We start from the raw sequence: 84597 nt of genomic DNA, 5'->3' as shown, positions 1-84597 counted from the left end.
ATTGTAGTGTTACTTATTCTATGTATCTCGGCAACTGTTGGTGTGAGTAATAGCATGGCAAAAAAGAATATCGAAAAGTTAACAGAGGCAAGTATACAAGAAAATCTAAAAATGTATCAATCAATAATCGATTTAAAGATTCAAAAGCATTTTGCTATAAGTAATCTATTTGCAGCTGATAGAAGAATTGTAGAGGGGGTAACAGGGGTAGAAAGAACAATGGGACCTGTACAGATAATGGAACCTGAACAGGTTGGTGATCAACCACAGAATCAATTTGGTGATTTTAATAACCAACAGATGAGTATTAATGAAGAATTAATGAGTGAAGTCGAAAGTAATCCAGAGGTTGAGAATATTATGATTGTCAATCTAGATGGAGAAATTGTAATGTCTGCTCAGGAGAGTGTCATCGGTGACAATGTGTCAGAAAGAGAATACTTTTCGGCTACAATCAATAAGGGAACGCCTTATGTAGGGTTTAGCATGGCATCTAGAGATACGGGGGAACAGGTAGTACCAATATGTGTGCCTATTATGGATGAAGAAGGTGACACAGTAGGGATTGTAACTACAATTGTTATAACGAGTAAGATTGCACAAGAATTAGAAGGTGCAAAAATTTTAGGAACAGAAAATACTTATCCCATTTTACTAGATCAAAAAGGTATATTACTCGTTCATCCCAATAGAGAATATATTGGTGAGCAGCATACAGATCAAAGTGTTAGAGAAATTGCATTAAAATTAACGAGTAACGCTGAAAAATTAGAAGGTGAAATGATTTACCAGAGCATGAGTGAAAATATAGAGCGTATGCTACGGTATATTGAAGTAGGGGAAGCAGAGTGGCTACTTGGTATTAGTATAGACCAGGGTGAACTCATGCAGCCTATTAAAGATATGCAAAAAGGTGGGCTCGTGATCTTAGTTGTATCTCTATTAATAGGGATGATAGCAGCTTATTTATATGTCCAAAGTATTTCTAAGCCGCTAGGTAAGATAGAAGGTATTGTTAGAAAGTTAGCAGGGCTAGATCTAAGTGATTCCGAGGATTTACATAAACTAAGAAGACTTAAAGATGAAGTAGGTACAATGGCAGAAGCTACAGCTACCACTACAGAAGCATTGAAAAAAGTAGTAAGTGAGCTTATACAGTATGCAGAACAAACTATGATAAGTGCACAAACAGTAGATAACTTAGCAAGTTATTCTTTAGAGGAATCAGAGCAGACAGTAGTAGTAGTTGAAGAATTGTCTGCAAGTATGGAAGAAATCAATGCAAGTACAGAAGAAGTAAGTTCGACTGTAGAAAGTATTAATGAAAATATTAGAGTGATTACAGATCATATAGGTAAAAGTAGTCAATTGGCTTTAAATATTGCAAGAAATAGTGAAACAATTAAAGATAAAACAATTCAAGAGAGTGAAATTGTTAAAGCTAGCTATAATGATGTCAAAAATAATATGGAATTAGCTCTCAAAAAGGCAGAGGTTATCTCTCAAATCTATTTATTAGTAGAGAGTATTGAATCTATTACAAAGCAAACCAATCTTTTAGCACTCAATGCATCTATAGAAGCTGCAAGAGCAGGAGATGTAGGGAGAGGATTTGGGGTAGTAGCACATGAAATAGGTGCTCTTGCTAGTGAGTCAGGAAATGCAGTAACTAAGATACAAGAAGTAATTGCATTAGTTATGGAAGCGACAAATGAGATGAGAGACAGCGCACAAGAGTCCTTAGCTTTTATGGAAAAACAAATTGACGAGAATGTAGAAAATACCTTGGAAAATGCAAAAAGCTATATGACAGATGCAAATGAAGTATACAATGCATTACAAGAGTTAGAACAAAGATCTCATGAATTAACTCAGTACTCACAAATTATTACAGAGACAATAGATGGCATTGCTATTGCTATTTCAGAAAATACACAAGGGGTAGTAAATATTGCTTCTCAAACTAATAATATTAATAAAAATATCAATGAAATAAAAGAGCAGAGTATGACAAATAAAAGTGTAGCAGAACAACTGTCAGAGGTAGCTTCTAGATTTACAATCTAGAGTTTCATTAAGAGATGCCTATATAATACAGATAAGAGCTTATAAAATAAGTATTAAATAGCTTACTATTTCAAAGTGATTATAAATAAGATATAATAATTAAAAGTGATTTAAATGTAGGAAATAGTAGGGAGACAGGCATGTTTAATTTAGATGATTGTATTGGTATTATAACAAGCAGAGGTGCGAAGGCATTAGCACAAGCCTTTGAAAAAAGGTTAGAAGTATATAATATTACAAGAGTTCAATGGATTGCGATTTATTATATAGGGGAAATAAAAGGATTAACTCAAAGAGAGTTAGCGGATAAGATTAGTACAACTGAGCCATCTGTAGCAAGACTTATAGATAGAATGGAAAAGAATGAACTTGTTATACGAGAAAAGGATGCCAATGATAGGCGTATAAGTACCTTAGTTTTAACACAAAAAGGTAATGAACTAAGAGAAAAGTTGATTCCTATAGGAGAGCAGTTTTCAACTGATATTACAAATGCAGTAGGTAAAGAAGAACTGGAAGTTTTTATTCAAGTAATGGAAAAAATGATTAATAATATTAAATAATAGTAAAAAATTATGCTAACATATTGATTTTACATAAAATATATGTTAGCATTTTAATTACCAAATACTTAACATGCTAAGTATTAATATGTTAAATATTAATACAGTAATGTTTTTAAATGAGGAGGGTATAAGTAATGAAAAAAGATCCAAGACAAATGTTAAATGATTTTATGGGGGGCCTTGAAGGATTAGGTCAAACCAATAGTGAGCATGTAGGTGCTTTCATGAACTTATTAGGTACAACTTATGCACCAGGAAGCTTAGAAACAAAAACAAAAGAGTTAATCAGTGTTGCAATTGCAGCATATAACCGCTGCGAATATTGTATTGTATTCCATGTATATAAAGCTTTAGAAGCAGGCGCAACAAGAGCTGAGATTATGGAAGCAGCAATGGTTGCTGTAGCTTTCGGTGGTGGCCCAAGCATGGCATATAGCGTAACTTTATTAAAAGATTCATTAGATGAATTTGAAAAAGATTTTAAATAGATAGTGAATGAAGGCTAAGGTATTTATTGAGTATTCAATAGAGCATTAGCCTTTTAATATAGGAGGATTACAATGGACATAAAACTTGAAAAGCTTAACGGTCACAGCAAAAGTGGAATAGTAGGTAAACTTAGTATAGAAAAAGGAAAAGTTGTAGAAGAAGGCCAAATATTAATGCAGATAGAAAGTAAGAAAGGTAATACACCAGTAAAGAGTTTATCAAGTGGCAAAGTAATAGATATATGTGTTCAAGAGGGGCAAGAAGTAAGCATTGGGGATCTACTTATAAAACTAGAAGGAGATGCTATAGAAAAAGAAACTGTAGAAAAAGCAGCTCCAAAAACAAGCTTTGATTATCTAGGCAGTATGATGAAAGGAAAGAAAGAAAATATTGAAGCTGATGTAACTATTATTGGTGGTGGACCAGGTGGTTATGTTGCAGCAATTTATGCTGCTAAAAAAGGTTTAAAAGTTATACTGATTGAAAAAGAGAATCTAGGGGGAACCTGCCTTAATGTAGGATGTATTCCAACCAAATCACTTGTGAAATCAGCAGAAGTATATCATCACTTAACACATGCAGAAGATTTTGGCCTTAGCTGTGAGAATGCAAGGGTTAATATGGAGAAAGTAATTAAGCGTAAAGATCAAATTAAAGAAACGCTAGTAGGTGGAATCGATTATTTACTTCAAGCAAACAATATTAAGCATATAAGAGGAACAGGTAAGTTTATAGATCAAAAAACAGTTTTTGTCCAATCTGGAAGAGATGAAATTACTATTCAATCTAAAGATATTATTATTGCTACAGGTTCAAAAATTTCAAAGATAAATATTCCAGGAATGGATTTACCATGTATCTTGAATAGTACAACCGCATTAGACTTAAAAGAGCTGCCAAAATCAATGACGATTATTGGTGGTGGTGTTATAGGTATGGAATTTGCATTTATCTATGCACAGTTTGGTGTGAAAGTAAAAGTTGTTGAATATATGCCAAGAGTTTTAACAATGGTAGAGGAAGAAATATCTGAAGAAATAACTAGAAGCGCTAAGGAAAAAGGCATTGATATATATACCCACTCAAAAGTTAAAAAAGTTGAAATGACAGAAGGAAAAGAAGCAATCGTTGTATTTGAAAAGGATGGAGCAGAAAAATATATTGTATCCGAGAAAGTACTTGTTGCAATAGGTAGAGAGCCTAATATAGAAGGTTTAGACTTAGAAAAAGCAGGTGTACAACTTCTAGAAAATGGTAGAGGTATTAAAACAGATGAATACCTTCAAACAAACATAGAACATATCTATGCCATTGGTGATGTAAATAATAGAATTCAATTGGCTCATGCAGCTTCACATCAAGGGATGATCGTCGTTGATCAGATACTTGGAGAGAAGAAAACATTTTCTAGTCAGAATGTTCCTAACGTGATTTTTACTTCACCAGAAATAGCAAGTGTAGGATTAAGTGAGGCACAAGCAAAAGAAAAAGGAATAGATATTAAAGTAAGTAAGTTCCCATTTGCTGCTAATGGAAAAGCATTAACAATGGGAGAAGAAAAAGGATTTATTAAGATGATTAAGGATGTACAAACCAATAAAGTAATAGGTGCTTCTATAATAGGTGTGGATGCATCAACTTTAATCAGTAGCCTAACATTGATTATTCAAAATGGGTTAGAGGAAGAGCAAATTATAGAAACTATTTTTGCCCATCCAACTACAGGTGAAGTGATTCATGAATGTACACTTGGGCTGGGAATAGGAGCATTACATTTCCATGAATAAAGTCATTATTTCCGAAGAATTTAATCCTTACTATAACCTAGCACTAGAAGAAGAATTACTCTATTCAGTGGATGATGAAGATACCATTTTATATCTCTGGCAAAATGAAAAGACAGTTGTTATTGGAAGAAATCAAAATCCTTGGTTAGAGTGTAACTTAGATTATTTAAGAGAAGAAAAGATATACCTTGCTAGACGTATTTCTGGCGGTGGAGCAGTATTCCATGATATTGGGAATCTTAATTTTACATTCATAACGAAAAAGAAAAATAGTAATTTAGGAAAACAGTTAGAGGTATTAAAACAAGCTATTAGCTTTTTTGAAGTAGAGATTAGCTATTCAGGACGTAATGATTTACTAGCAGATGGAAGGAAGTTTTCAGGTCATGCATTTTATGAAGACGATGAATATTATTTTCATCATGGAACATTGATGTTTGATGTAGACTTCAAGTACTTACAGAAAGTATTAACACCTTCTAAATTGAAGATGGAGTCTAAAGGGATTCAGTCTGTTAGAAGCAGAGTGATTAACTTAAAAGAGCTTAATCCACACATAACATTAGAAAATTTAAAAGAATATCTTATAAATGCTTTTGAAAATGTCTATGGAGAATTAGATAGTGTTAAAGCAATAAATAGGGCCAGTTATAAACCAAAGAAATTTGAAAGTTATGAAGATGAGAAATGGATTTATGGTGAAACACCAAAATTTGATGTTTTAGTAGAAGAACGTACATCAAAAGGATTAGTACAAGTAGCTTTACAAGTTAAAGACGGATGTATTGACGAAGTACAGGTGTATTCTGATCTATTAGAAACATTACCTATAGAGATCATAAAACAAAAAATTATAGGTCAATATATGGATGAAGAAGTCATAAAGAATATTTTAAAACAAGTCATTTAAGCAGAGAATAGGGAGCTTCAGAGCTTCCTATTTTTTTGTCTATTCTTAGAAAGAAGAAGAAGAGCTTTTTAGATTATATATATCGATAATAAATTATTAAAATTAAATAATGGTATAAAAATAAGTTCCAACTTCTTAAAGTGAAAAACGTATATCTATATGGAGAAATAAAATGAAAAAGGAAGAAGGGATAGTATGAATAGGTTAGAAAGAAAAAATGTAGCTTACTTGTGCTTCATTGTGTTATGTACAGTATTTTTAAGTAGTGGGAGTTTGAGTGCAAAGTCAAAAGAGCAGATAGATCTGTTACAGCCGGTACAAGCAACAGTAAACGGAATCAATGTATCTATTGACCCACGTATAGAGTTACTTTCAGTGGTTCAAATACTTAGTACATATAATCAAAATTTTGGATTAATGACAGACCTTGATTTCACTTATAGGCAAGACGTTTTAGATCAGTTTTCAACATTTGCATCACATCCAGCTGTAACTTTATTTAGTAAGATGAGTATGAAGGGATTTAGCTATGATGCACCACCAACGATGATGTTATATTTAACAAATGCATTTGAACTAGACGAGAATAAAGAATTAGATGAAAAGCTAGTCTTAAGAGCAGGAAGTATGGAACAACTTAAAAGTTTTGCAAGTATGCTTAAGCAGTTTGCAGCAGATACAAATTTTCAAAAGTTTTATTTAGAGCATGAATCATTTTATAGGCAGATGATTGAACAAGTAAGTCAAGTACTTGAAAAAGAAAGTTATATTACTGAGTTAGAAGAGTACTACAATATACACAATAATAGCTATAATATTATATTAGCACCTTTACATAGAGGTGGGGGATTTGGACCAAGATTAACTGATGCAGAAGGGAAAAATGATATTTATAGTATTCTAGGACCTGTAGATGTAGTAGAAGGTATTCCAGTATTTGGTGACAAACAAAGTTTTGACTACCTTGTATGGCATGAATTTAGTCATTCTTTTATTAATCCTTTGACAGAGGTATTTCAAAATCAATTTACTCAGTCAGATGCACTTTTTGCACCTATTGCAGTTAAAATGGAAAGACTAGCGTATTCAAACTGGGAAACAGCGTTAAATGAGCATCTGATCCGCACGATTACAGCAAGACGTACTTTATATGAAAGTGGCCAAGAAGCTTATGAAAAAGCAATAAAAGATGAAAAAAGACAAGGATTTTTCTATATAGAATTATTATCTGACAAAATAGCAAGTTATGAACAAAATAGAAAAGAATATAAAGATTTTAATGCTTTTTATCCTGAAATTGTTAAATTACTTAATGAGTTAAATCTTCAGGAGTTAGATTCAAGTTTTTATACAATGCCATTTGAAGGGCCTATTAATGCAGCCTTACAAATAGATGGTGAAACAGTTATTATTATACCTAGTCAAGAAAATACTTTGGTACAAGAGAAAATTACAGAGTATTGTATGGCAATAGTAAATTTATTAACCCATAAACTTGGTATACAGGCAACAGCTATAATAGATAAGGAAGCACTACAAATGGACTTAAGTGATAAGAATATCATTGCTTATGGGACTGTAGAGGGAAACTTATGGTTAAAAGCATATGAGACAAAGCTTCCATTTAAAATAACAAAGGATAAAATTGTTGCAGATCAAATATATAGTGGAAATAATTTACGTCTTATAAGTGTACTGCCACATCCTAATAATGAAGCAAAATCACTTCTTATCTATACAGCTCAAGAAGCTATAGATATCTTGAATATAAATTCTGTTAATCATGGTATGACAGATTATGTAGTTGCAAAAAATGAAGAAATTATTGCACAAGATAATTATCTTAAGGATGAAAAGACTTGGAAATATAAGTAGATAAAACTCAAAAAGCGTGTTACCCAAAGAAGTTATAGAATAGGGGTAACACGATTTTATTAAACTAATTTATCTATAAGAAGTTTTTAACGCTTGAAGAAGGACTTTTTTATCTTTTTTAAATGGTGTAACAGGACAAATTTGTTTGTTTTTTACCCCCATTAATTTATAGATTGCCATTCTTGCAGCACGTACAGAGTATTCTTCTGTAAATACCATATCTTCAGGAATTTCAACGAATTGGCTAATCATTGCAAAGTTAGTAGAGCCTTCAGGTACAACTTTTGGACGATCTGACATTTTACGAGGTTGGAATTGAGAGTCGATGTAAGGCATCATACATGGAATAACATTAACAACGTCTTCCATAAGTCCATCTAACTCATCTTCCCAGTGGAAATGATGGATAAGTTCGGTAAGAAGTTCTTCACCTGTACAGTCACGCATTGGTTTTTTTACATAATTACCTACTTTATCAGTGAAAAGTCCATAGCCCCAGAAAATAGTAGTGTCAGCAGGTTGATTTTTGAAGTGTGGTTGTGCAGCTACAACGATACTCATAAGCCAGTTAGATTCTTTGAATGTCATAAGTGCGCCACTACCAGGAATATTTCCAGAGAATTGTTCTATTTTTTTGAGAAGCTTGTTGCCTTTACAAGTTACAGTGAAGCTTTCCCAATTTGTTTCATCTGGATAGCCAAAGAATGGTTCAGGATTGCCTAAGCCTTCTTTTTTAGCTGCTACTTTTGCCCATAATTCACCAGAAATTGGATGACTTGGATCATAAATAGCAGGTGTATGAAGGTCACCAAGAGTAGCACTATCTGTCATACATCCATTAGTCATAATACAAAGGTCTTGTGCATTTAAAGTAATAACTTCTTCTTCACCTTCAGCATTTTGAACATGGATAGCAGATGCAGTGATACCATGGCCATCTTTAAAGTCAATATCTATTACAGTTGCATCTGTGCGGAAGTTAACACCGTAACCTTCTAAGTAAGTACGTAATGGTAAAATAACAGAGTCATATTGGTTATAAGGTGTACGTGTAACCCCTTCTAGTGTTTCGATACGTGAGAATTCAAAAATCATACGTTCCATATAACGCTTGAATTCAAATAAGCTAGACCATTTTTGGAAAGCGAAAGTAGTTTGCCACATATACCAGAAGTTAGTAGTGAAAAAGTGTGGGCTACTAGTAAACCATTCTTCAATAGTCATATCATCTAATTTTTCTTCAGGTGTAATCATAAGTTTTCCGAGAAGTGCACGGTCTTGAGTATTAAAGCCCATACTTGTTACATCTTGAATAACCCCATCTTTATCAATAAGACGTGCTTGAGCATGAGTTGGATGAAGATGATCAAAGTTAAGAATCTCTTCTGTAACACTCATGTTAGGCATATCTAAAGAAGGAATAGAAGCAAAAAGCTCCCAGAAGTTTTCATATGTTTCTTCGTTAAGCATACGACCACCACGGCATACAAAGCCATTAGTAACATTACCGGCACCATCATTACTTCCACCTAGTATTTTCATACCTTCTAAGATATGTATATTAGAACCTTGGAAGTGACAGTCACGAATAAGATAAGCAGCACCTGCGAGTGAAGCTAAGCCACCACCTACAAAATAAACTTGTTGTTCATTATGGTCAATGTACTGTGGTAATGAAACGTGTTTAGATTTAGAGGAGTTTTTTTTCTTTGATAATACAACAGCAGTAGCTGTAGCAGTAGTGATTGCACCTAATGCTAAAAGTGCACCAGTATAATTTTTAGGTTGTTTTTTAGTGTGTTTTTTAAGATATTTATTTAACTGTTGTTTTCTGTTCATACCCATACCTCAATTCATGTTATTGTTGTGATATATAATGTGATATTTTGAAACGATGTCTCATTTATAGGGCTAGTATAGAGCAGAAATTTGAAAAGGTAATTAGACAAATTCATAAGAATGTATAAGAAATAGACAAAACTTAAAAACTGTATATATATATTAGATGAGGGGAGTCTTAAACTGATTGTAGATTAAGAAAGGGGAGATAAATATGGGCCTAGATAATCGATTAAAGCAGGTCGCTTTAAGTGTTGCTATTCGGCATTTATCTAAGAATAGACAAAAATCTAAAGAGCGAACCTGCCGTAATGTGATTGAACTAGCAAAAGATTTAAGTGAAGAACCATTAACAAAAGAAGCATTAAATACTTATTATAATCAGTTAATGGAACAAATTGATACAGATAATGAGGAAGAACTAAGAACATGGGTGATTCAGACGTTTCATCTTAGCTAAAATCTTCATGTTCTTTAAGGTAGAAGTTGTAGCCTAGCTGTTCGCTATGTTTAGCAAGCTTTTTAAAGTTTTTGGCAATTTCTTCAGGTGGTTGTTTCATATTTCCTTTAACCCATGAAAGAATAACGCCACAAATACCATAAGCATAGAATTCAGAGAAGAATTGTTTTTGATCTTCAGGTATTTTTTGATGAATATCTAAAGCATTAATAGCTTCGTTAAATAAAGCACATGTAATTTCTAAAAGATAGTCCATGAAATACTGGCTATCGTTTTTTATTGTATGGCAATAAAATAGCTGATCCTTCTTCATAATATCCAAAAGAAGAAGGATTTTTTGATCCCAATTTTCAAAAGTAATGCCATCTACTACAAATGCAAAACCTTCAGTGTAATAAATCCAAGTTAATAATTCATATTTATCTTGAAAATGATAGTAAAAGGTCTGGCGATTAAGACCACAGGCCTTAGTAATATCAGAAATAGATATTTTGTCAAAAGATTTAGTAGAGATGAGATCTTTAAGGGCATTAGCAAGCGCTTTTTTTGTAATGATAGAATCGGACATAGTATCCCTCCTGTCTCATAGTGTATTAGCAATAATATATCAGTTTTTGAGGAAAAAGAATAGGTGAATTTTATAGTGGTGTAATTATATAGGCATATGTTAAAAATAATTATTGAAGTAGATGTAAAATATGGTAAAATAGACAAGTAAATTAGGAAACTCAAAATAATATATAAGTTTCCAGACAGCCTAATAATTGACTAAACATTATAACACATACTGGAGGACTGAATGAAAAAATTATCGACAGCAAGATTTATGGACTTGAAACTTAGGTACAAAATTTTGTTACCAACTGTATTAATCTTAATGATAGGATTAATTACACTAGCATTTACTATAAAAAATACGGGTGATACAATTATCCAAAATATTATATCTACTTCTTTGAATGATGAGACCATGCTTTATAGCAGAATAGTGGAAAAGATTGTAGATGACGAATTTAAGATGGTTGAAATTATAGCTAATGATACCAATATTGTAAATATGATGGAAGCTTATTCAAGGGGCGAAAATATTACAGATATTAAAATGAATATAGGAGAAAATCTTGGGGAGAGAGTGCGTTGGGAAGCCAATAAAGAAGGGTATTATGTACTAGATCTTAATGGAACTGTAGTAGTTGATAGTACCGGTGATACTGAAGGTATGAATCTTAGTGAACGTGACTACTTTCAAAAGACAAAACAAACTCAGCAACCTATTGTAAGTGAATTACTTGTTTCTAAATCTAATAATAAAAATATTGTAGCTTTTACAGCTCCGATTTTAGGTAAAGATGGAAAAATGCTAGGGATAGCAGTAAATTGTATTTTTACAGATGAAATTATGAATGTTATAAATGATATTAACCTATATGACTCAGTAAATACATATCCTTTCATTTTAGATCAATACGCTATTCGAGTAGCACATCCAGTAGATGAGACAGGTGTTAAAAGTACTATAGAAGAAACTATAGATATTACTCAGATGTATCAAAATGGAGAAATTAAAAGTGGAGAAGTTGGAGAAATAACCTATAACTATAATAATGTAGAAAAAACAGCTAAATATATGCCTATTCGTCATACAGGCTGGGTATTATTTGTGAGTGTGGCATATGATGAAATTGCCCTTCCTTATATTAAGTATTTAAATCAAATGACAACAACATCTAGTATAGTTATTATTTTAGCTATTTTATTAATGATTATTTTTATAGCAAGTAAAGTGTTAAAACCAGTTGAATGGATTAAAGAACTTATGAATACCACTGAAAAACTCAATCTAGCTGTAGAAGGAGAGTCTAAGCAAATCGTACGTGCTTCTATTAGTAAAGATGAAATGGGTACAATAAGTAATGGGTTATTGAAAATTAGGATGACATTTAGAGATGTTATAGGACAAGTTACAGGTCATGTAACAGGGCTAAAAATGAATATGTCTCAGGTTAAAGAAAGCATAAGTATGATATTAGATGATGCAGAGTCAAACATGTCAGTCATTGAAGAACTTTATGCGGGATTAGAGGAAACAAGTTCTATTACTCAGGAGGTAGCAGGTTCAGTTGAAATCGTAGGACAAAAGCTTGATGAAATTGAACAAGTATCAGAACAAGGAACCTCGGTTATTGGAGCAATAGAAGAAAAAGTGACTCAGCTTAAAAAGAATAATACTGGGAGAGCGCAAAAAGCTACTAAAGAATCAGAAGATATTAGAGAGCGATTAATTAGTGCCATAAAAAAATCAGAAGTAATTAAAGAAATTAATCTACTTACTGAAAGTATTAGAGGTATAACAGAGCAAACCAATTTATTAGCACTCAACGCAGCGATTGAGGCAGCAAGAGCAGGGGAGCAAGGTAAAGGTTTTGCAGTAGTTGCTGAAGAAGTAAGAAAGTTAGCTACCCAATCTAGCCAAAACTTAAATCAAATAGAGTCTGTATTGAACGAAGTATTTAAGTCAATTGATGAACTTAAAGGAACATCAAATGATGCAGTTAATTTTATAGATGAACAAATGAGTGTAGTTATTGAAGATATATTTGCCATATCCAATGAATATCAAATGGATGCAAATCAAATTAAAGAAGTTATTGCAAGTATTGATGAAAATATCAAAACAATTCAAGACTATACCCATACAGTGATTAAGGCGGCTGGGGAGATTGCTACAACAGCAGAAGAGAATGCTAATGGGGCAGGAGAAATTTCACAAACAACTACATCTATTACGGAGAGAATTCAAAGTGTTAGTAAGCTAGCAGAAGATACAGATAAAATTAGTCAAGATGTCCACGATGTGCTAAAGAAATTTAATATATAATATAAGATATAGGGTACACAAAGTGATTAGACCACTTTGTGTACCTTTTTTATAAGCAAATTATTTATTCTTATTTTATATGAAGAGAATATCTAGTAAAATAAAAAGCAGTAGATGATAATATGGGAGGCACAGAGGAGATAAGTAATGGATTTAAAGACCAAGATAATAGAGGCTACCATAGAAGAATTTAATGAAAAAGGTTTAAAGTTTACAATGGATGATTTATCTAGGCATTTAGGGATAAGTAAAAAAACTTTGTACCATGAATTTGAGAGTAAGGAGGAACTCTTTTTAGAAGTAATAGAAAGGTTCTTCGCTCAAGTGAAAAAAGGTGAAAGAGAAATTTTTGAAGATACATCTTTAGAGATAATAGAAAAAATAAAAAAGCTTATTATCGTTTTACCAGAATGTTGCACGAATATAGATTTTAGAAAGCTGTATGAGCTAGAAGAAAGATATCCAAAAATATATAATAAAATCATTTTAAAAATAGATGAAGACTGGACAGATACCATTCAACTTCTTAATCAAGCTATAGAAGAAGGTAAAATTAGGCCTATTAACTTAGTCATATTAAAGACTATAATTTGTTCATCTATTGAAGCATTTATTAAGAAAGATATATTAATAAAAGAAAAAATAGGATATGCAGAGGCTTTAGAAGAAATGATTAATATTATAATTGAAGGAATCAGCATGTAACCTTTACAGGAGTAGGCTTTAGTTTGAGGATATAAGGGCATATAATAGAAGAAAACAGAAAAATAAAAGGAGCGATATAATGTGTGAGAATTGTATGCATTTAGAATATGATGAAGTAATAAGGGAGTATGTATGTAGTGTGGCGCCTATTATGGATGAGGATGACTTTGCTAGAATGAATTATCATCCAAGTAAGCAGTGTCCTTATTTTAAAATAGGAGATGAATATACTATCGTTCGTAAACAAAATTAATAACATGAGAGCTGGTGATAGAGGAGAATGAATAACTCTATCACCAGTTTTTAATTTATTTATAAAACATTAATAAAGAAATCTTCTAAAAGATGAAAGGGTAAACACTATACTTATGGATATTAGAACAAATAATATAGAAGACTATGTATTGAAGGCGTTAGAAGAGCAAAACTAATTACTAAAAAGTAACTAATTGAACTCATAAAGGTTATCAATTAATGTAATAGAGTCAATAGTTAATGGAAAAGAGGTATAAGCGTGAGAAAGAAAAAAGGGATAATACTGATTGTTTTCAGTTTAATTACGTTACTAAGTTTAATAACAATTCATGCAACAGAGGTAAATAATAATAGTAAGATCATTCGTGTAGGGACATCAGGAACTTATTATCCTTTTACATTTGTAGAAGGAGATCAGCCACAAGGATTTGAAATTGATGTATGGGATGAAATAGGACATAGACTAGGCTATGACATTGAATATAAAAATGCTTCATTTAGTGGTCTTTTTGGTATGTTAGATTCAGATAAAATTGATGTAATCGCAAACCAAATAACAATAACAGAAGAAAGAAGTAAGAAATATTATTTTTCAAATCCCTATGTAGTAAGTGGTGCTCAAATTGTTGTAGCAAAAGATAGTAGTGTACAAATACATTCTTTTGAAGACCTTCAAGGTAAGCGTGTAGGGGTAGATTTAGGGAGCAATTATGAGCAAATCTTAAAGGCTAAGAATAGTGGAGGAGAGATTATTACCTATCAAAGCACAGATACGGCTTTTAATGATTTAATGATTGGACGTATTGATGCAGTTGTAATTGATAAAATTTCTGCACTCATTAATATTCAAGAAAAAAATTTGCCACTAGCTTTAGCTGGAGATACCTTTGAAAAAGTAGAAAATGCATTTGTATTTGCAAAAAATGATCGTAATCAAAAGTTAGTATCAGAGGTCAATCAAGTATTAACTCAAATGACAGATGAAGGAATATTACAACAGATTTCTAATAAATGGCTTAATACAGATGTGAGTGCAAAGAATGAAAGTAACTTTGTTGGTGATTTGTTAAGAGCTGTTTTATCTGGAGTTAAAGTAACCTTATTACTATCTATTATTTCAATCATTATTGGACTTATTACTGGGATTCTCATTGCAGTTATTAGGTATTTAAGAGTAAGAGGAATAGAGCAAATTTTATCAGTTTATGTAGCATTTTTTAGAGGAACACCTTTGTTAGTTCAATTGTTTTTATTGTATTTTGGTTTGCCTCAAATTTTTCATGGACTAAAAGGAATGGGAGGCTTTACAGCTACGTATATAGCTTTAGGCTTAAATGCATCAGCTTATATTGCAGAGGTACTTAGAGGAAGTTTTCAATCAATAGATAAAGGACAAATGGAGGCTTGTCTAACAATAGGTATGCAACCTATCCAAGCTATTAAACGTATTCTTTTACCACAAGTTATGAGGATGTCTATACCTGCTATTGGAAACATTTATATTGATATAGTAAAAGGCTCTTCTCTAGCCTTTACTATTGGTGTAGCAGAGATGCTTGCAAAAGCTCAAATGGTAGCTTCTACTAATTATAAATTTTTTGAGAGTTATATAGTTGTTGCAATTGTGTACTGGATATTAATAGAAATATTTAACTATATACAGAAATTAATAGAGAAAAAAATGGCTAGGTATTAGGAGGGAAGAAAATGATTCGTGTTCAAGGATTAGGAAAGAACTATGGAGATTTAGAAGTGCTGAAGCAGATAGATTTAGAGGTATCACAAGGAGAAGTTGTAGCTATAATAGGTCCTTCAGGCTCAGGTAAGTCTACCTTTTTAAGATGTCTTAATTATTTGGAGATACCCACAAAGGGAAAGATTACAATGGATGATATTACAGTAGATGTAACAAAATATTCAAATGAAGACATTAAAAAATTAAGATCAAAATCAGCTATGGTTTTTCAAAACTTTAATCTTTTTAATAATAAAACAGTGCTAGAAAACATTATGGAAGGACTGACGATAGTTAAAAAAATCGATAAAGTCAAGAGCAAGTCTATTGCAGAAGAAATACTTACAAAAGTAAATATGCATCAAAAGCAAGATGTCTATCCTAAAAACTTATCTGGAGGGCAAAAACAAAGGGTTTCTATAGCACGTGCTGTTGCTTTAAATCCACAAGTTATATTGTTTGATGAACCGACTTCAGCATTAGACCCAGAAATGGTAGGAGAAGTCCTAAGTGTCATTCAAGATTTAGCAAAAGAGCATATTACCATGCTCATTGTAACTCATGAACTATCTTTTGCACGAGATGTAGCAGATAGAGTTATTTTTATGGATCAAGGCATTATAGTAGAGCAAGGAAATCCACAAAAAGTACTTTTAAATCCACAAGAAGAAAGAACAAAAGCATTTTTAGCAAATGTGGCATGGCATTAGTAGTTACTTAAAAGTACCTAATTGTTTATAAATTAGTCAGGAGATACAATCTAGATAAGATAAAAAATAGACAGCGGAGGCAAGCAAAATGAATCAATACGATGCAGTTATTATTGGATTTGGTAAAGGCGGTAAAACATTAGCAGGTTTTATGGCAAAGCAAGGAAAAAAGGTAGCAGTTATTGAAAAGTCAGAGCAAATGTATGGTGGAACTTGTATTAATATCGGATGTATTCCTACTAAGAAATTAGTTCACAAAGCAAAAGTAGCCCTTTATAAGGGACTTAATAGTTTTGAGGAAAAGGCAGCAGAATATAGACAAGCGATAGAGGAAAAACATAGCTTAGTAGAAATGCTTAGAACTAAAAATTTCAATATGTTAAATGATAATCCTAATATAGAAATCTATAATGGAGCCGCTTCTTTTGTATCAGACTCAATCATTCAGGTCAAAACTAAAGAGGGTATGATAGAGTTAAAAGGTGAAAAGATATTTATTAATACAGGAGCTACAACGATAGTTCCTAATATCCCAGGTATTCATGAGAGTAATAAAATCTATACGAGTACAACGATTATGGAGCATACAGAATTACCTAAGCATTTAGTAATTGTTGGTGGTGGCTATATAGGCTTAGAGTTTGCATCTATTTATGCAACCTTTGGTTCAAAAGTAACAGTTATTGAATCTTCAGATCGCATTGCTATGAGAGAGGATGAAGATATTTCAGAAGTAGTGAAAGAGGTCTTAGAGAAGAAAGGTATTAAGTTTGTACTTAATTCAAAGGTAGATGCTTTTGAAAACAAAGAGGATGAGGTTGTTGTAAACTATACGAATAACGTATCTAATGAACAAATGCAACTTATAGGAGATGCTGTATTAATTGCTACAGGTAGAAAACCTAATACAGAAGAACTTAATCTTCAAGTAGCAGGCGTAGAGGTTAATGAAAGAGGTGCAGTTGTAGTGGATAGTAGACTACAAACAAGTGTACCGCATATATGGGCACTAGGAGATGTAAATGGAGGGCCACAATTTACTTATATTTCACTAGATGACTTTAGAATTGTTAAAGATAATTTATTTGGTGAAGGGAAACGTACAGTAGAGGATAGAAAGTTTACAGTTTACTCAGTGTTTATTGAACCAAACTTATCTAGAGTAGGATTAAGTGAAAGTGAAGCAAGAGCAAAAGGATATGATATCAAAGTTGCAAAGCTTCCTGTTGCAGCAGTGCCAAGAGCAAGAGTGATTAATGAAATAGAAGGTGTAATGAAAGCAATAGTTGATGCAAAAACAAACAAAATACTAGGATGTACATTACTTTGTGCAGAGTCAAGTGAGATGATAAATATTGTAAGTACAGCTATGGAATTAGATCAAGACTATACATTTTTAAGAGATCATATCTTTACACATCCAACGATGAGTGAAGCTTTAAATGAATTATTTGGATTAATCTAAGGAGCAAAGTTATGAAACCTATTAAAGAAGTAGATCTTATTATTGTAGGAGCAGGACCTGCAGGACTAACAGCTGCAATTTATGCAACAAGAGCAGGTCTTGAAACTTTAGTATTAGAAAATAATATTATAGGTGGTCAGGTTCGATTAAGTTATACTATAGAAAATTATCCAGGATTTGAAAGTATTAAAGGAAATGAACTTGCAGATAAAATAGAGCAGCAAGCAGTAGCTTTAGGGACTCAAATTGATGAATTTGATTTTATAGAGCGTGTATCATTAAAGGATGAAGAAAAGATTGTTGAAACAGGAGACTATATTTATAAACCTAAAGCAGTGATTATTGCAACAGGAGCCAATCCTAAAAAGTTACCTATTCCAAGTGAGTCAAAGTATTTAGGAAAAGGTATTCATTACTGTGGTGTATGTGATGGCGCAAGTTATAAAGATGAAGTAATTGCTGTTATTGGTGGAGGTAATGCTGCATTAGAAGAATCTATGTTTTTAGCAAAACTTGCATCTAAAGTTATTATAATTAGAAGATATGATTACTTTAAAGGCGAGGCAAAAGTATTAGAAGCAGTAGAGAAGACTCCTAATATTGAAATTATGTACAATTGGGATCTTGTAGATGTAACCGGCGAAACATTTGTAGATAAGGCGATTATAAAGAGTACAAAAACAGAAGAAACCAAAGAGATACCTCTTAAAGCAGTTTTTGGCTATATAGGAACAGAACCGAAAACTGAGCTATTTAAAGAAGATGTTCATCTAACATCTGCAGGGTATATTACAACCAATGAAAGTATGGAGACTAATATTAGAGGTGTCTATGCAGTGGGTGATATAAGAGAAAAAGAATTTAAGCAAATTACAACTGCTGTAGCAGATGGTACAATAGCTGCACTTAAAGCAGAACAATATATAACAACACAAAAGGAGAGATAATAATGATTAAAGTATATTCAGTAGAATGGTGTGGACCTTGTCAAAAAGTTAAAAAATATTTAGAAAGTAAAAATGTGCCTTATGAAGTAGTAACAGTAGCAGATGCAAAAGAAGATAGAAATATTGTTTTAGAAGTTTCAGGGCAAAGATCAGTACCCGTAACAACAATTAATGAACATATTATTATCGGTTTTGATAAAGCAGCAATCGATAAAGCTTTGACAGAAATTTAGAGTCTTACACACGCATAGCAATAAATATAAACAGATAAATAAAAATGCCATGTACATTTTAAAAAGTACATGGCATTTTTATATGATGAAGAGTTACCAATTATAAAGTATAAAGAAGAAGCATTACGCAGACAATAATTCTAATTAGAGAAATGTCAGAGGTGAACTATGAATAAATATAGAATTAAATACTATATGCATCTATTACTTATATGCTTATTAAGTGTAAGTTTTTGTATGAGTATACTAGGTAAGAGTGTAGAAGCGAAAGGTATCGAAAATGAGATAAAAGTATTCTATGATGAAGTGAGTAATTTACAAAAACAAATAGCCTCCACGGCAGAAAGTGGCTATATTAATTTTGTACATGGAAAAGATAATGTAAATAATCTTAAGGTATTAGCTTACTATGGTGAAGAGAGAAATAAGTTAGAAGATAAGCTAAGAAAGTACAAAGCAGAAACTGAACTTAATAAAGTACAATTGACTTCTATAGAAAGGCTTATTACAGCAACATCTTATCTAGATCTAATTATAACGAATTTAACAAGTTGCTTAAGTTCTAATGAGCCTCTTGTACAATATGAATTACTAGCAACAAATGCAGTCTCCAATTTCTTAGTGCTCCAATTATTAGATACTTTATAAGATGAGCGGTCACTTTAAAGTGCCTAATTGTTGAAAAGAAGAATAACAGATAGAATAAAGATAAGAAATGATTAGAAACATAGGAGGCACTGTTTATGATTAAACATATTAATAAAAATGAGTTTCAAATGGAAGTATTAGAGGCAGAAGGCGTTGTAGTAGTAGATTTCTACGCAGATTGGTGTGGACCATGTAAAATGTTAGCACCAATATTAGAAGAAGTGCAAGCTGAAGTAAACCATGCAAAAATAGTAAAAGTAAATGTAGATGAAAATACAGAATTAGCAGCAAAATATAGCGTTCAAAGTATACCTACTATTAAGATGTTTGTGAATGGAGAAGTCCGTCATACAAGTGTAGGTTTTCAACCTAAGACAGCTCTAATATCAATGATAGAACAAGCTAAATAAGTTGTTTAGCCTAGTTTAAACTAGTTCATATAGATAAAAAAGTAGAAGCTCTTTAATTTAAGCTTCTACTTTTTTTAGTTTAGATTGTAAACAAGTACTTAGTCTTTAATCTACATATTTATCTAAGAAGTTTGTAATAGTTGACCAGTAGAGTTCAGGATTTACATCTTTTGATTTTGCATGTCCGGCACCTTCTATGACTAACTTTTCTTTCTCAGCATTTGAAGCAGCATATAATTCATCTAGCATAAAGTATGGAACAAAATCATCAGCATTACCATGAATGAATAGTGTAGGTGTTATAGATTTTTTGACTTGCTCAATACTAGAGGCTTCTCCTATCCAATAACCAGCACGTAATTTACCAACTAAGCTTGCAGTGTGCATCATAGGGAAAGCTGGTAAGCCGAAGAGGTCATCTAGTTGGTAAGCAAATTGATCCCAAACAGAGGTATAGCCACAGTCTTCAATAACGGCCTTAACGTTACTTGGAAGTTCTTCACCTGAAACATTCATAACAGTTGCAGCGCCCATCGAAACACCAAATAGAGTGATCTGAGCATCGTGGTTATTTTCTACAATATAGCTAACTAAATCAATAATATCAAAGCGTTCATCCCATCCCATTCCGATATAGTCACCTTCACTTTGACCATGACTTCTAAGATCTGGAATGATTACATTGTAGCCCATATCATAAAATTTTCTAGCATAAGGAGCCATTAATACACCTTCAGAAGTATAGCCATGCACAGTAATCATCCATTTATTAGAGTTTGGCTGAGTAAGAACATAATTATGGAGTTTTAAACCATCTCTAGAGGTCATAAATAAGTCCTCATAGCCACTGTGTTCTAATAACCATGTTTGATCATCTATAGTACTCACACCACTTGTTTCATTTTGATTGACTGCATCATCAGAATCCTCGTCGTCAGAACCGAATATTAAGTCTTTTGATGTATAGGGGTTTAATGCTAAATCATATAAGTAGTTTGCGCCAAATCCTACGGCAATCGTCCCTATAAGTAGAATGAAGACAATAATACCAATTATAATTTTTTTGAATTTTTTCATTGTCACGCTCCTTGATGTCCTTTAGTGTTTCATATTATAGCATGAAAGTTTGATGAAGGAAATATTTGATTATCAAAATAAATAACAGGAAAGATCATTTATAAAAAAGATTATCCCCCATGCCCAGAAATATTTTTTAGGCATGGGGGATAATAAATTATTTTGTTGTAGTGACTTCTTCAGTTTCTACTAATAAGTAGTTATCGATATATGCTTTTGCAACTTGTAAAGTGAAAGCTTGAGAATCTTCACCTGTTGTACGGTCATAGGCTTCTTTATGTACTTCATTATTTGATAAGATACGAATACTTAAGAATGGAATATCATAAGTTGCTGCAATTTGAGCAGCAGCAGCAGTTTCCATTTCCTCTGCAGATGTACCAAGGGTTTCGTTAAGCCATAAAATACGATCAATTTCTTTATTCCATTCATCGGCAGAGCCTACAGTACCTTCAACAACTTTACCTTTTGTATGCGTATCCTTTACACTATTTGCTGCAGCAAGAAGTGCTTCATCAGCAGGGAAACTACCTACTTCAGTCCATTCACCAGTTTGGTTATCTACGATTTCAAGAGTCATAGGTTTCCATGTTGTTGGATGAATACCTTCACTTTTTTCTGTAAAGTCTGTTTTGAATGCACCCATGTTTACTACTTCTTTACCAAGTACAATATCATATTTGTGAAGTTCAGGATCATGTCCCCCTGCTGTACCTTGGTTAATAATTGCTACAGGATTGAAATGTTCAATAGCAAGTGTAGTAGAGGCTGCTGCATTGACCATACCAATACGTGTTCTAGAGATTACAACAGGATAACCATTTAATGTACCTGTTGTATATTTCCAAACACCTAAAGTAATATCTTCAGGATTTTCAAGTGCTGCCATCATAATTTCAGTTTCAACATCCATTGCACCTTGGATAAGAAGTGGTCTTTGAGTTGCCTCAACAAGCTTGATCGCTGGAATCATTTCGTTATTAACTGTATTTGCAGGTGCTGCACCCATCATTACAGCACCGATAGATGCTACTGCAAAAAGTGTAAGAGCTTTTTTAAAAAGTTTATTCATGTTAGTATCTCCTCAAGTTGAACGTTAGTCTATTTATGAACTCATTATATAAGGAAGAATATAAAGAGTCAACAATTGATTCGAACATTGTTTATAAAAATGATTAAAATGTTCGATGCTTAAAAGCGGTTTTATAAATATATTGTGAGATAGAAATCTATGGTTCATAAGATAAAGTAGATAAATTTAAGATATAGAATAAATTTACTTTGACAGCAACAGCATTATTGCATATAATGTTATCATCATAATAGTAAAGGAGACATGTTTGTGAGTGTGGAGGTATCTAAAATAGATTAATTAAATATGGTAAACAAAAGTTATTAAAACTAGGGGTAATTATACCCTTTGTTTGTGATACCTTTGTTTGCAAATCTATGAAGATACAAAACGCACAACTAAACATGTCTATTCGGTCAACATTATAGTTATGCCTACTTATTGAAGATGCTTTAAGCATGGTAGAATGAGGCTATTTATAATGTATAATAGAAATGGTATAAGTGAAGGCAGCGTATTTTTGTACGTTGCCTTTTTTATATTTTAGGAAAGATAAGATTTAATAGCATATTAAGAAATAAAAAGATGATAGTTCTAGATGTGGTAAAAGACATAATTTAGGATAGAGTTATACAAGATGAGAATATTAAAATCTAATTTTAAAATAGCATGTGTGCTATCTTGTATTTATTTGTAGATGTGTAAGCAAAGGTCCAAGTAGTGATTGAAATTAAAGGAGACCTATAAATAATGAATAATGAAGTATTTGAAAAATTACAATATAACGAGATGAAAGAAATCGTAGAATCTTACTGTGTAAGTAGTTTAGGGAAAAAGCTTATAAGAGATTTAATGCCAAGTGGCAATAAAAAGGTGGTATTAAATAGATTAGAAGAGACAACTGAGGCAAGGCGCCTACTTGATTGTACAGGGAGTGTACCATTACAAGGGATTTCAAATATTGCTGAGCTTATAGAGAAGGTAGAAAAGGATATCATCCTAAACGAGGAACAAATTACGCAAATTGCAGCCTTCTTAAGAGGATGTCAGAAGATCCAAACTTATATGAAGGATAGGAGCATCGAAGTACCCATGCTACAAGGCTATAGCCTATGTATTCAACCTTTTCCGACTATTGAAGAAGAAATAGAATATGCAGTACGTAACAATAAAGTTTGCGATGAAGCCAGTAATACGTTAAAGAAGATTCGAAGACATATGGCAATAGCAGAAGATAAAATAGAAGAAAGATTGAACCAGTTCTTAAAAAATCCTCATAATAAATCTTATATTCAAGAGTTCTTTATTAGTAAAAGGCAAGAAAAGTTAACTGTACCTATTAAACTTGCTTATAAGAATAAAGTTGAAGGAACTGTGGTTGAAAGTACAGATAAAACAGCATTCATGGAAATTAATAGTGTAAATAAATATACAGCTGAGTTACTGAATCTACAAGTAGAAGAATCTATGGAAGAGTATAAAGTATTATCTTACCTAACAGGTCTTGTATATGAAAAGTGTGACAGTATCAAACGTAATATGGAAGTTATGGGACAATATGATATGATTTTTGCTAAAGCAAAATATAGCAAAAGTTTAGATGGAAGAAGCCCACAAATTAATGATTATGGCATGGTTGAGATTAAGCAAGGCCGCCACCCTCTTCTAAAAGGTAAAGTGGTACCACTAGACTTTAAGATAGGGACAGATTATCGTAGCTTAATCATAACAGGTCCAAATGCAGGTGGGAAAACAATTGTTTTAAAGACAGTAGGCTTATTAACACTTGCTATGCAATCCGGTTTTCATATACCAGTAGGTGAAGGCACAAAGATGTCTGTGTTTGATAAAGTATATGTAGATATTGGTGATGGTCAAAGCCTTGAGAATGCTTTAAGTACTTTTTCATCTCATGTCAAAAACCTAGCCTCAATCGTAAATAACACAAATAAATCTACTCTACTTCTATTTGATGAAATAGGAAGTGGGACAGAGCCTGGGGAGGGTGCAGCGCTAGCTATTGCTATATTAGAAGCACTCTATCAAAAAGGTGCTATTACGGTTGCAACAACCCACTACAATGAAATCAAAGATTTCTCAGCAGGACATCCTGACTTTGAAAATGCAGCGATGCAATTTAATAGAGAAACTTTAGAACCCCTTTATAAACTTCTCATAGGTCAAGCAGGAGAAAGTAATGCATTATGGATCGCAAAGAAGATGGGCATTGGAGCAGATATTCTAAAGAATGCAGCACGTTATATGAAAGAAAAATGCTATAACTACGAGACAGTTGAGCCTAAGAGAAAAAGACTACACATAGAGAATACCAAAGAACAAGAAGTACAAAGAGAAATATTAGAAAAGGGCGATAAAGTTATATTGTTAGAGTATGGTGAAGAAGCAATCGTTTATAAGCCAAAGACTCAATTAGAATCTCTAATTGTATTTTATAAAGGTGAATTAGTAGAAGCAGATGAGAGAAGAGTGAAATTAAAACTCCGTGCAAGAGATTTATATCCTGCAGATTATGATCTAGACAGCCTTTTTACAAGTTTCAAAGAAAGAAAGCTAGAGCATGATATTGCAAGAGGTTCAAAAAAAGCGCTTAAGAAAATTCGCAAAGAAAGTAAAATAAGTAATTAGAAAGATTAATTTAAAAGGCTTTCAACATATAGTAAGTATGTTGAAGGCTTTTCTTTATAGAATAATTTTTTAAATTTAATAGATATAAAAGGCGAAAAAAGTAAAAAGATTATATTTTGAGGTATTATATAGTTTATAATAAATAAAAAGCAGATGACTAGTTGAGAATAGAAGGAGAACAAATAATGTTTGGTAGAGAAGACAATACGTATAATGAAATGATAAAAAATTCAACCTTACACTGGCTTAATGAAGTATTAGAAAGTGATGATGTAGTTAATAAAAATGGAGCTAAAGTGACCATAGAGCATATAAAATATTTAAATAAGAAAATAAAAGAATTAGAAGATAAAAATGCACTTAAAGATCAATTCCTAAAAAAAATAAAGGGTAAAATAAATAATATATAGGAGGGATCATATGAAAAAATTAAGTCTTGGATGTACACTAGATTGTTTTGATTGTTGTAAATTTAATGTTTATGTAGATGAAAATCAAGTTATAAAAATTGAAGGAGATAAGGAACATCCTTATACCAAAGGTTTTATTTGTAAAAAGGGATTAATGCATTTAGACCGTACCAATCATCCAGAGAGACAATATAGTCCATTACTTAAAGTAGATGGAAAATGGCAAGAGATTTCTTTTAACCAGGCTATAGAACTTATGGCTCAAAAATTAGGAATGTATAAAGAAGCGTATGGTTCAAAGTCTATTTTGTATTATGAACAGTATGGAAGTGGAAGTGTACTTAAAAGTATAGGTGATGTATTTTTTAACTTTTTTGGTGGTGTTTCTAAGCAAAAAGGCGGGCCTTGCTGGAGTGCAGGTATTGCAGCACAGAACCAGAACTTTGGGGATGTACGAAGTCATGCATTAGAAGATATGTTAAATAGTAAGACGATTATAGTATGGGGCAAAAATCCTGCATATACAACAATTCATACAATGCAAATGATTAAGAAAGCTAAGCAACAAGGAAGTTATGTTATTGTAATTGATCCTATATGTACTGCAACAGCTACGCAAGCAGACAAATATGTTAGGATTAAAGCTGGTGGTGATGGTGCATTAGCTTTAGCAATGGCTAAAAAAATTATTGAAAAGAACCTATATAACAAAGAATATATATCAAAATATGTCAATGGATTTGAGGCATATAGGGATTATGTGGAAACATTTAATATGGAAAAACTATGTGAAAAAGCAGGTGTGACAGAAGCTGAAGTAGACTTCTTAGTAGAAAAGTATACAGATTTCTATGCAACTATTCTTTTAGGATATGGCTTACAAAAGTATGCTTACGGAGGTAATACAATTTGGCTGATAGATGCATTAGCAGCATTAACAGGTCAAATAGGCGTAAGCGGTGGTGGTGTTAACTACGCAAATAAAGTTTACCCAAATGTTTTAAATTTAGATCCATATAATAGTGAGGGTTATGCTAATAATCAAGCGTTTTATGTAAGTCATATAAGTGACTTTATCCAAGAAAATGATATCAAAATAGCTATTATAACAAAAAGTAATTTACTTAACCAGCTACCAGATCTTAGAAGCTTAGAAGAAGCCTTACAAAAGATTGAGTTTAAAGTATGCTTTGATTTGTTTTTAACTGATACAGCACAGGTATGTGATTTATTCATTCCAACAACAACAGTTTTGGAAAGTGAAGATTTACTTTTTAGTTCAATGACAAATCCTTATATAACTTATAATGAGAAAGCGTTAGAACCTAAAGAGGCATTAATGGATGAGTATGCTTTTTATAGAGCCTTAGCTATGAAGCTAGAGTTAAAAGATTATCCTCAAGTAAGCAAGAGAGAATATTTAGATAAAGTAATAGAACCACTCAAAGAAAAGCACGAAGAAATGAGCTTAGAGTATTTAATCAATCATTATTTCACTTTACATGAAAGCATTGCTTGGAAGGATAAGGTATTTCTTACCCCATCAGGAAAATTTGAAATTCTTTTTAATAAAGATGCATTTACTGAAGAGGATAAACAAAATCATAGGCAAAGAGATAATCAATTTAGATTGCTAACCAATCATAGTAGAGACTCTTTATTTAGTCAACATTTTATGGATAAGGATGGGATAGCAAAGGCCTATATTAATTCTAAAATGGCAAAAAGGCATGAGTTTGAAGATGGGGAAATCATTTATTTAGAATCTGAAAAAGGTGCAATACAAGTAAAATTAGAGATAGATGATCATATTGGTGACCATGTTGTTATGATGTATGTAGGTTGGTGGAAAAAACATGGGAATCCTAATTGGATAACTGAATCAGGAATATCAGATATAGGTGGACAAGTAACATACAATGAAACATTTGTAAGGCTGAAGGGAAGAGATAAATGAATATTAAAGATATTGCAAGGTTGTCGGGTGTAGGGGTAAGTACAGTGTCGCGAGTGGTGAACAATCACCCAGATGTAAAAAAAGAAACAAGAGAACATGTTTTAAACATTATAAAAGAATATAACTATATCCCCAATAGTAGTGCTAGGGTACTTAAACAAATCAGTACAAAAAATATTGGTATACTGATTAAAGGGATTTTCAACCCTTTTTTATCTGAGATGGTTAGTATAATCAGTAAAAAAATTCAATTTGAAGGTTATACAATGCTCTTACAACATACAGAAGTTGAAGAGGATGATATTGAGAGTACGTTAAGATTTATAAAAGAAAGAAAATTACAAGGTGTTATATGCCTTGGTGGAAAATTTAATGATATACAGGAAGATACCTTTAAACATATCGATGTACCTATCATCTTAACTTCTATTAACCTACCTGTTGCTATGAATAATAAGCAGCATGTATCTATTATTGATATTAACAATGAAGAGGCTGCTTATAAAGCGGTTAACTATTTGATTGAAAAAGGCCATAAAGATATTAGTATTATGATCTGTGATGAAAAAGAAGCAGCCAGCTTAGAAAGATACAAGGGATATTGTAGAGCACTTGAAGAGAGTAATATACCATTTGATAAAGAAAATGTACTTAAGGGGCACTATCTTATGGAGAAAGCTTATGAAGAAACAATAAAGCTTTTACAGAATAAGAAACCTACGGCTATTTTTGCTGTATCAGATAGTATGGCTATAGGTGTGGCTAAAGCTATAACAGATAGTGGGCTACAAATAGGACAGGATATCTCAATTGTAGGATTTGATGGAATGGATATTGCACAATATTACACACCAACTATTACAACAGTTAAGCAACCTAGGGAAGAAATGGCCAAATTGAGCGCTGATTTACTTTTTGAACAATTGAATGGCAATAAGCAGTCCATATCTATCTTATTAGATGCAGATCTTATAGAAGGAAATTCTTGTATAGAAATATAGTAAAAATTCACAAAAATGAATAGCAATAATGCAAATTTTACACAAAATTAAAGAAAAAGTTGTAAAAATATTGTATTGTTGCTATTTTTTTTGTAATATCTTATTAGAAACGTTTCCGGTAACGATACCAAAAGGGGTGGACAGCATGAAAAGAAGTAGTGGTATTATTATGCATATTTCATCATTACCTGAAAAACATGGGATAGGAACTTTTGGAGCAAGTGCTTATAAATTTGCAGATTTCTTAAAGGAATCAGGGCAAAGCTATTGGCAAATACTACCATTAGGACATACGGGGTATGGTGATTCGCCATATCAATCCTTCTCAGCGTTTGCAGGCAATCCGTACTTTATTGACTTAGATATTTTGGCTAAAGAAGGGCTTCTAGAGAAAAAAGATTTGCAAAAAGTAATTTACAAAGGCAAAAACGATCAAGTTGATTATAAGTGGCTGTTTGATACAAGATATAAGGTATTAAAAAAGGCTTATTTAAAAGCTAAAAAGGTTTTAAATAATGAAATAAAAGAGTTTGTAGTAGAGAATAAGAGTTGGCTTAATGATTATGCCATGTATATGGCAATCAAAGAAAAAATGAATTTTGTAAGTTGGCAAGAATGGGATTTAGATATTAAGTTACGCAAAGAAGAAAGTATGAAACATTATAGGATGAGTTTAGCTGATGAAATTGGATTTTGGGAATTCATTCAGTATGAGTTTTATAAACAATGGAATGAATTGAAGGCTTATGTGAATGAACTAGGTATTCAAATCATAGGAGACATTCCTATTTATGTAGCAAGTGATAGTAGTGATACATGGGCACATCCAGAGTTATTCAAATTAGATGAAGACAAAAATCCAATAACGGTTGCAGGATGTCCACCAGATGCATTTTCTGAGACAGGACAATTATGGGGTAATCCTATATATGATTGGGAGTACTTAGAAAAGACAGAATATGCTTGGTGGGTAATGCGCATTAAAGAAAGCTTGAAGTTATTTGATGTGATACGTATTGATCATTTTAGAGGATTTGAATCTTATTGGGAAGTACCATATGGAGAAACGACAGCAGTAAATGGAAAATGGGTTAAAGGTCCAGGATTAAAACTTTTCAAACAGATTAGAGAAGATTTAGGTGAAGTTAATATTATTGCAGAAGACTTAGGATTTTTAACAGATGAAGTTCTAGAATTTAGAGATGCTACCGGTTATCCAGGCATGAAAGTATTACAATTTGCTTTTGACACAAGGGAGCAAAGTGACTACATACCACATACATATTATAAACATTGTATTGTTTATACAGGTACCCATGACAATGATACCATAAAGGGTTGGATGGAAACGACGGGAATGAAAGAAGATGTAGCATATGCAAAGACATATTTACATCTTAATGATGAAGAAGGACAAAACTGGGGATTTATAAGAGGGGCATGGAGTAGTGTAGGGGATGTAGCAATTACACTGATGCAAGACTTATTAGACCTTGGAAATGAGGCTAGAATGAATTTACCTTCAACTTTAGGTGGGAATTGGATATGGCGTATGCCAGAAGCAAGTTTAACAGGTGCGTTGGCAGAGAAACTTTACAATTTAACAAAACTCTATGGAAGGTGTAAATGACCTATGAATAAGCAAAAATTAAAAGAGAGCATGCAAAGAAATTGCCAAGTAAAGTATGGAAAGTCTATTGAAAAAGCAGTATCTTATCAAATATGGAATAGCTTATCACTAGCACTTTTAGAAGAGATCGTAGAAAACTGGAATCAAACTCAAGAAATATATAAGAAGCAAAAAAGAGCTTATTACTTCTCATCAGAGTATTTAATGGGAAGAGCACTTGGCAATAACCTTATGAGTATGCAAGTTTATGATGAAGTAAAAGAACTTTTGGAAGAAATGCATATTAATCTTAATGAAATTGAAGAAATAGAAGAAGATGCAGGACTTGGAAATGGCGGATTAGGTAGATTAGCAGCTTGCTTTATGGATTCAGGAGCAGTAATGAATATACCACTTTCAGGATACGGAATTCGTTACAGCAATGGATTATTTAGCCAAAAAATCGTAGATGGAAGTCAAGTTGAATGTGTTGATGAATGGCTAAAATATGGAGACCCTTGGAGTATTCGTAAAGATGATTTAGCTGTTGAAGTTACATTTGATGATTTTACAGTACGTGCAATTCCTTATGATACACCTATCATTGCATACGGTTCTAAAAATGTGAATACATTAAGACTTTGGAAAGCAGAATTTTTAGAGTCTTTTGATTTTGAATTATTTAACAATCAAGAGTATGATGAAGCCGTTCAAGCGAAAAATAGAGCAGAAGATATATCTCGCGTACTTTATCCAAATGATTCAAAAGAAGAAGGAAAGCTCTTACGTCTTAGACAACAATACTTCATGGTAAGTGCTTCATTACAAGATATTATAAGAAGCCATAAAGAAGAGCATGGATTAGACTTTACAACTTTTGATAAATGGCATGTGATCCAGTTAAATGATACACATCCAGTGCTTGCAATCCCAGAATTTATAAGACTTCTAGTAGATGAAGAGGGCATAAAATTTGAGGAAGCATTAGCAATTAGCCAAAGAATTTTTGCTTATACAAATCATACTATTTTACAAGAAGCTCTTGAAAAATGGGAAATGGATTTAATAGAGCAATTATTTAGTAGAATAAGTGAGATTATCATTAAATTAGATGAACACTTTGAAGCTACTTTAGCAGACAAAGATTATGAAGAAGAAGTATTAGAACAATTCCACATTATACAAGATGAAAAAGTACATATGGCTAATTTAGCTATTCATGTAGGGTTTGGAGTTAACGGTGTAGCACAACTTCATACAGATATTTTAAAGGAAAGAGAACTTCATCAGTGGTATGAACTCTATCCTGAAAAGTTCCAAAATAAGACGAATGGAATTACACCAAGAAGATGGTTGCGTCTTTGTAATCCAGAGTTATCAGCACTTATTACAGAACTTCTTGGAAATGAAGACTGGGTTATGGATCTTAGTAAATTAGATGAACTTGAAAAGTATGTAAATGATGAAAGTGTTTTAAAAAGGCTTATGGCTATTAAACATACCAAGAAGGTTCAACTTGCAGAGTATATTAAAGAGACACAAGGGATTGAAATAGATCCAAATTCACTATTTGATATTCAGATTAAACGTCTTCATGAGTACAAACGCCAATTATTAAATGCTTTTTATATATTGGATTTATATTATGAATTAAAAGAAAATCCTACTAAAGAAATGCCATCAGTAACCTTTATCTTTGGTGCAAAAGCATTCCCAGGATATGAACGTGCTAAAGCTATCATTAAGTTTATAGGACAAATCCAACAACTAGTAAATGAAGATGAAGAAGTAAATCAAAAGATGAGAGTAGTGTTTGTAGAAAACTATCGTGTATCTTTAGCAGAAAAGCTATTCCCAGCTGCAGATGTTTCAAAACAAATTTCTATGGCAGGAAAAGAAGCTTCAGGAACAGGCAATATGAAGTTTATGCTAAATGGGGCTCCTACTTTTGGAACTTATGATGGTGCCAATGTAGAAATTGTAGAAGCAAGCAAAGAGGAGAATAACTTTATCTTTGGTTTAAGAGTAGAAGATATAGCTCAAATAGAAGATGAGTATGATCCACAAGCATTTTATGAAAATGACAAAAATCTTATGAGAGTTATAGATAGTTTAATAGATGGAACTTTTTCTGATGGAGGCACAGAAGAATTTGAAGAATTACATGATTCTTTACTTGAAGGAACAAGTTGGCATGAACCAGATCAATACTATCTATTAGCAGATTTTAAAGCATTTAAAGAAGCCCAAGAAGCAGTTTTAACAGCTTATCAAGATGAAATGAGTTGGGCTAAAATGTGCTTAATGAATATTGCACATGCAGGCGTATTTTCAAGTGATAGAACGATTATGGAATATGCTAAAGATTTATGGGACATTAAACCTATTAGAATATAGGGGAAAATACAACAAAATGAAAACGTTACCGAAACGAAAATAAGAAGGTTATAAAAATTTATAATAAATGTAAAGAGGGGTACGCATATGAAAATGAGAAAAATGGCAAGTATACTTTTAAGTAGTGCAATGGTTTTTTCTATGATTGGATGTAGCCAAAAAGAGCAAGCTAAAGAAATTTACTTTTTAAATTTTAAACCTGAAATAGCAGAGATTTATGACAAAATAGCAGAAGATTATTTTAAAGAAACAGGGGTAAAGGTTAAAGTTGTAACAGCAGCTAGTGGAACTTATGAAACAACACTTAAATCAGAAATGTCAAAATCACAAGCTCCAAGTATTTTCCAAATTAATGGACCTGTAGGGTATGAAGCATGGGCAAGCTACTGCCTTGATCTTAAAGATACTAAACTTTATAGCTACTTATCTGACTCAAGCTTAGCAGTAACAAAAGATGATGGTGTATATGGTATTCCTTACGTAGTTGAAGGATATGGTATTATCTACAACAACGCGATTATGGAACAATACTTTGCGTTACCAGATAAAGCAGTATCAATCAGCTCAGCAGATGAGATTACTAATTTTGATATGTTATCAGATGTTGTAAAAGATATGACTAAACACAAAGATGCCTTAGGTATTAAAGGCGTATTTGCATCAACTTCATTAGGTAGCGGAGAACAATGGAGATGGCAAACTCACTTAGCAAATGTACCTTTCTATTATGAATTCTTAAATAACAAAGAGTTTGATAATACTATCTTAGCAAGTTTAAATAGCCCAGAAATTGATTTTACATATTCAGATAATTATAAGAACATCTTTGATTTATACATTAATAATTCAGCAACAGAACCAGGGCTTCTTGGTAGTAAATCAGTAGATGATTCTATGGCAGAGTTCGCTCTTGGTCAAGTAGCTATGGTACAAAATGGTAACTGGGCATGGGGACAAATTAGTGGTGTAGATGGTAACGTAGTAAATGCAGATGATATTAAATACTTACCAATTTATACAGGTATGCCAGGTGAAGAAAAACAAGGTTTATGTATTGGTACAGAAAACTACTTTGCAATTAATAGCAAAGTATCAAAAGAAGTACAAGATATGTCAGTAGCATTCTTAGAATGGTTATTCCAAAGTCAAACAGGTAAATCTTATGTAACAAATGACTTAGGTTTCATTTCTCCATTTAGTACTTTTGAAGATAATGAAAAACCAGCTGATCCATTAGCAAGAGAAGTACTTAGATGGATGGAAAAAGATGTAACATCTGTACCATGGACATTCGCAGGATTCCCAAGTGAACAATTTAAAAATGACTTTGGCGATGCATTATTAGAATATGCACAAGGCCAAAAGAATTGGGAAGAAGTACGTCAAGTTGTAACAGAATCTTGGGCACGTGAAAGTGCAGCAAAAGCAAAATAATACCCAAAAAAAAGAGTGAGTGTAAGTTGATCTGACTCACTCTTTTATCAATCTTATGAAGGACTTAAGGGGGGCGTTTTATGGAGAAGACGATTAAAAAATATTTTCCGTTCTTTGTATTACCTACAGTAATTGCATTTAGTATTGCATTTTTAATCCCTTTCATTTTGGGCGTAGTATTATCATTTACTGAATTTACAACAGTAACAGATGCTAAATGGGTTGGAATTGATAACTATATAAAAGCTTTTTCAAATGAAGGATTTTTAAGTGCACTATGGTTTACTGCTAAATATGCAGTAGTATCAGTTATTACGATTAATGCAATCGCATTTTTATTAGCACTTTTATTAACAAGAGGAATGAAAGGAACCAATATCTTTAGAACAGTATTTTTTATGCCTAACCTTATTGGTGGGATTGTACTAGGTTATATTTGGCAACTTATTTTAAATGGTGTATTACAAAACTTCGGGGTGACACTTACATATAAACCAGAGTATGGGTTCTGGGGATTGGTAATCTTAATGAACTGGCAGCTCATAGGTTATATGATGGTTATTTATATTGCAGGGATTCAAAATATTTCAGATTCCATAGTAGAAGCAGCACGTATTGATGGGGCTTCATCATTTAGACTTTTACGTAGTATTACAGTACCATTAGTTATGCCTTCAATTACAATTTGTTTATTCTTAACCGTTTCTAATGCGTTTAAATTATTTGACCAAAACTTAGCATTAACAGCGGGAGCACCTTCTAATAAAACAGCGATGTTAGCATTAGATATTTATAACACCTTCTATGGTAGAGTAGGCTGGGAAGGAGTAGGTCAAGCAAAAGCTGTCATATTCTTTATCTTGGTAGCACTTATATCTTTACCACAGCTTATATTTACTAGAAGTAAGGAGGTTGAAAACTAATGGAAAGAGAAAGCAGCCCAAAAAATAGATTACTAGATGGATCATTATTTGTTTTAACAGTTATACTAGCGTTGGCATTTATTGCACCTATTATGGTTGTACTCATGAACTCTTTTAAAGGTAAACTTTATATTAGTGACATGCCATTTAGTATTCCAACAGCAGAGACTTTTGCAGGTATAACAAATTATATTAACGGGGTAACAAAAACAGGCTTTATACAGGCTTTTGGTTGGTCTTTATTTATTACTGTATTTTCAGTAGTTGCTATTGTTTTATTTACTTCTATGACAGCATGGTTCCTTGTAAGAGTAAAAACGAAGCTTACCACAGTATTATATTATATGTTTGTTTTTTCTATGATTGTACCATTCCAAATGGTTATGTTTACAATGACAAAAGTTGCGAATGTTTTTCATCTAGATAATCCTATAGGTATCGTTTTAATCTATTTAGGATTTGGAGCAGGTTTATCCGTATTTATGTTCTGTGGGTTTATTAAGGCAATCCCAATTGATGTAGAAGAAGCAGCTCTTATTGATGGTTGCAATCCTTTCCAAACCTTCTTTGGAATTGTATTCCCTATTTTAAAGCCAACCGCTATTACTGTAGGTATTTTAAATACAATGTGGATTTGGAATGACTACCTCCTCCCTTATTTAATAATAGGAACAGATTACAAAACAATACCAATTGCTATTCAATACCTTAAAGGTGGATATGGCTCTATTGATATGGGAGCAATGATGGCAATGCTAGTACTTGCTATCTTACCTATTGTAATCTTCTATCTAACTTGTCAAAAGTACATTATTAAAGGTATTGCTGCAGGTGCAGTTAAAGGATAATATTAAAAGGTTATATAAGATTTTATATAAAAAATATACTTAAAAACAGCAAGTGAAAATTAAAGTAGTTAAGGCTACTTAGTTTTTGCTTGCTGTTTTAGTTTTATAAGTAAGGCAAGATTGTGCTAGGTTTGTGCAATATTCATGCTTTTGTTTTTGAGCATTTCTTCTATAATAAGGATACAAAACAAGAATCTAGTCTGATTATAGGGAGGTAAAATATGAGTGGGATAAGCCGTAAAATTCAAGAAAAATTGGACTGCATTATAGAAGTACTTAAATCTACAGTAAATGGTGAATGTATTTTAGCATTAGCAGGTGCCCATGCAAAAGGCGTGGCAGATGAGAATTCAGATATTGATATTTTTATGTTTATACAGGAAGCGAAAAGCTTTGAAGAAAGAAAGTGTATTATAGAGGGGATAGCAGATGCTGGGACAACGCCATGGATATCACCAAGCTTTGAAGAGTACCCATGGGGAGGATCTATGGATTTCTATTTCCAAGGAACACCTATTGAGACAACTGTACGTACTTTTGCACAAATGGAAAAAAGGATTGCAGAAAGTAAAAAAGGTCAATTTGAAATTATTCCTGCAACATGGACTTCTAATGGATATTATACATTTATCTATTTATGTGAGTTAAGCTTTATCAAGCCTATATGGGATCCTCAAGGTATATTGGAAAGCTATCAAAAAGAATTAAAGATTTATCCAAAGAAGTTAAAACAATCAATTATTAATTGCTTTATGGATAGGGCCAATACTTGGCTTGATAATTTTCATTATGAAAGTGCTATAAAAAGAATGGATTTACTATTTACAGGGCCTATTGTTATGCATACAGTTATGGATATGATACAAGTAATATTTGCTTTAAATGAAGTATATTTTACAGGAGATAAAAAGTTAGAGAAAGCATTAAAGGATATGAAGTATTGTCCTAATGAGCTTATAGAGAATATAGAACTTTTATTGAGTGCACCACGTAATAGTGAGTTGTTACAAAAGCAATGTGATATACTTAGAAGTATTAGAGAGGATTTACAAGTGGAAATAGAAAAGTATAATAAAGAAGATGAATAGCCAAAGAAGTACTGTTAGAATAAAAAAGGAAACTTTAGAAGGAGATTATATGGTAAGAGCACTCCGCAGTAAGGATTTAGAAAGTGTAATGGAGATATGGCGAAATACGAATATACAAGCTCATAGTTTTATTACAGAGGATTACTGGAACAACAATTATAATTTGGTTAAAGAGATTTTACCTCAAGCTGAAGTCTATATTTATGAGACCAAAGGACGTATACAAGGCTTTATAGGAATTGATTCAGGATATATTGCAGGACTTTTTGTATTACAAGAGGAACAATCAAAAGGAGTAGGACAAGCATTAGTAGAAGTAGTAAAAGAGCAGTACAACCAACTTAGCTTGAAAGTATATGAAAAAAATATTAAGGCTATTTCTTTCTACAAAAAGCAAGGATTTAATAAACAAAGTAAAGCTATAGATGAGAGTACAGGTGAAGTTGAAATATTTATGGTATGGGAAAAATAAATTAAATCTAACGAATAAGGAGGTTGTCTATAGGACAGCCTCCTTATTCGTTAGATAAAGATTCCAGAGAACGAGTAGCTATCTTGGAATTTCTATTGTAAGGAGAATAGCGTTTTAGGATAGGTTATTAACTGTTTTGAGAAGCTTCTCTAATTTTTCAGTAGAGGTAATACGTTCGTTACACTGTTCACTATCTAAACATATATGAAAACCTATAGATTTATAGGCATCTGGGTCAGACATTTTGCAGATAGGTGAAACGAAGGTCACTTCATCTTCTTTACCTACATGATTACAAAGTGTACAGATATGTGTGTTAGTAGAATTAGTATTAGGGATTCTACAAGCCATACCAATCCATTTATTATCTAGATTATAGATGAGGAAAAGTTTACGAATAGACTCATCAAGCCACCCTAGATAGACCTTTTTTGAAGTGAGAACTTCTCCTGATGGGAGCTTAAGCTTCTTTTCTTTTTTAAATACTTTACGGATTGCAACGGGAGTAATATCAGCCATTCCATATACATAATGATCTAAGTTAGAGATGTAGTTATCAATAGAGAAAGAATCATTTAAGGCACTAATATCAATTAATGCTCTTTGATCATCAGATAAGTTAGAAAAGAGATGAAGGATATTCTCTCCAATATTAGCTTTATGAGTCTCAATAATTTTTTGATCCGTACAATTTCTAAATGTACTGTTTAAATCACGTAAATATTTTCTAATGGCGTTATACTCGTGTTTTTTGATAAAAGGTTCCATAATACTTAGCTCCTTTTTATATATTAGATTTTAATTTATAACTTTTATAAAAAATGATGACTGCTTAGTACAAAGTAGTCATCATCATCTTAATCTAAAACATGTATGAGTTTCAAGCTCATAAATAATTCTGCTAAGATTATGAGCAAAGAAGTTTGGTTGTATTAATTATTCTACGAATACTTTGTGCAGACAAATAGTATTCTTGTGTGAGCTCGTTGATTGTAGCGCCATGTATATATTTATAATAGATTTCATTATTTCTAATCTTTAGGGCAGCTTTAATACCACTTTGTTCACCCCAAGGAGTGTGGGTATTATTCTTTTTAGGAATATAAAGATACTGTCCATCCGCATACTCTTGTATGAGTTTTAAGATTTCTTCGGGTAACACATCTTGTGCTTTAACATATTTCATAGTTATGCTCCTTTTACTTTAATGGCAATATTAAAGCAAAGAATACAAAAAGCTATGTGTTACAGAACCTAATAAGTAAATGGGCTTCAGCTACTTTAAATGCTTAGGCTCCACACAAAGCATAGCTGGCTTTGTTGTAGTCTTTGCAAGGAGCAAGTCGCTTTAGAGCTGAATGTACTATAGACCTTCATCAAAACACCTCCAATACGCTGTAATTATTATAGCACAAATGTAATGTTTTTAAGTAACTAAAACTTTTCGAGTGATATTCGAGTTCGTAGAAATAAAATATTAGCAGATAAAAATAAGAGTAGCCTAATAAAAATTAGGCTACTCTTACTTTATTATAAAAACCTATGTAGTTTATTTATGTTGTACTTGAGATATAGGGGAGATGATAAAATTGAACCTTTTATCATAATTTATATTGGTCTGGGGAAGACAATTTTAATAGTAGATGATGTGTAACTACATAAGTTGTAATAAGAAATAAAATTTTATAGTGAAGAATTTTAGTAATTAAGCAAGTTAAGTTCTAGTAATTAAGCAAGTAAGTTCTAGTGACTAAGCAAGTAAGTTCTAGTGACTAAGCAAGTAAGTTCTAGTGACTAAGCAAGTAAGTTCTAGTGACTAAGCAAGTAAGTTCTAGTAGCTAAGCAAGTAAGTTCTAGTGACTAAGCAAGTAAGTTCTAGTGACTAAGCAAGTAGGTTCTAGTGACTAAGCAAGTAAGTTCTAGTAGCTAAGCAAGTAAGTTCTAGTGACTAAGCAAGTAAGTTCTAGTGACTAAGCAAGTAAGTTCTAGTGACTAAGCAAGTAAGTTCTAGTAGCTAGCAAGTAAGTTCTAGTGACTAAGCAAGTTAATTCTAGTAATTAAAAAGCTAATTTAAAATCAATATAGATTAAACAACTGTTTTTACCGAAAGCAAGAATACCATAGATAAAAAATAGAGTCAAGTTCAATTAAGCTTAATGGCAAATCATTATTAAGTATAAATGCTGATAAAGAAATTATACTTTAGGATAAAAATAGTGACAATCTAACTTGACATAAGTGTTAGAGACACTTGAAGGTTAGATAAAATACAATAGGACACAAGGGAAAAAAGAATCGACTTTTGTAATAAATTAATGAAAAAAAGCGACAAACATAAAAAATAGAAGAAATATATATAAGGATAAATAGAAAGGTTTTATTGACAATGGTTATCAATTGTTGTAATCTAAATTAAGTTGATAATAAATATCATTTGAAATGCGATTTCGATTATAAGAAGGAGAAGGTAGTTATGATGATCAATAAGAGGCTTATTGGCCTTTGTGAAGAGTCAAAGAAGTATATGATACTGACTGTAGTTGCAAACTGGATTGCTCTTCTATGTAATATCTCTATTATTTTATGGATTGGACAATTTATTAATAAACTTATAGTTCATGAAGAAGTAAGTTTATTATCTATGTTATCATTAATCCTATTTTTAGGAGGACGATTTATTAGTAACTTATATTATGGGAAATTTTCCGCATTAGCTTCTGAAAATGCAAAGGTCAGATTAAGAGACCAAATATATAAGAAGCTTTTAAGACTGGGAACAAACTATCAACAAGTAGATGGCACATCATCTTTTGTTCAAATAATGGTAGAAGGGGTAGAACAGTTAGAGGTTTACTTTGGACGTTATCTTCCTCAATTTTTCTATGCGCTATTAGCACCATTAACACTTTTTGTAGTCATTTTGCCATATTCTTTTAAAGCAGCGCTTATTTTACTTATATCTGTACCTCTTATTCCTATTTCTATTATTGCGATTATGAAAATTGCAAAGCGTATCTTAAAAAATTATTGGAAAAGCTACTCAAACTTAGGTGGAACTTTCTTAGAAAATCTTCAAGGATTAACAACTTTAAAAGTATTTAATCAAGATGAAGAACGTCATCAAAAGATGAATCAAGAAGCTGAAGACTTTAGAATCATGACAATGAAAGTACTGAGTATGCAGCTTAACTCAATCAATATTATGGATTTAGTTGCTTTTGGTGGTGCAGCAGCAGGGACAATTACAGCACTTATTCAATATAGTAGAGGTGAAATTCTCGTAGGTCATCTTTTGATTATTACATTACTTTCGGCAGAATTCTTTATTCCAATGCGCTTACTAGGTTCATATTTCCATATTGCCATGAATGGAATGGCAGCATCAGATCGTATTTTTAAAGTATTAGATGCCAAAGAGCCAGAAGAGGTAGAGAAATCTACAATTAAGGTTGAAGAGTCAATTGCATTAGAAAATGTAGAATTTAGTTATGATGAAACAAGACCTATTTTGAAACAAGTTTCTCTTGCTATTAAGCCAACGAATCTTACAGCTATAGTAGGTGAAAGTGGAAGTGGAAAAAGTACCGTTGCATCCCTTTTAATGAAAACTTATAAAGTACATAAAGGTAATATAAAATGGGGAGAAGTGAACTTTAATGATATAAGTAGTAGCCAACTCTACAATCATATGACGTTAGTTTCGACAAATAGTTATATCATGGGAACAACTATTAGAGAAAATTTACTTATGGCAAAGTTGAATGCGACAGATGAAGAGATAAAAGTAGCCCTTGAACTTGCTCAGTTAAGTGAGTTTGTGAGCTCATTAAAAGAAGGGTTAGATACACCTGTTGGAGAGGGTGGAAATCTTCTATCAGGTGGTCAAAAACAAAGACTTGCCTTAGCGCGTGCTATTTTGGCAAATAGAGAAGTCATGATCTTTGATGAGGCAACTTCAAATATTGATATTGAAAGTGAAGAAGCAATATGGAAAGCTATTCATGAGTTAGCAAAAACAAAAGCGGTACTGGTTATTTCTCATCGTCTAGTGAATGTAAAGCATGCAGATTGCATTTATGTTATGAAACAAGGTGAAGTTGTAGAGAGTGGTACCCATGAAAGTTTATATGCTAACCAAAGCGAATATTTTAGAATGGTGAATAAGCAAAATGAATTAGAACAGGTAAGGGAGGTAGAGTAGATGAAACGTCAATCAGGTTTTTCAATTATGAAAAGGCTTCTTGTGGAGCTTAAACCTTTAGCACCTGTTATGATGATTACTATTACACTAGGTGTATTAGGCTTTTTAGCAGCTATTACCATTACAAGTTTTAGTGCAGTTGCTATTGGTACTTTAATAGGTGAAATAACATTTATAAGTTTTACAGGTTGCTTATGGGTAATGGGAATTTGTGCAGTAATTAGAGGACTCCTACGCTATGGTGAACAGTTATCAGGACATTACATAGCTTTTAAGATTTTAGCTATTTTAAGAGATAAGATTTTTATGTGTCTTCGTAAATTAGCACCAGCTAAATTAGAAGGTAAAGATAAAGGTGATCTTATTGCAATGGTAACTTCTGATATTGAATTACTAGAAGTTTTTTATGCTCATACCATTGCACCTATTAGTATTGCTATTATTACGAATACGATTATTACAGCTTTTTTATACAGTATTCATCCATACTTTGGGTTATTGGGTGGTGGATTCTTCCTTATAGTAGGGTTAGCAATTCCTTATTTTTCTTCTGCATTTGCAAAAGAGGCAGGCGTAACTTATCGCAAAACATTTGCTGTAACCAATCAGTTTATACTTGATTCATTACGTGGATTAAAAGAAATTCTTATTTATAAGAATGGTTCTAGTAGATTACAAGCAGTTCATGATAGTTCTAAACAACTTAATAAGAGCCAAGAAAGACTTAAAGCTCATGAAGGTTTAGTTAGAGCGCTGGCAGACTTAATGATTATGTTAGCTGTATTAAGTTGTGTTGTTATGGGGGCATTCGTTCTTCAATCAGATGCAATCAACTTTAGTGAGTATCTTTTAGCCATTGTTATTATTGCGTCTTCCTTTGGACCAGTTGTTGCATTAAGCAATTTATCTAATAATCTCTTACAGACTTTTGCTTGTGCCGAAAGACTATTTGATTTATTAGATGAGGTGCCACAAGTAGAAGAAGTTGCAGGTAAGACTTCCTTAACAAATGAAAGTATTGATTATAAAGAGGTTGATTTTGGTTATAACAATCGTACAGAAACGATTCTAGAAGAAGCATCTATTACTATTAACAAAGGTGATAAACTTGCACTTATTGGTGAGAGTGGTATCGGAAAAAGTACTTTTGTTAAACTTCTAATGAGATTTTGGGATGTAAAAGGTGGTACACTTACTATTGATGGGAAAAATATTAAAGAGGTTGCGACAAGTTCTTTAAGAGATTCACAGACTTTAGTAAGTCAAGAGACCTTCTTATTTAACGAAAGTATATTAGATAATATTCGTTTAGGTAATCCAAAAGCTTCAAAAGAGGAAGTGATTGTAGCTGCGAAGAAAGCTTCTATACATGATTTTATTATGAGTTTACCTCATCAGTATGAGAGTAGGGTAGGGGAACTCGGAAGTTCGGTTTCTTCTGGAGAGAAGCAACGTATAGGACTTGCTAGAGCCTTTTTAAGACAAAGTGATGTTCTTATTCTAGATGAGCCAACAAGTAATCTAGATACACTTAATGAATCAGAAATTTTAAAAGCAATCAAAGAAAATAGTAAAGAACAGACAATTGTCTTAATTTCTCATAGAAAATCTACAACAGCCATTTGTGATAAGGTTTATAAGTTAGAAAATAAAAAGTTAATTCAAACCGTTTAAAATAATATTTATTTATAAAGTAGTAAAAGGCATATATCTAAGAAGATATATGCCTTTTGGAGATTTTAGATAAGCTTAATTTTCAAAATCTAAGAAAATTATTTAGTAGAGTTTATAGAATGATATTTTTGTATGCTGTATAATACGTTTAGAAAAATATATATGAAATAAAGATGGGCTATATTAAGGTAGAACCATAAAAATAATATTTTTAGTACTCAAATAAGCATGAGTAAAATAACAAGGAGTGGAAAAGTAGAGATGACTGTTAGAGAAAGAATACAAGCACTTAGAGAAAATATGAAAAAGCATCAAATTGATGTTTATATGATTCCATCTTCAGACTTTCACGAAAGTGAGTATGTTGGAGATTACTTTAAAGTAAGAGAATTTATATCAGGCTTTACAGGTTCTGCAGGAACAGTAGTTGTAACAATGGATGAAGCAGGATTATGGACAGATGGAAGATACTTTATTCAAGCTGCAAAACAGTTAGAAGATACAGGAATTAAACTTTTTAAATCAGGAGAACCAGGTGTACCTACAGTAGAAGAATATATTGTTGATGCTATGCCGGTAGAGGGAACATTAGGATTTGATGGACGTGTAGTGAGCGCACAACAAGGTATGAAGCTTAATGAAAAATTAGCAGCTAAGCATGTCAAGGTGGTTTATAGCTATGACTTAGTAGATGAAGTATGGGAGATGCGACCTACTTTATCAAATGCACCAGCGTTCTTATTAGATACTAAATACTGTGGTAAAAGTGTTGAAGAGAAGCTTAGTGAACTAAGAGAAGTAATGAAAGAAAAAAATGTAACGACTCACATTATTACAACACTAGATGATATTGCATGGCTTTTCAACTTAAGAGGGGGAGATATAAAGTTTAATCCTGTTGTACTTGCATATGCAGTAATTACACTTGAAGAGGTTCATCTATTCTTAAATCAGGAAAAACTTAATGCAGATATAGAAGCAATTTTTAAGGCTACGAATATTAAGCTACATGGGTATGAAGCAATTTATGAATATGTTAAAGGATTGGCTACAGATGAGCATATTCTTTTAGATAGTAATAAAGTAAACTATGCAATTTATTACAATATCCCAAGCGAAGCTCAAAAAATAGATGCACCTAATCCAACCATGTTTGCAAAAGCGAAGAAGAATGAAGTGGAATTACAAAGTATTCGTAAAAGCCATATCAAAGATGGAGTAGCTTTTACAAAGTTTATGTATTGGCTTAAAACCAATGTAGGTAAGGTAGAAATAACAGAACTTAGTGCAAGTGAAAAGTTAGAAGCATTTAGAAGAGAACAAGAAGGCTTTATTGAACCGAGCTTTGGAACAATAGCGGCTTACAAAGAGCACGGAGCGATGATGCATTATAGTGCAACCAAAGAAAGTGCTTATCCTCTAATGGAAGAAGGATTATTCCTCGTAGATTCAGGTGGTCAATACTATGAAGGTACAACAGACATTACAAGAACAATGGCATTAGGAGCTATAAGTGAAGAGTTACAAGAGCATTTTACAGCAGTTGTGAGGGGGATGCTGAACTTATCCCGTGCAAAATTTTTACAAGGTGTAAGAGGATATAATCTAGATCTATTAGCTAGAGGACCTATATGGGATTTAGGGCTAGATTATAAATGTGGTACAGGCCATGGTGTAGGCTTCTTACTCAATGTACATGAAGCACCAAATGGATTTAGGTGGAAAATAGTACCAGAACGTAATGATAGCTGCGAGTTAGAAGAGGGTATGGTGACAACCAATGAACCAGGTATCTATATAGAAGGATCACATGGTATTCGTATTGAAAATGAGTTAGTGGTAAGAAAAGCTGAACAAAACGAGTATGGACAATTTTTAGAGTTTGAAGTAGTGACTTTTGCGCCGATTGATTTAGACGCGATTGATCCAAACTTGATGAATAAACATGAAAAAGAAGCCTTAAATGCTTATCACAAAGAGGTATATGATAAGGTTTCACCTTTCTTATCAGAGCCAGAAAAAGAATGGCTTAAAATTTATACAAGAGCTATTTAGACAAAAATACAAAATATTAGAAGTGGTCTTAACGATGAGTTAGAGACCACTTTTTAATTTACTAAAAAATATTTTAATAAGTTTTAGAATACTAGTTTAAAAAATAGTAAAAAAGTAGTAAAATTTAAGAAAGGTATTAAGTAAATATTTTAGGGAATGGAGATTATTAAATGACAACGAAGAATACAACAATAGACCGTGTAATCAAAATAAATAAAGACTGGAAGTTTTGCTGGGCTGGTGACTGTAACCATCCAAGAGAAGATATAAGCGATGCTTATCAAGTAAACTATAATGATGAGACATGGAGAAAGTTAGATTTACCTCATGATTGGAGTATTGAATTTGACTTTAATATAGAGCATTCTTTAGTAGGTTCAGAAGCAGGGTATCTAGATGGTGGTATTGGCTGGTATAGAAAAGCTTTAGTATTACCAGAAGAATTAGAGAATAAAAGAGTGTTTATTCGCTTCGGTGGTGTTTATATGGATAGCACTGTTTATGTGAATGGAAAGCAAGTAGGAAAATATCCAAATGGTTATATGCCTTTTACATATGATATAACAGAATATGTTTCAGCAGATGGAATGACTGAAAATATTATTGCTGTAAAGGTCGTAAATGAACAACCAAGTAGTAGATGGTATTCAGGAAGTGGGATTTACCGTCAAGTAGAACTTATTATTACAGAACCAGTACATATTGTTGAATATGGTACATTTATTACAACACCACATATTGAAGAGGAGTACCAATCAGGATCAGTAACAACACATATTCAAACAGAAGTTAAAAATGCATCAACTCAAGTGCGAAACGTAAAAGTACGTGCTACACTTTTAGACTATGCAAACGAAGAAGTTTCAAAATCACAAGAGTGTGCAAGCAAAGACATTCAACCAGGAGAAGTGTGCTATTTTGAACAGGATATGGCTGTTATAAATCCAAAACTCTGGTCTGTTAATACACCTAATCTTTATAAAATGCGTGTAGAAGTGATTGTAGACGAACAAGTTGTAGATACTGTAGAGTCAAGATGTGGGTATAGATGGGTGAAATTTGATGCCAATGAAGGTTTCTTCTTGAATGGAGAATGGATGAAGCTCAAAGGGGTATGTATGCATCATGACCAAGGAGCACTTGGAGCTGTTGCCAATACACGTGCAATAGAACGTCAGATGGAAATTATGCAAGAGATGGGAGCTAATGCAATACGTGTAACCCATAACCCTGCAGCAGATGAACTTCTTAGAATATGTGATGAGAAGGGACTTATGGTTATTGATGAAGCTTTTGATACATGGTATTGGGGCAAGAAACAATATGACCTTGGACGCTTCTTTAGCCAAGGCTCTAGTAGTCATCCAGAAGGGGGAAATACAGTAACTTGGGCAGAGTTTGACCTCAAACGTATGGTAAAGAGAGGACGTAACTTCCCATGTATTATTAAATGGTCTGTAGGAAATGAAGTAAGCGAAGCTTCAGGAGATGAACGTTCCCTTGAAACAATCAAAAACATGAAGAAATGGGTAGCAGAAGTAGACCCAACTAGAGGCATTACACAAGGTGCTGATAAATTTAGATTTGGCACAGGAGAAGGTGGTCATGAGGATATAGCTGAGGTACAAGATACTGTAGGCTTTAATTACGCAGAAGGCAACTATGATACAATTCATGCAAAACATCCAGACTGGGCAATCTATGGTTCTGAAACTTCATCAGCAACTAAATCAAGAGGAGTTTATAGTCATCCTGATACAATAGGAAGCCATGATTCAGGAGAACATGCAGATTACCAACAATCCTCTTATGATAATGACCATGTAGCGTGGGGAGCAACTGCAAGCCGTGCATGGATTCAAGATAGAGATCGTAAGTTTGTAGCAGGTCAGTTTATATGGACAGGTTTTGACTACATTGGTGAACCTACACCATGGCATAATACAGGTGGGCCTGGACATAGCTTATCACCAAAGAGCTCATATTTTGGAATAGTAGATACTGCAGGTTTCCCAAAAGATGATTATTACCTTTACCAAAGTGTATGGAAAAACTTAGAGGTAAGCCCGATGGTACACATTCTTCCTCATTGGAACTTTGAAGATGAAACCTTAAGAAATAACGTAACAGGAGCAGATGGTAAAATTCCTTTAAGAGTATATTCAAATGCGCCACATATTGAGCTTGTAATTAATGGTGTAAGCCAAGGTACTCAATCATTTGCTCAGATGGAAACAGACTATGGGTTTAAATATCAACAGCTCTCAGAAACAAGTGACAAGCTTTACCTAGAATGGAGACTTGATTATACTTATGTACCAGGTACAACTATTCAAGCGCTTGCAAAAAATAATCAAGGTGAAGTAGTAGCAGAGCAAACCATTGTAACAGCAGATAAAGCATATGGTATTCAATTACATACAGATAGAACAAACATCAAAGCAAATGGAGAAGACCTTTGCTATATTACAGTAGATGTAGTAGATGCTAAAGGGAATTTCGTACCAACAGCAGACAATGAAGTAATCTTTGAGCTTAGTGGTGAAGGTAGAATTGTAGGTGTAGATAATGGTAATCCAATTAGCCATGAACGTTATCAAGAACAAGTAGATGGAACATGGAAACGTAAAGCCTTTAATGGAAAGGCACTTGTTATCGTACAATCTACTACTCAAGCTGGTAACTTTACCTTAAAAGCATTATCAGAAGGTCTTGTAACTGATGAAGTGAGTGTGATGACTATGGCGTGTGAAATGCCAAAAGGCTTAGGTTATGATCTACAAGAACAAGAGATTAAACAAGAAGGTATAGAAAAACAGGTTACTGCCTTTGCTCCAGTTCGAGTAACAGCGCAAGTAGGAGAAGTTCCAATACTACCAAAAACAATTAGAGCAAAGTTTAATGTAGGAGCACCAGATTCAATCCAAGTTGAATGGGCGCCAATTGAAAAAGAACAATGCATGTACTATAACCAATTTGAAGTACTAGGAACAGTAGAGGGACAAAATCTTAAAGCTTGTGCAGTAGTGACAATTAGAGGAATCATTGGGGTACAGGCTGTATCAGTAGCTACAGTTACGTATATTCCAGCAACACTTCCAGAAAAGGTAAATGTTTATTATAGTGATGGTGCAAAAGAAGAAAAACAAGTTAAATGGGATCAAAGTGGTGTAGATTATACCAAAGTAGGAGAAGCAACAGTTGTAGGAATAATAGAAGGAAGTTCTCAAACAGTAGAGGCAAGTATAAGAATTACAGATGATAAATCATCGGTTAAAACAAGTATGAACTATGCAAAACAATGGACTGGCTCTGAATTCCCAGCAGCGCTTGCATCCTTCACAAATGATGCAGAAGGGTCAAGAGATAACATTGCAACAGTCAATGATACAGTTATTGCTTTTGACGTGGAGAGTCATAATAGATGGAGTAACTGGCAAGTAGAAGGTAGAGATGAGGACTGGGTAGGTATTCTCTTTGCAGAAGGTGGTAATATTACAAAACGCTATATTGATACCATAAAAGTAGGATTCTTTGAAGACCATGGTGTAAGCTCACCAGAAAGCTTTACTATTGAATATTATGTGCCAAATGAAGAACCAGGTATCCCTAGCAAATTTGGTCATGTTGTAGAAGGAGACTTAGCAGATTCTAATAACTGGAGAGCTGTAGAGCATGTAGCTCCTAATACAGAACATGTAGGTGCAGGAGAAATGAATAGCTTTAGCTTTGATACAGTTAGCACTTATGCAATTCGTTTAAATATGAAGAAAAAAGCAGGTATGAAAGGGATTGCCATTACAGAGTTAGAAGTGTATGGTAAAGAAGCGATCGCTTATGATAGCTATGAAGTGGCAAAGATTGAATTAGATGATCATAACATTATAGATACATTTGATGAGTCTTTAAACAGTACTTATAAAATACAAGACGGCAATATGCCTAAGGTATATGTTGAAGCAACAAAACATGCTAATGTGACAATCGTACCAGCATTAGATAAAGATGGTATTACTACTATAGAAATCATACCTGAAAATGGTGATGTAACAAAGACAAGAACATATCAAGTTCATTATCAATAGAAATAAGTGAGGCTATGTAACGAGAAAGTTACATAGCCTTTTATTATGTGTGTTTAGAGGAGTGTTTCATTATAAGGTATTTCAGCTGATTACTAAGAATAAATCATGTTTTATATTATATGATAAAAAATAATAGAACAAAATATAAATTATTTAATAATTATTATTGATTAAGTTTATAAAGTGTGTTATATTTAATTCATCGAAAGCGTGTATACAGTATACAAAGTGCAAATTACTTTACATAGACAGGAGCTGCAAATTATGAATCAATGGAGAAACTTTAAGACAGGTAAATGGAATGAATCAGTAGATGTAAGAGATTTCATCGTTAACAACTATACAGAGTACACAGGGGATGCAAGTTTCTTAGAAGGCCCTACAGAAAATACAACAAAACTTTGGGAACAACTTAGTGAGCTTATGGTGAAAGAAAGAGAAAGAGGTTGTTTTGTAGATACAAAAACAATTTCAACAATCATTTCACACAATGCAGGTTACATCAATAAAGATTTAGAAAAAGTAGTAGGTTTACAAACAGAAGAGCCACTTGTTCGTTCAGTACAACCATTTGGTGGTATTAGAACTGTTGAGACTGCTTTAAATTCATATGACTATGAAATTGAACCTGAAATGAAAGAGATCTTCACAAAATACAGAAAAACACATAATGAAGGTGTATTTGATGTATACAATGCAGATATCCGTAAAGCTAGAAAAGTAGGTATCGTAACAGGTCTTCCAGATGCATACGGACGTGGACGTATCATTGGTGACTACAGAAGAGTAGCACTATATGGGGTAGACAGATTAATCGAAGAAAAACTTAAAGATAAAGAAGCTAAATCTACAATCTTTACAGCTGAGACAATAAGAGATTGCGAAGAGATAGCAGAACAAGTAAAAGCTTTTAAAGAACTTAAACAACTAGGTGAAATGTACGGATTTGATTTATCAAGACCAGCTAATAACTTCCAAGAAGCAACACAATGGTTATATCTTGCATACCTTGCAGCAACAAAAGAGCAAAATGGTGCAGCAATGTCAATTGGTAGAACAAGTACATTCCTTGATATTTATGCAGAAAGAGATATTAAAGAAGGTATTATTACAGAAAAAGAAGCACAAGAAATTATTGACCAATTCATTATGAAACTTCGTATCATCAGATTCCTTAGAACACCAGAATACAATGATTTATTCTCAGGTGATCCAACATGGGTTACAGAATCACTTGGTGGTATCTTAGAAGATGGAAGTGCTTCACTTGTAACTAAAAATAGCTTCCGTTACTTACACACACTTTACAATATTGGACCATCTCCAGAACCAAACTTAACTGTACTTTGGAGTGAAAAATTCCCTCAAGGATACAAAGATTTCTGTGCAAAAGTATCTATTGATACTTCAGCTATCCAATATGAAAGTGATGATTTAATGAGACCGCAATTTGGTGATGACTATGGTATTGCTTGTTGTGTATCTCCAATGAGAATTGGTAAACAAATGCAATTCTTCGGTGCACGTGCAAACCTTGCAAAAGCTGTACTTTACGCAATTAACGGTGGGGTAGATGAAAAAGCAGGTGTTGCTGTTATTCCAGGTATCGAACCTATGACAGATGAAGTTTTAGATTACGATAAAGTTATGAAAAACTTCGAAATTGCTACAGATTGGCTTGCAAAAACTTACACAGATGCACTTAATATCATTCACTACATGCATGATAAATACTGCTATGAAAGAATTGAAATGGCACTTCATGATACAGAAGTATTCCGTACTATGGCATGTGGTATAGCAGGTCTTGCAGTAGCAGCTGACTCATTATCAGCTATCAAACATACAAAAGTTAGACCAATCAGAAATGAACAAGGTATTGCAATTGACTTTGAAATCGAAGGGGAATACCCAGCATACGGTAACAATGATGATCGTGTAGATGACATTGCTGTAATGCTTACAAAAGATTTCATGGAAAAAATCAGAAGACATACACCATACAGAAATTCAACATACACACAATCTGTTCTTACTATTACATCAAACGTTGTATATGGTAAGAAAACAGGGGCTACACCAGATGGACGTAAAGCAGGTGTACCATTCTCACCAGGGGCTAATCCAATGAATGGTAGAGAAACAAAAGGTGTACTTGCAGCATGTAGTTCAGTAGCAAAAATTCCATTCGAACATGCACAAGATGGTATTTCATACACATTCTCATTAGTACCACAAACATTAGGGAAAACACCAGAAGAACGTGTACACAACATGGTAGGTATTTTAGATGGTTACTTTGGCCAAACAGGACAACACATCAACGTAAACGTTCTTCATAAAGATCTTTTATTAGATGCTATGGATCATCCAGAAAAATACCCACAATTAACAATTCGTGTATCAGGTTATGCAGTTAACTTCATCAAATTAACAAGAGAACAACAATTAGACGTTATCAGTAGAACATTCCACGAAAGAATGTAATAGAATATTAAAGTAATAAAAGCTAGTTTAGGCAATCTGTTATACGCAGACAGATGCTTAAACTAGCTTTTTTTATGTGTTCATTAAAAGGATGTCCTTTGAAGTCGGGACAAAAGGGATATAAATGAGGGACATTAGTGACATAGACAAGGGACAAATAGAGTACCTATAATAAAATTATCATAACTTAAACCGTGATTAAAACGAATATAAGACATAAAAGAGTATCTAATATAAAAATATAAATAAAAAATATAGAGATAAAATATAAGGAGGAAATAAATAATGAAATTATTTAAAAGATTCATGAGTAGAGCAGCATTAGTTTCTACATTAGCAATGGTTCTTGGGGGTATGGTAATCACAAATCCAGTACAGTTACAAGCATTAGAAACAAGTAGTTTTGAGTATAAGAGTCAAGCAAATACAAAAAGAAATGTTATGTATTATGGAGATTGGTCTGTATGGGGAGGACAAGGGAATTTCTATCCACAAGATATTCCAGCAGATCAGTTAACACATTTGAATTTTGCATTCCTAGATTTTGATAACCAAGGTAATTTAATCTTTACAGACAAAGATGCAGCAATAGGAAATCCATTAGGACAACCAGGGGTAACTTGGGGAGATATTAGTGCGGGTATTCTTCCAGCATTAGTGGAGTTACGTGCGCAAAATCCAAACTTAAAAATTGGAGTTTCTATTGGTGGATGGTCAAAATCAGGAGATTTCTCAGAAGTGGCAGCAAACCCAGCTAAAAGAGCAAAATTTGTAGAGAATATCGTTAAGTTCGTAGAGTATACCAATATGGACTTTGTAGATATTGACTGGGAGTATCCAGCATTTGTACGTGAAGCAGATACTGTAGATAACAAAAATGATGAGGGTACACCAAACGCAAGACCAGATGATAGAGAAAACTATATCTTATTATTAGAAGATATTAGAGAGGCACTTAATATAAAAGAAGTAGAACTTGGAAAAGAGTATGAATTATCAGTAGCACTTCCAGCATCACAAGATAAATTAGCTACAGGTGTAGATGTACAAAGAATGTTTGAGATTATCGACTTTGGTAATTTAATGACATATGATATGCGTGGTGCATTTGATGAGATTAGTGGACATCAAGCGGGCCTTTATCCAAATTCAAATGATCCATATAAAGATAGAAAGTATACGATTGATGAAGCAGTACAGTATATGATTGGAGAAGGTGCACCAGCAGAAAAATTAGTTGTTGGAGCTGCATACTACACACGTGGATGGGAAAAGGTTTCTGGAGGAACAGATCCAAGTAATCCAGGTCTCTTTGGTGAAGCGGCAATTGTAGGAAAAGATGCTGACTTTACACCGTCAAGAGGTGCAGCAAATGATTCACCTATAACAATGGGAGATGGTGGACGCCGTTCTGGTGTATGGGCTTATAGAAACTTAGACAAGCTTAAAACAGCTTATCCAGGACTTAAAGAATACTGGGACGATGAAGCGAAGGCGCCATACTTATACAGTGAACAAACGGGAGCGTTCTTTACTTATGATAATGTACGTTCAATTACAGAAAAAGCAAACTACGTAAATGAAAATGATTTGGGTGGTATGATTGCATGGATGGCATCTATGGATGCACCAACTAGATCTAGCAAACGTGATGAACTTACAAAGGCTACTAAACAAGGACTTTATGGCAATGCAGTACTTCCACAATATGAGATTGTATATGCGGATTTAGATATTACAGTAACACTTACACCTTATATGGAGTCTTGGGGAAATACAGGTGGTTATGAAATCACTATCAAGAATAATGAAGTACTAGAAGAAAGCAATACAGTACTTAGTGCGACAGAAAAAATGGCAGAAACCATTACCCTTCCAAAGTTTTATATTAAACATGTAAACGGTCCATTAACAAGTGGAGATTATAAAGCTGGTACAGTTACACAAGAAGGTGAATACACAGTTGTAGATTTAAGTAGTGTATATGATGCACGTCAAATTGAAGCTGGTGGAACTTATACTTTTAGATTAAAAGCAAATGGACCAGTAGAAGATGTAAGTGGCATTGAAAGTATTGAGCTTGCACAACGTTTAAATAAACAAGGTAAAGAGATTAAACGTCAAACAATCTATGGATCTACAGAACAAGTAAATCAAGCACCAGTTATCCATGGAGCTGAGAATAAAACCATTACAGTAGGTGATACATTTGACGCAATGCTGGGTGTAACAGCACGTGATAAAGAAGATGGTGATTTAACACATGTTGTAACTGTTGAGGGTAGCGTAAATACAGAAATAGAAGGTACATATACATTAACTTATAAAGTAGTAGATAGTGAAGGATTAGAAACTGTAGTAGAAAGAACAATTACTATTGCAGCGAAAAAACCTAACCAAGCACCAGAATTAAAAGGTATCAATGATGTAATAGTTAAAGTAGGTAGCACATTTGATACAATGGCAGGTGTAACAGCAACAGATAAAGAAGATGGTGATTTAACACATCTTATTCAAGTTGAAGGTGATGTAGATACTACTCATGTAGGAACATATACATTAACTTATAGAGTAGCAGATTGCGAAGGCTTAGAAGCAGAAGCATCAAGACAAGTGGTAGTAGAAGAAGTAACAGTACCAGAGATTCCAGGAAGTGATTTTGGTGTAGGGGAAGGTATTATGTGGCCAGTACAAGTAAATGCACCTTTCGTAGATATGGCAGCATGGGTAACAAAACCAGGATATGGTAATAATGGTGCACCAAACCTTGTTAAAATTGCAGAAGATACAGATGTTAAGTTCTTCAATCTTGGATTCATCCAATCCGTAGGTGGACAAATTAAGGATGGTAAGCTTGTATGGGGATGGGGCGGACACCAAGTATTAAGCGAAGCTGCTCCGGATAACTCTCAATACATGGGAATTAAACAATCTATTAAAGAACTTCGTAAAATGGGAGGAGATGTAACTATTTCTCTCGGTGGTTTAGTAGGTACAGCGTTCTGGCAAGCGACACAAGATGTAGATGTTCTTACCAATACATATATGGACCTTGTAACAGGGTATGGACTTACAAGACTTGACTTAGATATTGAAGGTTCTGCACAAAATAAACAACAAAATATTATAAATGCTAAAGCAATCAAAAAAGTACAAGATGCTACAGGCGTAGAAATTGTACTCACATTAGCAGTGCTTCCAAGTGGTTTAACAAGTGATGGTTTAGGTGTGTTAGAAGCATACCTTGCAGAAGGTGTAGAAGTAAGTGTAGTTAACTTAATGACTATGTGCTATGGTGAGGCAACACTTTTACCAGGAGAAAATTATGGTACAGGTTCACTTCGTGCAGTAGATAGTACAAAAGACCAATTAAAAGATTACTATAAACGTTTTGTAGGTGTAACATTAACAGATGAAGAAGCTTATGCAAAATTAGGAACAACACCTTCAATTGGATTTGAAGGACAAGCACACCCAATCTTTACAACTGAGTGGGCACAGCTAGTTGTTGATCATGCAATTGAAAAAGGAATTGGCATGACATCATTCTGGTCAATGAACAGAGATGCACAACTTGAAAATAATCAAGGTGTTCCAAGTCAATATGCATTTACAAATATCTTTAAAGGTTTTGGTACAGGTGAAATACCACAAGCAAATACAAAACCAGTTATCCATGGTGTACAAGATGTAACCCTTACAGTAGGTGACACATTTGATGCAATGGAAGGTGTAACAGCAACAGATAAAGAAGATGGTGATTTAACATCTGCGATTAAAGTAAATGAAGTAGTAGATACAGAAGTAGTAGGGACTTATGAGCTTGTGTACACAGTATCAGACTCAGAAGAATTAGAAACAATTGCTACAAGAAGTGTAATAGTAGAAGAAAAAGTGAATGCTAGACCACAAATCCATGGGGTAAAAGATGTGAAGCTTACAGTAGGTGACACATTTGATGCAATGGAAGGTGTAACAGCAACAGATAAAGAAGATGGTGATTTAACATCTGCTATTAAAGTAAGTGGAGCAGTAGATACAGAAGTAGCAGGGACATATGAGCTTGTATACAGAGTATCAGACTCAGAAGGATTAGAAGCAACAGCAACAAGAATTGTAGTAGTAGAAGAAAAGGCTAATACTAAACCAGTTATTCATGGTGTAAAAGATATGACGCTTACAGTAGGTGATACATTTGATGCAATGGAGGGTGTAACAGCAACAGATGCAGAAGATGGTGATTTAACAGCTACTATTAAAGTGAGTGGAATAGTAGATACAGAAGTAGCAGGAACATATAAACTTGTATATACAGTATCAGATTCAAAAGGATTAGAAGCAACAGCAACAAGAACAGTAGTTGTAAAAGAAAAACCAGATCCTAATAATACATATAACCCAGAAGAAATTTACAATGCTGGTGATAAGGTGATGTACAACGGCAAAGAGTATACAGCAAAATGGTGGACAAAAGGGGATATACCAGGTCAGTCAGACGTATGGGAAGCAAAGATAGAAACTAACCCAGATGGAAGCCAAGATTATATTCCAGGTAAAACATATGTAGAAGGTGACCGTGTTGTATACAATGGTAAAACATATGTAGCAAAATGGTGGACTAATTCAACACCAGGTAGCGATTCATCTTGGGGATTAGAAGGTGATGAAGGTGAAGAAAATAATCAAGGATACATACCAGGTAATGCTTATGTTGCAGGAGATATTGTAACTTACCAAGGTGTACAATACAGAGCAAAATGGTGGACTAATACAGAGCCAGGTAGTGATGATTCATGGGAATTAGTACAATAATAAGTATATAAAATAAAAGCTACTCTTGTCCTGAGAAAAGAGTAGCTTTTATTCTAAACTATTTTTTTACCATAATTGAGTACAAATTGGGTAGCTTGTACGCGGTCCTTAACATTGATTTTCTTGAATAAAAGAGTGATATTATTGCGGATAGTCTTTTCTGATAAGAAAAGTTGGGAAGCAATTTCTTTATTACTAAGGCCTCTAGAAATCAAATATAAAATAGCTTTTTGTCTATCAGATAATTCATTTATAGATAATGTATAAGGAGTAAGAACAGGTGAAGTATCTGGAGTAGGAGAAGGTTCAGGAGCTATAGAACCAGTTGAGGAGGATTCTTGTACTAAATGAAAAACATGTTTATTTAATGATTGATCAATAAAAACATTACCTGCATGTATATGTTTGATTGCATCAATTAAAGTAGTACCAGCAGAATCTTTTAAAATGTATCCATTAACTTGTAGGGCTAGTGCTTCTTTAAAAGTAGATAAATCACTTGCCACAGATAAAAGTAAAACTTTCAAAGTGGGATGTGTTTCCTTTAAGGCTCTTAGTGCGCCAATGCCGTCTAAAACAGGCATATTTATATCTAAGAGTAATAAATCACAAGGTACTTGTTCAACCAGTGAGAGTGCTTCTTGACCATTACAACCTTCTCCTACGATTGAGACATCTTCAGAGAAGGAAAGAATTTGCTTGATTCCCTCGCGGATAAGAGGGTGGTCATCTACAATAATAATTTTAATAGAGTTACCCATATATAACCTCCTATATAGTAATGATTGGTATTTTTATATTAAAATGTGTTCCTAGTTCTTGGGAAGACTTTATTTTAATAGAACCATTAAGTTCTTTAATACGTGTATATAAATTGGTGAAACCATAAGACTTTGAAGAGGAAGAAAAGTTTTTTTGATACTCATCTATATCAAATCCTACGCCGTTGTCAATAACCTCTATATGAATAAGTTGTTCTTGTTGACAAAGGGTGAGTGTAACTTGAGGTGCATAAGCATGCTTTTTTATATTAGAAATAAGTTCTTGAACAATCCTATAGATAGAACCTTGAAATTCAATATCTATATTGGAGGAACTTACATTATAGATAAATTGTACTTTAGTACATGTATTATTAAAACTATTATAAAGTATATTATCGATTGAATTTTTTAAACCAAGAGATTCTAAAGGAGCAGGTGTAATGCGGAATAAGATTTCACGTATTTCAGATATGGCATGTGAAAGATTATCTTTAAGCTGATCAATAAGTAGAAATCCTTTATCTAAATCTTGAAGTAGCATATTTTTACAAAAGTCTAGTCGCATTTGTACACTTACAATTTCCTGAGTAGGTCCATCATGTAGATCACGAGCAATGCTAAGTTTTTCATTTTCCACAAATTTAAATAAGGATAGATAGTGTTGAATAGAAGCGGTCTCTTCTTGAGCTGTAGAAATATCTAATTGATTCATTCCATTTTGCAAATAAGTAAGAGAGATTGCTAGTTGCTGAACCATACTTTCTGCAAGATGAATTTCTGAGATATTTTTTTGTAACTCCACCTCTAAAATATTTCTTCGTTTAATTAAATTTTGCTCATGCTTTTCAAGCTGAAGCAGTTGTGTATGTATAATACTAGCTTCTTCAAAAAGACGTTTTAAATGCTCATGACCTTGTTGTGAAAAGTCATAGGAGCAAATAGAAAGTTTTTGACGAAATTCTTTATCGAGTACACTAAGTTCTTTGAGCTGAGTAATAATCAAAGGCAGTTCTTTTTCAATTTCTATAAGTTCTTGTAATTTTTGATTATAGTTAGAGTAGCAGGTACTAATGATTTCAAAGGCAGCGGTTTTATTATCTTCTAAGGTTAATGTAGCCTTTTTTAATATATCAGACAAAGCCTGTTTGGGAGACATGATCAAATCCTTTCTATTATAGTATTTGAGAGAATATGTTAATAACAGCATATACTTATATAAATTATATTCGACAACAATCGTAAAATAATTTAGAGCGTTTTGAAATGCTGCGTAAATGTTATAGAAAACTACTAGAATTGTTTAATATGTACAAAAAGTGATAGCTAAAAATGTTGTTTTAAGATAAAAACTATAAGGTGTATTGACATGATTATGTGGAAGTAGTATGATATATGTATAAATAAAGGGATTGTTACTGGTAATGCAGGCTATACCACTTTTGTGAAAAAATAATTATCTTTATGATTATGTTCACAGGGGGCGGTATAGCCTTTTTTGATTAAATGAAAGAAAGGGCAAAACCTATGAAAGTTGTTAAAGTCATTAATAATAACTTAATTAAGTCCTTTGATGAACATAATAATGAAATATTAGTAATGGGATGTGGATTAGGATTTAAAAAAGTACCTGGTGATGAAATTGATGAATCACTGATAGAGAAGGTCTACACTTGTAAGGAACAAGGTAGTTCTAATCAATTGATTAAATTACTTGAGAATATTCCTATTGAACATATACAAGTTACTAATGAAATTATTAATTTCGCAAAATCTTCTTTAGGTAAGAAGTTGAATCAAAATATTTATATCACATTGGCAGATCATATTCACTTTGCATTAGAAAGATATGAAAAAGGTATTAATATTAAAAATGCTTTATTATGGGAAATTAAAAAGCTATATAATCATGAATACTTAGTAGGGAAAGAAGCACTCAGTATTATTAGACAGCGATTAGGCATTGAGTTACCAGAGGATGAAGCAGGATTTATAGCCTTACATTTAGTAAATGCATTAATGGATGACTTGTCTATGGAAAAGACAACAGATATGACTAAGATGATTCAACAAATTTTGAAAATTATTAAGTATCATTTTAAGTTGGAACTAGATGAGTATTCAATTCATTATGAGCGATTTATCACACACCTTAAGTTCTTTGCTCAAAGATTATTTACAGGAAGTGCGATGGAAGACCAAGATGAACAGTTTATTCAAGCATTAAAGAATCAATATAAAAAAGAATATGAATGTACCAAGAAGATACAGGATTATATTAAGCAAGAGTATGGGTGGGAGTTATCAGAAGATGAGATGATTTACTTAACCATTCATATTAAGCGTATTACTATGCAGTAATATTAGGATTGTTACTTTAAGTAGGCTATACCTAAATAGAAATGGATTAGTAAGTCACTAATTGATTTTTATTTAGGTATTTTTTTATACCCTTTTTTAGTCGAAAACCGTTCACATTATACATAACAGGAGGTAAGTACTATGGATTACAAACAATTAGCAAAAACCATATTGGAACTTGTAGGAGGCGAAAGTAATATTTCAGGCCTTACACATTGTGCGACAAGATTAAGATTTAACTTAAAAGATGAAAAGAAAGCAAATACAGCACAACTCAAAAATACAAAAGGTATTATGGGAGTAGTAAGTAATGGTGGACAATACCAAATCATTATCGGAAGTGATGTTGGTAGCGTATATAAAGAAATCATGGAATTAGTTGACTTAGATGGTACAATCAGTTCTGATGAAAAAGATAATAAGAAACCATTAGCAAAAGTCATTGATACAGTTTCAGGTATCTTTACACCAATCTTACCAGCTATTACAGCAGCGGGTATGATGAAAGCTGTACTTGCAATTTTAGTAGCATGTAAAGTTATAACACCAGATGCTCAAAGTTATCAAGTCATTAACTTTATGGCAGATGCAGCCTTTTACTTCTTACCAATTTTACTTGCAAGCTCAGCAGCTAAGAAATTTAAATGTAATCCATATCTTGCAATGATGCTTGGTGGTATGCTTTTACATCCAAACTTTGTAAGTATGGTAAATGTAGCTAAAGAATCAGGTGAAGCGATTAGAGTCTTTGGTTTACCAATTGCAACAGCAAGTTATGCTTCTAGCGTATTACCTATTATTTTAGGTGTATGGTTCATGTCTTATGTAGAACCTATCGCAGATAGAATTTCTCCAAAAGCAATTAAATTCTTCTCAAAACCACTTATTACAGCATTAGTAACAGGGATTATCACATTAGTTGTTATTGGACCAATTGGATATATTGTAAGTGATAAAATTGGTATGGGTATTAAAACACTTGAATCTTACTGTAGCTGGTTAGTACCTACAATTCTTGGTGGATTAACACCATTACTTGTTATGACAGGGACACACTATGGTCTTATTCCAATCGGCATCAACAATCGTATGACAATGGGCTATGACACAATTATTTATCCAGGTATGTTAGCATCAAACGTAGCACAAGGTGCAGCAAGTTTAGCAGTAGCATTTAAAACAAAAGATGAAGAAATCAAACAACTTGCTTCTTCAGCAGGTATTACAGGTGTATGTGGTATTACAGAGCCGGCATTATACGGTGTTAACTTAAGATTTAAAACACCTCTTTACGCATCAATGATTGGTGGAGCTGTAGGTGGCTTGTTCTTAGGGATCTTCCGTGTAGCAAACTTTGCAGGTGGTTCTCCAGGGGTTTTAACTTTACCAAGTTATATTGGTGGAGACGGGATGTCTAACTTCGTTTATGCATGTATCGGCGCAGCAATCAGTATTGTTGTAGCATTCGTAGCATGTTTAATTCTTTACAAAGATCCAAAGCAAGAAGAAACAAATACAAAAGAAAAGGCAACAGATAAAAAAGAAGTAGTAGCAGCTCATACAAGTGAAATGTCAACAATTTGTGCACCACTTATGGGTGAAGCAGTACCATTAAAAGCAGTAAATGACCCAACTTTTGCAGAAGAAATCATGGGTAAAGGAATGGCTATTATTCCAACTGTAGGACAACTTGTATCACCAGTAAAAGGAACAGTAACAATGATATTTGATACAAAACATGCTATTGCAGTGACAGATGAAAATGGTGTAGAGCTTCTTATGCACATTGGTTTAGATACAGTAAAATTAGGTGGAAAATACTTTAGAACACATGTATCAGCAGGAGATAAAGTAGAAGTTGGAACACCTATTGTAGATTTTGATATTGAAGGCATTAAATCAGAAGGATACGATGTTATTACACCAGTAATCATTACTAATACAGACGATTTTACAAATATCTTTGCCATTGATGACCGCTTAGTAAAATTAGGGGATGAAATCATCAAGGTGCTTAAATAATAGGACAATAGAATAAAACTAAGAGGGGACATAGCTATGTCCCCCTTTTGAGAAAAGAGGAACGAGAATGAGCGGATTAAGAAAAGATTTTTTATGGGGTGGTGCAACAGCTGCCAACCAATGTGAAGGTGGATATTTAGATGGAGGTAAAGGTCTTGGCACAGTAGATGTGATTCCTTGGGGAGAACATCGTAGAGCAGTGATGCAAGGAAAGTTACATTATAATGCATTACCAGAAGATGCATATTTCCCTTCTCATGAAGCTATTGATATGTACCATAATTATAAAGAAGACATTGCATTATTTGCAGAAATGGGCTTTAAATGCTATCGCTTTTCATTTGCTTGGTCTAGAATATTCCCAACAGGACTAGAAAATGAACCAAATGAAGAAGGTTTAGCATTCTACGAAGCGTTTATTGATGAGCTTCTTAAATACAACATTGAACCTGTTGTAACCATCTGTCACTTTGATGTACCTTTAACTCTAGAACAAGAATATGGTTCATGGAGAAGTCGTAAACTGATTGATGCTTACGTAAAATATTGTGAAGTCATCTTTAAACGTTTTAATGGGAAAGTTAAGTACTGGATGACATTTAATGAGATTAATATGCTTATGCATTTACCATTTATGGGTGCAGGTATTATGTTTAAAGAAGGAGAAAATGAGCTACAAGTTAAATATCAAGCAGCTCATAATGAACTTGTGGCTTCTGCGCTTGCAACGAAGTTAGCTCATGAGATTAATCCAGAAAATAAAGTGGGTTGTATGCTAGCAGCAGGTCAATTCTATCCATATAGCTGTAAGCCAGAGGATGTATTAGAAGCTATGGAGAAAGATAGAAATAACTATTTCTTTATAGATGTTCAATCAAGAGGAGCTTATCCAGCTTATGCTAAAAAATTCTTAGAAAGAAATAATATCCAATTAGAAGTTGGTGCAGATGATGAACGTATTTTAAGAGAAAATACTGTAGACTATATTGCCTTTAGCTACTATACATCAAGACTTGCAAGTAAAGATCCAAATGTGGGAGAAAGAACCGCAGGAAATGTTATTGCGACACTTAAAAACCCACACTTACAAGCGAGTGAATGGGGATGGCAAATTGACCCATTAGGGCTTAGAGTAACAATGAATGCCTTATATGATCGTTATCAAAAACCACTTTTCATCGTAGAAAATGGATTAGGTGCAGTAGATGTACTGGGTGAAAATGAGACAGTAGAAGATGATTATCGTATTGCTTATTTAGAGGCACATATTAAAGAAATGATTAAAGCTGTTGAATTAGATGGCGTTGATTTATTAGGTTATACGACTTGGGGATGCATCGATTTAGTTAGTGCATCAACAGGAGAAATGAAAAAACGTTATGGCTTTATTTATGTAGATAAAGATAATGCAGGTAATGGAAACTTAAAACGTTACAAGAAAAAATCATTTGATTGGTACAAAAACGTTATTGCTAATAACGGGTTATAATAAATAGAAAATAGGGTGTCTATTCAGACACTCTATTTTTTGTATAAGGAATTATTGTTCCATAGGAGGAAACAGATACTATAGATTATCTCTAGTAACTAAATGATTATAGAAATATAAGGAGATTAATATAGGGTAATAAGATTAAATAAAGGATAGATTATATTATTATAAATAGAAGATATATAAAATGTAATTAAATAAAAGATAAGATTTAAAAGTAAACTTAGTAAAAGTAAAAAGGTTTACTAAAAAGAGGGGATAGGTTATGATATAACTATCAAGAAATTAATGGAGGGATTAAGATGAAGGGAAAGATTACGACAAAAGAGATGACACTTGTAGGTCTAAGCGCTGCATTGATGGGTGTATTTTCACAGTTAGCTATTCCATTTCCAACCGTTCCACTTACATTACAAGTTTTTGGGGCTGTCTTATTAGCAGTTATATTAGAAGCAAAGATATCTACATTAGCCATGATTGTCTATACGTTAATAGGAGCTATAGGTATTCCTGTATTTGCTAATTTTAGTAGAGGATTTAGCGTGATAGTAGGCCCTACTGGTGGATATATAACAGGATTTATTGTGCTTGCATTTATTATTGGAAAAGCAGCAGAGCAAAAGAATAAAAAAATACTTATATTAGGTGCTTACATAGGACTTATAATGAATTATTTTATAGGCACATTACAACTAAAAGGGGTACTTAATCTATCATTCCAGGAGGCAATGGTTGTAGGGGTATACCCTTATATTATAAAAGACCTTATTTTAACAGGGGTAGCTGTTGGGGTAGGGCTTCAAATGAAAAAGCAACTTAGAGGGATATTAAATGAAAGTATTAAAGCTTAGGCCCCATCATATAAACTGTATATTTTTTTATGAGGGAAAAGGATATAGTGAAGATTTTGTTAGCAATATGACTCAGATTGTAGAGCAGCTAAGAAAGGATAAGGAGCAGTTGGTACTGCTAGAAAAAAGAAGTGATAGCTTATGTAAGGCCTGTCCTTATCTAGAAGATTCTATATGTAGAAGTTCTCAAAAGGTAGAATTACTAGACCAAGGAACACTAGATAAATATAAATTAGAGGAATATAAGGTTTATCCTTTTAAGCAGATTATAGATGAGATTTATAGTGGCTATTCTTATGAACTTTTTAGTTCCATTTGTAGTAGCTGTGAATGGTATAAAAAAGGTGTATGTAGTAAAGATAAAATAGAAAAACAACAACGTAGTTGGATAGAGTAATAAAAAAGGTATCGCCTGAAGACGATACCTTTTTTATTACATACACCTTAATGATCAAGGAGATTAGTAAGAGAATCTTATTGCAATATGGTTAATAATATAAAGAAGTTAACGACTTCTATAATGTTTGTAGTGCTCCTGTAGAAGAAATAGGCATTACATTCTCTTGGTTATCACCAGAGTTCATACCTTTTGTGTGGATATCTTGACCAAGAACATCACCGAGCAGTGCATTATTTTCAATGCGAACATTCTGACAATAATCTAGATTGATCATATGATGACGATTACCATATGGTTCATACATATAACTTCTAATAATTTTATTATTACTAAATTCTAAACTATCTACACTGAGAGCATAGAGTACAGAATAGTCAAAAGCTGTAAAGGTATTATTTGTAATGCGGATATTTCTATGGAATGGTTTATCAAGTACTGGTTGTGGGATTTCTGGACAAATACTAATAATACCTTCACAGAATTGATACATAGAACTTACACATTCATTGAAGTGGTTATTACGAATAATAACGTCTGTACAAGCACCTGATTCATACCATTCATTGGCATCCCCAGCAATTAAAATACCTGAACCTGCTGAATCGAAAACATTATTTTCAATGATTACGTGGCGTGGTGTAGAAACCAGTACGCCACGTGCTCTACAGCTACCAAAGTAGTTATTTCTACAAAGTAAACTTGGAGAGTTTGTGAGATTTTCTAATGCATCTCCTGACTTAATCCCTTCAGGAATAACGTCTTCAAAAGTAATCTCAAACTCTGTTGGAGAAAGTAATTTAAAGTCTTTAGTTTTATTTGTTCCATAAGAAGCCATAGATAAATTTTCGATAAAGGAGATTTCATGTCCTACTTCAGACCAGCAGTCAAACCCATAAGCTTGGTGGTGAACAAAAATTCCTTTTAAGGTATGGCTATCTACCACTTTTGTAATACGTACAGAAGTACCATGAACATTAATAGGATCATCCATAAGTCCATAGAACCAACAATTTTCTACTGTAATAGAACCTCTATTATTAGAGCAATGAAGCCCATCATCATGTCCGCTTATTACACGGCGACCTTTAGAATGGTTTGGCTCAAAACGTATCCCTTTATAATGGATAGTATCACAAAATTGTGTTAAGATTCCTAAACCACCTGTATTGTGAATGATAATGTTATGGAGTGAGAGATGATCACTTTGATTTAGGAAGAGTCCTGGATGAAGACGTTTGTTATGTCTAAGAACACCGAAGTTTCCTACTGTAGGAATAGGATTAAAATTACCATGGAAACGAATAGTACCGTTTTCTAATTGTTCATGTTTAGAGCTATTGAAGAAGTCCCCAGTACGATAAGCTAATTTTTTTGTAACATGGTCAAATTCTACAAATGGGTTATAGAGTGTAGTGTTAGAAGACTCCCAGTTTTCTCCTTGGAAGCATAAAAGGTTATCTTTGATGCTATGTGGATACATCTTGGGATCAATATACATATCTACATATTCTTTGCAAGAAGCAACAACTTCACCTTCAGCAGAAAGAGGAATATCCCAGTCAATAGTAATATCTTTCACCGTAACGTTACTTGAATGGTCAATAGCAATAGGTGTAGTTTGGCCAGCATAGATAAAAGTACTACCAGCACCATCTAAAATGATATTATCCATATCTTTAATTAGAATGGAAAGATGACGTGGATTTTCTTGATCTGTATTAGAAAAATAGTAGTCAGCTTGTATAGCCTGGTCAGAAGAAAAATGATAAGTACCTTTTTCTAATACGAAGTGGGCGTGGCTTGGATAAACTGCAAACATTTTGGCAAAAAGATTGGTCATGTCCTGGCTTGTATTTGGTAAGATACCAAAATCTTTAGCATAAATCTTGTTAAGTGTTGTCATAGTAATCTCCTTAAGGATTGTTGAATTATCTTAACTTTATAAAAGAGTAAGGCTGATTTTTTAATAGATGAATGGAAGTTGTACGATGGTTATAATGTACAGTTAGTGTTTGTGAAATAGGAGATACAAAAGTAGTATCTAAAAGTTGTCCATCTTTCCAATTCATATTTAATGTAATATTACCTTTAATTTTAAGGCCTGTTACTTTGCCTGTATGCCATTTGTCTGGTAGAGCAGGTAGAAGATAAACTTCTCCTATATGGCTCTCAGCCAACATATGACAAATACCAGAGGTTACACCAAAGTTACCATCTATCTGGAATGGTGGATGGGCATCGAAGAGATTGGTATAAGTACCACCACCGTGATGCATTTCGGTTGAAGTATTATCTACTAAGCGAAGTTGACGTTCTACAAGTTTGAGTGCATGATTACCATCACGTAGTTTGGCCCAAAGGTTAATTTTCCAACCTAAGCTCCACCCCGTACCATCATCACCACGAACAAGAAGGCTTTGTTTACTTGCTTCTACAAGTTCAGGTGTTGCTTTAAAGCTAAATTCCTCACCAGGGAATAATGGATAAAGGTGTGATACATGACGATGTGTTTGGTCTGTCTCAGCAAAGTCATTTGACCATTCGATAAGTGTACCGCGTTCGCTTATTTGGTAAGGAAGAAAATGAGCAAGTTGAGTGCTTAATGTAGCTTGAATGTCATCATCAAGACCAAGGATAGCTATAGCCTCTAAGCAGTTTTTGAAGGTTTCTTTAACGATGGCAGTAGTCATAGTTGTTGTTTCACATACACTTAAAGACTGACCGTTATGGTTAAAGCAGTTTTCTGGTGACGTAGACATTGGCAAGAAGTAGTGACCATCTGAATCTTGAACGAGTAAATCACTATAGAACCAAGCTGCACCTTTTAAAATTGGATAAATTTCTTTTAAGAAATCTTGATCTAATGTATAGAGATAGTGTTGGTAAAGATGTGTACTCAACCAACCACTTCCTAAGTTCCAATAGCCATAAACAGCACTACCAGCACCATGATTGCCTACAGGTGTTGTTTGTCGCCAAAGGTCAATATTGTGATGGGCTACAAAACCAGAAGCATTGTAATATTTTTTAGCTGTTTCTTGTCCCTTGATACTAATGTCATGAATTAAGTCAAAGAGAGGTGTATGAAGTTCTGAGAGGTTACATACTTCACTTGGCCAGTAATTCATTTCAGTATTTATATTGACTGTATAGTTAGAACTCCATGGTGCACGAAGCTCCTCATTCCATATGCCTTGAAGGTTAGCTGCTTGAGTACCAGGTCTGGAACTAGAAATAAGTAAATAACGTCCATAGTGGAAGAGTAGAGAAGCCAGACCGGTGTCAGATTGATCCTGGGTGAAAGCTTTAAGACGCTCATCTGTAGGAAGAGCCTCTTGCTCACTTGTAGGAAGTTCTAGTGTTACACGGTTAAAGTAATTTGTATAATCAGCAAGGTGTAAAGCTTTTGCAGTAGCAAAATCAATAGCAGTAGCTTGTGCTAATGTATTGTCAAGATAAGCTTTGTAGTCGATGCCTTCTAGATAAGGGTGTTTAAATGCGCCATTAAAGCTTGTTTTAGCACTGAGTACAATAGTAATGGTTGTAGCATTTTCAACCACTATCCCATCATTGTTGTAAGAACACACACCATCTTCAGTAAGCACTTTTAGGGTAGTACCAAAACGCATACCTTTTCTTTCAGGTTCATCAAAGTAGAGAACGCCTTCTTCAGGTAGGCAATGTACATAGTTTGGTTCTACGTGAGATGGAGCAATGCCATCTAATTCAATGCCATCGTTTTGGACTTGAACTTTAGCATTTAAGGGACTAGTAAGGTTGATTGTTGTAGATAAAAAACCTTTAGTACTACTTGTTAAATGGATATAGAGTGCATCGTGAGGTGCACTAATAAAAGATTCTTGGTAGATTGTAGTATTACCAATAGTGTACTGGGTCGTGTGACAAGCTGTTTCTAAATCTAACGTACGCGTATAGTTTGTTATCTCAAGAGCTGGATCAAAAGGAAAAGATAAGCTAAGTTCACCAAGAGGTAGATAGGCCTCTGTCCAACCTCCAAGTAACTTGTCTTCTAAGATTTTTTCGGCTTCTTGATAGTCTTGGTTTAAAGTTGCTTCTTTAGCTTGTTCATAAGCAGTTGCATCATTGACAAGATGAAGATCACGAGGGTAGCCTGACCAAAGTGTATCGTCATTAAGCTGAAAACATGTTTTATAAATACCACCGTCTACCATAGCACCTAAATGGCCATTCCCGAGAGGAAGTGAATGAGTCCATATAGGAGAAGGTTGTTTGTACCAAAGTTTAAGTGTGTTCATCTGTTATGACCCCTTTAAGAAGTATAATAAAATATAAAAATATAGTTGTTCATAAATTTATAAGATAAAGATAGAGCATCTTATACTCCTCAAATTATTTTTAACTATAGAGGTTTCAAAATAATTTAAGGAGTGAAGAATAGCTATTTAAATATTATCCAAGGATAGCATGATCGATAAATTCGATACTTGGTTCTTTAGTACCATGTTGTTCAAAGATAACAATTTCATTTGCACCTTCTTTAAGTAAGCCACTTGGTACAAATAATGTTTCTTGTGGTCCTATATTCCAGTAACGACCAATATTGAATCCATTAATAACTACAAAACCTTTTGTTAAGTTTTCAAATTTAAGGAAAGTATCAGCCACTTCATCTACCATAAGTGTAGCTTGGTAGAAACATGGTTTATCAGTTTCAGAAATACCTTCTTTAAATGCTACATTTGATAAGTCTTTCATATCTAAGTTGTAAACGTCGTATCCAAAAGTAAAGCAGCCGCCTAGAGTAATTCCTTCAGAAACCCCTTTATAATCTTTAAGTCTAGGACCATAGTTAACACGTCCTAAGTTTTCTACAAGTACATCAAGTTGTACACCATCTTTAGGAATAGGGAAGGATAAGTTTTGTTCTTCTCCTCTCATATAAATACCAAGTTCCTTATTGTCTACAAAGATTTGAGCACGGTCTCTTACTTCTAATAATCCAATATGTAATTCTTGACGAGGACCTTCTACATGTTTGCGGTAAAGGATATAACCATAGTCTTGTCCCCAGTGTTCCATGTTGCGTGCATTGGCAGATTCATGTTTTGTAGCTAAATGATCTAAGTTATCGAAAAGTAGCGCTTGTTTTTCAAATTGAACTTTACCATAAGCTTTCTTAGTTGTATTAGCAGGCACTTCATATGGGATTTCGCCGAAGTGTTTTTCAAGGCATTCACGTACTTTAAGATAAGTTTCTGTAATATCACCAGCTTCTGTAAGAAGTGCAGAGTAATCATAGCTTGTTGCTGTAGGTAAGTAACCGCCATCGTTGTCATAGTAGTTTGCCCCATTATAGAAGCCAAAGTTAGTACCACCATGGAACATATAGAAGTTAATATGCGCTTGGTGTTTAATCATATCTTCTAAGACTTCTACAACCTCGTGGCTTGGACGAGTATGGTGTTCCTTGCCCCAGTGGTCAAACCAACCATCCCAGAATTCCATACAAGTTACAGGAAGGTCAGGTTGACGATTTTTAAGTTGAGAGAAGTTCCAGTCAGCTCCAGAACCAAAGTTTACTGTTTTGAATACATCAGGGAGTGTACCACCTGTAAGCATATGGTCAGGGCCACCATCAGATGTGAAAAGAAGTACATCAATACCACGATTGATAAGTCCTTCTTTAATATGGTTCAGATACTTTTTGTCGTCTCCATAACTACCATATTCATTTTCAACTTGAACAGCGATTACTGAGCCACCTCTTGTAGATTGGAAGCGTGCAATACGAGGGATAAGTTCATCAAACCAATCGTCTACATGTTTTAAATACATTTCATCATAGCAGCGAAGTACCATATTACGGTCTTGGAGTAACCAAGCAGGAAGCCCACCAAAGTCCCATTCAGAACAAATATATGGACCTGGACGTAAAATAACAGCAATTTCAAGTTCATTTGCAAGTTCTAAAAAGTATTCAAGATCAAAGTGACCATCAAATACAAATTCCCCTTTATTAGGTTCATGAAGATTCCAAGGAATATAAGTTTCCACAGCGTTAAAACCGCAAGCTTTGAGTTTGAGTAAACGGTCTTTGTAATCAGATTTGAGTAATCTAAAGTAGTGTATGGCACCACTGATAATAGGTTGTTCTTGGTTTGTTAATGATAGCATAAGTAATCCTTTCTGTGTGTCAAGTTAAATTAGTAAAAAGTTAAGTGATTTTTACTGCATAAAAAATAACTTTAACTAGATGTTTTTTAGTTAATTATAGTATAATATAAACAAAAGTATATTGTAAATTTTATTTTACAATTATTTTTGTGAAATTTTTATAACAACATGGTAGACCTACATAGATGATGACAGTAAAAAAATACTAAAAATACAGATAGGAGAAAGTAAAGATGGGAGTAAACAGTTTGGAAGTTTCACAAATGGAACTACAAGTAGCACTTACACACTGCATTAAACAGACGGAAAATGCTATGAGTAGCCTAGGGAAACAATTCAAAAAATGTGTAAGCCATAATGGATTTTATGAAGGAGGAGGAAATTATGATTGGACTGAAGGTTTTTATACCGGGGAACTTTGGTTAGCTTATGAAATGACAGGTGAAGAGAAATTTAAGGTTTTAGCACTTGATCATGTAGACAGTTTTCTTGAAAGAATAGAAAAGCGTATAGGTGTAGATCACCACGATATGGGATTTTTATATTCTTTATCTTGTGTAGCAGCTTATAAGTTAGTGGGATCAGAAGCGGGAAAGCAGGCAGCCCTTCTTGCAGCAGATAATTTGATAAGTAGATTCCATGAAAAAGGGGAATTCATTCAGGCTTGGGGAACACTTGGTGCACCAGATAACTACAGGCTCATTATTGATTGTCTACTTAACTTGCCATTGTTATATTGGGCAACAGAAGTAACAGAAGACAAAAAGTATGAAGAGATTGCCAGAAAACATATTCAAACTTGTCTTAAACATATTGTAAGAGAAGATCATTCAACTTATCATACCTACTACTTTGATCCTGAAACAGGGGATGGAGTAAGAGGGGTTACAGCGCAAGGCTATAGAAATGGATCAGCTTGGGCAAGAGGGCAAGCATGGGGCGTTTATGGCCTAGCTCTAAGCTACAAATACATAAAAGATGAAAGTTATATTGAACTTTTTAGAAAGGTAACAGATTTCTTTATTCAACACTTACCAGAAGATTTAGTGCCTTACTGGGATTTTGACTTTACAGATGGCAGTAATGAGCCAAGAGACTCATCTTCAGCAGCAATTGCTGTATGCGGTATGCTAGAAATGAGCAAGTATCTAGAACCAGAAGCAGCGCTTTATTATCAATCCACTGCAAAGAAAATCTTAAAATCTTTAATCGATAATTATTCAGTAAAGGATACTAAGATTTCTAACGGGCAACTTTTGCATGGAACTTATGCAAAACAATCTCCTTATAATACGGTACAAGATAATGGTGTAGATGAGTGTAATGTATGGGGAGATTATTATTATGTAGAAGCTATAGTAAGACTATTAAAAGACTGGAAGTCGTATTGGTAGAAGGGGGCAAGACTTTGAAATATTTTTATGACATGCCATGGTATGTAGAAGAAGCCTTTGTAAAAAGAGGGGTTAAGGAAGAAGGCTTGCTTTACTGTGCTAAGGCAGACTTAGATGAAGAAGGTTGTTATATAGATGTACATCTTACTTTTGACAAAGATCAGCTGTATATCTTAAAGGGTTATGAAAAGATAGATGTAGAACAATTTGAAGTAGAATCTTATGAAGAAATACCATTAGACAAAATAGAAGATTTAAGTATTTATCGCTATAGTACAACAGCTATTTTGCTTATGACTACAAAAGAGGGGGAAAGACCTCTTGTAAGATTCTCATTAGGGATGAGTGACGTCTTTGACAAGTTTAAAGAACGCTTATTAAAAACAAAAAATAAAGAAACAATTGATGATACGTTACTTGAAGAGATACAAACGCACTGTCCATTATGCCATACAAGATACCCAAATCAAGAGCGTAAAGTATGTCCGAATTGTATGGATAAGCAAACAACTTTTAAAAGGTTACTTAAAAAGTACCTTAACTACAAAAAAGAATTTATAACTGTTATGGTTATGATTACATTGAGTACTATCTTTAACTTAATTGCACCATACTTTAGTACACGCCTTTTATATGATGAGGTACTTACAGAAGGTGGAGGCTGGTATGGAAAGGTAACATTGATTGTTATCTTAATTGCACTAGTTAAATTGATCGGTGTTATTTTATCCATGGTATATGGACTCATTTTAGCACACATTACACCAAAGATTACAAGAGATATTAAAGTAGAGATTTTTTCTAAGTTGCAAACATTACCTGTAGCATTCTTTTCTAGTAAACAAACAGGTTCTCTTATGACAAGAGTTGAAAATGATGCCATGAACATTTATTGGTTTTTCGTAGATGTATTGCCTTATGGGATTGTAAGCTTTGTAACCATAGTAGGGCTACTTGGTATTATGCTATGGATTAGTGTAGAGATTACCCTTGTTATGTTTGGATCAGTTATTTTGATTACAATGATTCTAAAGAACTTTAGAAAAAAACAAAGAAAATTATGGCGCAGAAGACACCGTGCTGTTAAGGGAACACAAGCCGTTGTAAGTGAATCCTTAAATGGGCAACGTGTAGTCAAAGCCTTTGCTAAGGAACATGAAGAAGTAAGAAGATATGATGAAAAGAATAAAGAGTTTTATCATGTAAGCTATCAAATAGGGGATCGCACAGCTTATATGATGCCTAAGGTACGTTTGATTTATAGATTTTCAAACGTAGCAGTATTAGCTATTGGTGCATTTTCAATTATTTTTGGAAGTTTAACATTAGGTAGCTTATACATACTCTTTTCCTATACAGGGATGATTGAAAGCTCAGTCATGTTCTTTGCAAATATTGGGAATAGATGGTCTAACTGTATGGATGCAGCATCTAGAATGTTTGAGATCATTGATACAGTGCCAACTGTGACAGAGAGTGAACATCCTGTACCTTTAGAAGAAATTCGTGAATCCGTAGAGCTTAAAGAAGTAAGTTTTGAGTATGAAGTAGGTCGCCCTATTATTAAAGATATTTCACTTCGTGTAAAAGCAGGTCAAATGTTTGGGATTGTAGGAAAGACCGGTGCTGGTAAATCAACTATTATCCATCTCATTTCACGTCTTTACGATCCAACAAACGGTGAAATCTTAATAGATGGTGTAAATGTTAAAGAGATTAAAAATCATGATTTAAGAAAACATGTAGGTATTGTTTCTCAAGAAACCTATTTATTTGTAGGAACTATAGCAGATAATATCCGTTATGCAAATCCAGATTCAACTATGGATCAAGTTATTGAAGCGGCTAAGGCAGCTTATGCTCATGAATTTATTATTAAGCTTCCAGATGCCTATGACACCATTATTGGGGCAGGAGGTGTTGGGTTATCTGGTGGAGAAAGACAACGTTTATCCATTGCTCGGGCAATCTTGCAGAAGCCTTCACTGCTTATTTTAGATGAAGCGACTTCAGCTATGGATACGCAAACAGAGAGAAAGATTCAAGAAGCAATTGATGAATTAAAAGAAGGCTGTACAATTATTGCCATTGCACATAGACTTTCAACCTTAAGAGATGCAGACCAACTGGCAGTTATAGAAGATGGGAAGCTTCTAGAACAAGGTACACATGAGGAACTCATTGAACAAAAGGATAAATATTATGACTTATACCAGCTTCAAGCAGAAGCAATCAAATTTATGGAAGAAGGACAGATAAGCGTATGATTCAAATAGAAAAGATGCCAAGTGGATTTTTGAAGGTTATAAAAGATGGGGAAACTTATGAAAAAGTCAATGTTGTAAGACTGTTTCCTTATCAATATGAGAAAAAATATATTGCATTGTTAGACCAAGAGAATAAAGAAATTACAATTTTAAAGGATCTCAATGACTTAAAAGAAGAAGAACGTACTTTGCTTTTAGACTACTTAAGCTACAAATACTACATGCCAGAAATCACAAAAGTAAATCAAGTAAAAGAAAAGATGGGCTTCTTATATGTAGACCTTGATACAACAGCAGGAAAAAAAGAAGTATGTATTGCAGACTTTGTAAGTAATATCCGTTTAATTAAAAATAAGATTTTAAGTATTACAGATGTAGAAGGAAATAAATATCGCATTAGTGATTTCAATACATTAGACCAATTGAGTAAACAGAAGTTAGACGTATTTTTATAATCTAATAAGTTTAGAGGGAGAAAATCTATGAGACTGAAATTTGAACTTCCCATAGAGGTAAGCCGTGAAGTAGAAGGGGACATTCTCTATGCCCTTCCTTTTGACCTGAGTTTTGATGGCAAAAGTGAGGAAGGTAATGTTGTTATAACTAAAAGTCTATTTTATATTTTTAAAAATAAAGTGTTAGAGGCAAGTTATCCATTAGAAAAACTACAAGATTGTGAAGCAAAGCAACTTGTAGGAAGTGGATTGTTTAGTGCAAAAATAGATGAAGAAGAACAGATGATTTGTGGTTTTAAACCGAAATGGTTTAAGCGCTATGTTGAACTTGCGAAGCTTATCAATTATTACCACAAGACAGGTGAGCACAGCACTTATGAAGAAGAGCAAGAAGAATATATCTGTCCGAAATGTGGTTTCCCACTTTTAAATGGGAGTAAGACATGTTTTAAATGTCAAAGTAAAACAAAAGTACTGAGAAAGATTTTTGCAATTGGTAAAGATTATAAGAAGGTCTTTTTATATACCTTACTTGGAACACTTGTAATGGAAGTGCTTTGGATTGTTAATCCGTACATATTACGTGTCATCATTGATGATTATATTGTACCAAAGAATCAAAATGTGCCACATCTTTTGATACTATTAGCTGTTTATTTAACTGTATTTGCAACCATTACTTGGTTTGAACGCTTTGTTATGAAGTGGACCAATCTTCTTTCAAATAGTATTTCAAGAGATTTACGTAATCAAGTATTTGTAAAGATTCAAGAGCTTTCATTAAGTACAGTATCTAACCGTACACCAGGGGAGTTAATGAATCGTATTAATAGTGATACAGAGAAAATACAAGAGTTTATTTCAAACTATGGGCGAGATGCCATTAATCGTATCTTTTCCTTGATTGTATTAAGTATTCTACTCTTTGTGATGGATTATCGTTTAGCACTTATGGTATTAGTACCCCTTCCACCTGTTTTATATGCAGTTACAAAAATGCAGGATAAGATGGGACTTAGATATTGGAAACAATGGCGTAAACATGAAAAGGCAAGTAGTGCACTCCATGATATTTTAAGTGGTATTCGTGTTGTAAAAGCCTACGGAAATGAAGAAATTGAAATTAAGAAATATACGGAAAATGTAGACCAAGTTAAAGATGCCATGATTAATGCAGAAACACTTTGGTCTAAGTTTTATCCTTACATAGGATACTTAATGGGACTTGGAGAGTTTTTAGTTCTATGGATGGGTGGTTACTTAGTATTAGGTGGAAAAATGCAACTGGGGCAACTGATTCAGTATACAACTTATATTACTATGATTTATGTACCTCTAAGATGGGCGATTCAACTTCCAAGGGTATTTGCAGATGTATTTGTAAGTGCAGGGAAAGTCTTTGAACTTCTAGATGAAGAATGTGAGATGGAAGAGATTGATGAACCTATTAAAAAGGAAATCATAGGAGATGTAGTTTTCCAAGATGTAAGTTTTGGTTATAAAGTTTATGAACCAGTACTCAAAGATGTATCCTTTGAAGTTAAGGCAGGAGAAATGATAGGGATTGTAGGGCATTCAGGAGCCGGTAAGTCAACGCTTATTAACTTATTAATGCGCTTGTATGATGTAGCAGATGGCAAGATTACAATTGATGGTATAGATATTAGAAGTTACTCGACACAGGCTCTAAGAAGTCAGATCGGTGTTGTACTTCAAGAGACATTCCTCTTTGAAGGAACGATTATAGATAATCTCCGTTATGCTAAACCAGATGCAACACTTGATGAAATTATAGAAGCAGCTAAAGTTGCCAATGCACATGAGTTCATTGTTAAGCTACCAGATGCTTACCATACAGTAATTGGTGAAAAAGGCCATACTCTATCAGGTGGAGAAAGGCAACGCGTTGCTATTGCTAGAGCTGTACTTCATAATCCAAAGATTTTAATTTTAGATGAGGCAACTTCAGCACTAGATACAGAGACAGAAAAGAAAATTCAAGAAGCATTAGAAAGACTTAAACAAGGTAAAACAACCTTTGCTATAGCTCATAGGCTTTCTACTTTGCAAAAGGCCAATAGACTTCTTGTTATTGATAAAGGAACATTTGCTGAAATGGGAACACATGAAGAATTATTAGAGAAAAAAGGTATTTACTACAACTTAGTTATGGCTCAAAAACAAACTACACATATGAAGCAATAAGAGGTGGGGTATGCAAACATATATTGGAGAAGGTTTAGATGAAATTGTAAGTTATTGTAAGATGTACTGTGAAGAGGAAAGTATCTTAGCTTTGAAAGTTGCAAAAGATGTACTTGGTCATAGATTCTTGTTTGAAAGCAAGTGGGAAATGGAGAGAACTTATGACGCTGTAACCTTTGAAGGAGATAATATAGGATGGGATTTAGTACCTTTTGGAGATCCAGAGTGGATGTATGCTATGAATCGCCATCGTTACTTTGTTTCACTAGCACAAGCTTATGCTCTAACAGAAAAAGAAGAGTACGTCAGTGAAGGTATTAGACTTTTGATGCATTGGATAGAACATCAACCTTTGACAGATCAAAGTCAATATACTACTTGGCGTACAATAGAGACAGGATTACGCTGTGAAAATTGGATAAAAGCTTATGAGATTTTTAGCACAAGTCCACAGTGGAATGAGGAAGTTACTATTGCTTTAAAAGAAAGTTTAAAACATCATTGTGAGCATATTTTAGCTCACAATGATGACTTTAGAAGATTGAGTAACTGGGGCGTTATAGAAAATCATGGACTATTTGTAGCTGGTGTATTTCTGGGGAATGACCATTATGTTCAAGTAGCCAAAGAACGTCTTTATAAAGCGGTACAGCTCCAAGTTCTAGATGATGGATTACATTGGGAGCAATCACAGCTTTATCACAACGAAGTTTTAAGAGCACTTGTAGATGTAGGGATATGTGCAAAAAACAATGGGATTACATTAGCCCCTCATTATCATCAAGTAGTTAATAAAATGCTAGAAGCACATATCTATATGACTAAGCCTAATCATATCCAATTAGCAAATGGAGATAGTGATGCTATGGATTTAAGGGATATATTGGTAAGAGGTGCTTACTTATATGAAAATCCTATTTATAAAGCATTAGGCTATGAAAAGGTAGATTTTGAAAGTATTTGGGATATAGGTATGCAAGGTGTAAAGGTATATGACAACCTAGAAAGCTATTATCCAGAAATTTGTTCAAAAGCTTTAAGAGAAAGTGGCAACTATTGTATGCGTCATACTTGGGATGAGGACAGTATTTATGTTCATTTTAAGTGTGGCAATCTAGGTGGAGGACATGGGCATGTAGATTTACTTCATGTAGATGTGGCTTATTTAGGAGAAGATGTCTTAAAGGATCAAGGACGTTATACTTATACAGACTCTAAAGAACGCTATAGCTTAAAAAGTGCGACAGCACACAATACAGTTGTGGTAGATGGCGTCCCATTTACTAAAATTATTGATACATGGGGCTATGGTAAAGTAGCACCTCATGTACAAAGAGAGTTTGTGAATCATGAACTTTATGATTATGTAGAAGGAGCACATCTAGGATATATGGATCTAGATGATCCTGTATTTATCAATCGTAAAGTAATTGTGATTAAGCCCAATATTGTTGTATTAGTCGATGAGTTTACTGCAAAAGAAGAGCATACTTATGAACAGTATTTTCATTTTGGAGAGGGTCATTTAGAAGTTGGGGAAGCAGTTACCTTCAAAGGAAATAATGTAAAGGCAAACTTATATCATTTACAGCCAATAGATAAAAAAGTAATAAAGGGGATAACCTCCAAGACGTATAATCAACTTCAAGCTCAACAAGTCCTTCAGACCACATTAAAGCATAAGGGAAGTGGAAGTATTATAACCGTTATGATTTTAGGAGATGTTCATAAGGAAAGTAGAGAGCAAGTAGAATATGTTCCTGTTTATACAGAGGGTAAAAAAGTACCAAATGGGCAGCATCTAGAGGCAATTAGAATTACTTATGAAAATGAAAAATATACCCTTGTTATTAAACATGACGAGACTTATAGACGTCTTTTTGTTGTAGAAGGGCAAGATGTTTATGGTAGAGTGACACTCATTAAGCAAACAGAAGATCAAACTAAAGTACATACCATTGTTGGATAAAGCTAGAGGAGGCAAATACATGCAAGTTATTGATGGCTTGGTAAGTCGTGTTCTAGGAGAAAGTGCAGCAGAGCAATTTGTGATAAGACTAGAAGATAGAAAAACACAAACAGATTACTTTGAGCTAAGTAGTAAGGATAATAAAATAGTGGTCATAGCTTCAACAGCATTAGCAGCTGCATCGGGAGTACATTGGTATTTAAAGCATTATTTAAAGATCAATTTAACTTGGTGTGGGTGTCAAAAGAAGATTGAAGGGGAATGGCCAACTTTACAAGAAACGATTTACAAGCAAACACCTTATACCTATAAGTACTATATGAATTACTGTACATATGGCTATTCCATGGCTTTTTGGGACTGGGATAGATGGGAAAAGGAACTGGATTGGATGGCTCTAAATGGTATCAATCTAGCGCTCAGCTTAGTAGGACATGAGGGAGTTTGGAGACAAACACTGATAGAACTTGGTTATAGTAATGAAGAAGCTAAAGCATTTATATGTGGTCCAGCCTTCTTGCCATGGCAATGGATGCAAAATATTGAAGGCTGGGGAAGTGACTATACAGATGAATGGTTCGAAAGACGTGTAGCATTAGCTAAGAAAATTCATATACGTATGCAAGAACTTGGGATTATACCTGCTATGCAAGGATACAGTGGAATGATTCCTAGAAATTTTAAAGAACGTTATGAAGATGTAAATACATTGCAACAAGGTTTTTGGTGTGATTTAAATAGACCAGATTTACTCATTCCAGGTACGCCTATGTTTGATAAAGTAGCAGATATTTTCTATGCTAAACAACAAGAAATCTTTGGTGTAGAGAGTCCGTTTTACTGTACTGACCCATTCCATGAAGGGGGCAATAGAGACGGATTAGATGTAGGACATTGTATCAAGATGATTCAAGATAAAATGTTACAACATGACCCACAAGCAATTTGGATTATTCAGGGCTGGGGTGGCAACCCAGATGATGTAACAGTAGAGGCATTAGATCCAAGTCATACTCTCATTTTAGACCTATGGTGCGAAGCAAACCCAACATGGAAAGAGAGAAAAGCTTATAAAGGCATACCATGGTTATGGTGCGTACTTGGTAACTTTGGAGGTAAAAATGGTCTCTATGGTAACTTGCAAGCTACTGCTAATGGTCATATTGATGCCTATCATAATGAAGAAGCAGGTAAGATGCTTGGAATAGGCATGACCATGGAAGGCATCGATAATAATTCGGTAGTATGGGATTTACTTTTAGATACCAGCTGGAACCAAGAGAAGGTTGTACTAGAAGAGTGGATAGAAAACTATATTTTAAGAAGATATGGTAAGGCATCAGAGGCTAGTAAAGCAGCTTGGAAAGTTTTAAGAGAAAGTATCTACAATTGTACAAGAAGGCAAGAAGGTGGCGTAGAAAGTATCTTCTGTGGCAGACCGAGATTAGATATTGAGAACGTTTCAACTTGGGGGCCTAAGTCTTATTACTATGACCAACAAGCTATGGTTAAGGCAAGCAAGTACTTGTTTGTAGACTATGAAATATTGAAGGATTCAGAAGGTTACTTATATGATATTGTAGATGTGACAAGACAAGCGTTATCTGATATTGGAAGATTTCAATATGAAAAATGGGTTCAAACTTATCAAAATAAAGAACTTGAAACCTTTAAAAGAGAAAGTCAAACATTTTTAGAGATGGTAGTGAAGATGGATGAATTACTAAGTGCTCATCCAGACTTTTTACTGGGAACTTATCTAGAACAGGCAAGAGCATTAGGTGGGACAGAAAAAGAAAAAGATTATTTAGAATGGAATGCTAGAACCATTATTACTCTATGGGCTAATGAGAAAGGATCGGTACTTTTACGTGATTATTCTCATCGTCAATGGGGCGGGCTCACAAAAGATTTCTATGCAAAAAGATGGGCACTTTATTTTAAGGCATTAGAAGAAGCACTTGAATCAAATACAATGTTAGAAGAGATTGACTGGTATAAGTTGGAACAAACATGGACAGTAGGTCATAATACTTATCCAACTGAACCACAAGGCAATTTGAAAGAAATTATTAAATATATTCAAGACATTTATTTTTAAGTGAATACTTATTTTGAGTAATTAATAGATTAATTTTTTAAACACTACGAAGCGTAAAAGCACATGGAGGATAGTGAGTGAAATGATTAAATTAACAGCAAATGGGATACTCGAAAGCATTACTTGGAAAGATACAACCATTCAATTTAGAGAAGATGGGTATAGAGGGCCAGCGCTTCTCATATGGCCTCATCAAAAAGAATCTGAGCCAACCTATATTATTGTAAATAAAGTAAGTGATTATAAGTTTGTAGGGAAATATGGTAAGGTGGACGTAGAACTAAGTTATGTGGAAGAAAATGAAGGGGTAGAAATAAAAGTTGCTCTCACGAATAAAGGAGAAGAAATCTTTGCACCTAAAAAGTGTGAGCTGAGACTAGGCATAGATACTTATATGGTAGGCTACCCAGAGTGGAATGATAAATTCTTCTGTACTATGTTACGTACAGAAAAGACTCATACTTGGGGATATATGCGTACACCAGCAGGCAAAGTAGTAGCTATTGCCACAAAAGGTCCAGTCGCATCATGGCATCATTGTTATAGCCGTGCAGATTATGGCGGTTCTACAACAGATACAGGACATCGTATTTATACAATGAGCTTAGACCTCTTGAATAAAGGCCCACTACCTAAACGTCACCCACAAGATTTAGACCACCTTGAACCAGGAGAGACAAAAGTTTTTGAAGTCCTCCTTAAGTTGGTAGAGAGTGAAGTAGAGATTAAACCAGTTGTAGAAGCCTATACACAAGCAGTGTTACCAACTATGGATAAGTACACTTACGAATATGGTGAAAAGCCTTCTATAAGTTGTAAGGGAGAAGTAACCTATACATCTCCTTCAGGGAAAATCTATACAAAAGAACAGATGGAAGCACTTAATGAATACGGTGTATGGCAAGTGGTTGCTTCTTATAATGATAAAGTAAGTGAAGCACTTATTTATGTAAGAAAACCATGGTCTTATTATCTCTATGAAGCACGTAAAGCCACACTGAAGTATGAACAAAAAGCAGGAACACATACAGAAGGATGGTATGGCTTCTTTTCTAGTTTCTTAGCAAGAAAGTATCAAGCAGATACAACGTTAGATAAGCAATTAGAAGAGAAGTTTGAAGAAGTCTTTAGAGTAATGCATGATATGGAGCAAATGGTACCAGTAGGTGCAGCAGAGCCAGGACGTATTCAAAATACGGCACTGATGATTAGCCTTTTAACAGATGCTTATGAGGCTACTCAAAATATAATGTACTTAGAACGTGGAGCAAGACTAGCAGAACACGTTATGAAGTATCAAAGTGCAGATGGTGCTTACCGATGCGGGTATGGGGTGCATTATACTTGTGTGATCTATATTGCTAAGAGCCTTATAGAACTTTACCAAGTAGAAAGACAAATAAAAGAAGATTACTGGCAAGACCTAGCAGATAAACATTATATAAGTATTAAGCGTGCAATAGATGAACTACGAGATTCTAGAGATGATATTCAAACAGAAGGAGAAATGACTTTTGAAGATGGTATGATTTCTTGTAGTAGTCTACAACTTGGACTTTTTGCATTAATGCAAGAAGACCAAAAGGCTAGAGCTGGATATGAAGAAGCAGCACGTTATATGTTAGAAAAACACAAGTGCCTAGAATTACAGCAAATACCAGACTGCCGTATGCGTGGTGCAACCCTTAGATTCTGGGAAACCATGTATGATGTTATGATTCCACAAAATATGATGACAAGTCCACATGGCTGGACATCATGGAAGACTTATGCAACCTATTACTTATATCGTCTAACAGGAGACAAGGCGTATCTTAAAGATACAATGGATACATTAGGCGCAAGTATGCAAGTAATTGATATTGAAACAGGAGAGTTAAGATGGGCTTTCATTGTGGACCCTTATGTGGAAGCACAAATCTTTGTCCCAAATGAGGAAGTGCCAGGGCAAGGCAAGTTGGTGTCTAAAGTAGTAGGAGAAGAGTATATCTCTATGGTATCAGATTGGTGGAAGTGTGACCAAGAACAAGTAACCCATTGCTATGCTTTTCCAAATCGTGGAGAACAAGAGGGGCGTTATAAAGGTGGTGCTTGTGATAATGATGTACATGAGCATTTTAAATGTTTAGAGGAAGTAGCGCTTACAAAAGCTTATGTTCACCAAGATCAAGAGGAACTCTTAAACTATAACTGCAAAGTAGCTCAAACAGCTGAGGGGATGTTTATTACTCCGAGTGAAGATCTAGTAGAAGAAATCGTTATCTCTATAAATGGACCTTGTACAGTACATATTGAAGGATGGGATAAAACACAGTACTTAGAAGCAGGTATGCATAGTATTCTAAGATAGTTTAAATAAAAAATCTAGTAAAGAAGAGAGAAGAGAGGGATTTAAGATGAAGAAGCCTAATATCGTTGTTATTATTTCAGATGACCATGGACATTGGTCTTTAGGATGTGCAGGAAACAAAGAACTTAAAACACCAAACTTGGACCGTATTGCCTATGAAGGTGTAAGATTTGAAAACTTCTTTTGTGCATCACCAGTTTGCTCTCCAGCAAGAGCTTCATTCTTTACAGGTAAGATTCCATCACAACATGGTGTACATGACTGGATTAGTAAAGGCCATGCTAATGAATCAGACGCTAGTGAAGGACTTTTAAAGGAGATGTACAAAGAACAAGTTGAACCAAAGTTTGGATGGATTACACAGCAGCTAAAGGGTGACCGTGGGGTCAACTATTTAGAAGGGCATACTTGTTTTACAGAAGTATTAGCTAAGGAAGGTTATACTTGTGGCTTAAGTGGGAAATGGCATTTAGGAGATAGTGGACATGCACAAGCAGGGTTTAGCTATTGGCAAACCATAGCACTTGGTGGAGACCATTATTATAATTCTGCAGTACTAGTAGATGGGAAGTTTGATATCTTGCCAGAAGGTAAATATTTAACAGACCACATTACAGATAAAGCTTTAGATTTTTTACATATGCAAGAAGGTAAAGATGAGCCATTTTATTTAAGTGTGCATTATACAGCACCTCATGCACCTTTTGATAGACATGAACATCCAGAAGAATTTTACAGTATGTATGAAAATTGTCCATGTGAATCAGTAGAAGATGAAGAAGGCCATCCATGGAGTGGATATAAAGGACATACAAAAGAGCAGATGAAGAAAGTAAAAGAATTCTGCTTAAAAGGTTACTATGCTGCCATATCTGCAATGGATAAGGGGATAGGAGATATTCTTGACTATCTTGATGCACAAGGCTTAGCAGATGATACCATTGTTTTCTTTACAGGGGATAATGGTATGAGTGTAGGTCAGCATGGGATTATCGGAAAGGGTAATGGAACATACCCACTTAATATGTATGACAGTGCAGTAAAGGTGCCAGGGCTAATCAGATATCCAAAAGGGATTAAGGCTGGGCAAGTGAAGAAAGAACTTGTAAGCCATTATGATGTTGTACCAACACTATTAGACTACTTACAAGTAGACCATAATATTGATATATCTGCTTTGCCTGGGAAAAGTTTCTTACCAATTCTAAAAAGTGAAGAGCCAGTAGATCAAGGTGAAATTGTTATTATGGATGAATACGGTCCAACCCGTATGATTCGTACTGAGGAATGGAAATACATTCACCGTTATCCATATGGAGAACATGAACTTTATGATTTAGTCAATGATCCAGGTGAAAAAGTAAATCTTGTAGATCACCCAGATTATCAAGACAAAAAAGAAGAACTCTTTGCACGTCTAGAGGGATGGTACTATAAATATGTAGATCCACGAGTAGATGGCAAAGCAGAGCCAGTCAAAGGGTTAGGGCAAATTGGACGTTGTGGTATTTATAAAGAAGGTAAGACAGTATTTATTCAGCAATAAATAGGCAAACTAGAACAAGCTCACTTTAGGTGAGCTTGTT

At 33.7% G+C, this 84597-nt stretch carries 58 protein-coding genes; 47 read left to right on the top strand and 11 right to left on the bottom strand.

The window, feature by feature from the left end; translation table 11 throughout:
* The 6 genes from PBV87_RS01425 to PBV87_RS01400 form a co-directional block, all read left to right on the top strand.
* Positions 1-2067 (top strand): methyl-accepting chemotaxis protein (locus PBV87_RS01425; protein ID WP_271010895.1); only part of this gene is annotated, 2067 nt, incomplete at its 5' end.
* A 140-nt stretch (positions 2068-2207) separates the two neighbouring features.
* Positions 2208-2630: a MarR family winged helix-turn-helix transcriptional regulator gene (locus PBV87_RS01420; RefSeq protein WP_053986047.1), complete on the top strand. Its 423-nt coding sequence runs from the start codon at positions 2208-2210 to the stop codon at positions 2628-2630.
* 137 nt (positions 2631-2767) lie between these two features.
* A complete protein-coding gene (locus PBV87_RS01415) occupies positions 2768-3121 on the top strand; it encodes a carboxymuconolactone decarboxylase family protein (protein ID WP_271010894.1) in 354 nt (117 codons plus the stop codon).
* Positions 3122-3193: 72 nt separating this feature from the next.
* A complete protein-coding gene (lpdA, locus tag PBV87_RS01410) occupies positions 3194-4909 on the top strand; it encodes a dihydrolipoyl dehydrogenase (protein ID WP_271010893.1) in 1716 nt (571 codons plus the stop codon).
* Positions 4902-5819 carry a lipoate--protein ligase gene (locus tag PBV87_RS01405; RefSeq protein ID WP_271010892.1) on the top strand — a complete coding sequence of 306 codons (918 nt, stop codon included), beginning with the start codon at positions 4902-4904 and terminating at the stop codon, positions 5817-5819. The genes lpdA and PBV87_RS01405 overlap by 8 nt, the downstream gene beginning before the upstream one ends.
* 195 nt (positions 5820-6014) lie before the next feature.
* Positions 6015-7694, top strand: coding sequence for a DUF4932 domain-containing protein (locus PBV87_RS01400; RefSeq protein ID WP_271010891.1), 1680 nt, complete (start codon positions 6015-6017; stop codon positions 7692-7694).
* A gap of 69 nt (positions 7695-7763) precedes the next feature.
* On the opposite strand, the gene PBV87_RS01395 is transcribed toward PBV87_RS01400, so the two are convergent.
* Positions 7764-9533: an oleate hydratase gene (locus PBV87_RS01395; RefSeq protein ID WP_271010890.1), complete on the bottom strand. Its 1770-nt coding sequence runs from the start codon at positions 9531-9533 to the stop codon at positions 7764-7766.
* A 214-nt stretch (positions 9534-9747) separates the two neighbouring features.
* Here PBV87_RS01395 and PBV87_RS01390 point away from each other — a divergent pair, with 214 nt between their 5' ends.
* Positions 9748-9993: a hypothetical protein gene (locus PBV87_RS01390; protein ID WP_271010889.1), complete on the top strand. Its 246-nt coding sequence runs from the start codon at positions 9748-9750 to the stop codon at positions 9991-9993.
* Here the strand turns inward: PBV87_RS01390 and dhaS are convergent.
* A complete protein-coding gene (gene dhaS, locus PBV87_RS01385; RefSeq protein ID WP_053986041.1) occupies positions 9986-10561 on the bottom strand; it encodes a dihydroxyacetone kinase transcriptional activator DhaS in 576 nt (191 codons plus the stop codon). The two genes, PBV87_RS01390 and dhaS, sit on opposite strands and share 8 nt — an antisense overlap.
* A gap of 231 nt (positions 10562-10792) precedes the next feature.
* On the opposite strand from dhaS, the gene PBV87_RS01380 reads away from it, so the two are divergent.
* From PBV87_RS01380 to trxA, 10 genes are all read left to right on the top strand, one after another.
* The gene (locus PBV87_RS01380) at positions 10793-12871 is read left to right on the top strand and encodes a methyl-accepting chemotaxis protein (protein ID WP_271010888.1); all 2079 of its coding nucleotides are present in this window, start codon (positions 10793-10795) and stop codon (positions 12869-12871) included.
* Between the two features lie 147 nt (positions 12872-13018).
* Positions 13019-13576: a TetR/AcrR family transcriptional regulator gene (locus PBV87_RS01375; RefSeq protein WP_271010887.1), complete on the top strand. Its 558-nt coding sequence runs from the start codon at positions 13019-13021 to the stop codon at positions 13574-13576.
* A gap of 79 nt (positions 13577-13655) precedes the next feature.
* A complete protein-coding gene (locus PBV87_RS01370; protein WP_198524956.1) occupies positions 13656-13829 on the top strand; it encodes a DUF6472 family protein in 174 nt (57 codons plus the stop codon).
* Between the two features lie 261 nt (positions 13830-14090).
* A complete protein-coding gene (locus PBV87_RS01365; protein WP_271010886.1) occupies positions 14091-15527 on the top strand; it encodes an ABC transporter permease subunit in 1437 nt (478 codons plus the stop codon).
* A gap of 11 nt (positions 15528-15538) precedes the next feature.
* A complete protein-coding gene (locus PBV87_RS01360; RefSeq protein ID WP_271010885.1) occupies positions 15539-16276 on the top strand; it encodes an amino acid ABC transporter ATP-binding protein in 738 nt (245 codons plus the stop codon).
* An 88-nt stretch (positions 16277-16364) separates the two neighbouring features.
* A complete protein-coding gene (locus PBV87_RS01355; RefSeq protein WP_271010884.1) occupies positions 16365-17741 on the top strand; it encodes an FAD-dependent oxidoreductase in 1377 nt (458 codons plus the stop codon).
* An 11-nt stretch (positions 17742-17752) separates the two neighbouring features.
* Positions 17753-18688, top strand: a complete 936-nt coding sequence (locus PBV87_RS01350; RefSeq protein WP_271010883.1) for an NAD(P)/FAD-dependent oxidoreductase — start codon at positions 17753-17755, stop codon at positions 18686-18688.
* Positions 18689-18690: 2 nt separating this feature from the next.
* Complete coding sequence (locus PBV87_RS01345; RefSeq protein WP_271010882.1) at positions 18691-18921, top strand: glutaredoxin domain-containing protein; 231 nt, start codon at positions 18691-18693, stop codon at positions 18919-18921.
* A 168-nt stretch (positions 18922-19089) separates the two neighbouring features.
* Positions 19090-19569 carry a hypothetical protein gene (locus PBV87_RS01340; protein ID WP_271010881.1) on the top strand — a complete coding sequence of 160 codons (480 nt, stop codon included), beginning with the start codon at positions 19090-19092 and terminating at the stop codon, positions 19567-19569.
* Positions 19570-19664: 95 nt separating this feature from the next.
* Positions 19665-19979 (top strand): thioredoxin, encoded by a 315-nt coding sequence (gene trxA, locus PBV87_RS01335; RefSeq protein WP_271010880.1) that lies wholly within the window; start codon positions 19665-19667, stop codon positions 19977-19979.
* Between the two features lie 105 nt (positions 19980-20084).
* Here the strand turns inward: trxA and PBV87_RS01330 are convergent, their stop codons facing one another.
* Positions 20085-21056: an alpha/beta hydrolase gene (locus PBV87_RS01330; protein WP_271010879.1), complete on the bottom strand. Its 972-nt coding sequence runs from the start codon at positions 21054-21056 to the stop codon at positions 20085-20087.
* A gap of 157 nt (positions 21057-21213) precedes the next feature.
* Positions 21214-22128 carry a 5'-methylthioadenosine/S-adenosylhomocysteine nucleosidase gene (locus PBV87_RS01325; protein ID WP_271010878.1) on the bottom strand — a complete coding sequence of 305 codons (915 nt, stop codon included), beginning with the start codon at positions 22126-22128 and terminating at the stop codon, positions 21214-21216.
* A 750-nt stretch (positions 22129-22878) separates the two neighbouring features.
* On the opposite strand from PBV87_RS01325, the gene PBV87_RS01320 reads away from it, so the two are divergent.
* From PBV87_RS01320 to PBV87_RS01270, 11 genes are all read left to right on the top strand, one after another.
* Positions 22879-24774 (top strand): endonuclease MutS2, encoded by a 1896-nt coding sequence (locus PBV87_RS01320; RefSeq protein ID WP_271010877.1) that lies wholly within the window; start codon positions 22879-22881, stop codon positions 24772-24774.
* A 185-nt stretch (positions 24775-24959) separates the two neighbouring features.
* Entirely contained in the window at positions 24960-25184 is a 225-nt protein-coding gene (locus tag PBV87_RS01315; RefSeq protein WP_271010876.1) for a hypothetical protein, read from the top strand.
* Positions 25185-25194: 10 nt separating this feature from the next.
* Entirely contained in the window at positions 25195-27141 is a 1947-nt protein-coding gene (locus PBV87_RS01310) for a molybdopterin-dependent oxidoreductase (RefSeq protein ID WP_271010875.1), read from the top strand.
* The gene (locus PBV87_RS01305; protein ID WP_271010874.1) at positions 27138-28142 is read left to right on the top strand and encodes a LacI family DNA-binding transcriptional regulator; all 1005 of its coding nucleotides are present in this window, start codon (positions 27138-27140) and stop codon (positions 28140-28142) included. Before PBV87_RS01310 ends, PBV87_RS01305 begins: the two co-directional genes overlap by 4 nt.
* A 145-nt stretch (positions 28143-28287) precedes the next feature.
* Positions 28288-29772, top strand: a complete 1485-nt coding sequence (gene malQ, locus PBV87_RS01300; RefSeq protein ID WP_271010873.1) for a 4-alpha-glucanotransferase — start codon at positions 28288-28290, stop codon at positions 29770-29772.
* Positions 29773-29775: 3 nt separating this feature from the next.
* Positions 29776-32148, top strand: coding sequence for a glycogen/starch/alpha-glucan phosphorylase (locus PBV87_RS01295; RefSeq protein WP_271010872.1), 2373 nt, complete (start codon positions 29776-29778; stop codon positions 32146-32148).
* A gap of 87 nt (positions 32149-32235) precedes the next feature.
* A complete protein-coding gene (locus tag PBV87_RS01290; protein ID WP_271010871.1) occupies positions 32236-33582 on the top strand; it encodes an ABC transporter substrate-binding protein in 1347 nt (448 codons plus the stop codon).
* An 80-nt stretch (positions 33583-33662) separates the two neighbouring features.
* On the top strand, positions 33663-34505 hold the full coding sequence (locus tag PBV87_RS01285; RefSeq protein ID WP_053986022.1) for a carbohydrate ABC transporter permease: 843 nt from the start codon (positions 33663-33665) through the stop codon (positions 34503-34505).
* Positions 34505-35353: a carbohydrate ABC transporter permease gene (locus PBV87_RS01280; RefSeq protein ID WP_053986021.1), complete on the top strand. Its 849-nt coding sequence runs from the start codon at positions 34505-34507 to the stop codon at positions 35351-35353. The genes PBV87_RS01285 and PBV87_RS01280 overlap by 1 nt, the downstream gene beginning before the upstream one ends.
* 221 nt (positions 35354-35574) lie before the next feature.
* The gene (locus PBV87_RS01275; protein WP_271010870.1) at positions 35575-36441 is read left to right on the top strand and encodes a DUF4037 domain-containing protein; all 867 of its coding nucleotides are present in this window, start codon (positions 35575-35577) and stop codon (positions 36439-36441) included.
* Positions 36434-36913 (top strand): N-acetyltransferase, encoded by a 480-nt coding sequence (locus PBV87_RS01270; protein WP_271010869.1) that lies wholly within the window; start codon positions 36434-36436, stop codon positions 36911-36913. Before PBV87_RS01275 ends, PBV87_RS01270 begins: the two co-directional genes overlap by 8 nt.
* 114 nt (positions 36914-37027) lie before the next feature.
* Here the strand turns inward: PBV87_RS01270 and PBV87_RS01265 are convergent, their stop codons facing one another.
* Together PBV87_RS01265 and PBV87_RS01260 are read right to left on the bottom strand one after the other, a co-directional pair.
* The gene (locus PBV87_RS01265; protein WP_271010868.1) at positions 37028-37681 is read right to left on the bottom strand and encodes a FusB/FusC family EF-G-binding protein; all 654 of its coding nucleotides are present in this window, start codon (positions 37679-37681) and stop codon (positions 37028-37030) included.
* Positions 37682-37820: 139 nt separating this feature from the next.
* Positions 37821-38099 (bottom strand): CD3324 family protein, encoded by a 279-nt coding sequence (locus PBV87_RS01260; RefSeq protein ID WP_271010867.1) that lies wholly within the window; start codon positions 38097-38099, stop codon positions 37821-37823.
* Positions 38100-39386: 1287 nt separating this feature from the next.
* Here PBV87_RS01260 and PBV87_RS01255 point away from each other — a divergent pair.
* The 6 genes from PBV87_RS01255 (at position 39387) to PBV87_RS01230 (ending at position 56227) form a co-directional block, all read left to right on the top strand.
* Positions 39387-41114, top strand: coding sequence for an ABC transporter ATP-binding protein/permease (locus PBV87_RS01255; RefSeq protein ID WP_271010866.1), 1728 nt, complete (start codon positions 39387-39389; stop codon positions 41112-41114).
* Positions 41115-42788, top strand: coding sequence for an amino acid ABC transporter ATP-binding/permease protein (locus PBV87_RS01250; protein ID WP_271010865.1), 1674 nt, complete (start codon positions 41115-41117; stop codon positions 42786-42788).
* Between the two features lie 261 nt (positions 42789-43049).
* A complete protein-coding gene (locus PBV87_RS01245; RefSeq protein WP_271010896.1) occupies positions 43050-44843 on the top strand; it encodes an aminopeptidase P family protein in 1794 nt (597 codons plus the stop codon).
* Between the two features lie 170 nt (positions 44844-45013).
* Positions 45014-48928 (top strand): glycoside hydrolase family 2 TIM barrel-domain containing protein, encoded by a 3915-nt coding sequence (locus PBV87_RS01240; protein WP_271010864.1) that lies wholly within the window; start codon positions 45014-45016, stop codon positions 48926-48928.
* 264 nt (positions 48929-49192) lie between these two features.
* The gene (gene pflB / locus PBV87_RS01235; protein ID WP_271010863.1) at positions 49193-51415 is read left to right on the top strand and encodes a formate C-acetyltransferase; all 2223 of its coding nucleotides are present in this window, start codon (positions 49193-49195) and stop codon (positions 51413-51415) included.
* Between the two features lie 285 nt (positions 51416-51700).
* Complete coding sequence (locus PBV87_RS01230) at positions 51701-56227, top strand: immunoglobulin-like domain-containing protein (RefSeq protein ID WP_271010862.1); 4527 nt, start codon at positions 51701-51703, stop codon at positions 56225-56227.
* Positions 56228-56280: 53 nt separating this feature from the next.
* Here the strand turns inward: PBV87_RS01230 and PBV87_RS01225 are convergent, their stop codons facing one another.
* Together PBV87_RS01225 and PBV87_RS01220 are read right to left on the bottom strand one after the other, a co-directional pair.
* Positions 56281-56988: a response regulator transcription factor gene (locus tag PBV87_RS01225; RefSeq protein WP_082238882.1), complete on the bottom strand. Its 708-nt coding sequence runs from the start codon at positions 56986-56988 to the stop codon at positions 56281-56283.
* A 10-nt stretch (positions 56989-56998) separates the two neighbouring features.
* Positions 56999-58129 (bottom strand): sensor histidine kinase, encoded by a 1131-nt coding sequence (locus PBV87_RS01220; protein WP_198524953.1) that lies wholly within the window; start codon positions 58127-58129, stop codon positions 56999-57001.
* Between the two features lie 365 nt (positions 58130-58494).
* On the opposite strand from PBV87_RS01220, the gene licT reads away from it, so the two are divergent.
* The 5 genes from licT to PBV87_RS01195 all read left to right on the top strand — a co-directional run bounded on the left by licT (position 58495) and on the right by PBV87_RS01195 (position 64111).
* Positions 58495-59349 (top strand): BglG family transcription antiterminator LicT, encoded by an 855-nt coding sequence (licT, locus tag PBV87_RS01215; RefSeq protein WP_271010861.1) that lies wholly within the window; start codon positions 58495-58497, stop codon positions 59347-59349.
* Positions 59350-59490: 141 nt separating this feature from the next.
* Positions 59491-61371 (top strand): beta-glucoside-specific PTS transporter subunit IIABC, encoded by a 1881-nt coding sequence (locus PBV87_RS01210; protein ID WP_271010860.1) that lies wholly within the window; start codon positions 59491-59493, stop codon positions 61369-61371.
* A 67-nt stretch (positions 61372-61438) separates the two neighbouring features.
* Positions 61439-62860 (top strand): 6-phospho-beta-glucosidase, encoded by a 1422-nt coding sequence (locus PBV87_RS01205; RefSeq protein ID WP_271010859.1) that lies wholly within the window; start codon positions 61439-61441, stop codon positions 62858-62860.
* A 305-nt stretch (positions 62861-63165) separates the two neighbouring features.
* Positions 63166-63714 (top strand): biotin transporter BioY, encoded by a 549-nt coding sequence (locus PBV87_RS01200; RefSeq protein WP_271010858.1) that lies wholly within the window; start codon positions 63166-63168, stop codon positions 63712-63714.
* Positions 63695-64111: a DUF1284 domain-containing protein gene (locus PBV87_RS01195; protein WP_271010857.1), complete on the top strand. Its 417-nt coding sequence runs from the start codon at positions 63695-63697 to the stop codon at positions 64109-64111. Before PBV87_RS01200 ends, PBV87_RS01195 begins: the two co-directional genes overlap by 20 nt.
* 118 nt (positions 64112-64229) lie before the next feature.
* On the opposite strand, the gene PBV87_RS01190 is transcribed toward PBV87_RS01195, so the two are convergent.
* From PBV87_RS01190 to PBV87_RS01180, 3 genes are all read right to left on the bottom strand, one after another.
* The gene (locus PBV87_RS01190) at positions 64230-66017 is read right to left on the bottom strand and encodes an alpha-1,3-galactosidase-related protein (protein ID WP_271010856.1); all 1788 of its coding nucleotides are present in this window, start codon (positions 66015-66017) and stop codon (positions 64230-64232) included.
* Between the two features lie 25 nt (positions 66018-66042).
* Positions 66043-68391, bottom strand: a complete 2349-nt coding sequence (locus tag PBV87_RS01185) for a glycoside hydrolase family 95 protein (RefSeq protein ID WP_271010855.1) — start codon at positions 68389-68391, stop codon at positions 66043-66045.
* Positions 68392-68545: 154 nt separating this feature from the next.
* Positions 68546-70270, bottom strand: coding sequence for a glycoside hydrolase family 35 protein (locus tag PBV87_RS01180; protein WP_271010854.1), 1725 nt, complete (start codon positions 70268-70270; stop codon positions 68546-68548).
* A gap of 233 nt (positions 70271-70503) precedes the next feature.
* On the opposite strand from PBV87_RS01180, the gene PBV87_RS01175 reads away from it, so the two are divergent.
* From PBV87_RS01175 to PBV87_RS01140, 8 genes are all read left to right on the top strand, one after another.
* Positions 70504-71664: a glycoside hydrolase family 88 protein gene (locus PBV87_RS01175; protein WP_271010853.1), complete on the top strand. Its 1161-nt coding sequence runs from the start codon at positions 70504-70506 to the stop codon at positions 71662-71664.
* Positions 71665-71678: 14 nt separating this feature from the next.
* A complete protein-coding gene (locus PBV87_RS01170) occupies positions 71679-73931 on the top strand; it encodes an ABC transporter ATP-binding protein (protein ID WP_271010852.1) in 2253 nt (750 codons plus the stop codon).
* Complete coding sequence (locus tag PBV87_RS01165; protein WP_271010851.1) at positions 73928-74386, top strand: DUF1854 domain-containing protein; 459 nt, start codon at positions 73928-73930, stop codon at positions 74384-74386. The genes PBV87_RS01170 and PBV87_RS01165 overlap by 4 nt, the downstream gene beginning before the upstream one ends.
* A gap of 27 nt (positions 74387-74413) precedes the next feature.
* Positions 74414-76591, top strand: a complete 2178-nt coding sequence (locus PBV87_RS01160; RefSeq protein WP_053985999.1) for an ABC transporter transmembrane domain-containing protein — start codon at positions 74414-74416, stop codon at positions 76589-76591.
* Between the two features lie 10 nt (positions 76592-76601).
* Positions 76602-78560 (top strand): alginate lyase family protein, encoded by a 1959-nt coding sequence (locus tag PBV87_RS01155; protein ID WP_271010850.1) that lies wholly within the window; start codon positions 76602-76604, stop codon positions 78558-78560.
* Between the two features lie 19 nt (positions 78561-78579).
* Positions 78580-80661, top strand: coding sequence for an alpha-N-acetylglucosaminidase (locus tag PBV87_RS01150; protein ID WP_271010849.1), 2082 nt, complete (start codon positions 78580-78582; stop codon positions 80659-80661).
* A gap of 82 nt (positions 80662-80743) precedes the next feature.
* Positions 80744-83011 carry a hypothetical protein gene (locus PBV87_RS01145; RefSeq protein WP_271010848.1) on the top strand — a complete coding sequence of 756 codons (2268 nt, stop codon included), beginning with the start codon at positions 80744-80746 and terminating at the stop codon, positions 83009-83011.
* A gap of 46 nt (positions 83012-83057) precedes the next feature.
* Positions 83058-84557, top strand: coding sequence for a sulfatase-like hydrolase/transferase (locus PBV87_RS01140; RefSeq protein ID WP_271010847.1), 1500 nt, complete (start codon positions 83058-83060; stop codon positions 84555-84557).
* The last annotated feature ends 40 nt before the right edge of the window (positions 84558-84597 follow it).

This window comes from Holtiella tumoricola (assembly GCF_027857615.1).
In the GTDB taxonomy this organism is placed as follows: Bacteria; Bacillota; Clostridia; order Lachnospirales; family Cellulosilyticaceae; genus Holtiella; species Holtiella tumoricola.
This window is presented reverse-complemented; position numbering and strand designations above follow the sequence as displayed.

Bases quoted from the DNA above. Each gene is read 5' to 3' on its own strand.
- PBV87_RS01180 (WP_271010854.1), bottom strand. From the start codon at position 70,270: ATGCTATCATTAACAAACCAAGAACAACCTATTATCAGTGGTGCCATA.
- PBV87_RS01205 (WP_271010859.1), top strand. From the start codon at position 61,439: ATGAGCGGATTAAGAAAAGATTTTTTATGGGGTGGTGCAACAGCTGCC.
- PBV87_RS01140 (WP_271010847.1), top strand. From the start codon at position 83,058: ATGAAGAAGCCTAATATCGTTGTTATTATTTCAGATGACCATGGACAT.
- PBV87_RS01415 (WP_271010894.1), top strand. From the start codon at position 2,768: ATGAAAAAAGATCCAAGACAAATGTTAAATGATTTTATGGGGGGCCTT.
- PBV87_RS01270 (WP_271010869.1), top strand. From the start codon at position 36,434: ATGAATAGCCAAAGAAGTACTGTTAGAATAAAAAAGGAAACTTTAGAA.
- PBV87_RS01310 (WP_271010875.1), top strand. From the start codon at position 25,195: ATGAAAAAATTAAGTCTTGGATGTACACTAGATTGTTTTGATTGTTGT.
- PBV87_RS01260 (WP_271010867.1), bottom strand. From the start codon at position 38,099: ATGAAATATGTTAAAGCACAAGATGTGTTACCCGAAGAAATCTTAAAA.
- PBV87_RS01155 (WP_271010850.1), top strand. From the start codon at position 76,602: ATGCAAACATATATTGGAGAAGGTTTAGATGAAATTGTAAGTTATTGT.
- PBV87_RS01350 (WP_271010883.1), top strand. From the start codon at position 17,753: ATGAAACCTATTAAAGAAGTAGATCTTATTATTGTAGGAGCAGGACCT.
- PBV87_RS01200 (WP_271010858.1), top strand. From the start codon at position 63,166: ATGAAGGGAAAGATTACGACAAAAGAGATGACACTTGTAGGTCTAAGC.
- PBV87_RS01225 (WP_082238882.1), bottom strand. From the start codon at position 56,988: ATGGGTAACTCTATTAAAATTATTATTGTAGATGACCACCCTCTTATC.
- PBV87_RS01275 (WP_271010870.1), top strand. From the start codon at position 35,575: ATGAGTGGGATAAGCCGTAAAATTCAAGAAAAATTGGACTGCATTATA.
- PBV87_RS01375 (WP_271010887.1), top strand. From the start codon at position 13,019: ATGGATTTAAAGACCAAGATAATAGAGGCTACCATAGAAGAATTTAAT.
- PBV87_RS01395 (WP_271010890.1), bottom strand. From the start codon at position 9,533: ATGAACAGAAAACAACAGTTAAATAAATATCTTAAAAAACACACTAAA.
- PBV87_RS01245 (WP_271010896.1), top strand. From the start codon at position 43,050: ATGACTGTTAGAGAAAGAATACAAGCACTTAGAGAAAATATGAAAAAG.
- PBV87_RS01295 (WP_271010872.1), top strand. From the start codon at position 29,776: ATGAATAAGCAAAAATTAAAAGAGAGCATGCAAAGAAATTGCCAAGTA.
- PBV87_RS01285 (WP_053986022.1), top strand. From the start codon at position 33,663: ATGGAGAAGACGATTAAAAAATATTTTCCGTTCTTTGTATTACCTACA.
- PBV87_RS01250 (WP_271010865.1), top strand. From the start codon at position 41,115: ATGAAACGTCAATCAGGTTTTTCAATTATGAAAAGGCTTCTTGTGGAG.
- PBV87_RS01290 (WP_271010871.1), top strand. From the start codon at position 32,236: ATGAAAATGAGAAAAATGGCAAGTATACTTTTAAGTAGTGCAATGGTT.
- PBV87_RS01400 (WP_271010891.1), top strand. From the start codon at position 6,015: ATGAATAGGTTAGAAAGAAAAAATGTAGCTTACTTGTGCTTCATTGTG.
- trxA (WP_271010880.1), top strand. From the start codon at position 19,665: ATGATTAAACATATTAATAAAAATGAGTTTCAAATGGAAGTATTAGAG.
- PBV87_RS01280 (WP_053986021.1), top strand. From the start codon at position 34,505: ATGGAAAGAGAAAGCAGCCCAAAAAATAGATTACTAGATGGATCATTA.
- PBV87_RS01185 (WP_271010855.1), bottom strand. From the start codon at position 68,391: ATGAACACACTTAAACTTTGGTACAAACAACCTTCTCCTATATGGACT.
- PBV87_RS01230 (WP_271010862.1), top strand. From the start codon at position 51,701: ATGAAATTATTTAAAAGATTCATGAGTAGAGCAGCATTAGTTTCTACA.
- PBV87_RS01255 (WP_271010866.1), top strand. From the start codon at position 39,387: ATGATGATCAATAAGAGGCTTATTGGCCTTTGTGAAGAGTCAAAGAAG.
- PBV87_RS01305 (WP_271010874.1), top strand. From the start codon at position 27,138: ATGAATATTAAAGATATTGCAAGGTTGTCGGGTGTAGGGGTAAGTACA.
- PBV87_RS01320 (WP_271010877.1), top strand. From the start codon at position 22,879: ATGAATAATGAAGTATTTGAAAAATTACAATATAACGAGATGAAAGAA.
- PBV87_RS01190 (WP_271010856.1), bottom strand. From the start codon at position 66,017: ATGACAACACTTAACAAGATTTATGCTAAAGATTTTGGTATCTTACCA.
- malQ (WP_271010873.1), top strand. From the start codon at position 28,288: ATGAAAAGAAGTAGTGGTATTATTATGCATATTTCATCATTACCTGAA.
- PBV87_RS01420 (WP_053986047.1), top strand. From the start codon at position 2,208: ATGTTTAATTTAGATGATTGTATTGGTATTATAACAAGCAGAGGTGCG.
- PBV87_RS01150 (WP_271010849.1), top strand. From the start codon at position 78,580: ATGCAAGTTATTGATGGCTTGGTAAGTCGTGTTCTAGGAGAAAGTGCA.
- PBV87_RS01370 (WP_198524956.1), top strand. From the start codon at position 13,656: ATGTGTGAGAATTGTATGCATTTAGAATATGATGAAGTAATAAGGGAG.
- licT (WP_271010861.1), top strand. From the start codon at position 58,495: ATGAAAGAAAGGGCAAAACCTATGAAAGTTGTTAAAGTCATTAATAAT.
- PBV87_RS01405 (WP_271010892.1), top strand. From the start codon at position 4,902: ATGAATAAAGTCATTATTTCCGAAGAATTTAATCCTTACTATAACCTA.
- PBV87_RS01355 (WP_271010884.1), top strand. From the start codon at position 16,365: ATGAATCAATACGATGCAGTTATTATTGGATTTGGTAAAGGCGGTAAA.
- PBV87_RS01390 (WP_271010889.1), top strand. From the start codon at position 9,748: ATGGGCCTAGATAATCGATTAAAGCAGGTCGCTTTAAGTGTTGCTATT.
- PBV87_RS01195 (WP_271010857.1), top strand. From the start codon at position 63,695: ATGAAAGTATTAAAGCTTAGGCCCCATCATATAAACTGTATATTTTTT.
- PBV87_RS01380 (WP_271010888.1), top strand. From the start codon at position 10,793: ATGAAAAAATTATCGACAGCAAGATTTATGGACTTGAAACTTAGGTAC.
- PBV87_RS01165 (WP_271010851.1), top strand. From the start codon at position 73,928: ATGATTCAAATAGAAAAGATGCCAAGTGGATTTTTGAAGGTTATAAAA.
- dhaS (WP_053986041.1), bottom strand. From the start codon at position 10,561: ATGTCCGATTCTATCATTACAAAAAAAGCGCTTGCTAATGCCCTTAAA.
- PBV87_RS01325 (WP_271010878.1), bottom strand. From the start codon at position 22,128: ATGAATAAACTTTTTAAAAAAGCTCTTACACTTTTTGCAGTAGCATCT.
- PBV87_RS01265 (WP_271010868.1), bottom strand. From the start codon at position 37,681: ATGGAACCTTTTATCAAAAAACACGAGTATAACGCCATTAGAAAATAT.
- lpdA (WP_271010893.1), top strand. From the start codon at position 3,194: ATGGACATAAAACTTGAAAAGCTTAACGGTCACAGCAAAAGTGGAATA.
- PBV87_RS01330 (WP_271010879.1), bottom strand. From the start codon at position 21,056: ATGAAAAAATTCAAAAAAATTATAATTGGTATTATTGTCTTCATTCTA.
- PBV87_RS01315 (WP_271010876.1), top strand. From the start codon at position 24,960: ATGTTTGGTAGAGAAGACAATACGTATAATGAAATGATAAAAAATTCA.
- pflB (WP_271010863.1), top strand. From the start codon at position 49,193: ATGAATCAATGGAGAAACTTTAAGACAGGTAAATGGAATGAATCAGTA.
- PBV87_RS01145 (WP_271010848.1), top strand. From the start codon at position 80,744: ATGATTAAATTAACAGCAAATGGGATACTCGAAAGCATTACTTGGAAA.
- PBV87_RS01240 (WP_271010864.1), top strand. From the start codon at position 45,014: ATGACAACGAAGAATACAACAATAGACCGTGTAATCAAAATAAATAAA.
- PBV87_RS01345 (WP_271010882.1), top strand. From the start codon at position 18,691: ATGATTAAAGTATATTCAGTAGAATGGTGTGGACCTTGTCAAAAAGTT.
- PBV87_RS01340 (WP_271010881.1), top strand. From the start codon at position 19,090: ATGAATAAATATAGAATTAAATACTATATGCATCTATTACTTATATGC.
- PBV87_RS01160 (WP_053985999.1), top strand. From the start codon at position 74,414: ATGAGACTGAAATTTGAACTTCCCATAGAGGTAAGCCGTGAAGTAGAA.
- PBV87_RS01210 (WP_271010860.1), top strand. From the start codon at position 59,491: ATGGATTACAAACAATTAGCAAAAACCATATTGGAACTTGTAGGAGGC.
- PBV87_RS01360 (WP_271010885.1), top strand. From the start codon at position 15,539: ATGATTCGTGTTCAAGGATTAGGAAAGAACTATGGAGATTTAGAAGTG.
- PBV87_RS01175 (WP_271010853.1), top strand. From the start codon at position 70,504: ATGGGAGTAAACAGTTTGGAAGTTTCACAAATGGAACTACAAGTAGCA.